Annotated in this window: 90 protein-coding genes, 1 tRNA gene, 2 pseudogenes and 1 riboswitch; of the genes and pseudogenes, 33 read left to right on the forward strand and 60 right to left on the reverse strand. The window is 56.9% G+C overall.

The annotated features are described in order from the left end of the window. Nucleotides 1–349: 349 nt before the first annotated feature. Both CVU60_13450 and CVU60_13455 read right to left on the reverse strand, forming a co-directional pair. On the reverse strand, nt 350–2,137 hold the full coding sequence (locus CVU60_13450) for a hybrid sensor histidine kinase/response regulator (GenBank protein PKN40852.1): 1,788 nt from the start codon (nt 2,135–2,137) through the stop codon (nt 350–352). Further along, on the reverse strand, nt 2,109–5,195 hold the full coding sequence (locus tag CVU60_13455) for a chemotaxis protein CheR (GenBank protein ID PKN40853.1): 3,087 nt from the start codon (nt 5,193–5,195) through the stop codon (nt 2,109–2,111). The genes CVU60_13450 and CVU60_13455 overlap by 29 nt, the downstream gene beginning before the upstream one ends. A gap of 637 nt (nt 5,196–5,832) precedes the next feature. Between CVU60_13455 and CVU60_13460 the strand changes: the two genes are divergently transcribed. The 4 genes from CVU60_13460 to CVU60_13475 are packed head-to-tail and all read left to right on the forward strand — an operon-like array spanning nt 5,833 to nt 9,568. Next, nucleotides 5,833–7,260, forward strand: coding sequence for a transporter (locus tag CVU60_13460; GenBank protein ID PKN40854.1), 1,428 nt, complete (start codon nt 5,833–5,835; stop codon nt 7,258–7,260). Nucleotides 7,261–7,291: 31 nt separating this feature from the next. Beyond that, nucleotides 7,292–8,704, forward strand: coding sequence for a copper oxidase (locus CVU60_13465; GenBank protein PKN40938.1), 1,413 nt, complete (start codon nt 7,292–7,294; stop codon nt 8,702–8,704). A 10-nt stretch (nt 8,705–8,714) separates the two neighbouring features. Then, nucleotides 8,715–9,194, forward strand: coding sequence for a hypothetical protein (locus tag CVU60_13470; GenBank protein ID PKN40855.1), 480 nt, complete (start codon nt 8,715–8,717; stop codon nt 9,192–9,194). Between the two features lie 35 nt (nt 9,195–9,229). Continuing rightward, nucleotides 9,230–9,568: a hypothetical protein gene (locus CVU60_13475; GenBank protein ID PKN40856.1), complete on the forward strand. Its 339-nt coding sequence runs from the start codon at nt 9,230–9,232 to the stop codon at nt 9,566–9,568. A gap of 40 nt (nt 9,569–9,608) precedes the next feature. Here the strand turns inward: CVU60_13475 and CVU60_13480 are convergent, their stop codons facing one another. Then, a complete protein-coding gene (locus tag CVU60_13480; protein PKN40857.1) occupies nt 9,609–10,967 on the reverse strand; it encodes a two-component system response regulator in 1,359 nt (452 codons plus the stop codon). After that, complete coding sequence (locus CVU60_13485; GenBank protein PKN40858.1) at nt 10,964–12,721, reverse strand: histidine kinase; 1,758 nt, start codon at nt 12,719–12,721, stop codon at nt 10,964–10,966. The genes CVU60_13480 and CVU60_13485 overlap by 4 nt, the downstream gene beginning before the upstream one ends. 213 nt (nt 12,722–12,934) lie before the next feature. On the opposite strand from CVU60_13485, the gene CVU60_13490 reads away from it, so the two are divergent. Next, entirely contained in the window at nt 12,935–13,165 is a 231-nt protein-coding gene (locus tag CVU60_13490; GenBank protein ID PKN40859.1) for a hypothetical protein, read from the forward strand. Nucleotides 13,166–13,263: 98 nt separating this feature from the next. Beyond that, entirely contained in the window at nt 13,264–13,791 is a 528-nt protein-coding gene (locus CVU60_13495) for a hypothetical protein (protein PKN40860.1), read from the forward strand. A 695-nt stretch (nt 13,792–14,486) separates the two neighbouring features. On the opposite strand, the gene CVU60_13500 is transcribed toward CVU60_13495, so the two are convergent. Continuing rightward, nucleotides 14,487–15,167: a transmembrane anchor protein gene (locus CVU60_13500; GenBank protein PKN40861.1), complete on the reverse strand. Its 681-nt coding sequence runs from the start codon at nt 15,165–15,167 to the stop codon at nt 14,487–14,489. A gap of 14 nt (nt 15,168–15,181) precedes the next feature. Then, nucleotides 15,182–15,916 (reverse strand): hypothetical protein, encoded by a 735-nt coding sequence (locus CVU60_13505; protein ID PKN40862.1) that lies wholly within the window; start codon nt 15,914–15,916, stop codon nt 15,182–15,184. Nucleotides 15,917–16,050: 134 nt separating this feature from the next. On the opposite strand from CVU60_13505, the gene CVU60_13510 reads away from it, so the two are divergent. The 3 genes from CVU60_13510 (at nt 16,051) to CVU60_13520 (ending at nt 16,966) form a co-directional block, all read left to right on the forward strand. Beyond that, nucleotides 16,051–16,233 carry a hypothetical protein gene (locus tag CVU60_13510; protein ID PKN40863.1) on the forward strand — a complete coding sequence of 61 codons (183 nt, stop codon included), beginning with the start codon at nt 16,051–16,053 and terminating at the stop codon, nt 16,231–16,233. A 412-nt stretch (nt 16,234–16,645) separates the two neighbouring features. After that, a complete protein-coding gene (locus CVU60_13515) occupies nt 16,646–16,855 on the forward strand; it encodes a sulfur reduction protein DsrE (GenBank protein ID PKN40864.1) in 210 nt (69 codons plus the stop codon). 9 nt (nt 16,856–16,864) lie between these two features. Further along, nucleotides 16,865–16,966, forward strand: a complete 102-nt coding sequence (locus CVU60_13520) for a hypothetical protein (GenBank protein ID PKN40865.1) — start codon at nt 16,865–16,867, stop codon at nt 16,964–16,966. On the opposite strand, the gene CVU60_13525 is transcribed toward CVU60_13520, so the two are convergent. Next, a complete protein-coding gene (locus CVU60_13525) occupies nt 16,963–17,235 on the reverse strand; it encodes a sulfurtransferase (protein PKN40866.1) in 273 nt (90 codons plus the stop codon). The two genes, CVU60_13520 and CVU60_13525, sit on opposite strands and share 4 nt — an antisense overlap. A 19-nt stretch (nt 17,236–17,254) precedes the next feature. On the opposite strand from CVU60_13525, the gene CVU60_13530 reads away from it, so the two are divergent. The 4 genes from CVU60_13530 (at nt 17,255) to CVU60_13545 (ending at nt 19,271) form a co-directional block, all read left to right on the forward strand. Further along, a complete protein-coding gene (locus CVU60_13530; protein ID PKN40867.1) occupies nt 17,255–17,683 on the forward strand; it encodes a hypothetical protein in 429 nt (142 codons plus the stop codon). Nucleotides 17,684–17,834: 151 nt separating this feature from the next. Continuing rightward, complete coding sequence (locus tag CVU60_13535) at nt 17,835–18,416, forward strand: resolvase (GenBank protein ID PKN40868.1); 582 nt, start codon at nt 17,835–17,837, stop codon at nt 18,414–18,416. Between the two features lie 383 nt (nt 18,417–18,799). Beyond that, nucleotides 18,800–19,012 carry a hypothetical protein gene (locus tag CVU60_13540; protein PKN40869.1) on the forward strand — a complete coding sequence of 71 codons (213 nt, stop codon included), beginning with the start codon at nt 18,800–18,802 and terminating at the stop codon, nt 19,010–19,012. Further along, a complete protein-coding gene (locus CVU60_13545; GenBank protein ID PKN40870.1) occupies nt 18,999–19,271 on the forward strand; it encodes a hypothetical protein in 273 nt (90 codons plus the stop codon). Before CVU60_13540 ends, CVU60_13545 begins: the two co-directional genes overlap by 14 nt. Before the next feature lie 97 nt (nt 19,272–19,368). Here the strand turns inward: CVU60_13545 and CVU60_13550 are convergent, their stop codons facing one another. Further along, nucleotides 19,369–19,923, reverse strand: a complete 555-nt coding sequence (locus CVU60_13550; GenBank protein PKN40871.1) for a hypothetical protein — start codon at nt 19,921–19,923, stop codon at nt 19,369–19,371. An 894-nt stretch (nt 19,924–20,817) separates the two neighbouring features. Between CVU60_13550 and CVU60_13555 the strand changes: the two genes are divergently transcribed. Further along, nucleotides 20,818–21,099, forward strand: a complete 282-nt coding sequence (locus tag CVU60_13555; protein ID PKN40872.1) for a hypothetical protein — start codon at nt 20,818–20,820, stop codon at nt 21,097–21,099. Between the two features lie 29 nt (nt 21,100–21,128). Here the strand turns inward: CVU60_13555 and CVU60_13560 are convergent, their stop codons facing one another. The 5 genes from CVU60_13560 to pgk form a co-directional block, all read right to left on the reverse strand. Next, nucleotides 21,129–22,976, reverse strand: a complete 1,848-nt coding sequence (locus CVU60_13560) for a hypothetical protein (GenBank protein PKN40873.1) — start codon at nt 22,974–22,976, stop codon at nt 21,129–21,131. Nucleotides 22,977–23,117: 141 nt separating this feature from the next. Then, nucleotides 23,118–23,202: transfer RNA gene (locus CVU60_13565), tRNA-Leu, on the reverse strand. Between the two features lie 85 nt (nt 23,203–23,287). Further along, nucleotides 23,288–23,632 carry a preprotein translocase subunit SecG gene (locus CVU60_13570; protein ID PKN40874.1) on the reverse strand — a complete coding sequence of 115 codons (345 nt, stop codon included), beginning with the start codon at nt 23,630–23,632 and terminating at the stop codon, nt 23,288–23,290. A gap of 16 nt (nt 23,633–23,648) precedes the next feature. Continuing rightward, on the reverse strand, nt 23,649–24,404 hold the full coding sequence (locus CVU60_13575; protein PKN40875.1) for a triose-phosphate isomerase: 756 nt from the start codon (nt 24,402–24,404) through the stop codon (nt 23,649–23,651). After that, the gene (gene pgk / locus CVU60_13580) at nt 24,401–25,582 is read right to left on the reverse strand and encodes a phosphoglycerate kinase (GenBank protein PKN40876.1); all 1,182 of its coding nucleotides are present in this window, start codon (nt 25,580–25,582) and stop codon (nt 24,401–24,403) included. The genes CVU60_13575 and pgk overlap by 4 nt, the downstream gene beginning before the upstream one ends. A 208-nt stretch (nt 25,583–25,790) precedes the next feature. Between pgk and CVU60_13585 the strand changes: the two genes are divergently transcribed. Together CVU60_13585 and CVU60_13590 are read left to right on the forward strand one after the other, a co-directional pair. Beyond that, nucleotides 25,791–26,228, forward strand: coding sequence for a GNAT family N-acetyltransferase (locus CVU60_13585; protein ID PKN40939.1), 438 nt, complete (start codon nt 25,791–25,793; stop codon nt 26,226–26,228). Continuing rightward, entirely contained in the window at nt 26,174–27,379 is a 1,206-nt protein-coding gene (locus CVU60_13590) for an amidohydrolase (GenBank protein ID PKN40877.1), read from the forward strand. Before CVU60_13585 ends, CVU60_13590 begins: the two co-directional genes overlap by 55 nt. Before the next feature lie 32 nt (nt 27,380–27,411). Here CVU60_13590 and CVU60_13595 read toward each other — a convergent pair whose 3' ends face one another. The 10 genes from CVU60_13595 to CVU60_13640 form a co-directional block, all read right to left on the reverse strand. Next, nucleotides 27,412–27,738 carry a hypothetical protein gene (locus CVU60_13595; protein ID PKN40878.1) on the reverse strand — a complete coding sequence of 109 codons (327 nt, stop codon included), beginning with the start codon at nt 27,736–27,738 and terminating at the stop codon, nt 27,412–27,414. Between the two features lie 42 nt (nt 27,739–27,780). After that, on the reverse strand, nt 27,781–28,614 hold the full coding sequence (locus CVU60_13600; protein PKN40879.1) for a hypothetical protein: 834 nt from the start codon (nt 28,612–28,614) through the stop codon (nt 27,781–27,783). After that, nucleotides 28,535–32,128 (reverse strand): phosphoenolpyruvate synthase, encoded by a 3,594-nt coding sequence (locus CVU60_13605; GenBank protein ID PKN40880.1) that lies wholly within the window; start codon nt 32,126–32,128, stop codon nt 28,535–28,537. Before CVU60_13605 ends, CVU60_13600 begins: the two co-directional genes overlap by 80 nt. Before the next feature lie 170 nt (nt 32,129–32,298). Further along, nucleotides 32,299–35,991 carry a pyruvate carboxylase gene (locus CVU60_13610; protein ID PKN40881.1) on the reverse strand — a complete coding sequence of 1,231 codons (3,693 nt, stop codon included), beginning with the start codon at nt 35,989–35,991 and terminating at the stop codon, nt 32,299–32,301. A gap of 17 nt (nt 35,992–36,008) precedes the next feature. Then, nucleotides 36,009–36,857, reverse strand: coding sequence for a biotin--[acetyl-CoA-carboxylase] ligase (locus CVU60_13615; protein ID PKN40882.1), 849 nt, complete (start codon nt 36,855–36,857; stop codon nt 36,009–36,011). A gap of 24 nt (nt 36,858–36,881) precedes the next feature. Then, nucleotides 36,882–38,159, reverse strand: coding sequence for a hypothetical protein (locus CVU60_13620; GenBank protein PKN40883.1), 1,278 nt, complete (start codon nt 38,157–38,159; stop codon nt 36,882–36,884). A gap of 28 nt (nt 38,160–38,187) precedes the next feature. Then, a complete protein-coding gene (locus CVU60_13625; GenBank protein PKN40884.1) occupies nt 38,188–39,261 on the reverse strand; it encodes a chemotaxis response regulator protein-glutamate methylesterase in 1,074 nt (357 codons plus the stop codon). Between the two features lie 23 nt (nt 39,262–39,284). Next, nucleotides 39,285–39,734: a chemotaxis protein CheW gene (locus CVU60_13630; protein ID PKN40885.1), complete on the reverse strand. Its 450-nt coding sequence runs from the start codon at nt 39,732–39,734 to the stop codon at nt 39,285–39,287. Nucleotides 39,735–39,838: 104 nt separating this feature from the next. After that, nucleotides 39,839–43,000: a hybrid sensor histidine kinase/response regulator gene (locus CVU60_13635; GenBank protein PKN40886.1), complete on the reverse strand. Its 3,162-nt coding sequence runs from the start codon at nt 42,998–43,000 to the stop codon at nt 39,839–39,841. Nucleotides 43,001–43,201: 201 nt separating this feature from the next. After that, nucleotides 43,202–43,504, reverse strand: a complete 303-nt coding sequence (locus tag CVU60_13640; protein PKN40887.1) for an anti-sigma factor antagonist — start codon at nt 43,502–43,504, stop codon at nt 43,202–43,204. A 250-nt stretch (nt 43,505–43,754) separates the two neighbouring features. Between CVU60_13640 and CVU60_13645 the strand changes: the two genes are divergently transcribed. Next, a complete protein-coding gene (locus tag CVU60_13645) occupies nt 43,755–45,941 on the forward strand; it encodes a two-component system response regulator (GenBank protein PKN40888.1) in 2,187 nt (728 codons plus the stop codon). A gap of 47 nt (nt 45,942–45,988) precedes the next feature. On the opposite strand, the gene CVU60_13650 is transcribed toward CVU60_13645, so the two are convergent. The 3 genes from CVU60_13650 to CVU60_13660 all read right to left on the reverse strand — a co-directional run bounded on the left by CVU60_13650 (nt 45,989) and on the right by CVU60_13660 (nt 49,877). Continuing rightward, a complete protein-coding gene (locus CVU60_13650) occupies nt 45,989–47,374 on the reverse strand; it encodes an FAD-dependent oxidoreductase (protein PKN40889.1) in 1,386 nt (461 codons plus the stop codon). Between the two features lie 2 nt (nt 47,375–47,376). Further along, nucleotides 47,377–49,209, reverse strand: coding sequence for a translational GTPase TypA (gene typA, locus CVU60_13655; protein ID PKN40940.1), 1,833 nt, complete (start codon nt 49,207–49,209; stop codon nt 47,377–47,379). Between the two features lie 230 nt (nt 49,210–49,439). After that, complete coding sequence (locus tag CVU60_13660; protein ID PKN40890.1) at nt 49,440–49,877, reverse strand: hypothetical protein; 438 nt, start codon at nt 49,875–49,877, stop codon at nt 49,440–49,442. 187 nt (nt 49,878–50,064) lie between these two features. Further along, nucleotides 50,065–50,213: riboswitch (FMN riboswitch) on the forward strand. Between the two features lie 69 nt (nt 50,214–50,282). Between CVU60_13660 and ribB the strand changes: the two genes are divergently transcribed. The 3 genes from ribB to CVU60_13675 all read left to right on the forward strand — a co-directional run bounded on the left by ribB (nt 50,283) and on the right by CVU60_13675 (nt 53,556). Further along, nucleotides 50,283–50,939, forward strand: a complete 657-nt coding sequence (ribB, locus tag CVU60_13665; GenBank protein ID PKN40891.1) for a 3,4-dihydroxy-2-butanone-4-phosphate synthase — start codon at nt 50,283–50,285, stop codon at nt 50,937–50,939. A 242-nt stretch (nt 50,940–51,181) separates the two neighbouring features. Beyond that, the gene (locus CVU60_13670) at nt 51,182–51,646 is read left to right on the forward strand and encodes a Cys-tRNA(Pro) deacylase (protein ID PKN40892.1); all 465 of its coding nucleotides are present in this window, start codon (nt 51,182–51,184) and stop codon (nt 51,644–51,646) included. A gap of 191 nt (nt 51,647–51,837) precedes the next feature. After that, nucleotides 51,838–53,556, forward strand: coding sequence for a hypothetical protein (locus tag CVU60_13675; GenBank protein PKN40893.1), 1,719 nt, complete (start codon nt 51,838–51,840; stop codon nt 53,554–53,556). Nucleotides 53,557–53,687: 131 nt separating this feature from the next. On the opposite strand, the gene phnE (CVU60_13680) is transcribed toward CVU60_13675, so the two are convergent. The 20 genes from phnE (CVU60_13680) to hisD all read right to left on the reverse strand — a co-directional run bounded on the left by phnE (CVU60_13680) (nt 53,688) and on the right by hisD (nt 72,913). After that, nucleotides 53,688–54,479 (reverse strand): phosphonate ABC transporter, permease protein PhnE, encoded by a 792-nt coding sequence (gene phnE, locus CVU60_13680; protein PKN40894.1) that lies wholly within the window; start codon nt 54,477–54,479, stop codon nt 53,688–53,690. Continuing rightward, on the reverse strand, nt 54,472–55,257 hold the full coding sequence (gene phnE, locus CVU60_13685; protein ID PKN40895.1) for a phosphonate ABC transporter, permease protein PhnE: 786 nt from the start codon (nt 55,255–55,257) through the stop codon (nt 54,472–54,474). The genes phnE (CVU60_13680) and phnE (CVU60_13685) overlap by 8 nt, the downstream gene beginning before the upstream one ends. Continuing rightward, entirely contained in the window at nt 55,254–56,048 is a 795-nt protein-coding gene (phnC, locus tag CVU60_13690; protein PKN40896.1) for a phosphonate ABC transporter ATP-binding protein, read from the reverse strand. The genes phnE (CVU60_13685) and phnC (CVU60_13690) overlap by 4 nt, the downstream gene beginning before the upstream one ends. 19 nt (nt 56,049–56,067) lie before the next feature. Next, a complete protein-coding gene (locus CVU60_13695) occupies nt 56,068–57,084 on the reverse strand; it encodes a phosphate/phosphite/phosphonate ABC transporter substrate-binding protein (GenBank protein PKN40897.1) in 1,017 nt (338 codons plus the stop codon). A 450-nt stretch (nt 57,085–57,534) separates the two neighbouring features. After that, the gene (locus CVU60_13700; GenBank protein PKN40898.1) at nt 57,535–58,011 is read right to left on the reverse strand and encodes a rubrerythrin; all 477 of its coding nucleotides are present in this window, start codon (nt 58,009–58,011) and stop codon (nt 57,535–57,537) included. A gap of 8 nt (nt 58,012–58,019) precedes the next feature. Further along, nucleotides 58,020–58,850 carry a hydrogenase gene (locus CVU60_13705; protein ID PKN40899.1) on the reverse strand — a complete coding sequence of 277 codons (831 nt, stop codon included), beginning with the start codon at nt 58,848–58,850 and terminating at the stop codon, nt 58,020–58,022. Beyond that, nucleotides 58,847–59,875, reverse strand: coding sequence for a hydrogenase (locus CVU60_13710; GenBank protein PKN40900.1), 1,029 nt, complete (start codon nt 59,873–59,875; stop codon nt 58,847–58,849). Before CVU60_13710 ends, CVU60_13705 begins: the two co-directional genes overlap by 4 nt. Then, the gene (locus CVU60_13715) at nt 59,875–60,831 is read right to left on the reverse strand and encodes a 4Fe-4S ferredoxin (GenBank protein ID PKN40901.1); all 957 of its coding nucleotides are present in this window, start codon (nt 60,829–60,831) and stop codon (nt 59,875–59,877) included. Before CVU60_13715 ends, CVU60_13710 begins: the two co-directional genes overlap by 1 nt. Nucleotides 60,832–60,853: 22 nt before the next feature. Beyond that, the gene (locus tag CVU60_13720) at nt 60,854–61,345 is read right to left on the reverse strand and encodes a hydrogenase iron-sulfur subunit (GenBank protein ID PKN40902.1); all 492 of its coding nucleotides are present in this window, start codon (nt 61,343–61,345) and stop codon (nt 60,854–60,856) included. Then, on the reverse strand, nt 61,312–63,294 hold the full coding sequence (locus tag CVU60_13725) for a disulfide reductase (protein ID PKN40903.1): 1,983 nt from the start codon (nt 63,292–63,294) through the stop codon (nt 61,312–61,314). Before CVU60_13725 ends, CVU60_13720 begins: the two co-directional genes overlap by 34 nt. Before the next feature lie 10 nt (nt 63,295–63,304). Further along, entirely contained in the window at nt 63,305–64,189 is an 885-nt protein-coding gene (locus CVU60_13730; GenBank protein PKN40904.1) for a heterodisulfide reductase subunit B, read from the reverse strand. Further along, on the reverse strand, nt 64,182–64,790 hold the full coding sequence (locus tag CVU60_13735) for a heterodisulfide reductase subunit C (protein PKN40905.1): 609 nt from the start codon (nt 64,788–64,790) through the stop codon (nt 64,182–64,184). The genes CVU60_13730 and CVU60_13735 overlap by 8 nt, the downstream gene beginning before the upstream one ends. A gap of 351 nt (nt 64,791–65,141) precedes the next feature. Next, entirely contained in the window at nt 65,142–66,425 is a 1,284-nt protein-coding gene (locus tag CVU60_13740; protein ID PKN40906.1) for a C4-dicarboxylate ABC transporter permease, read from the reverse strand. Nucleotides 66,426–66,457: 32 nt separating this feature from the next. After that, complete coding sequence (locus tag CVU60_13745) at nt 66,458–66,991, reverse strand: TRAP transporter permease DctQ (protein ID PKN40907.1); 534 nt, start codon at nt 66,989–66,991, stop codon at nt 66,458–66,460. Between the two features lie 59 nt (nt 66,992–67,050). Beyond that, entirely contained in the window at nt 67,051–68,049 is a 999-nt protein-coding gene (locus CVU60_13750; GenBank protein ID PKN40908.1) for a C4-dicarboxylate ABC transporter substrate-binding protein, read from the reverse strand. Nucleotides 68,050–68,212: 163 nt separating this feature from the next. Next, entirely contained in the window at nt 68,213–68,932 is a 720-nt protein-coding gene (locus CVU60_13755; protein ID PKN40909.1) for an aspartate racemase RacD, read from the reverse strand. A 15-nt stretch (nt 68,933–68,947) separates the two neighbouring features. After that, on the reverse strand, nt 68,948–69,952 hold the full coding sequence (locus CVU60_13760; protein PKN40910.1) for a D-cysteine desulfhydrase: 1,005 nt from the start codon (nt 69,950–69,952) through the stop codon (nt 68,948–68,950). 37 nt (nt 69,953–69,989) lie between these two features. Next, nucleotides 69,990–70,370, reverse strand: coding sequence for a reactive intermediate/imine deaminase (locus CVU60_13765; protein ID PKN40911.1), 381 nt, complete (start codon nt 70,368–70,370; stop codon nt 69,990–69,992). Continuing rightward, on the reverse strand, nt 70,370–71,572 hold the full coding sequence (locus tag CVU60_13770) for an aminotransferase (protein PKN40912.1): 1,203 nt from the start codon (nt 71,570–71,572) through the stop codon (nt 70,370–70,372). Before CVU60_13770 ends, CVU60_13765 begins: the two co-directional genes overlap by 1 nt. 24 nt (nt 71,573–71,596) lie before the next feature. Then, nucleotides 71,597–72,913: a histidinol dehydrogenase gene (hisD, locus tag CVU60_13775; GenBank protein PKN40913.1), complete on the reverse strand. Its 1,317-nt coding sequence runs from the start codon at nt 72,911–72,913 to the stop codon at nt 71,597–71,599. 143 nt (nt 72,914–73,056) lie between these two features. Between hisD and CVU60_13780 the strand changes: the two genes are divergently transcribed. The 5 genes and pseudogenes from CVU60_13780 to CVU60_13800 all read left to right on the forward strand — a co-directional run bounded on the left by CVU60_13780 (nt 73,057) and on the right by CVU60_13800 (nt 76,801). Continuing rightward, a complete protein-coding gene (locus tag CVU60_13780) occupies nt 73,057–73,941 on the forward strand; it encodes a hypothetical protein (protein PKN40914.1) in 885 nt (294 codons plus the stop codon). Between the two features lie 549 nt (nt 73,942–74,490). Next, a pseudogene (locus CVU60_13785) lies at nt 74,491–74,767 on the forward strand (sodium:sulfate symporter). Between the two features lie 102 nt (nt 74,768–74,869). Next, nucleotides 74,870–75,847 carry a lipoate--protein ligase gene (locus tag CVU60_13790; GenBank protein ID PKN40915.1) on the forward strand — a complete coding sequence of 326 codons (978 nt, stop codon included), beginning with the start codon at nt 74,870–74,872 and terminating at the stop codon, nt 75,845–75,847. 144 nt (nt 75,848–75,991) lie between these two features. Then, entirely contained in the window at nt 75,992–76,357 is a 366-nt protein-coding gene (locus tag CVU60_13795; GenBank protein PKN40916.1) for a hypothetical protein, read from the forward strand. A 99-nt stretch (nt 76,358–76,456) separates the two neighbouring features. Further along, nucleotides 76,457–76,801: a hypothetical protein gene (locus CVU60_13800; GenBank protein ID PKN40917.1), complete on the forward strand. Its 345-nt coding sequence runs from the start codon at nt 76,457–76,459 to the stop codon at nt 76,799–76,801. Nucleotides 76,802–76,925: 124 nt separating this feature from the next. Here CVU60_13800 and CVU60_13805 read toward each other — a convergent pair whose 3' ends face one another. The 11 genes from CVU60_13805 to nifH all read right to left on the reverse strand — a co-directional run bounded on the left by CVU60_13805 (nt 76,926) and on the right by nifH (nt 88,362). Beyond that, nucleotides 76,926–78,125, reverse strand: coding sequence for a D-alanyl-D-alanine carboxypeptidase (locus tag CVU60_13805; protein ID PKN40918.1), 1,200 nt, complete (start codon nt 78,123–78,125; stop codon nt 76,926–76,928). Between the two features lie 454 nt (nt 78,126–78,579). Continuing rightward, nucleotides 78,580–79,836, reverse strand: a complete 1,257-nt coding sequence (gene nifB, locus CVU60_13810) for a nitrogenase cofactor biosynthesis protein NifB (GenBank protein PKN40919.1) — start codon at nt 79,834–79,836, stop codon at nt 78,580–78,582. 66 nt (nt 79,837–79,902) lie between these two features. Then, entirely contained in the window at nt 79,903–81,255 is a 1,353-nt protein-coding gene (locus CVU60_13815; GenBank protein ID PKN40920.1) for a nitrogenase, read from the reverse strand. Further along, nucleotides 81,248–82,654: a nitrogenase iron-molybdenum cofactor biosynthesis protein NifE gene (locus CVU60_13820; protein PKN40921.1), complete on the reverse strand. Its 1,407-nt coding sequence runs from the start codon at nt 82,652–82,654 to the stop codon at nt 81,248–81,250. The genes CVU60_13815 and CVU60_13820 overlap by 8 nt, the downstream gene beginning before the upstream one ends. A 169-nt stretch (nt 82,655–82,823) precedes the next feature. Beyond that, nucleotides 82,824–83,126 (reverse strand): ferredoxin, encoded by a 303-nt coding sequence (locus CVU60_13825; GenBank protein ID PKN40922.1) that lies wholly within the window; start codon nt 83,124–83,126, stop codon nt 82,824–82,826. Between the two features lie 16 nt (nt 83,127–83,142). Further along, a complete protein-coding gene (locus CVU60_13830; protein PKN40923.1) occupies nt 83,143–83,505 on the reverse strand; it encodes a hypothetical protein in 363 nt (120 codons plus the stop codon). 50 nt (nt 83,506–83,555) lie between these two features. Then, nucleotides 83,556–84,932, reverse strand: a complete 1,377-nt coding sequence (gene nifK / locus CVU60_13835; GenBank protein ID PKN40924.1) for a nitrogenase molybdenum-iron protein subunit beta — start codon at nt 84,930–84,932, stop codon at nt 83,556–83,558. 12 nt (nt 84,933–84,944) lie between these two features. Further along, nucleotides 84,945–86,585, reverse strand: coding sequence for a nitrogenase molybdenum-iron protein alpha chain (nifD, locus tag CVU60_13840; protein ID PKN40925.1), 1,641 nt, complete (start codon nt 86,583–86,585; stop codon nt 84,945–84,947). 45 nt (nt 86,586–86,630) lie between these two features. Further along, the gene (locus CVU60_13845; protein ID PKN40926.1) at nt 86,631–87,005 is read right to left on the reverse strand and encodes a P-II family nitrogen regulator; all 375 of its coding nucleotides are present in this window, start codon (nt 87,003–87,005) and stop codon (nt 86,631–86,633) included. Nucleotides 87,006–87,007: 2 nt separating this feature from the next. Further along, entirely contained in the window at nt 87,008–87,349 is a 342-nt protein-coding gene (locus CVU60_13850; protein ID PKN40927.1) for a P-II family nitrogen regulator, read from the reverse strand. Between the two features lie 182 nt (nt 87,350–87,531). After that, a complete protein-coding gene (nifH, locus tag CVU60_13855; GenBank protein ID PKN40928.1) occupies nt 87,532–88,362 on the reverse strand; it encodes a nitrogenase iron protein in 831 nt (276 codons plus the stop codon). 312 nt (nt 88,363–88,674) lie between these two features. Between nifH and CVU60_13860 the strand changes: the two genes are divergently transcribed. Both CVU60_13860 and CVU60_13865 read left to right on the forward strand, forming a co-directional pair. Beyond that, on the forward strand, nt 88,675–89,796 hold the full coding sequence (locus CVU60_13860; GenBank protein PKN40929.1) for a pyruvate carboxyltransferase: 1,122 nt from the start codon (nt 88,675–88,677) through the stop codon (nt 89,794–89,796). Nucleotides 89,797–90,190: 394 nt separating this feature from the next. Continuing rightward, the gene (locus CVU60_13865) at nt 90,191–91,108 is read left to right on the forward strand and encodes a glycine/betaine ABC transporter substrate-binding protein (GenBank protein PKN40930.1); all 918 of its coding nucleotides are present in this window, start codon (nt 90,191–90,193) and stop codon (nt 91,106–91,108) included. 146 nt (nt 91,109–91,254) lie between these two features. Here the strand turns inward: CVU60_13865 and CVU60_13870 are convergent, their stop codons facing one another. Then, entirely contained in the window at nt 91,255–92,478 is a 1,224-nt protein-coding gene (locus CVU60_13870; protein ID PKN40931.1) for a hypothetical protein, read from the reverse strand. Nucleotides 92,479–92,998: 520 nt separating this feature from the next. On the opposite strand from CVU60_13870, the gene phnC (CVU60_13875) reads away from it, so the two are divergent. The 6 genes and pseudogenes from phnC (CVU60_13875) (at nt 92,999) to CVU60_13900 (ending at nt 97,562) form a co-directional block, all read left to right on the forward strand. Next, nucleotides 92,999–93,841 carry a phosphonate ABC transporter ATP-binding protein gene (gene phnC / locus CVU60_13875; protein PKN40932.1) on the forward strand — a complete coding sequence of 281 codons (843 nt, stop codon included), beginning with the start codon at nt 92,999–93,001 and terminating at the stop codon, nt 93,839–93,841. Between the two features lie 29 nt (nt 93,842–93,870). Continuing rightward, a complete protein-coding gene (gene phnD / locus CVU60_13880) occupies nt 93,871–94,836 on the forward strand; it encodes a phosphonate ABC transporter substrate-binding protein (GenBank protein PKN40933.1) in 966 nt (321 codons plus the stop codon). Between the two features lie 60 nt (nt 94,837–94,896). Next, nucleotides 94,897–95,700 carry a phosphonate ABC transporter, permease protein PhnE gene (phnE, locus tag CVU60_13885; protein PKN40934.1) on the forward strand — a complete coding sequence of 268 codons (804 nt, stop codon included), beginning with the start codon at nt 94,897–94,899 and terminating at the stop codon, nt 95,698–95,700. 35 nt (nt 95,701–95,735) lie between these two features. Further along, nucleotides 95,736–95,960, forward strand: a pseudogene (locus CVU60_13890) (phosphonate metabolism protein PhnM). Nucleotides 95,961–96,064: 104 nt separating this feature from the next. Continuing rightward, complete coding sequence (locus CVU60_13895) at nt 96,065–96,769, forward strand: hypothetical protein (protein ID PKN40935.1); 705 nt, start codon at nt 96,065–96,067, stop codon at nt 96,767–96,769. A gap of 346 nt (nt 96,770–97,115) precedes the next feature. Continuing rightward, nucleotides 97,116–97,562 (forward strand): hypothetical protein, encoded by a 447-nt coding sequence (locus tag CVU60_13900; protein ID PKN40936.1) that lies wholly within the window; start codon nt 97,116–97,118, stop codon nt 97,560–97,562. A 30-nt stretch (nt 97,563–97,592) separates the two neighbouring features. On the opposite strand, the gene CVU60_13905 is transcribed toward CVU60_13900, so the two are convergent. Next, entirely contained in the window at nt 97,593–98,195 is a 603-nt protein-coding gene (locus CVU60_13905; protein PKN40941.1) for a chloramphenicol acetyltransferase, read from the reverse strand. A 2-nt stretch (nt 98,196–98,197) separates the two neighbouring features. After that, nucleotides 98,198–98,761 carry a phosphonate metabolism protein/1,5-bisphosphokinase (PRPP-forming) PhnN gene (locus tag CVU60_13910; GenBank protein ID PKN40937.1) on the reverse strand — a complete coding sequence of 188 codons (564 nt, stop codon included), beginning with the start codon at nt 98,759–98,761 and terminating at the stop codon, nt 98,198–98,200. Nucleotides 98,762–98,935 lie beyond the last annotated feature (174 nt).

Below are 98,935 nucleotides of genomic sequence, written 5' to 3' on the forward strand. Positions count from 1 at the left end.
CTTCGTCATTCTCTGCTCCCTAATCATTTGCGTTTGAAGGGGTCGGGGCTAGCAGAGTTCCCACCTAAAGGCTTGTGCAAATTTCTGGGGCCACTTCTGTCGAAGGGGGGACTAGCAAAGGCATCGCAGCTAATTCTTCAAAATCAATCAAATTTAGCTATTTAAGTACAAAATCATTTCGTAATTTATGACCTACATTCTTGACCCCGCAGAATCAAGCAAAAAGTAAGCGCTCAATCGAGCCCATTTTCCAATAATTTCAAACCATGATATGAAAGGGCGTGCTGTTCATGCCCGCAAAGTGTTGACGGGACGTGCGGTTAGCAGATCTCCACCCGAAACTGCCAGTCTAATGCTGTCGATACTGCTCAATTAGCTTCAAGGCATCGTTCAATGCCGTCATCGCAACAGGCTTTGCAAGGTGTTCGGTCATACCGGCCACAAGAAATCTTTCCCTGTCACCGACGAGAGCATAACCAGTCATGGCGACAATCGGGATATTCGGGTCAAATTTTCCCGAAGTATCCGTCCGGATGCGCCGAGTAGCCTCAAGTCCATCCATGATCGGCATCTGCACATCCATGAGAACACCGTCGAAAACATTGTTGCGCATGGCTTCAAGCGCCTGTCTTCCGTCATCGGCAGTAATGACGGAGTGCCTCATCTTCTTGAGCAACAGCTTCGTGCCGAGCTGATTTACCTCGTCATCCTCGACAAGGAGAATGCGTAAGGGCTTGACCACGGCGCAACCATGAATTTCGCCTGTTTCGGCCACCTCTGTAGTTTGTTCCGGCAATCCGAGAGCAAGCGTCAGGTACACGCTCGTCCCTTGTCCTTCCATGCTGTCAAAAGTCAGGGTTCCTCCCATGGACGCAACAAGTTTTTTTGTGATGGCCAGCCCCAGACCCGCGCCTTGAAACTGGCGGACTAAGGTATCGCCGACTTGCGTGAATGGCTCACACACGACATTAATCTTGGCATCAGCAATGCCAACGCCTGTATCGCTGACAATAAAAAGCAGGCAGACCTTGTCAGCCAAGATCGGAGGTAAGACCCAAACCTCGACTCGGACTTCCCCTCGCGAGGTGAACTTGACGGCGTTGCCGACAAGATTAAACAGAATCTGACGGATGCGTACCTCATCACCGATTACCCGGACGGGAACATTTTTTCCGACTTCGATGTGTATCGGCAAGTTCTTGCTCAAGCTGATTGGCTCAAAACTTTCCTGCAAGGCCCCGAATGTTTCGGACAGCGAAAACACCTGCTTGTTCAAGGGCATGCGGCCCGCCTCGATTCGCGCAAGATCCAGAATGTCGCTCAGAAGTCGCGCCAATCTGTTGCCTGAACGGACGGCCATATCGATGAACTTGTCCTGCTCCTCATCGAGCGACGTTGTCTGCATCAGATGCAACATCCCTAAAAGGCCGTTTAGGGGCGTACGTATCTCATGGCTCATGTTGGCCAGAAATTCGGACTTGGCTCTGTTGGCGTCCTCGGCGCCGCTCTTCGCGGCTAGCAAGGCCGCCTCGGCCTGCTTCCTCTCGGAGACGTCGGTCACGACAATCCGGCAAACAGGCTCGGCCACATCGCCACGCGAGAGGGTCGCCCTCAGATGCGCCCAGAACACCGTTCCGTCATTTTTCAGCATCCGCTGTTCCCATTCCTGCGGATTCCCGGACGCAAAGAGTTTTCCGAGGTTCAGGTAATAGCGGTTCTGGTCTTCCTCATGGATGAATTTGCTGAATCGGGCATTCAGGAGCGTGACGTTGACGACTCCGAAAAGCGCGGCGGCAGTCTGGTTGGATTGGAGAATGAGCCCTTTTTGACTGACAGTGCAATAACCCACCGGGGCCCGGTCGTAGAGGTCGAAATATCGTTCGTGGGCTGCGGACAGTTGTTCTCTTGCCTGGAGCAATTCCTGATGCTGCATTTCCAGTTCAACCTGGTGCACTTGGAGATTGTGCAAAAGGCCGGACATTTCCGTGGGCGTCATGCCCCCAGGATTTGCCAGCGATTTGGCCGTCCTTCCCTCGACAACCGCCTCGGCTTGCGCCCGGAAGGCATTCGTAAGGTACAAGCACTCATCTGACGAGGGTTTGTACCCATCAGGACTGCCCTTTTTTTCGCTCGTCATGGCGTTTCTCCTCCGGATCACATTCCCCAGCCTCTCGCTCGATGGTCGCTATCGCATACCATTTCCCTTTCGCATCCACTAGGGGCGTCGCCGAGAGGATGGCTACCTCGACCGTTCCGGATTTGGCCAGAAGGCGACTTTTATATGGCTTCGAACAACGTTTATGACACAATTTTCTCATCCAGGCCATCAAATCTTCGCGTTGTTCCGGCGAAAACCGCTCGGACGTGTTCATCCTCAGAGCCTCTTCCTCGCTCCACCCGTAAGTCCTCTCTGCGCCGGGATTCCAGGCCAGGATGCGTCCATCCAGAGCCTGCACGATCATGGCATCCGACGCATCATGGACGAGCGTTGCCAGGCGAAGTTGCGCGTTGGCTTTTTTCAGTTTGTCTTCCATCTGTTTCATTTCCGTCATGTCCACGAAGGTCAGCACCGCCCCCTCGATCACGTTGCCAAGGGTACGGTATGGCCTTATGCGCATCGAGAACCACCTGCCGTCCAGGGACTGGACCCTTTCCTCCTTGACTGTCAGTTTATCAAGCACCGATGTCACATCCTTAACCATGTCATTGTAATCGACCAGGTTGGAGACAATGTGGGCCACGGGCCTGCCGACGTCGCTATCGATCAGGTTGATGATTTCTCGTGCGGTGGGCGTAAAGCGCAGGATGCGCAGTTTGTGATCGACGAAAATCGTGGCGATACCGCTGCCGGCCAGCAGATTGTTCATGTCGTCATTGAGCCGCGTCAAATCCCCCACCTTGGCGTTCAGTTCGGCGTTGACCGTAGCCAGCTCTTCGTTGACCGATTGCAGTTCCTCCTTGGAGGTCTCCATCTCTTCGTTAGTGGATTGCAACTCTTCGTTTACGGACTGCATTTCCTCGTTGGATGACTTGAGCTCCTCGTTGGCGCTCTCGAGTTCCTCGCGCGTAGCCTGGAGATATTCGTCCTTACCTCTTAACTCGTCCATGAGCGCGGCAATGCGCTTTTCCGCATGAATCTCGGCAGAGGTGCCACAAGCCTCCAGGGAGGATGCCTCAGCAACACAGGCCTCGACATCCTGAAATTCTTCGAACACGACCAGATAAAGCGGGGCGGCGGTCTCGCCTTGGTCGTCCTCGACCGGACAGACAGTCAGGTTGACGGAAGTGAAGTGCCCGTTTGTCTTGACGCGCACTCCGGGAGTGCGAACCGTCTCCCGCGTGGCCACAGCCTTGTGCAATGCCATGGTCAGGCTTTGACGCAGGCCTTCCCGAGCCATTCTAATAATATTGCTGATGCCGACCTCGCCCGGCGCCAACTCCAGATACAGACCTGTCCGTCCGTGCTGGTAGAAAATGTCTCCGCGATCGTCGACCAGTACTCCTGAAAGCTCGATCATCTGTAAAATACCGCGTTCCGTCAGATTGCGCAGAGATTTTTTCGCAGTAAGGGCCATCGTGTCCGACGGACAAGGTGCGGAGATATTACAGGCCTTTACCTGCCCTGCGATCTGCCCGACGTTCATGCGGGGCAGGGCAAAAACGTCGTTCTTGCGCTGGTAGAGCTTCATCTTGCGGTCCAGGATGGCAAAGAGGTTGAGAAAATCGCCAATGCCCTCGGATGTGCCCAGAAAAAGCATGCCGCTGGGGTTCAGAGCATAATGGAACAGTGGTATGAGCCTTTTTTGCAGCGAAGTACCGAAGTAGATCATGAGGTTTCGGCAACTGATCAGGTCCAGTTTTGAGAAGGGCGGGTCCTTTATGACGTCCTGTTCGGAAAAGATCAGCATATCGCGCAGGCCCTTGTGAACGCGGTAGGCGACGCCGGCGTGTTCCCGCGTAAAAAAGCGCGTCAGGCGTTCCGGCGACATGTCCGAGACAATGGTGACCGGATAGAGTCCTGTGCGGGCGATAGCGATCGCCTGACTGTCGATGTCCGTGGCGAAGATCTGCACCGGCATGCTCTGCTTGAGCGCGTCCATGCGCTCTTGCAGAAGAATGGCGATGCTGTAGGCTTCCTCGCCGGTCGAGCAACCGCAAACCCAGACGCGAATGGTTCGGCCAGCCTGAGGCTTGCCGGCAAATATCTGGGGGATGGCCTGCTCTTCAAGCGCCCGGAAGGCTTCCGGGTCGCGAAAGAAGTTGGTCACTCCTATGAGCAGGTCACGAAACAGTGCATCGGCCTCGCCGTGCGTTTTCTGCATGTACTGAACGTAGGCGTCGACCGTTTCCATATGAGTCACGGCCATGCGCCGTTCGATTCGCCGCCAGACCGTACTTGGCTTGTAACCTGAAAAATCGTGACCGGTACTGGAACGCAGCAGGACGTAGATTTGTTGCAGCAGGCCCTCCGCGTCCCCGACCGTATCGGCAAGGCGGGCCCCTGGCATCAAGCAAGTGCGCGCGGAATAGGAAAGGATCTGTTCGGCCATTCTGTCAGGCGTCAACACAAAATCAACCAGACCCGTCGCAATGGCGCAGGCAGGCATGCCGTCAAACTCGGTCGATTCGGGTAGTTGCGCTATGACCATGCCACCCTCCGCCTTGATGGTGCGCAGACCGTGCGAGCCATCGCTCCCCGTTCCAGAAAGCACTATTCCGATGGCTCGGGAACGCATGTCGAGGGCCAGGGACTGGAAAAAAAAGTCGATGGGCAGACGGTGGCCGCGCGGTGCCTGGGGCTTGAACAATTGCAGCGCGCCGTTCATAACTCCCATGTCATAACCCGGAGGAATAATGTAAACGCAACCAGGTTGAACGACCATGCCGTCTTCGACTTCATAAACCTGCATGCGCGTGTAGCGGCTGACAAGATCAGTCAGGATGCTCTTGTTGTCCGGAGACAGATGCTGAACGAGCACAAAGGCCATGTCGGGGTTGGCGCCGGGTGGCATGCCGGAAAAAAAAGCCTCAAACGCTGCCAGACCCCCAGCCGAGGCGCCGATGCCTACCACGGGAAATGATTTCGGCGAAGATTCCGGGAAATCCCCCGCCACGTCGGGAGATGTGACGGTCCCCTGATCCGTGGCGTTCTTTTTGGTCGCCTTTGAAGTGGACTTTTTCTTGCTTGTGTTCATGCGGCTGGCATCCTCGCAATGGATGAAGGTCGAACAGGAAGTCACTAAAGTTTCACGGCGCGATGGTCACAACGAAAATACCCATGTGAGACAGGTGAATCGTTCGGAAAAAAACTGTACCCACTTAGTGGGATCAACGCCATCGGATGGCGCCAAAAAACTTGACCGCCAAATAAAAACACTCATTTTAATCGTCACCCATCCGCAGGGTCACGGTCAAGGGAAAGTGCCCTATTGTGCAAGAAATTTTAAATATAACGTTCCTTGACGTTGGGATTTTTCCTTTTAGAAGGTAATTATTGGGAAGAGCAACCTTGGAGGAACTCATGACCCGATTCACGAAAACACTTGTGTTTTTGTTCATTGCGGCCTTGCCGGTGCACGCTGGTCAGGTGACAAAGACGCATGCAGATGACTGGGGCCGGAATTCTTCCCTAAACTTCGAATCTGTTTTCGAGAGTTATCAGCCTTACCGCCACCAATCAGTAGCTCCCTGGAGGCAGTCCAACAAACGAGTAGGGAAAGTGGGCGGGTGGAGCTCCTATGCGCGGGAAGCGGCGGAACCGGAAGATGCCGAAGCTCCCCCTCGATCCAGCCCTGTAGCGTCGCAGCCGGCGCATGATCACGGGAGCGCGCCATGAACATGATGACAGCCCTATGCAAGGGATGTGCGCTTCTTGTCCTACTGGGCGGCCTGGCCGGTTGCGCCACATTTGACTTCGATCAGTCCGTGGCCAGGACCAACACCCAGGCCGCAGGCTTCACCCACGGCCAGCTCGCACTGGCCCGCGACACCGCGCAACGTGACGCCATGGCCCTGCGGGCGTCCGAACAGCTGTCCAAACCGTTGAGCGAACCGGCCGCAGTGCAGCTGGCCCTGGTGAACAGCCCCTCGTTTCAAGCCCTGCTGGCCCGGAATTGGGCAAACGCGGCCGATGCGGCCCAGTCGGGACGCTTGGAAAACCCTATCTTCTCCATCGAGCGTCTCCATGTTCTGTCTGAGGTCGAATTCGGCCGGCTTCTGAGCGTCGGACTGCTTGATCTGCTGACCTTTCCAGTGCGTCAGGCCGTGGCGAAATCGCGCGTTGCGGCCGAAGAACACAGGCTGACCCGCGATGTGGTGCGGCAGGTCACCGAGGTGCGCGGGGCCTGGGTGCGGGCCGTGGCCGCAAACGAGCGTCTCGGCTATGCGCGGCAGGTCTTTGCTGCCGCCGAGGCCTCTGCCGAACTGGCTCGCCGCATGCAGCAGGTTGGCAATTTTAACACCATCGAACGGGTCAGGCAGCAGGGCTTCTACGCCGACGCGGCCACGCAGCTCGCCCTGGCCCGGCACGCCCTGACTGCCCGCCAGGAGGAACTTATCCGCCAGCTAGGCCTCTCCGAATCCCAGGTCCCCCTGCTCATGCTGCCTGCTCGCCTGCCTGATCTGCCGGACTCCGCGCGCCAACCGGAGGACGTGAGCTCGGCGGCGCGGGCGGGCAACCTTGATGTGCGCCTGGCACAGGCCGAATTCGAGGCTGCGGCCAAGGCCCAAGGGCTCGGCCGCGTGACCAGCCTGGTCGATGTGGAGGCGGGACTGCGTCACAACACGGTGTTTGACAACGACTCCGGGGACCGGGCCACCGGACGCGGTTACGAGCTGGACGTGACCCTGCCTCTGTTCGACTGGGGCGGCATGAAACGCGAGGCCATGAACGCGCGCACCCTGGCCGCCGGCCATGAGCTCGAAGCCGCCCTGCGCGGGTCTGGGTCCCGGCTGCGGGAAGGCTACTCGGCGTACCGCACCGCCCACGACATCGCCCGTCACTACCGGGAGGAGATCATCCCCCTACAGCAGGTCTTGGCCGAGGAAAACGTGTACCGTTACAACGCCATGCTCATCGGGGTTTTCGAATTGCTGGCCGACGCCAGGGAGCGGATCCGCGTGGTGCAGACCGGGATTGACACCCTGGAGGGGTTTTGGCTGGCCGACGCGGCCCTTGAGGCCGTGATCATGGGCACCGAGGGCGGCGGCGAACTTGCGGGACCCGCGCCGCAAGGGGAGGCCCGCGATGCCGGACACTGATTTTTTTTGCGGACGAGACAGCGAGGTCAACATGAATTCCAGAAGACGATTTTTGCAGACGGCGGGACTGGCGGGCGGAGCCCTGGCCGCGTCGGCCGTGACCCGCGTCGCCCTGGCCGGGCTGCCGGAGGCTGTTGTTCAGAATTCTCCGGAGACCATGCCGCCTTTGCACCCTCCGACGGGTCCCCCCTACAATCCAGTGGTGACCTTGAACGGCTGGACTCTGCCTTGGCGCATGAACAAGGGCGTCAAGGAGTTCCACCTCGTGGCCGAGCCCGTAGTGCGCGAACTGGCTCCTGGCCTCAAGGCCCATCTCTGGGGGTACAACGGACAGAGTCCGGGGCCGACCATCGAGGTAGTGGAAGGCGACCGCTTGCGCATCTTCGTGACCAACAGGCTGCCCGAGCACACCAGCATCCACTGGCACGGCCAGCGCCTGCCCAATGGCATGGACGGCGTCTCTGGCCTGACCCAGCCTGCGATCCAGCCGGGCAAGACCTTCGTGTACGAGTTCGTGGCCCGTCGACCCGGCACCTTCATGTACCATCCGCACGCCGACGAGATGACGCAGATGGCCATGGGTATGATGGGATCTTGGGTCACGCATCCCAAGGCGAAGCACCCCCTGATCGACGAGGTGGACCGCGATTTCGTCTTTCTCCTGAACGCCTATGACATCGATCCGGGGAGCTATACGCCCAGGATCATGACCATGCTCGACTTCAACCTGTGGAGCTGGAACAGCCGGATTTTTCCGGGCATCGACTCCCTGAACGTGCGCCTGAATGACAAGGTCCGCGTCCGCATCGGCAACCTGACCATGACCAATCATCCGATGCATCTGCACGGGCATGAGTTTCTGGTCACTGGTACGGACGGCGGCCCCACCCCCAGGGGCACGCGCTGGTACGAGGTCACCACTGACGTGGCCGTGGGTCAGATGCGGCAAATCGAATTCGTGGCCGACGAGGAGGGCGATTGGGCCTTCCATTGCCACAAGAGCCACCACACCATGAACGCCATGGGGCACGACGTACCGACCATGATCGGCGTGGACCACACCGGCCTTGCGCGCAAGATTACGTCCCTGATCCCGGACTACATGGTCATGGGCGAGCGCGGCATGGCCGACATGACCGAGATGGAGATGCCGCTGCCGGACAATTCCATCCCCATGATGACCGGCCGCGGGCCTTTCGGGAGCGTCGAGATGGGCGGCATGTTCAGCGTGGTCAAGGTGCGCCGGAACCAGAAGCGAGGCGATTATTCAAACCCCGAGTGGTTCAGGCACCCGCCCGGAACGCAGGCCTATGAATTCGGCGGTACCTTGGCCGAGCCGGCAAGGGACTTTTCTCCCGGCGGCCTGTCCATGCCCAGGGAGCAGGAACCCGGCGACGGGATCGAGCTTAAAGTACGCAAACCCGGACATACCGGCCACGAATAAGGAGGCGACCATGATTATGCTGCGAGCGGCCCTGATCCTGTTGTTCTGCGCGGACATAGCCTGGAGTCACGGCACGGAGCACGAACCGGCCACGCCCGTCCTGCGAGAACAGCAGGAATGGGGAATCGCGGGCGACGCGTCCGCCGTGACCCGGACCGTGGCGGTGCGCATGCTCGACACCATGCGCTTCGTGCCGGATGAAATCGAGGTGCGACTGGGCGAGACCGTGCGTTTTGTCGTCAGGAACGAAGGCCTCATGATGCACGAGTTCGTCATCGGCACGCAGTCCGGAAACAAGGCGCACGCGGCGCTCATGCTCAAATATCCGAACATGGAGCATGAGGCGGCGCACATGGCGCATGTCGCGCCGGGCGGGGAAGGCGAGGTCGTCTGGCATTTCAACCGGCCAGGAGAGTTCGAGTTTGCCTGCCTCATTACCGGGCATTATCAGGCGGGCATGATCGGAATCATCCGTGTTGCCGGGAAATGACCCGTTTTCAAATTCTCTGATCCAGGAGGAATGCCATGCGTAGATATGTGTGCTTCATGCTCATGATTTTGTGCGTTTTTTCGTTCTTTGTGCCCGTGAGATTCGCGTCTTCCCAAGTGCTGGAAGAGCCCGCCCTCGTGGTGGCGCAAAGCGATATGACGCGGGGCGACGTCAGAAGGATCGACAAGGAAAACAAGAAGATAACCATCCGACACGAGGAAATCAGGGACTTGAATATGCCGCCCATGACCATGGTCTTCCAGGTCAGAGACGCGGCGCTGCTGGACAAAGTCCGCATCGGAGACAAGGTCCGGTTCCGAGCCGTCGAAGAGGGCGGGGCACTCATGATTACCGACATGGAAAAAGATTTCTGATCCTGGCTGGGCGCCTGTACGGGAAAACCATGGAGAATTATCACTCTCCGTACTTGGTCAGCTTCGCGTGCAGGGTCTTGCGCGTGATGCCCAGCCGCCTAGCTGCCTCGCTCTTGTTCCCGTCGGCTGCGCCCATGGCGCCGAGTATGGCCAGCCGCTCCAGCTCCTCAAGCGTCATGTTGGAAAAACCGCCGTCCGGACGCCCGCATTCGCCGCCGGCTCCGGACAGTTGTGGGGGCAGGTCCCTTTCGCTGATGTATTCCCCCAGCGCCAAAACCACTGCCCGCTCTACGGCGTTCTCCAGTTCGCGGACATTGCCGGGCCAGGAGTGCTTGAGCATCCTGTCCATGGCCTCAGGAGTGAAACCTTTGGCTTGCTTGCCGTTTTTCTCGGCGAACTTTCTCAGAAAATGCGCGGCCAAGAGCGGAATGTCCTCCTCGCGCTCGCGCAGAGGCGGCAGGGCCAGGGCGACCACGTTCAGACGGTAATAGAGATCCTGACGGAAGCGCCCCGCCTCCACCTCGGCCACGAGGTCGCGGTTGGTGGCGGCCACGATGCGCACATCGACTTTAATGGTCTGGTCCCCGCCCACGCGCTGAATTTCGCGTTCCTGAATGACGCGCAGGAGCTTGACCTGCATGGACAAGGGCATCTCCCCGATCTCGTCCAGAAAGATAGTCCCCTTGTCCGCCGCCAAAAAGCGCCCCTCCCGCCGCCGGTCGGCCCCGGTGAAGGCGCCCTTCTCATGACCGAAAAGCTCGGATTCGAGCAGGGTTTCGGTCAGGGCCGCACAGTTCACGGCGACGTAGGGCCCTTTGCGGCGTGGACTGTTGGTGTGGACGGCCCTGGCAATGAGTTCCTTGCCCGTGCCCGACTCACCAGTGACCATGATCGTGGCCTCGGATGGGGCGATGGTGGCCAGCATCTCCATGAGCCGCTGCATGGCTGGACTCTGGCCGATGATCCCGCCAGAATCGAAAGATGCGGACAGGGTCTGGCGCAGAGCCTTGTTTTCGTCGCGCAGAGCCGCATGGTCCAAGGCCCGATCCAGGGTCAGGCGCAGGTCGTCGAAATCCAGAGGTTTGGTCAGGTAGTCGTAGGCCCCGGCCTTGATGGCCTCCACGGCTGTTTCCACATTGGAATAGGCGGTCATGATCAGGATGGGGATGGCCGGATTGTAGACCTTGATTTCCTTCAATGCCTCGATGCCGGAGATTCCGGCCATGCGCACATCCATGAGAATGAGGTCGAAGGCCCGCTCCCGGCAGAGGGACACGGCCGATTCCCCGCTCTCGATCTCATGCGGGACGTAGCCCCAATCGGCCAGCAGGGTGCGAAGCATGCCCCGATGGCCGGAATCGTCATCAACTATGAGGATGGTGATCTTGGATGGTTTCATGGCCGCCCCCCGGTCGTGGGTAGTAGTAGGGTGAAAATCGTGCCCTGACCCACCACGCTTTCCACCTTGATCTCGCCGCCGTGGGCTTCGATGATGCGGTGCACGATGGCCAAACCCAGCCCCGTGCCAGAACTTTTGGTCGTGAAATAGGGGTTGAAAATGTCCGGCACAAGTTCCGCGACCATGCCGTGGCCCGTGTCCGTGATGCGCAGAACCACGACCCCGGCTTCCGGCGCCGAGACCACCGAGATCTCCAGCGTCCCGCCCTGGTCCATGGCCTGCACGGCATTGAGGAACAGATTGAGCAGCGCCTGGGTAAAACGTTCGGGGTCTAGCGGGACGCGCGGTAAAGCCTCTTCCTGCTCGAAACGCACCGCAATGCCCTTGGCCGTCACGTCGGCGCGGACCAGACGCAAGGCACGCTCCACGACCTGGGCCAGATCTTCGTCGCGCAGTTTCATCTCGCCGGGCCGGGCGAACTCCAGCAGCTCCGAAACCACGCGGTTCAGGCGGTCCGTTTCCTGGATCATGGCCCGCGCCGCGTCCTTGTCCTGCCCCTGAACCTTGCCAGCGAGATAGGTGGCAAAACCCTTGATGGAGCTGAGTGGATTTCTGATCTCGTGGGCCACCCCGGCGGCCAGGTTACCTAGGGCCGTCAGGCGCTCGTTGCGCCGGACCTGCCCCTGCAGGCGGCGAATTTCGGCCAAATCACGCAGCAAAAAGAGATAGCCCAAGAAGTCACCGTCGTTCGTGACGATTCGGGACGCGCCCAGATTGACAGGGACCCGTTTGCCCGGTCCCGCGACGAGAGTCACTTCACGTTCCGGCACCGTGCCCTTGTCTGCCAACTCGGCCATGATCCCGGCCCAGTCCACGCCACCAAAACCTCCCAGAAGCATGCCCGGTAAGGTTTCTTTGTCCAACCCAAAGAGAGCCGACGCGCCTCCGTTGGACAGGACCACCCGACCATCGGGGTCGGTGCTGAGCAGCCCCAGGGGCAGACACCTCACCACTTCCGAGGCAAAGGCCTGGGTATCCCGCAACTGACGCCGGGAGAGACGGTAATGCTGGGCCCAGAAAAGCGAGGCAAAGCCGCCCAATCCAATGAGCAGCACGAGTGCCGTGACCAACACGCTGGTGTGCAGTTCGTCAGCCACCGCCTCCTCCAGGGGACGCACATCCAGGCCGACAAAAATGACAGACGGATCATGGTCGCCCCCGCCTTGCGCCTGAGATTGCATGCCCATCACGCCCATACCCCCGATGCGGGGCGGGCACCACATGGAGTGATGCACCCCCGGCAGAGGCACAAATTTTTTATACACCTCGTAAACCCTCCCGCCTTCCATCTCCTGAAAATGCCCCTGCTTCTCTTCACTCAAGGTCCGGGCGGACATGACCTCCGGGGGATGAAAAGCCGACCCGACCCGGGCCGCGTCGCTGTGGGCCAGGACAAGCCCTTTGGCATCGGTCACGGTCAGATAGATGATGCCGTGCTGTTTGGCCGTCTCCTCCACCAAAGACTGAAAATAGCCCGCGCTGCCTTGCATGCCCATGCCTATGCGGGTTCCGGCCTCCAGCGCCCAGAACAGGGCCTCGGCGTGCTCCAGATAATTCTGGACCATGTGCTCCTTCTCGCGCTGGACGTTGCGCACCGCAAAGACCGACACCGCCAGTCCAAGAATAACTGTCATCCCCGCCACTAACCACGGATTTGCCCGTGCACTCTTCGGGCTGTCTGCTTGCATGTTCATGAATGACCTCTCGACCAACCTGTAACCGTTTTACCCACATTGTCCAGAGCGCTGTCACATCTTTACCCGCATCCGCGGGTGCTCACTCATCGCGACCCCATTGGGACCAAATTAAATCAATAAATTTCAGATAGATAAAAAGTGCGCGGCTCCTGGCATGTTCCTTGCCAATGTGTAACTGAATATCGACGAAATAAATGTGGAGGAGACGTCATGTGGAACTGCGGAACGTACCCCTGGCTTGGAGGGTGGATGATGGGGCACTCCCTGTGGGGCATCCTGCTCCTGGCGGGACTAGGCACTCTGATCTGGACGATGCTCAGGAGTCGGCGCGATGGAAACTCCGCCGCCGATAGGTTCGATTCACTGGAAATTTTGAAATTGAGGCTTGCCAAGGGCGAAATTACCGTCGAAGAATATAACACCCTTAAATCGATACTCTAACTGGCAGTTATTCGGATGTCCGATCAAATCGCTGACTATACTTTGTTGTTTTGAATGCGGATATAGAATAATCCATAAACATCTAAAAGGAGAATCTAATGAAAACTTACCGTAACGCCTTTGCCACACTTCTTACTCTGGCTTTTGTCACCGCCTTCGTCGGCCTTGCATCCGCTCAAGGGATGATGGACGGCATGGGAAACATGACTCCGGAAAAGCACGCCACAATGCAGAAGATGCGCTCGGATTTCGCGACGGCCACGGCTGACTTGAACAAGCAGGTTTTCGCCAAGGAATCCGAACTCAACGCCATACTGTACGGTGAAAAAGTCGACGACAAGAAGGTCGAGGCACTGACTACCGAGATTAACGCCTTGAACGCCAAGATCTATGCCGAACAAGTCAAGATGCATAAGCAAATGGCCAAGGAAGGTATTGTACCCATGAGCGGCAAGGGCATGATGGATGGCAAGGGATGCCCCATGATGGGCGGCAAAGGAATGGGCGGTGGAATGGGCATGATGGGAGGCAAGGGCATGATGGGAGGAATGCAGCACGGCGCGAATAATGACACAGCCGGGCAAGGTCCGGTAGACCATAACGCCCACACTCCGGCCAACCAGTAATCCCCTCCACGCTGACGCTTAAAAAGGCGTAAGAATCTCGACAATTTCCCTCCAAGATTTCAGGATCTTGGAGGATTCTTTTGTCTCGCTTGTGTAATGCTCACCCAAATCCCGACTGGCGATCTTGTCCATCTTTGACGGGGACAGAGAACCAACAATTGCAGGATACATGCGGCTCCAATGAAGGTCCGCATACTCAAACGGATCTCGCTGCGACCAATTCGCCCAGAGTATGGTTCAACAAACACATAACTGAAGTAATAGACATTGACTTGAGGTAAAGATGTGAACCTGGCCGACCACGCTTACGTGCGCCAGAAGGTCGTCGAGGCGTGAGATTAGGAAGGGATTTGAGTTGACCTAGGTCGTTTTTGAGGGCGTTGTTGGGTGCTCCATGCAGTGCTTCCACATGGGTGTAGAGCAACTCTCTTTTTCCTTGCGCATTTCGCCCGCGCCGACGGTGATCTGGACAAAAACATCCTCAATGCTTGGCTTGATCAGACTACTGGCAAACCCCCGTCCTAATCGGGGGTTTGCTTTTGAAGATATCTGACTGTGTGATATTCCGATAAGGATAATTTCCGTGAAGTTGCTATTTGGAGACTGACTAGCGTTTGGAATGCTGGGCGCACCACAACAAAATGCCATCAAAGCCTCCGACTTCGGTGGCACACAAATCATCTTAATTTAAAAAACTACAAAACTCTTTTAAACTCTGAATACTCACCCTCGGTATTCAAATTGACCTTAACTTGCTTTTCAGATCGATTGCGCCAAAACCATCCATGTTTTCCATCGAAAGCAGCAGTGATTGTACCTTCTGATTTTGCGATGTTTTTTCCTTTACCGTATCCATGGTAAAAGTCCTTCGGGGCGTTTACTGGATCTCCATGCACATCGACATTGACGGGACCATCTGACTGCCACTTGTACGAAACAGAAGCACCTTTATTCATCGTCAATTTTATCTCCGCTCCTTGCCCCGGATCAAAGATTATACTGATTTCATCCTTCGCGATGCTGGCGTCTGCGGCAACAGGAGACGATTCTGACTGCTCATGAACGATGACATCCTTCTCACTCGCATAAAGTTCTTGAACCGCTTCGACTTCAGAATCAGACATTACAGGCGCATTTTCCATGGCTGCCACGATTTCTTTTTCCGCCCTCATTTCCTCAGCCAAAGCCATTTTGACCCGCCCCATGTCAGTCAATCCCAGCACTTCACCTGCACCTGTGGGGTCAATGCCGTATTCAGCAGGCAATACTGTGGTTATAAGCAGCAGTGTCGCAACAATAATTGCAACAACTGTAGAGCGAATCAACTGTCCTGATGTCGGCAAATCATTGCTGCCTGGCATATTCGCATTATACATACATTAACTCCTTATTATGCTACGAAGAAGAATCCTGTCATTTGGTATCCCACAAGCATGAAACCAGCGGTCATCAATGCGACATTGGCGAAATAGGCATGTCTTGTGAAACTTGATGTTCCGCGCCAGTATCCCATGACAATGAGTATCCCGCTCAAAGCCAACAGTTGCCCAATCTCAACGCCGACATTGAACGCGACGAGATTGGCCAGCAGGCCGTCTGGAGACACCTCGAACTCCTGGATCTTCGTCGCCAAGCCAAACCCGTGGAACAAACCGAACACGACTGTCGCAACCTTGGTATCCGGCTGAAACCCGAACCAGCGACGAAAAGCGCCGAGATTATCGAGCGCCTTGTAGACCACCGACAAACCGATGATGGCATCGATGAGATACGCGCTCACGTTCACACCCATAAATACGCCCGCCAGCAACGTTGAAGAATGCCCAATCGCAAACAGGCTGACATATATTCCTATATCCTTGAGACGATAGAGGAAGAAAATAACTCCAATCAGAAACAAAAGGTGGTCATAACCCGTCACCATGTGCTTGGCGCCGAGATATATAAAAGGAAAGAGCTGCACCCCGCTGATCGCCTGGATGTATCCCTTGTCCCCCGTCGCAACGCCATGGGCAAAAACATCAGCGCTAACAAGTGACAAACACAATAGAGCCAGAAATGGTAACCGCACATTCTTAAAATAGCGCAGCAACACATCTCTGCCAGAAGCAAAGATATGATACATAGAAAATCCTACATTAAAGTTTAACTTCTAAAATTTTGAAGAAACTCGAACTAAAGACAGAGTTCTGGAGGGCGATCTATCGAAGAAGTCAGTGTTGATTTATAAAGAGAAAAATAATTGTCGATTATAGAAAGATGAAACATCTCAAAAATGGAATCAACATTCAGAAAATCAGAAAATTTGCCAAAATGATCAAAATGAACATGACTGGAATCGCCAAAATGCGAATGGGTAGTTACAAAATGAAAGCCATTATCATGCTGATGACCCACTGCGGTGAGCAGCATCATAAATACGACAATCACAATCAGACATGACACGTTAAGCTGGAAGCGAAAAAACATTTGAACCAGATATATTACAAGGCATATTGTTAAATAAAAGACTTTCAAATAGGGCCAACAATCAATGTTTTTGCTACCTAGCTGTGCTCCTTTGGAAAATCAAGACCGCCTGCCCAAGGCTTTGCCAACCAAAGTCCCCAACAGGTCCATTTAATGGAGGTCTCAATAGCGATACTTGACGACTTGTCATACGGTCGATGTGCTTCAGGAAGCCTTTCATCGCTTTGCCCATCCTGAAATCGTTAACAAAGATCAAGGCAGTCACTTTCCAGCGATCGAATTTGTATCGGCTGTCACAAACAAACTGAGCCACTTCTCTCACGCCAGCTTTACGTCTCGCGAATATTCGAATAAGCATTTTTAAAACAGCAACTTGGAGGTAAACATGCAAATACTCATCATACTTTCTAGCAGTGACCCGGAGGTCAAGTGGAATGCTGTCCGATTCGGCAACTTTCTCCTGACAGAGGGTGAGGACGTAACCATCTTTTTGAATGGTCCGGCCGTGAACCTCTACTCTGGAAATTCGTCGACTTTTCCAATTAACGAACAGGCCAAACTTTTCTCCTTGAGCGAAGGCATCTTGGCAGCTTGAGGGAAGTGCATGGGCGTCCACGGTGTGGATGCAATTGAACATGGTACGCTTTCGAACATGAAATTTCTGTACGAGCAAGTGAAGTTGGCTGACAGAATCATCAACTTTTAGTTGCGATAAACGAAACGACCTCTCTCACCCCGAAACCCGTTAAAAATTCGGGAAGTTACTTTTTTAATAGGAAGCCTCAACATGACCACGGGCTTGTCCTTTAACAGTTCGGAAGACCACTCATCGACATGTTCGGGGTCCTTCCAGACAGCCCCATGAATGCCGGAAGAACCGGACTCCCGATCGCCTTTACGGCGAACATCGAGCAAGGTGACGCCAGAAGCGCCCATAAGCATTTTCAATTCCTGAGCAGTCAGCGTATCGGCCATGTGAGATTCCTCTAATTTATTGATTTCGCGCCGGAAACGGCTTCCGGCGCGAGTTATTTTCAACCATGCCCGCGAATACTACAACAACGATTTCTTCGTGACCAGCCTTGGACTTGGACGCGTGCATTCCGACAAGAGCCTGCGGCAACGGCTTCAACGGATCGCTCTGGAAACGGATCTCGGCGCGCAGTTGCCTCGGTGCTCGGTCAGACTGTGTAAGAAGAACGAAATGCAGCCTAGGATCATCGCGATGACCAGGAATGACAACAATAAGGTGCGCTTGGTGTGCCTTGATATCGACGTCAGCAATTTCGACAACACCGACATGGCGAAGGAAGGTGCCAGCGCCACATACGACAAAAAGTTCGGCTTCGATCTGATCTTCGCCCATCTTGGAGGCGGCTGGATGGTCAAACGGCAAGCCGAACAAACTCCACAAACGGCATAGTTGATAGCAGCACGGATAAACAGCCAAAAACTGTGTTGATAACCTGAGGAATTTTGAATTATCAGTACGTTTGCCTTGACCTCTATGATATGATGACAGTATATATGGCCCAACAAAGACAAACTCAACCCATCACCCAGAGGTCATCACCATGTCTCACATCGCCTACGTTCGAGTCAGCACAACAGATCAGAATACCGATCGTCAGCTTGCCGACTCCGGCATTCAGTTTGACAAGATATTTACCGACAAGACCAGCGGCAAAAGCACTGACCGCCCGCAACTCCAGGCTTGCCTTGAATATCTGAGGGAAGGTGACACGCTCCACGTTCACTCAATCGACCGCTTTGCCCGCAGTCTCAAGGATCTTCAGACGCTCGTTGACCAGCTTATGGTCAAGGGTGTGAAGGTGCAGTTCCACAAGGAAAATCTAGTATTCGATGAAGGATCAAACAACCCTATGAACAAGCTCATGTTTCAGATAATGGGCGCTTTTGCGGAGTTTGAGCGGTCGGTAATTCTTGAACGACAGCGGGAAGGAATTGAACGTGCCAAGGAGAAGGGCGTGTACAGTCACGGGAAGGGTGGCAGAAAGAAAACCGTAGACCGTGACTTGGTCCGCAAACTGCGTGTTGAGGATTTGAGCCTGCGCAAGATAGCTGAGCAGGTTGGGTGCAGCCTCTATACCGTGCAGCGGATCTTATCCGGCGATCAGCCCAGGGAATCCCGCTAACACTAGCACATAATCCAAGGCCAGAGCTTCACGTCCTGGCGATTTCGGAGCGAGTCAACCTGGATCAACTCCCGGCAAAGCCTCACATGTGCCACCCATATTTTCAGGCCACCCAATTAAAATAAAAAACCTATTAAAACTATATTAATTGGCATCAATTAAGACCCAGAAAACGCAGTTCTGTGTTACAAAAAAAATATTTTAAAAAAAAATTATTACATTATTTTAGCAAGTTAAAAACAAAAGTTCGGCCATCTCGGACGCGCATTTTTTATTTTTACGAAAAAAAATCGTATATATATTATATGAGTTTTCGAAATTCCAGCCCGGCAATGTCCGGGCTTTTTTTGTTCATTAACTTTAAACCATAGGAAAAATTTATCATGAAGACAATCAAATCTTTCACACTCAGCCATGAAAGCATCCGGTATTTAGCGGAACGCTCCGCCATGACAGGCCAGTCACGATCAACGATCCTCGACGGAATCATCAATGAGTATGCCCAGCAGGCATACAAAGCTTTCGTGGCGGACGTTCGCCGCCAGATTGATGAAATCTGCCCTGACCGGGAGGTTGCGACCAATGGCCAGGAGTAAGCGCCGCATCGGCTCCGCACTCCGGTTGCAGCAGGAACTAGAAGCGTTGTTCTTCCAGGCCGTGGAGGCCGGAGATTTGAAAGCATCCGGCTATTTGGCTCAAATTTGGGTTTCTTGCGAAAATCACGCGAAAGAAGAAAGGGCGCAGAAAAAGAGTCAGAAGACATCAATTGACCAATTATGCAAAATTCTTTCAGAAGGCAGAAAAGAACTTTTAAAAAAAATGAGTAACAATGAGGGTGAAGACAATGAAATATAAAAATGATGATACAGTGACAATATCAAAGCAAATTATTGATGCAATAACTAGAGATAAATTAGCAAGCGAAATCACAAGTCATGAAAGATGCAAAAATTTAAACAATCTTGAATATGCGATTAATTACTTTATCAACGATTATCATTACACCTGGAATGAAGAAAAGAAGCAGTTTTGCACCCACCTCCGGGAGGGCGAAATTGCTATCCCAGATGGCCGCACGGTCCATGAGCACCTTGACGGACTTCTGTCCGATCCAAAGACGGCGTGCCTCTTGGCCACCAGAGCCGAGGTCGAGCGGTACGAGAGACCCAAGTGCAATCCCTGGATCAAGGGCGCGGACTTTTCTCTGAAGAAGCAAGCTGCCGTCTTGAAGCACGAACCTGAGCTGGCCAAACGGTGGCGGCATGAGGGCACGACCATCAATGCCGAGGTGCCCAAGTAACATTTCCGCCGAAAAATGACGGTGAAAAGTGAGCTGGCGGCGACGAAAATTCAGTGCAGCCCACCTGCCAGCGAAGAACAGGCGTAGCTTCCGGGATTTCTGACGGAAGCTGCGCTTTAGTAGAATAATTATATATATGCTAACCAAGAGAAAACTGAAAGAATGAAAAAAACTCTTAAAAATCGAATCAAACAAATGACCGAACATGCTGCCGAATTGATACCATCACCGTTAGCTTTTCTTTTTTATACAGAAAATGACTCAGACATTAGCCAAGATGAAATGCACGCTTGTCTCGAAGAATTACAGAGAAAAATTCATTCAGACGGAAATCATTTCGGATTCATCGCTATAACGGATGAAACAGAGCATGGTTTTCATTATCATGTGATATGCTTTGTATCATCCAGATCGTATGGTAATTCTTTCAGGTTTGGAAGTATGCTCAATAAAGTTTGGAATGAATCCTTACCCGGAAAATTATATCCTTTCTGGCCTGATAATCCAATGTATCGGTTAAGCACTCAAATGGAAGCATTCCTTGAGCGTTGTAACTATTTCAGCAACCCACATAAGAGCCAAATTCCAAAATCACTTGAGCACTCCAAGAAACGCTACTGGTCAAGCCATCTATCCAGCCTTTCAACAAAAAGGAAGGCGGCATGAGAAGAGCAGGAGCCCCGACCGAAGGGAGGGCTCCCCTCAGACCGTAGGGAAGAGTTGCATTCACTCAGCCACAAAAAGGTTTACAAGTTGACTGCATCGAAGCCTGTATGAAATCCGATCAAATCGCCATTTTCTACACCGACCATCTTCTTTTCTGGCTCCTGGCCTACATCAAGCCATAGAGTGCATTTTTCGTAATCAGAAATGCAAGTTATAATCAACCGTAAGCGCTCCATATATTCAGGCAATACATTTGATCCATATTTACAGCAGAAAGGCTCATAGTGGTCATTCTGTGCAAAATAAAGGCATCCTGGCCAGGACATGATACAGGCTCCTGAGCGGGACACCCCCTCCAATCAACAAAAAGTCAGTAATGAGGGCTAGTCGATGACTGGCTTGTTCGATATGTTACTAGTAACAGGAGACTGAACCATGGCCATGACATGCGCAGAACGACAGCGAGAGCGCCGAAAGAGATTGAAGAAAGAAGGCGATAAGGAGATCCTTGTCCGACTGGATAAGGACCAGCTAGAAGCATTGAAGGCATTTTGCGCCAAGCACGGTGTGACCGTCAGTCATGCAGTTGGTATCGCTATCGAAAAAAGCTTCTTCAAACCTCGTAAAGCTAGGAAAGTTGAGGAGCTCACTGTCTACGCCGACGAGATAGTCTACATAGTTGATGAAGATAGAGTTTGCAGACGAATTGGTGACTAGTAACGGGATTTCGATTTCTAAACTTTCCGTTACTTTTTACCTTTGGCCCATGGGCTCATCGCCAGGTCTCTCAGGGCCGGGACACTCAAATGAAAATCCAGTAGCCCGATTCCATTATCCAGTTTGAAATCCAGGCCAAAACTATCCGAATAGCTGCCGTGAATTTGGGAAACCCCGGCTCCATCAGCGGCATCGTGCCCTGTAATTTCACACCGGACTTCAACGCCAACACCCAAATCCCGCAGTCGGTCAACCACAGTGTTCCTGAAACAGTGAAAATCCAGTTTATCACCGTCCGTTTCGCCTTCAACACGGCCTACACCAACTGACCGCCGCAATTTCATGAATCTATCAGTCAGCTTGTATTGCGATCGCCACTGAAATTTGTATTCTGAGCTGTTCACCTTCTTGTTCGCTGAAAGGCTTTCCTTGAACAAAAAATCATCTGGCTCGAATCTTTTTACAAAATCAAGAAACCCCAACTGCACCAAGAAAGGATGAAGCGGAATTGGTCGATAGGAGTCCTTTGATTTCAAGTTTTTGACGCTAGTGTCGGTCAAATCAATGTATAAAACACCAGCACGGCCTTTCATCGGGCTAGATGATTTCCTGAGCGTGTACACGTCCAGACGCTCAGGTGTGGCTTTTATGTCCTTTGCCCTCAGGGTCAATATCTCACCCATACGCATTCCACTAAACAAGGCGATCAATGGCCCCCAGAAATCGCCGGGCCTTTTTGCAGACCACCTCATATATATGTCCGGCTCAAACAATGCCCTGAGTTCATCCAAACTGTAAGCTCGTGTTGGTGTTCCACCCGCCATGCTCACGGTATACTCAAGATCCGAAGCTTTGCCCGACAGTTTTTTGCGAATGGCGGATGCTGTATCCGCTGAAAGATATCCGTGCTCATGGCACCACCCCACGAACCGCCGTACATCCTCGCACCGCTTACGCTGCGTTCCCGGACTCAGAGGCTTATCAACCTTCACCGCTGGCCCGTAGTCGGTCAGTGGGCGGGTCAAATTACACAAATCAAGCCCCGTAGGAATATACTGAAGCCGAACAATGTACGCCGTGATATCCTCAAGCCTCAAGACATCCATGGGTTTGTCCTGCCCCACGATCAAGGCCATTTCGCGCAACCCATGGCGTTTATCACGACTTCCGTTTTTCCCGGTCTTTCCGGCGCTGACAATGCCGTCGTCCAATTCTTTCAAGTGGGCTTCAACGGCGTTTGACAGCGAGATTTTTGGCGGTACCGCTTGCGTGTCCAGTTCCGGAACTGGTGACGTCATTGGAACAGACTTCATTACTTCAGGCCGGTAAAGAAAATCGCCGCGATCGATCTTGTCCAACCTCACCTTCACGGCTTCACGCGACGCCCGAAGCAGCTTGTACGACAGGCGATGATATTCAGGGCTCGCTCTATCCAGATCAACGCCGAGTTCCGTGATAATTTCTTCCATGGTTTCAGCCACCAGGAAAATATCATTGACGGCCAGAGATTCTTCAATTTCACCAAGCCGATCCGCCACGCCGTCAGACATGTAGTCAGAATAGCGCCGAAGTTGGGCGGGCTTCAGCGTCAGAAGCTCCGCCTCGGCTTCGATCATCCACTGACCTAATTTTATTCGCAAAATTTCATCGAATCGAGATTCGAGATTACCACTGTCTCCATCCATCGATTTCCAAACTCCCGCTAACTTCGCATTAAGATAGCCAACCTTCACCCGTGCCTCACGAGCATATGGCGTTCGAAGGCTCCGGCGGATTTCCTTCCGCCCTACCACCGCCTGCAACCGCTCCGGGACGACTGCCCGCCAGTACAACATACCTCCGACACGGACCATGCACGAACCGTATGAAAAACCCATACCTTCTCCAAACTGTATCAGCAAATTGTATCAGCCGGAGAAAATGTCCTAAAATCACGATTTTCAACCCTTCCATTATGCCGCGAAGGCCAATAAAAGAAAAAGGGTTTCGCCCAGTTAGGCGAAACCCTCAATTCTTCTTGGTGTCGAAGGGGGGACTCGAACCCCCACGGGAAATCCCACTACCCCCTCAAGATAGCGTGTCTACCAATTCCACCACTTCGACATCTAAGCATTCAAATTTGCGTACTAATCTCGCAAACCGGAGAAACAGTCTTTAGCGATGCTCCACTGGTTTGTCCAGCATTTTTTTACTGATTTTTTTCCTGACCTGCAGATTCTTCTGCAGGGGCCGTGGGGACTCCGGCGGGGGCTGTGGGAGTCTGGGTCACGGGCATGTCGATCACAATGGATTCCTTGGGGGAAGTGTGCTTCTGCGTGCTGACGTACGTGAAAATGATGGAGGTGAGGAAAAACACGGTCGCCGCTCCGGCAGTCAACTTGCTGAGCAAATTGCCGGCGCCGGTGGAACCGAAAACGGAACCTCCGCCACCACCGAAGATTATCCCCATGCCCTCTTTGCCGGATTGCAGCAGTACGAGGACGACAAGGGTGACACAGGCAATTACATGTATGGTAATCATCAGGGAGTTCAAAAAAATACCTCCTAAATTATGCGAGCACGATCTGGCTGAAACTGTCCGCTTTGAGACTTGCGCCGCCTACCAGCACTCCGTCCACATTGTCAAGGCGGATGATGGCTGCGGCGTTGTCAGGCTTGACGGAACCGCCATAGAGAATGCGGATTTTGGCGCCCTCACCGGGCAGCAACGATTCGAGTTTGGAACGCACCAAGGCATGCGCAGCCAGGATTTCGTCCGGTCCGGCGACATCGCCCGTGCCGATGGCCCAGACAGGCTCATAAGCGACGGCCAGATTTTCGGCCGTGGCGGTGGACAGCACGTCGGCCAGCCCGCTCTCGAGCTGACGGACCAGGACTTCCTCGATTTGCCCCAGCCGCCGCTGAACGCTGGTCTCACCGATACAGAGGATCATCTTCAGCCCGGCTTCCAGTCCAAAGGCCACCTTCCGCCCGATCAGCTCATCCATCTCTCCCAGAACGTGTCTGCGCTCGGAGTGTCCGGCCAGGGCGTAAGTGCAGCCCAGATCCAGAAGCTGTTCCGGCGCGACTTCACCGGTGTAGGCGCCCTGGGCGGCGGGATAGAAATTCTGGGCTCCGGAAAGGCAGCCTTCTTTCCCGGCCAGGATGGGACACACCGAATGCATCATGGTAAACGGCGGGCAGACCAGCACTTCCCTGTCCTTGGGCAGCTTGTCGAGCAGGGAGACCAGCTCTCTGGCCGTGGCCACGCCCTCTTCCACCGTCTTGTACATCTTCCAGTTGGCGGCCATGAGCAGTTTCTTCATGACTTGTTCTCCAGTGCGGTGAAGGCAGGCAGTTCCTTGCCTTCCAAAAATTCCAGGAACGAGCCGCCGCCGGTGGAGATGAAGGAGAACTTGTCCGTCATGCCCATCTGCTCCACGATGACGTTGGTGTCGCCGCCGCCGAGAATGGTCATGCCGGAGATGGCTCCCACCACTCTGCACAGGTTGATGGAACCCTGGGCAAAGGCCGGATTCTCGAAAGCGCCCATGGGACCGTTCCAGATCACGGTACCGGCGTTCTTGATGACCTCCGCAAAAAGCGTGTGCGAGGCGGGGCCCGTATCCAGGATCATCTCGTCGGCGGGGATGTCCTGATAGGTGCGCACGCCGGATGCGATGCCGCCCTTGGGGTCGGTGCCGAGAATGAAATCCACGGGCAAATAGAATTTGACGCCCTTTTCCCGCGCCTCGACCATGATGGCCATGGCCTCTTCCAGCAGGTCGTCCTCCACGAGCGAGGTCCCGACCTCAAAACCCTGGGCCTTGCGGAAGGTGTTGGCCATGGCGCCGCCGACGATCATGGAGTCGACCTCTTCCAGGAGCGCCTTGAGGATGCCGAGTTTCGAGGAAACCTTGGCACCGCCGATGATGGCGACAAAGGGACGGGCCGGATTCTCCAGGGCCTCGCCCAGGTACTGCCATTCCTTCTTGAGCAGGAGGCCGCCGCAGCAATCCTTGATGAATTCCGTAACTCCGACCACGGAGGCATGCGCACGATGGGAAGCGCCGAACGCGTCATTGACGTAGACATCTCCCAGCTTTGCCAGCTCCCGGCTGAAATCGGGGTCGTTCTTTGTCTCGCCGGGGTGGAAGCGCAGGTTTTCGAGCAGCAGGACCTCGCCGGCCTTGAGCTCTTCGGCCATGGCCTGAACCTCGGGGCCGATGCAGTCCGGAGCCATGCGCACCTCGCGCCCGAGCAACTCCGCCAGGCGCACGGCCACGGGCTTGAGGGAAAATTCCGGTGCCGGGACGCCCTTGGGCCTGCCGAGATGGGAACAGATGACCAGCGATGCGCCATTGTCCAGAGCCAGCTTCAGGGTCGGCAGACTCTGCTTGATGCGGTTGTCGTCGACAATGGTCTCGCCTTTGAGGGGCACGTTGTAATCGACACGCATGAGGACACGTTTGCCGCTCACGTTCAGTTCATCCAGAAATCGCATATGATCTTCCTCCCATGGAGCTTTGGCTTTGATGATCGCGAACATGTGCCCGCTCTGTCTTTCGTAAGTGAATCAGCAAAAAATGACAATGCCCGGCCCAAACCAGACCGGGCTTGAATACTAATATCCGCTTGATCCCGGCTCTCAAAGTACGCACAATGAATGCATTATTTTCTACCCGCGACCAAGCAGCTGAAAGGACGCCACTATGCAAAAAATCCGTATATCCCCCATGTCCGTAAACGATCACGCGGCGGCGATGGCGCTGTGGCGAGACACCGCCGGCATCGGTCTTTCCGAAGCCGACGAGGAAGCGGCCATACAGTCCTATCTGCAGCGCAACCCGGGTCTGAGCCAGTGCGCCTGGGCCGACGGGCTTCTGGTCGGCACGGTCCTGGCCGGTCATGACGGACGCAGGGGCTACCTGCATCACCTCTGCGTGCGCGACGACTTCAGGCACCAGGGCATCGGACGTCAACTGATCACAAATGCTCTTGAAGGACTTGGCGCGCTGGGCCTGGAAAAGGCTCACGCCTTTCTTTTCACGGACAACGAAACGGGTCGCAGGTTCTGGGAAGGGATCGGTTGGACATGGCGCACCGACATCGGAGTCGTATCCGTAAACGTAGGGGAGGTGCTGAAATGAGCAGGGATCTCCTGGCCCGCAGCCGCGAACAACTGGAGCATGTGCGCGCCATCCGCCGCGAACTGCACCGCTTCCCCGAGGTGGGGACGCAGCTTCCACGGACGAGGGCGCTGGTGCTGCGTGAACTTGGCAAGCTGGATCTGAGCGTGCGCGAAGACGTGGGCGGCGGGATCGTCGCCGATCTCGACGGCCCTGCGGGAAGCCCGCGCATCGCCCTGCGGGCGGACATGGATGCCCTGCCGATCCAGGAAGAATCCGGGCTTGAATTCTCATCCCAGATCGCAGGTCAGGGACACATGTGCGGTCATGACGCCCACACGGCCATGCTTCTGGGCGCAGCTCGACTGTTGTCAAGCCGGAGAGGATCACTACGGGCCGGAGCACGCTTTCTCTTCCAGCCCAACGAGGAATTTCAGCCCGGCGGAGCCAGGGCCATGACAGAGGCCGGATGCCTGGATGGCGTAAACGAAGTCTACGGCCTGCACGTCTGGCCCGGACAACCAACCGGCTGGTTCGGCACACGCAAGGGGCCGCTCATGGCCCGGCCGGACGTCTTTTCCATCACGATCACGGGCAAGGGCGGTCACGCCTCGGCCCCGCATCAGTGCGAAGATCCGATTCTTGCAGCAAGCCATCTGGTCACCGCCCTGCAGGGCATCATCTCCCGCCGGGTCGCGCCGCATGAACGGGCGGTCCTGAGCGTGACCCGCTTCGAGGCAGGAAACAGCTACAATACCATCCCGGACAAGGCGTTTTTGCAAGGGACAGTGCGCGCCATTACGGCACAGACCGGCAATTTCGTGCAGGCGCAAATGCAGAAACTTGTAGGCAATCTGGCGCAAGGCATGGGCGTGAAGGCTGAGCTTGATTACGTGCGCGGGTTCCCGGTGGTGGTGAACGACGCCGCGAGCACGGCCAGAGCCGTGGATTTGCTGCGCAGCATCTCGGACAACGTGGAGGATGAGATAGAGCCGGTCATGGCGGGAGAGGACTTCTCGTACTACCTGGAGCACGTTCCGGGCTGCTTCGTCTTCATGGGTTGCGGAGCCTGCGCCGCGGACGGACGGGGTGGGCTGCACAACGCCTGTTTCCGCCTGGACGAGGATTGCCTCCCCTGGGGAGTCGCGGCCCTGGCCTCGTTGGTCCCGTAGGGGCGACCCTGCGTGGTCGCCCTTCTTCAGCCCTACGGTTGCTCGTAGAAGACGTACGTCGAAAATTCCGAAACCTCGAAATAGACCTTCTTTTCATTCGCACCGGGCAGGCCATCCAGATTCGCATCGGCGATGCCGTATCCGAAACGGTATCCCCGGGCCTGGCTGTCGGAGGTGCCGTAGGCCGTGGAGAGCTTGTCTATCTTGACAAAACGGCGCACCAGCTTGTCTCCGGAATATACCTCAAGCACCCCGTTGGTGCCGGTCCAGTTCTGGATGGTCCGGCCGAGCTGGTTCTGGGCTTCCTGCGTACAACCGAAAAGACCGACCAGCAGTAACGCGAACAGTAGCTTCTTCATCTATTCCTCCTTTCTCTTTGTGTGTCGGGCAGCGGGCATCCATCAGTCCGTTTCCCTCCGACGCCACTTGGTCCAGGCCGGAAGGTTTTCCCAGGCGGCCCGCATCTGCCCCTCATGAACGTCGGTGAAAGGATCGAGGGTGCGCAGGGCGGCCTTGAACGCCGGACCGTGATTGCGGTGCTCCACGTGGCAGAGCTCATGCAGGACGACATTGCGCACCAGGGGGGAAGACAGGAAAAGCAGCTTGGCGTTCAGACTGATCGTGAGCCGCGCCGAGCAACTGCCCCAGCGCCCGCCCTGATTGCGGATCTGGACGCCGCCGATGGACACGCCGTGACGTGCGGCCAGCTCACGGCAAAAAGGGACCAGATGCGTCTTGCCCAGGCCCACCAGCCACATCTGCAGCAAGGTGGCGCCAGCTCCAATATTACCGGAGGGCAAAAAAACGCTCAGGCCTTCCTCCCCGACATGCAGTTCGGCGCGAGAGCCTTCCTCGTAGCGTATCGGAAATCGGCGGTCCAGAAAATCCAACCGGACGTCATCCGGAAGCGGGTTCTGCCCAGGAGCCTCCCCCCTGTCGGCGAGCTCGCCTAATCGCTCAAGAAGCCAGTCTCGATGACGATCCAGGATGGAAGGCACTTCGGAAGCCGAGACGCGGTATGGCAGCACAACCTCGATCCCCCGGCAGGAACGCATTTTGAGCCAGACCTTGCGGGCGCGGGAACTGCGGACAACTGTGACGGGTATGGATTGCCAGTGCATGAATGAAAAAGGGCGGCTTGAAGCCGCCCCCGTTTTACCAGATGTTTTCGCGTTGAGTCGCCAGGGCTTTGATCTGTTCGTCAAAGTTCGAGAATCCGGCCTGATGCAGGGCATCAAGGACAGTGGTTTCCCAATCCCAGTTGGAATAGATGACCGGCTTGTGGAAGATGCTGCGGAAGGAAGCCAGCTCCTGACGGTAAAAGTCCTCCTTCACGCTGCCCAGATTGGACTGCAACTGCTCGAGCAGACGGGCCAGTTCCCCTTCATACCAGTCCATGAGATCGGGACCGGAGGTGTTCTTCTTGAGGATGTGCTCGTAGCGGTTTTCGGCCAGGAGCATGTGCAGGCGTTCCAAGTGCTGCTCCTGAAGCCATGCGCCAAGTCCCGCGAGCGGGATGTTCTCGGCCTCGACTTCGGCCACGTCGAACTTGGTCTGCTGATAGGTGTCCGGCACGACGGAAGCCGAGACAATGCCGGCGATGCACACGAGGCCGCGGATGATCTTGGAGTTTGACACGCCCTGTCCGCAGAACCCGACCTTCTTGCCGAACTTCTGCCCGGTGAAGATGGTGGTCAGAATAGCCCATACCACGGCCGGGTCTTCCTCGTCATAGATGTGGCGCAGACGAGCATTGTCGCGGTCCGTGCCGAGCACGAGCTGGGTCATGTCGTTGGAGCCGATGGAGAACCCGTCGAATTCCTTGATGAATTCCTTGGCCAGCACGGCATTGCTCGGAATCTCGGACATGAGGATGATCTTGAGGCCCGAGTCGCCGGAGTGGATGTTGTGCACCTGGCCCAGATAACGCTTCATGGAGCGCGCCTCTTCCAGGGTGCGCACGAAAGGCAGCATCAGATGCAGATTGGAGCCGCCGAATGCGCCGCGCGCCAGCTTGAAGGCCTCCAGCTCCCAGTCATGGATATTGCGGGACACGCCGCGATACCCGAGCATGGGGTTGTCTTCATGGCCCTCGAAGAGCAGACCGCCGAGCAGATTTCGATATTCGTTGGTCTTGTAGTCGGTGGTTCGGTAGACGATGGTCTTGCCGTGAAAGGCCATGGAGAAGAGCGCCAGGCCCTGGGCCAGGCTCTGGATGTAGAGTTCCTTGCCGCTGCGATAGCCGCGGGACTTGAGGAGTTCCTGTATCTTCTCGGGCAGGGTGCGGACGTTGTCCATCTCCTGTTGCAGACCGACCTTCTTGGCCACATCTTCACGCATGGCCGAGATCTTCTCCATGGTGCTGACGATGGCCGGATCGCGTTCGATGCGGGCCACGTCCTTGGTGATGGAGTCCTGAATTTCCAGACGGCGGCGCTGAGACTGCGGGTCGGGCCCAAGAAGCTCCAGCTCATCGGTATAACCCATGATGACCGCGACATGGTCCCTTAAATTGTGCGAGGTCTTGAGCACTTCAAAACGCTGGGTGGCAAACTCCAGATGCTCGTCGAGCTTCTTGTCCAGCTCGCGCAGCTGACGATGGATGGCCAGAACCTCATCGGTGCCCTTGGCGCCTTCCCTCTCGGTCAGCTCTTCCATCTTGCGGGCCAGGCCAGTGACGATGCCGACATGGCTGCGCAACTTGATGTCCAGCGAGATGATGCCTGCGGCCATCTGCTCGAAAACGATCTTGGTCAGGTCGTTCTCGAGAAATTCGACCTTGGTGCCGACCACGGACTCCAGGGTCCCCAGATCGTAGGCTTCAAGGGCCAAGGGATGCACGCCGATGTTGCCGAGCATGAACTCCGCACGCAGCAGGCCCACTTCGAAATCGGGCACATCGCGAAGCCGGGACAAAAACAGGGACTGCCCCACGTCGGCCAGAATGAGACCGACCTTGGTCTTGGTAGCCGGCAGCTTGCTCACATCGATCTCGCCGCCCACGTCGACGAGCGGCAGCAGGCCTCGGTAAACCTTGCCCCGGGAGCCGTCCACGGTCACCTCGTGGTTGTCCAGGGTGCGCAGTTTCTCCAGGCGCTTGATGCCGATGACCGCCGGAATGCCAAGCTCGCGCGAGGTAATGGCTGCATGGCTGGTGTCGCCACCGGCGTCGGCCATGATGGCCGCTGCGATGCGCATGCCGGGCACCATGTCAGGGTCGGTGCGCTCGGCGGCCAGGATGTTGCCCTTGTTGATCTTGTTCAGTTCCAGGGCGGAGCGCAGGTAGCGAACCAGACCCTGGCCGGCGCCACGGGACGCACCGTTGCCTTCGAGCAGCACTTCGGCTTGCTTGGCGGCGTCGGGATCGACTTCCTTGCGGCGCATGAAAATGGTGTGCGGGTGGTGCTCAAGGTCTTCGTTCCAGCGGGTCTCGGGACGGGCCTGCACGAACCAGAGACGATCCCACTGGTCGATGCAGAACTCCGAGTCCATGATCATGCCGCCGTAACCCTTGCTGATGCAGCGCACGCCCTTGGCCACGGATTCAGCCTGGGCCAGAGACAGGGACCAGCGATAGGCCATGTCCTCGGCCACGGCCTCGACCTTGGTGCCACGTCCGGATTCCTTGTAGACGATGCGCTTGTCCTTGCAGCCCATGTAGCGGATGACGATCTCCTGACCGTCCTCGCGCTGGAACACGTAGAACTTGTCGGGCGTGACCAGGCCGCTGACCACCGCTTCGCCCAGACCGTAGCTGGCGTCGATGGAAACGAGATCCTGGCGCGCGGTGCCCCGGCATCCGGTGGAGGTATCGGCGGAGAAGGCCGTACCGGAAATGACCGGGTTGATCATGCGCATGATGCACACGGACAGGGAGGTGTTCTCGATGGCCCACTCCTGCTTGGCCTTGACGCCGATGGAGTCGTCGCCGGTCTGCTCGGCCTTGGCCACGGCATCGAGGATGGCCTCGCGCCGGTATGTCATGGAGCGCAGGTTGTAGGCGGAGGCGCAGTCCCAGTGATAGGCCTGCACGACATAGTTTTCGCCGACAATGTTCAGATAGGTATCCTGCAATCCGGCAAAGGCCTTCTTGCGGCTGTCCTCGCCGGCCGCCGAAGAACGCACGGCCACCGGCTCGTTCTCAAGGCCCGCCTCCTTGCAGATCTCGAGGTAGGCTCCGCGCACGGCGTCAGCCACGTCCTTGGGAAGCTCCACGGACAGGATGGCGGCCTGCACGAGCACGGATCTCTTGCGCAGCTGATCGATGCCCTCGGGCGAAACGGCGAACCCTTCAACCACGTTGTTGATGAAGGTGCGCAGACGGATCAGGGTGCCCTCCTGCTTCTTGGCGGCCTCCTTCACGTCCAGGGCAATCTTGCGAACGAACTTCTGCAGAAATTCCGAATCCTTGTTGATCTCGGCGTCGGTCCAGTCCATGGAATCGTACGCCTTGTCCACCGAAGTGCGGACCAGGGCGGCGTTGACCTTTGTCTCATCGAGAAGCTTATGGAAGGCGATGGAGGAGATGGCCCTGAATTGCGGAGCCCGGATGCCTTCAATGGTGCTGATGATGGCAGTGTTGTAATTCTTGCCGCCGACCAGCAGTTCGGCATCTTCGCCAATCGTCACGATGTCCTTGCCGGTCAGGACGAGCTGCTTTTGAATCTGCTCTACCACGGCAGGAGGTGTAGCGACCTCCGTGGACGTATCGGCTTTCTTCTTGGAACTCTTCTTGTCGCTCTCAGCCATCTTCTCCTCCTCTTTCGTGCGCAAATCGAAAATCAAATGTGATCGCCCTGAAAAAAACTGGGCTTGGGGTACATGCCGACGCGTCAGTGCGTCAACAAACCTGAACCTTCATGACACGAAAAAAATATATGCAAAAGTTCTTGACAGAAAAGAACAGGCCTTGCGGCCTGTCATACCTTCTGACCGCAAGACGGGCAGAACTTGAAATCATCTCTGGTCACCGGAGCCGAACAGGTCGGACATTTCCGGGGCGCAGGCACGAGTTCGACCAGAAGCTCCCCTTCCTTGACCGGAACCATCTTCTTGTCTTCCTGATAATCGGCAAACTTGAGCACGCGCCCGACCATGCCGTCCACCGGCGCAAGAATGGATTTTTCCTGCTTCATGATGGAAATATTGAAAAGTTCCTCTCCCTTCTTGACCATGTCGCCGGGCTTGACGTGCACGACCCACAGGTCGCCGCTGGACGGCGAACCGACATGATACGGATTGCGGGCATCGGCCATTTCCAGACCGGAGTCGTCTTTGCCCGAAGCCTCCGCCACCTTGACCTGCATGGAAAAGGATTCGGAATCAAGCGTATAGGAGACAAGGCTCATGCCGTGGTCGTCCGGGCGCGAGATATGCTGCAGGGTCAGGACATGATGCTTGCCCTGGCTGTCCTTGAACATGACTTCGTCGCCGGCCTTGAGGCCCTCGAACCAGACATGCAGGGGCAAGCGGTTGCAGTCGCCGTATTTGCCCACGAACTTGATGGTGTTCAGGGCGTCGCCCGGATGGCTCAGGTACATGATCAGTTCCTCGTCCGTGGGAATCCGCCCGATGTGCTCGGCCAGGCTCTGCTGCTCCTTGGACACGTCGATGTCCAGCAGCATCGTCAGAGGGGAGGATTCAACGCGACGGGAAATGGCGTCCCGGTATTCGGGGCCGAAGGCGGACTCGTAGACCCAATCCGGCGGAAAACCCAGGGGCAGACGTCCGAACTTGCCCAGAAGCAGATCACGGAATGCGTCATTGGCATCCTCATAGATCTTCAGGCGCTCGGCCCGGGTTTCTTCGGTGAGCATCTCCTCGGGCAGGGTCACTACCTGTTCGAGCACCGTCAGGAGCCTGCGCACGCCACGGCGTCCGCCGCGCTTGTATGCGCCTGTCACAGCCAGAAATGCGGTATTCCAGGTGATCTGGGAACCCGGAGTGACGTCGTGGTAACGCACGATTTTGCGGATTCCGGCCAGGAATTTGAGCATGAACGGCAGCAGATGGATGTAGCCCTGCTTCATGGCCCCTTCCTGGGACGAAGATGTCGCGCCGCCGGGCATGCCGTGCTCGATGACATCGTAGTCGATACCCTGGAAGTGCGGAGCGGTGTAGCGGTCGTAATAGGGCATGATCTGCTTGAGCACGAAGCCGGTGGTCCGGATCATGTCTTTATTGAGATTGGTTTTGAGACCAAGTTCCTCGATGTAGGCTGCCGTGGAGAGCACCTCGCCCTGGCCGTACCAGCGCACCGAGGCGCCGATGGCCGTGTCCACGATGTGCGCCCCGGCCTTGGCTGCTGCGGCCACGGCGGGAACAAAGAGACCGTCGGTGTAGTGGCGATGCGCATGGACGATCAGTTCGGGATAGCTCTTGCGGATGGATGTCACCAACTCGGTCATGAACACCGGGGGACAGACCCCGGCCATGTCCTTGAGACCCAGAATGATGAGTCGCTCGGCCTTCTTCTTGGAACAGCCCGCCACCTGGGCGGTCATGTCGAGGATCTCCTGCACCACGCCCAGATAATGGGGCACGTCAAAGCCCTTGGCATAGGACAGGGAGATGGCCGGTTCCCAGATATTCTTTTTCGAATTCAGGGCCACTTCGGCGAAGGGGCGCATATTTTCAATATGATTGAGAAAATCAAAACAGCGGATGACATCGTAATGCTCGCAGACCATCTCGCCGGTGCGGCGCATGATGTTGCGCGGCTGCGGCTTGTAGCCGAGCACGTTGGTGGAGCGGATGAGAATCTGCTTCAGGGTCTTGGGCGCGAACTCGTTCCATTCCCGGCCTTCCGAGAAGGGGTAGGTCATGTTGGCAAGCATGGCGACATGAAAATGCGCCCCACCGCCGTTCTCCAGCGAGAAGAACCCGCAATTGTCGAGATAGGGGCCGATGATGCGGTCTTCGGCCAGCCGGAAGCGATTGCCCGAGTTGGACTGGGTGATGTCGCGGGTGGTTGTGTCCGAAAAATGGACATGATCGGAATCACGGATGTAGGCGAGGGTCGCATCCCTGTCTCCACGCGGATAGGGATATTCGTAATATTCAGGCTCGATGCCCGGCAGCGAGGGCTTGAAGGCATCCATGCGTTTGCCCTCTCTGGTCCGGTACTCGCCGAGCTTGACGTGCGGATTGTACCCATGAGCGGAAATTTCAGCCACCAGCCGCGAAAGGCGCACGGCCTCGGACTCCTTGTCCATGTAGATCATGAGCTCCGGAGCGCTGGCCACGAACTTCGTATCGTACTCTCCGGCGCGGAAGCGGGGATGCGCTATGATCTGACGATGGAAGTGGATAGTGGTCTTGATCCCGCCGATGATATACTCATCCAGGGCCCGCTCCATGATTCCCAGCACCTTGCCCCACTGCGGACCGTAGGCGATCAGGAGAGACGCGGCCGAATCGTACTGGGAAGGAAACTCGTAGCCGCCGCAAACGCATGAATCCACGCGCACCCCGGGACCGCCCGGAGACATGTAACGGGTGATGCGCCCTGCGTTGGGCGAGAAATTGTTCTGCGGATCTTCGCAGTTGACGCGGACCTGGATGGCATGGCTCTTGGGCTTGCAGTTCTCCTCGGTCAGGCGCAGCTTGGCACCGAAAGCCACTGCAATCTGCTCTTCCACAAGGTCGATGCCATAGCGGCATTCGGTGATGCCGTGCTCGACCTGCAGACGGGTATTGACTTCGATGAGATAGGCGCGCCCCTCGGCATCGACCAAAAACTCCACGGTGCACAGGGAATGGTATCCCACTGCGTTCACCAGCTGGCGCGAGTAGTCCTTGAGCTTCGCACGCAGCTCCTCGGTCATGCCCGGCCAGGGGGAGGGAGTGATTTCGACCAGCTTCTGGTGATTGCGCTGCACGGTGCAGTCGCGTTCGTCGAAAGCGAAGACATTGCCGTACTTGTCGGCTATGACCTGAATCTCGATATGCCTGATGGAGGTCAGCAGACGCTCCACGTACAGACGCGGATTGCCGAAAGATGCCTGGGCCAGGGTCGAGGCCTTGATGAAGGCGTCGGCCAATTGATCCTGGCTGAACACTTCGTAGATGCCTCGTCCGCCACCGCCGCCCTCGGCTTTGAGCATGACCGGCAAGCCTATTTCGGTGGCCACGACCTTGGCCTCCTCCACGGAAACGGCCCCCTCCGAGCCCGGAACCACTGGGATTCCCAGCTTCTGGGCCAGGGTGCGAACCTGAACCTTGTTGCCCAGCAGGCGCATGGCCTCAGACGTGGGCCCGATGAAAATGATTCCGGCAGCGGCGCATTTCGAAGGAAAGGAATCGTCCTCGGAGGCGAAGCCCCACCCGGGATGGATGGCCGCAACGCCCCGGGCCTTGGCCATGGAGATTATCTTGTCAATATCCAGATATGCACGCGGATTCTCTCCGAGATGAAGAAGCGCATGGGCGCCGGAAGTAAAGGGTGCTGTCTTGTCCACGTCCGTGGCCGTGATCATGGGCACGCCCTGAAAAACTTCCTTGATGGAACGAACGATTCTTCTGGCGGGAATGCCGCGATTGGCGACAAGAATCTTTTTGCCCCGGATGTCCAGGGTCACTTCTTCAAAACTGCGAGGAGTCTGCGAAGACATATATTTCTCCGTATTCGTTATGTTTGACCTTCCACCCACCCCTCGGGTCGCAGCGAACCGGAATGCAAAATCCGCCTTTCGCCGTCTGCGAGAAGGATGATGCCGCCATCCGGGCTTAGCCCCGCATACGTCCCAGAAACCGATGATCGATTGTCCGAAACGCGCACCAGTGACCCAAGATAGGCTAGAACAGGCTCAATTAACTGGGAAAACTCCAGAGGGGTCGAATCAGAAAGTTCAGCAGTATAACGGAGCCGACCAAAATTCACAAGCCGTAACCACAGGCCAAAAATGGACATCCCCTGCAAGAGCCCGCCCAGACTCGCCGCGACGCAGGCATGATCACGGCGCAGATCAGCGTCCTCGGGGCACGAGGCAATGTTGAGCCCTATCCCGGCCAGGAGCACCTCCCCCCTCTCCTCGATCAGGATTCCGCCGATCTTGCGGTCGTGCAGCAGAATATCATTCGGCCATTTGAGCCGCACCGGCAGCCCGAGATCGCGCAGCCCCAGGCACAGGATCCCGCCGACCAACACGGAGAGCATGTTCTGCCACGGGCCCGGAGGCATGGGCAGTCGCCAGGCCGCGAACAGGTTGCCAGGCTGGGAAATCCACGTCCGCCTCATCTGCCCCCTGCCGGCCCACTGCCTGGTGGCCAGCACCGAATCCCACGGGGCAAGACAGCCCTGCTCGGCCAGGTGCCGCGCCACGTCGAGCGCCGAAGTGCAGGGCCCGCAAAGATAAACGCGCGCACCCGGCAGATCCGGACAGGGCTCGCCTGGGCCAAGGATCAGGGGTGCGTCATCGTGTGCGGCGGAAAATGCGTCCGTGACGCCGACAATATCAGGAGTCCAGAGGATGGGCATGGGCTTTTACCGGTACGGCGCGAATCAGGAACTACCCTTCTGTTTTTTCAGCATGAGCAGCCGCTTGAGGTCGGATTTGTTTCCCGCCCGATAAACCTGCGCAGGCTGGGGCCGGACCGGAGCTGGACGGGGCGCCATGGGCCGCGGGGCCTCTTCGCGGGGCGGATCCTGTTCGACAGCTGCGGCGATGGGCGCGGGTTCCGGTTCAAACGTACGCTCCGGAGGAGCAGGTGTGGGCGGAGCGGACGCCACCGGAACGGTACGAGGCGGCGTCGTGGAAGGCGCAGCAGGAGCGGCCACGGCACGCGGGGCCGGACGTGGCGGAGAAGCCGGAGCGGCCACGGGCACGGGACGTGGAACCGGGAGAGGCGGCCGGGCAATGGATGCTGCCGCGCCGGACCCCGCAACGCCCGGGACAGGAGTCTGCGCGTAGCTGAAACCCGTGGGAGTCAGCGGAGAGGAACCGGGCACAGGCTGGTAGAAAATGGAGCGCATGTAGCGTTTGGGTTCGAACATGCCCGTCACCCCGGTCAGGGACTCGGTGGATCCGATTACCAGGGAGCCGTCGGGTTCCAGCACGGACGCAATTTTCTCGAAAACCATTTTTTTGTCAGCAGGAGTAAAATATATCGCCACGTTACGACAAAAAACAATGTCAAATTTGCCCAGCCCCGCAAACGGCTTCATCAGATTGAACTTCTTGAACACGGCCATGGCCCGGATCTCGTCCTTGATCTTCCAGCCATCGCCCATGAGGGAAAAATATTTGTTCAACGTCTGCTGCGGCAGGCCTCGTTCTATCTCGAACTTGTTGTATTTTCCGTAGCTTGCCTTGGTCACGGCGTCATCGGAGATATCGGTGCCAAGGATGGATATCTGAAAATTGCTCAAGTTGCCCAAGGCTTCGCGCAGGGCGATGGCGATGCTGTAGACTTCCTGTCCGGTGGAGCAGGCCGCGCTCCAGATGCGGATGGGTATGTTGCGTCCCGAAGCCGATTTCGAACGGGCGTCGATGAGGTCCGGCAGGATCTTGTGCTTGAAAACCTCAAAGGGCGACGCGTCGCGAAAAAATAGGGTCTCGTTGGTGGTGATGGCGTTGACGATCTCTTTTTCCATGTTGCCGCTGCGATCGGCCTTGGCCTTGGCGTGCAGATCCAGATACGAGGTGCAGCCATACTGCTGCATCATGGATTTGAGCCGGGTCTCGACCAGATAGGTCTTGGTCGAGTCCAGGGCCACTCCGCAAATGGAGTAGATGTACTTGGAAAGTACGTTGAATTCGTCTGCGGTGATTGTCGTCATAATGCCGCCACTGTTGGAATTGGCATGGCTAACGCACCGTACGGATGATCTCGGAAGCGATCATCTGCAAAGGTGAGATAACATCCACGACACCGGCTTCGACGGCGATCTTGGGCATGCCGTAGACCACGCAGGACTCCTCGTCCTGACCGATGGTCACGGCCCCGAAACTCTTGAGCACCTTAAGCCCCAAGGTCCCGTCGCCGCCCATGCCGGTCATGATCACGCCGGTGGACAAGGCGCCATACTCGCGCGCCACGGAGCGAAACATGTAATCCGCGGCCGGCTTGCAGTTGTTCTCGGGCGGATCGTCTGTGATCTGGATGATCTTCGTCCCGACGGTGCTCGAAGCCACGCGCATGTGCTTGCCGCCAGGTGCGATGTAGATCACGTCGGGGCGCACGACCTCGTTGTTCTCGGCTTCCCGGACCTCATACTGGCATTTGGAGTCCAGGCTCTCGGCCAATGACTTGGTGAAGACAGGCGGCATATGCTGGACCACGAAAATGGGCACCCCGAGTTTCGGGAGCTGCGGCAGCATCTTGGTCAGGGCATTGGGTCCGCCGGTGGAAATGCCGATGGCAACGGCCTTGGACTTTCCTGCGCGCCGGGACGAAGCCAGCACGGACGGAGCGGCCGGAACCGGGGCGGCACCACCCGTCGGCCTGTGCTTCTGCTTGAGCAGGGCCCGAAGCTCGACCCGCTTCGCAAAAGCCTTCACCCTCGGCTGAATGGCGCTCCGAAGCATCTGCACATTTTCCTGCATGACCTCGGCGTCCGGCTTGGCGATAAAATCGAAAGCTCCGAGCTCCAGCGCGCGCATGGTGATGTCGCTGCCCCGCTTGGTCAGGGTGGAGAGCATGATCACGCCCACATCGGGAAAGCTCTTCTGAATCTCCTGCAAGGTTTCGAGGCCGTTCATAACCGGCATTTCCACGTCCAGCGTGATCAGGTCCGGCTTCAGGGACGCAATTCGGGTCAAGGCAATCTTGCCGTTATTGGCGGTGCCGACCACTTCTATCCCGGGGATCTCGGCAAGAATGTCGCCCACCACCTTGCGATACATGATGGTATCGTCCACAACCAGAACACGCAGATTCATCCAGACTCCTAGATATAAAGGACTTAATCGTCGGACAGCACTTCGCCGACGTCGAGCACGGCGATGAGATCCCGGGAAGACTTGAGCACGCCACGAAAATACTTTCCCTTGACCCCCTTTATGTTGGAGGGGGTCGGCTCCACATCTTCCCATTTGGACGTGACCACGTCGGTGATGCGGTCCACCAGCAGGCCGATGTTCTCATCGCGGGAATTGACGATGATGATGCGGCTGGTCTCCGTGGTTTTCGACGGGGCCAAGCCCAGCTTGCGACCCAGGTCGATGATGGTCACGATCCTGCCGCGCAGGTTCATGATGCCAAGTACGTAGGACGGCGCCTGTGGCACTTTGGTCATCTCCATCTGCCGGTTCATTTCCTGAATGAGATTGATGTCGATCCCGCACAGGGCCGAACCTACGTAAAAGCAGGACAGCTGCAAGGCACCCGTCTTTTCTTTGGCCTGCTGTTTCATGCAATTCTCCTTGAAAGAGCTCTAGGCGTCACTCATGCACCGCACACGCATTTTTAAGATTGAGGCCGTCTCGCGGATTTTGGGGCCGCCCGCATCCGTGACCGTCAGGAGGCATAACGCTTCAGCCACTCGTAGATGGACTGCAGGAGGCGCTCCTTGTCCAGCTTTACTTGGTAATCGTCAATACCCACGGCCTTGCCGCGCGCCACATCCTCGTCCCCGGCCAGGGAGGTCAGGGCCACGATGGGCATCATGGAGAAACGCTTGTCCTGGCGGATGCGCCGGGAAAGTTCGAATCCATCCATGTTCGGCATCTCGATATCGGTGACCACGAGGTCGAACTTGTCGGGCTCGGCGTCGAGCATGCTCCAGGCCACCGCTCCGTCCTCGGCCACATCGACCATGTATCCGTCTTCCTCGATGAACTTTTTGACCTGGTTACGGAAGAAATCCGAATCCTCCACCAGAAGCAGGTGCGGAACGCCCACATCGCCCGCGTCATCTGCGATCTCGATGCTCCCGCGCACCGCGAACCAGTCAGGCTGAACAGTCTGGATGAGTTCATAGATGTCGACAATGAGCGTAGTGTTCTCGCCGATGACTGCCGAACCGCTGATGCCGGGCTGTTTGAGGGTGAAGCTGTCAATGGAGACCTGCGCCTCGATGGCGTCCACCGGAGGCTTGGCCAGCAGACCGATCTCGTGACCGGCCATGAGGAAGACTATGACGATGATCTCCCCGGAAATGTCCAGCATATTGACGTTGGTCGCCTGATCCAGTGAGAAGACGGGCAGGGTCCCGCCACGGTATTTGATGACCCGCCGTCCGCCGACCTCTTCAATCTCTGCGGCATCGATGAGCTCCACCCGGGCCACGAGGTCAAGGGGCACGGCGCAGTACTCATGCGGCGTGTTGCGGAAGACAAAGAGGGAGAGTTTTTCCTGCCCTGTGGCCGCCTCGGCCTCCTTGGGCGCCTGCAAGGCTTCCCGGGCCACGCTCAGGCTCAGGTCGCCCAGGCGACCAAGGCCCGCAACGTCGAGAATGAGCGCGACATGCCCGTCGCCCATGATGGTTGCGCCCGCATAACCCTGGCATTCCTTGAAGTGCCGGCCCAGGGGCTTGACCACGATCTCGACCGAGTCGTGAAGCTGATCGACCACCAGGCCGTAACGGAACTGTCCGGCCGAAACCACGACGAGGTTGACGTCGGCCGAGGCGCACCCGGATTCCTTTATTTCTCCCAGGCTCCGGTCGCCGCGCAGGATCTCGCCGACCAGCTTGGAGGCCTCGCAGGAATCGACGTCAAGGCCGAGCACATTGGAAAGATACAAAAGCGGAATGAGCTCCCCGCGCAGCAGGAGCACTTCGGCATCGCCCACCAGTTCCACCCGCTCCGTGATCTGATCCACGGGTATGCGCAGCAGTTCGTCAACGTTGACCTGAGGAATGGCGTAGCGTTCCTGACCCACGGATACGAGCAGGCTGGGGATGATGGCCAAAGTCAGCGGCAGCTTGATGCGAATGGTCGTGCCCTTGCCCCGCTCGGTTTCGATATCGACCTGACCGCCAAGCTGGTCCAGATTGGATTTGACCACGTCCATGCCCACGCCGCGTCCGGAGACATCCGTCACCTGCTCGGCCGTGGACAGGCCGGGAAGGAATATCAGGTTGGCCTTCTCCTTGTCGGACATGGACTTGGCCTGATCCGGAGAGATGAGGCCACGGCTCAGGGCCTTGGCCACGATCTTTTCGGTGTCGAGCCCGCCACCGTCGTCCACGATCTCGATGATGACCTGGCCGGCTTCATGGTAGGCCTTGAGCACGATGGTGCCCATGGCCGGCTTGCCCGCCTTGACGCGCACATCGGGCATTTCGATTCCGTGGTCCGCGGAATTGCGCACCAGATGGGTCAGCGGATCGCCAAGGCCCTCTATGATGGTCTTGTCCAGCTCGACGTCGTTGCCTTCGAGCTGCAGATCCATCTCCTTGCCCAGAGTTCGGGCCAGATCCCGGACCACGCGCGGAAACTTGTTGAAAATGTTGCCCACGGTCTGCATGCGGGTCAGCATGATCGTTTCCTGCAGTTCGGACGTGACCAGGTCGATGCGCTGTCCGGCCACCTCGATCTGGTGGATGGCGCCGGAAGAAATGGCCTGCATGAGCTGATTGCGGCTCAAAACCAGTTCTCCGGCCAGGTTCATCAGGTCCTCGAGCAGGCTGACATGAACTCGCAGGGAGTCGGGCTGGGCGATGGCGGATTTGGGAGCTTTTGGATCAGGCTTGCGTCCCGCATCTTCATCGGTCGCCGCTGGAGGCTCGGGACGAGGGGCCGGAGCCGCAGGTTTGGGCGCAGGCGCAGGCTCGGTCAAAGCCGAAGCCAGCGTCTCTCCGCTGAAGAGCTCCGAGATCAGGGAATCAGTCCGGTCCTCGGTGGGCGTTTGCGGGGTCTGGTCCAGAAGCTCCTGGGCAAAATCGGCCGCCGGGGCCGGTGAATCGGAGGGCAAGTCGACGCTCAGGGTGGTTATGAACTCGCCTCCCAAATCCAGAAGAGCGGGCATGATGTCGTCCTCGATGATGGAGCCAAAAAGGACGAAGAAGGGAATGCGATTGGAAAAGTCATCATCCTCCAGGGTTCCTACGGCTTCGAAATCGACCTTCAGGTCGAGAATCACACCCGTGGCGTCCATGCCTTTCAAAATATCGAAGAACGTCTTGTTCTTGCGTTGCACGTCATGGATCAGATCGAACTCGAGGAGATACAGATTCTTCCCCCCCTTCCTGTTCTGAAGCAGATCAAACTCCGCAACCTCGAAGACGAGGCGTCCCCGGCGATCCCTGACCTCGACCAGCCGGTCCACGGAAGCCTTCTCCTCGCCTTCCAGATTGGCCGAAGCCGCCGCCGTCAGGGCCGCGACGTGATCGTCGATGTACGCGTCGTTGCTCTCGGCCACGTTGGAGATCAGATCGCGCAGCTTGTCGAAGGCCAAGAGGACGATGTTGACCACTTCGGGTTCAGGGACAAGCTCGCGATTGCGGACCATGTCCAGGATGTTCTCGATCTTGTGTCCCAGGTCCTTGATTTTGATCAGACCGAGAAACCCCGCGCCCCCCTTGATGGAATGCGCCGCGCGAAAGACCTTGTTGACCAGCTCCACATCGATATCGGCGCCCGCCTGTTCGATAGCCAGCAAATCGTTCTCGATATCCCCGAGGTGCTCGGCTGCTTCTTCCACGTACATTTGGAGAGTTTCGTCATCCATCATCATTGTGCGAACTCCATATGGATTTCAATTTGTGAGGCCTTCTTCCGCGCCCGCAAGCGGCGGTCCCAAAGCGCCAGGGCTTTCGCCAGCGCTCCTGATCTGAAAAAAACGGTCGTGAATCCTCTTTCGGCCCTGCGCGCCCGCCTCGGTAAACACGGTCAAAAGCTCATGAGCCATAATGGCGAGCGTTTGCCGCCGGCCGCATCAGGAATCCAGGTTCAGATGCTGATCAAGGCGCATAGACTTGAAAAGTTTGATTATATTCTCGGAAGCATTGACAATGATCAGCTTCCCGCCTTTTTTCTTCATGGAATTGTGCGTTGCTATGATGACTCCGATGCCGATGGAGTCCATCATTCCCGCGCCGGCCAGATCGAGGCGCAGTTCCGCCGGAGACTCGGCCAGCAACGAGGCCAGCTCCTGCTTGAACTCCGGGACAATGGAGGACACGAGGTCCTGTCCCGGGGTGATGGTGGCAATACTTCCTTCGCGGACGATAGCAGACATAGACGGCTCCTTAAGACAAAAATCATGGCTTGGAAGACCTTCTTACACAGGGGTCCGTACGATATCAATGTACATCACTGGCAATAATTTGCAACAAATACTGATCGTTGCTCCAGATTTTTCGCATATGAGGCCTATTCGTCCTACATAATGTCCTACTCTGCCAGCATAAATGACGTTTTCCAGGCGCGCGGGGAATATCCGCTTTGCCCTTGTCAACATTATGGTTTTCTGGAAAATATAACATTCTTTGTCGCTCACCATCGAAAAAGCGTGGATGCGCACAACCCGTTACCCAAGTGAAAATTCGCCGATGACCTCCACCCAGCACGCGCCGACCACCCAATCATCCGCCACGCCCCGCATCCTGCTGGTCGAAGACAACGCCATTGTCGCCTTCGACATGCAGCAGCGCCTGCAAAAGCTCGGCTACCAGGTCCAGGGCATCATCAAATCCGGCGAAGAGGCCATTGCCTCCGTATCACGGCAGGCTCCGTCACTGATCCTCATGGACATCTTTCTCGATGGACGCATCGACGGCATCGAGGCGGCCAAGGCCATTCTCGAGACCACGCAGATCCCCATCATCTTCCTGACCGGTCATGATGACGAAGAGACCCTTAACCGCGCCAAGATCACCGAAACCTTCGGGTACATCATAAAGCCCGCCGAATCCCGGGATCTGCACGTCGCCATCGAGATCGCGCTCTACAAGCATGCCGCAGCCCTGGCGCTGCAAAAAAGCGAACAGCAGTACCGGCTTCTATTCGACTCCATGCTGAACGGCTTCGCCCTGCACGAGGTAGTGACCGACAATGCCGATAAACCCAGGGACCTGCTTTTCCTCGACGTCAACCCGGCCTTTGCCAGCTTCTTCGGCCTGCCCGCAAAAGACATCGTCGGGCGCAGTTTGCGCGAAATCTCGGAAAAGGTTGAGCCGTACTGGATCGACATCCTCGCCAAAACCGCCATGACCCGGGAGTCGATCCGTTTCGATAGCTTCGCGGGATTCGTGGACAAGCATTTCTCCGTCGTCGCCTTCAGCCCCCAGCCCCGGCAGGTCGCCGCCATATTCGAGGACACCACCAGACGCAAGGATGCCGAAAAGCATCTGCAGCACAGGACCTTCCATGACGCTCTGACCAACCTGCCAAACCGCGCCCTGTGCCTTGACCGCATCCAGCAGGGCATGGAGCGCAGCCAGGTGCGCGACGACTACCTTTTTGCCGTCGTGCAGATCGACATCGACCGCTTCAAGGACGTCAACGACAGCCTCGGGCATCTTGTCGGCGACCAGCTGCTTCAGGCCATCGGCCGTATCCTGCTCGATACCGTGTCCGCCGTGGACACGGTGGCGCGCCTGGGCGATGACGAGTTCGTGGTCCTGCTGGAGGAATTGCCCTCCAGGAAGGCGGGCACGGCCACCATAAAAAAAATCAAGTCCGCCCTGAACCGCACCCTGGACATCGAGAACCACCCCATCCACATCAGCGCATGTTTCGGAGCCATCTTCGGACCCAACGAATACACCTTGCCCGAGTACTTTCTGCAGGGAGCCAACATCGCCCTGCGCCACGCCCAGGAACAGGGTCTGGACCAGCTACGGTTTTACGCGCCGGAGATGCAGGACAAGGCGCTCAAAAAACTGGATACGGAAACCCGGCTGCGCAACGCTATCAGCGAAAACGAGTTCTTTCTGGCCCTGCAGCCGATCTTCTCGATCAATCAGAGCCCGACCTTGAGCGGCTTCGAAGCCCTGCTGCGCTGGAAACCCAGGGACAAGGACTGGGTTCCCCCCAGCGAGTTCATCCCCATTGCCGAACAGACCGGACTCATCCTGCCCATCGGACAGTGGGTACTGGAACAGTCCTGCATGGTGCTGCGCTCCTGGGCCGAAAAATATCCGGAGCACCCGCTTAGCGTGTCCGTCAACCTGTCCGCGCGGCAGTTCTCAGATCCCGACTTGGTGCAGAACCTGTTCAACTGCATCCGCCACAACCGCATCAACCCCTCGCAGCTCAAGCTTGAAATCACGGAAAGCGACGTCATGACCAACCCCGAGGCAACGATCCAGAAGCTTCGCATCATGAAGGAGCTCGGCATGGCCATCCTGGTCGATGATTTTGGCACGGGCTACTCATCCATGAGCTATCTGCAACGATTTCCCATCGACACGCTCAAGATCGACCGCAGCTTCGTGACCCATCTGGACAAGCACGCCAACCGCGTCATCGTGCGCACCATCATCAATCTGGCCCACAGCCTTGGGCTGTCCGTGGTCGCCGAAGGCATCGAGACCGAAGGGCAATATCTGGCGCTCAAGGAGATGGGCTGCGAATACGCCCAGGGCTATCATTTCTCCAGACCCATCCTGCTCGACCAGGTCGACGAGTTCATCTGTGGGCATTTCAATAAAACAGGGGCGCTCCCGTCATGAAACGGCAACGCCCCTGCTGATCGCACACTATCCCGGAATTATTGTTTCTATCCCTTGGCCAGAATGCTCTTGGCCGGGATGAGCCCCGTGGCTGCGGCGGATACGATGTTTCCGGCCACTCCCGGTCCGTCTCCGGCAACGTAAAGCCCCTCGATGGCCGTCTGCAGGTTCTCGTCGCATTCAACCTGCGTGGCGAAAAACTTGATCTCCGGCGCATACAGGAGCGTTTCGTCGTTGGCCACCCCAGGCACGACCTGGTTGAGCTTTTCGAGACCCTCCACCAGATTGGCCAGGATGCGCTCGGGCAGGGCCATGGCGATATCCCCGCAAACGACCTTCTTGAGCGTGGGCTCAATGTAGCTGTTGCGGATGCGGTTCCAGGTGGAACGACGGCCGCGCTTCAGGTCGCCGAAACGTTGCAGGATGGGCTTTCCGCCCCCGATGAGGGTTGCTAGACGGCCGATGGATTCGCCATAGGCCTGGTTGTCGGTGACGGGCTCGTTCAGGACCACCTTTGACAGAAAGGCAAAGTTGGTATTCTCGCTCTTCTTGTCCATGTAGGCGTGCCCGTTGACGCAGACGAAATCCTGGTAGTTTTCCTGGGCGATGAAACCGCCGTAGTTGGTGCAGAAGGTGCGGGTCAGGTCGTCGTACTTGGAGGTGCGGACGAAGAAAGTCGGGTCGTAGATGATGGAGCACAGATCCTGCATGATCTCGTTGTGCACTTCGACGCGCACGCCGACCTCGATGCCGCGCTGGGTCACGGCCAGGCCGTGGCGCTGCACGAGCTGACCGACCCACTCCGCGCCCACCCTGCCCGGAGCGAGAATGACGTTTTCCGCCAGATACTCGCCCTTGGCCGTGGTCACGCCGCGCACCCGGCCGCCCTCGACCAGGATGTCGACCACCTCTTCCTTGGTGCGCACGGTCACGCCCCTGGACTTGATGTAATCGACCATGCCGGTGATGTGGCCGGGCAGATTGTCGCTGCCGAGGTGCTTCTGCTTGATGACCAGAAGATCGATGCCGAACTTGCGGGCTTCCTTGCGGATGGAACGGGCCTCGTCGATATTGGTCGGATAGACCTTGCCGTCCATGTTGAAGCGGTTGAAGATGGCCTCGGTTTCATCGATGAGCGCAGTGGCCTTGCCCAGACTCATGAACTGGGTCAGATCGGTCTTGCCCAGCTTGGGTATGAAATTGAGCTTGCCGTCGGAAAAGAGCCCGGCTCCGCCCATGCCCGCCAGGATATTGCATGGCTTGCAGTGGATGCAGTCCTGCTCCTCGGTCATGGGACAGTTGCGGATCAGGGATTCCCGGCCCTTCTCGATCAAAAGCACATCGAGGCTCGCATGCTCGGCCAGATGGTAGGCCGCAAACAGACCGGCCGGACCGCCGCCGACAATGATCACGTCATGGACTTTCTTCTGCATCTCTATTTTCCTTCGATCTTCTTCTTGCGAGCGCCCATGCTGTGCCGCTTCTGGGCCGAGAGCTCGATCTTGCGCAAACGGATGTTCAGGGGAGTGATCTCGACCATCTCGTCGTCGCGGATGAAATTGAGCGCCATCTCGAGCGTCATGGGCAATACGGGAGTCAGGATGATGGCTTCATCCTTGCCCGAGGCGCGCATGTTGGTCAGCTTCTTTTCCTTGCAGGGGTTGATGTCGATGTCGTTGTCGCGATTGTGCTCGCCAACGATCATGCCTTCGTAGACCGCATCGCCGGGGCGCACGAACATCCTGCCGCGCGGCTCCAGGTTGAAAAGAGCGTACGGCACGGCCTGACCCTGACGGTCGCAGACCAGCGAACCGGAAAAACGGGTCGGAAAATCGCCCCGGTACTCGCCGTATCCGTCGAACAGGGAGTTCATGATGCCCGTGCCCTTGGTGTCGGTCAAAAATTCGTCCCGATAGCCGATGAGCGCACGTGACGGAACGGAAAATTCCATGCGCACGCGGCCACTGCCGTTGTTGACCAGATTGAGGAGCTTGCTGCGGCGGATGGACAGCTTCTCCGTGACCACGCCCATGAAGGCCTCATCGCAGTCGACGTAGACATGCTCCATGGGTTCCAGGACCTTGCCGCCGTCCTTCTTGTAGATGACTTCCGGCCGTCCGACACCCAGCTCGAACCCTTCACGGCGCATGGTCTCGATGATGATGGCCAGCTGGAATTCGCCACGGCCCTTGACGATCATGGAGTCCTTGTCCTCGCTCTCCTCGACCTGGATGGCCACGTTGGTCAGGGCCTCTTTTTCGAGACGATCCTTGATCTTGCGCGACTGCACGATCTTGCCCTCGCGTCCGGCAAAGGGCGAGGTGTTGATGGTGAAGCGCATGGAAACGGTGGGTTCGTCCACGTCGATGCGCTTCAGACGCACCGGGCTCTCCTTCAGGCAGATGGTGTCGCCGATGCTGACCTTGTTCAAACCAGCCATGACCACGATGTCACCCATCTCGACGGCAGTCTGATCCTTGAGCTGCATTCCTTCGTAGGCCTGGACCTTGGTCGGCCGGAAGGCGAGCTGATCTTTTTCGCCCATGCACAGAAGGTCGGCCTTTTCCTGCAGCAGGCCGGCCTTGATCTTGCCGATGACAAGACGGCCCAGATAATCCGAATACCCAAGATCCGAGACAAGCATCTGGAAAGGCGCCGCCGGATCGAAACGGGGGCCGGGAATATGCTCCACAATGAGGTCGAAGAGACAGCCGAGGTCCTTGCCGGGCTCATCGAGCACGGGCGAGGCCACGCCGTCGCGACCGATGGCGTAGAGCACCGGAAATTCAAGCTGGTCCTCATCGGCGCCAAGGTCGATGAACAGGTCGTAAACTTCGTCCAGAACTTCCTGCGGCCGGGCATCGGCGCGGTCGATCTTGTTGACCACGACCAGGATGGGCAGGCTCGCGTCCAGGGCTTTCTTGAGCACGAACCGGGTCTGGGGCAGCGGGCCTTCCGAGGAGTCCACCAGAAGCACCGCGCCGTCGACCATGGACAGGGCGCGTTCCACTTCCCCGCCAAAATCGGCATGGCCGGGAGTGTCGACGATATTGATCTTCACGCCTTTCCAGCGCACGGAGCAATTCTTGGCAGCGATGGTGATGCCGCGTTCACGCTCCAAGTCCATGGAATCCATGACGCGGTCGTCCACGGCCTGATTGTCCCGGAAAACTCCGGACTGTCGGAACATGACATCCACCAGAGTGGTCTTGCCATGGTCAACGTGTGCTATGATTGCGATATTTCTGATATTGTCATTCTTCTGCATGGTGGGCATATTTTCCTCGTAGAGCATAAAAAACGGCTTCCTTAACTGAAGCCGATGTGGAGCTGGTCGCACGGCGCACAACACACGGCGCACGACACTATTTTTCCATTACGCGCACCTTTCGGGCGACGTCAAGAAGGAAAGAAACGAAAAAAGCGGATCTTTTTTAAGGGCGCAAATCCGGACAGGCGGCCGTATGAAGGCAGGCGGCAAGAGAAGAGCCTGGAAGCCTACTTGAACATCCCGCAGCGCATGTTGCGGATGGCATCCTTGAACTGAATTTCGGCAGTGCAGGGCTTCATCAATTTCTGGACATAGCCAAGGCCAAAAGTGGGATGATCAATGACATCGCCGATCTGAAACGTGCGCTCCATGCTGTAGGAAAGAGGCTTTGCGCAGGGGGTGACCAGCTTTTCCCACTGTTCGAACAGGGCCTGGGCCTGCTTGGTGGAGGCCAGGGCCGCCTTCTTGGGACGCGGTGTGGCGGGCTTTTTGACCTTGGGCTCGGCAGTGGGAGACACGTAGGCGTGACGTGCGTTACAAACCTTGCACTCGACCTTGGCGATCTTCTCGCCGGACATGACGACCACATGATGGTCGGTCACGGTCTTGCATTTCTTGCATTGAGACTCGACGGAACTGCCTGCTTGTATTTGATTTTCTGTCATGATCGATCCTTTAAAGTAACGTTGCGGGAAAAAAAAGCCACAAGGGAAAGTCCTTGTGGCATGTTCTCTATTTAAGCACTCTACCCGCTTCCCGTGCGCGAGGCAATGGCCGAATTCGCCATTTTGTCATACACAGTCTTTTCCCGCCTTCGCACCGTTGACAGCGCCCGTCTCGCCGCGCATTGTGCCCACTTCTCAGGGCGGGGTGCAATTCCCCACCGGCGGTATCCCGTTTTTTGGCGGGGAGCCCGCGAGCGCTTCCGGGGGTCCGGAAGGTCAGCAGATCCGGTGAGAAGCCGGAGCCGACGGTGACAGTCCGGATGAAAGAGAAGACGGCCGCCGTTCACGGGCGTGAACGGATTTTTGCCGCGCCCTGATTCACGCTCAATTCCAAGGAGAACCAACGTGAATCAGTTTTCAGAGAATTTTGAAAACACCCCTCCCAGCGTCCGGGTCGAACGCGCCCTTGCGGCCTTGCAACAAGGCCGGGGGGTGCTGGTCACCGACAACGAGAACCGCGAAAACGAAGGCGACCTGATCTTCGCCGCCCAGTCCCTGACCGCAGCCCAGATGGCCATGCTCATCCGCGAATGCAGCGGCATTGTCTGCCTCTGCCTGCCCGAGGACAAGGTCCGCGCCCTGGAACTGGCGCCCATGGTCAGCAACAACTCCAGCCGCTATCAAACCGCGTTTACCGTCTCCATCGAAGCCGCCCAGGGAGTGACCACCGGCGTGTCCGCCGCCGACCGCGTGCGCACGGTACAGGCCGCCATCGCCGACGATGCCCGGCCCGCCGATCTGCATCGCCCGGGGCACATCTTCCCGCTGCGCGCCTGCCCGGGCGGAGTGCTGGAGCGCGAAGGCCACACCGAGGCCACCGTGGACCTCATGCGCCTGGCCGGACTCAAACCCTGCGGCGTGCTGTGCGAAGTCACCAACGAAGACGGCACCATGGCCCGCATGCCCGAAATCCAGGAGTTCGGCAGACGCCACGACCTTCCCGTGGTGACCATCGACGACATCAAGGAATACATCCTGGCGTCTGCGCAGGCCGCGAGCTAGAACCACGGCAAAAAGTCGTCATTCCCCCGAAGAAGTGCGCCCACGCTTTGATGCATTGAAATACGGTGTTATCGCCTGCCCAGGCCAGGCGCACGTCCGCGGAAATGTCTCCTGAAGGAGCTTCACGACTTTGTGCAGATTCCTGACCAGAATACCAGACGCGGCGCGTCCGACCGACGCGCCGCGCCTGCTTCGCACATCCGGGCTGGACTTTTGCCGCCCGCCTTTGTAGCCGCACGCTCATGACCCCTGCCATAAACGCCGCAAAAAAAGCCGGAATCACATTCGTCGTTCGTGAATATGACCATGACCCTTCGTGCACTTCCTATGGATTGGAAGCGGCCGAAAAACTCGGCGTCGACCCCGGACAGGTCTTCAAGACCCTGGTCGCGGATATGGGCGGAGAGCTGGTTGTGGCCGTAATTCCGGTGGAGAGCATGCTCGGGCTCAAGCATCTGGCCAAGGCCGCCGGGGCCAAGAAGGCGGCCATGGCCGACCGGACCCTCGTGGAGCGTACCACCGGCTACGTTCTCGGCGGGGTCAGCCCTCTTGGACAGAAAAAGCGGCTGCGCACCTTCATCGACGACTCGGCCCAGTCTCACCAGGCCATCATGGTCAGCGGAGGACGGCGCGGCCTGGACATCGAACTCGCTCCGGAAGACCTGGCCCGTATGACCGGCGCCCGCTTTGCTCCTCTGGCGCAATAGAGCCCGCCCCTGCACATGGTTCCGGACAAACACGATTTTGGAATCGGTCGCGAGGTTCGCTTTTTTGAGCGAGGCGCATTTCCTCTGACGGCAACTGTCATACAGTACTGCAAGCCTTGACTTATTTCCAGATCCAAGGCTTATAGTACGCGAGTCAGGGACTACGTAACGAGAGAACACGTCGAGGCGTCATGGCTCATATTCACGACAAAGCGACTCAAGGCAGCATCAGCCAGGCATCTGCCCAGCGCAAGGACATCCTGCTGCGCATCATTGTGCCCCTGGTTTTGGTCCTGATACTTGGAGCTGCGGGCCTGTTCGCGTTCAGACATGGCCTGCCATGGGTCACAGCCCTCTTTGCAGTGTTCTTCATAGCGGCCATCCTGCGGTTTGAAGAAATCGGCCTTACCCTTGCGCACTATCCCGCGCATTCGCAGACAAACGCCCGGGCCGAACAGATCGTGGGCAAGACGTTGCGGGAACTCCCCGATGAATACCACATTTTCCACAATCTGCATTTCGACGGCAACCGCCTGGATCATGCCGTCATCGGCCCCAACGGGCTGTTCCTGATCAGGACCCGAAGCCATGTCGGGAATGTCATGGCCGCGGGCGAAGCCCTGCGCCTCAACGGCTGGCCATTCCTGCTGGACATGCTGACCCAGTGCTGGAACCTGACCCAAAAACTGACCAGACACCTGGATCTGCAGTACGCCGGAGGAGTGCACCCCTGCCCGGTGCTTTGCTTCAGCCGGGCCAGCGTCGGCATTGCGGGACCGGTTCGAGGGACGCTGGTGGTCGAGGCAGGAAATCTGGTGCAGGCCATCCTGACCCACGAAGATGCCTTGCCCGCCGAAAAAATGCATGTATTGATCGACAAGCTGTCCGGGCTGGTGAGTTCCGACACCGGATCTCAACTCCACGGCGAGGATGTACCCCAGGCCAGCCATGCGCCGAAGGGCCCGGCCGAATCAAGTCGCCCCGTGTGCACCAAATGCCGCCACCAGCCAAGCCGTGAAGAATTGGAGCTCTTCCCCGGCGAGTGTCCCAAATGCGGTCTCCTCTATTCCTTCAAACCCGATGAATCCCTGTCAGCGCCGCAGGACCCGCCTGCAAAGGGTGCCTGGAAGCCGAGCCTCCTGCATCTGGGAATGGCCGTTGTGCTCATCGCCGGAAGCGCGGGTTACTTCGCGCACAGACAGGGTCTATTGGGTCTGGAAAAGCCGTTCACCGAGTCGAACCGGATGGCCGACGCCAAGCCCGAGGCATCCGCTACACCCGGTGTCCCGGTGCAAAACGGCACCTCAGCCTCCGCAATGGCTGAACAACCCGCTCCCGATGGCAACCACACCACCCCACCGCAGGCCAAAATCGTTTCACCGGCCCCGGCTCCCGGAAACGGCACGGCAGAAGGCGGGACCGCGTTGCCGGTCTTCTCCCGATCCAATGACGGAGCCACCCCGCCCACGACCGAGTCGGACCTCGGAACGAACTCGTCCGTCGCCGTTGCGGCGCTTTCGCTTCCAAAAGCCACCGCAGCGAATGCGGAGGCGCACCCGAATGCCACTTTGTCAAACACGAACGCAAATTCCGGCGACACGGTCCGGAACTCTACCGCGCCAGGCAAGAAGGATTCGAAGCCAAAATCCGATACGGCCAAAGAGGCACCCAAAGCCCCTGAGGGATCGTTCGACAAAGGCAGGCTTGTCGTCACCTCTTCCCGTCCTCTTGTCCTGTGGTTCAGGAACCAGCAGACCTACAAGGAGTTCGGTCCCTTCGAGATCAAGGCCAGAAGCGTGAAGGACATCGTCCTGCCCAAGGGCTTCTACAGCGTGGTCTATCTGGAAAACGGGAAGCGCAGACAGACGACCATGAGTTTCCTGAGCGACCAGGGACAGCTCGAGTTCTAGCCCGGACGCTCCAACGCCCTTCGGGCACAGCCTGGGGCGCGATTACGCGCTGCATGAACAAGAAAAACCCTGCGTCACGGAAAGAAAGAGTTTACCGTGACGCAGGGTTTTCTGCTTTTCTGCGATGAATGCTAGATGATTTTCTGCCGGATCTTCGTGACCACTATCTCGGCCACGATAACCACGGCAAAGATGCACAGCAGGATGAGTGCGACCTGATTCCAGCGAAAAAGGGCTATGGCCGTGTCCAGCGCCATGCCAATCCCGCCTGCGCCGACCAGACCGATAACCGCGGATTCACGCACGTTGATGTCCCACCGGAACAGGGTGATCCCCCAGAAGGCCGGTGATACCTGAGGCCAGTAAGCCTTCAGGAAAATGCTCGGCCAGGGGGCCCCCGCCGCCTTGAGCGCTTCCACCGGCCCCTTGTTGCATTCCTCCAAGGCCTCGCCCAGAAGCTTGCCGCAAAAACCGATGGACCTGAATCCGATGGCGATGGTTCCGGCCAGGGCGCCGGGACCGAAGACGGCCACGAACAGGATCGCCCAGACCAGGGTATTGACCGAACGCGAGGAAACGAGGATCAGCCGCGCCAGCCAGTTCAAGGCCGGCACGGGGGTAATGTTGCTCGCGGCCAGAAGCGCCACGGGCAAAGACATGACCAGAGCCAGAATGGTGCCCATGCCAGCTATGTGCATGCTCTCGACCAGAGCCTGATGCACGCCTTCCCGGTAGTGTCCAATGTCCGGCGGCCACATTCGGGCGAACATGTCCGCCATCTGGGTCGGGGCATCGTACAAAAACTCCGGGACGATCTGCACAGTGCGCATCGAAACGACCAGGGCGGTGACCGCAGCCAGATAGATCGCGAACCGGGCCAGACGTTGTGCCGGAGTGAAGCGTTCCCATGTGCGACTAGTCATTGAACACCGCCTTGACTATGGATGCGAGGTATTCGCCGAGCATGACGAGGATGATGATGGAGATGAGGATCGCTGCCAGAAAGTCGTAGTCGAAGCGCTGAAAAGCCGCGAACAGTGTCCCGCCGATGCCTCCCGCGCCGACAATCCCGACCATGGTCGAATTGCGGATGTTCGCGTCGAACTGGTACGTGGCGAACCCGATGAAGCGATTCAGGACCTGCGGCAGCACTGCATAAAGGATGACGCTCATGAACGGGGCTCCGGCGGCCCGGCAGGCTTCCACCGGTTTGAGGGAAATCTCCTCGATTGCTTCGGCGAAGAGCTTGCCGATGAAGCCTATGGACGCGAAAACCAGGGTCAGGATGCCTGCCAGCGGTCCAAATCCCACCGCCTTGACGAACAGGATGGCAAAGATGACCGGATGAAAGGAACGGCAGATCGCAATGAGAATGCGCGCCGGCCAGGTCGCCCAGGTCGGCATCAGGTTGCGAGAGGCGGCCAGGCCGATGGGCAGGGAAAACGCCACACCGAAAGCCGAGGCGATCACCGCGATTTCAAGCGTCTCCAGCAGGTTGCCCAGCAGCAGCGTCCAGCGCCCGAAATTGGGCGGAATCATGCTGCCCAGGAATTTTGCGCCATTCTCGAGGCCGATCACGAAACGGTCCAAAGTGATGTCCAGAGACCAGAATGCGAGCACGCAATAGCCTATAACAGCGAGCCACCCAAGACGCGCGAGCCAGTTGGGCTTGAAAGCTCTTCTGGTGTTGGCCGCGCTCATGACAACCAGTCCTCGCCGCCGTAGATCTGCTTGAGATGATCATCCGTCAGCTCAGCGGGCGGACCGTCAAACACGATGCTCCCCAGCGACATTCCTATGACCCGGTCGGCAAAGCGCTTGGCCAGGTTGACGTCGTGAATGTTGATCAGCACCGGGATGTCGTGCGCCTTGGAGAAATCGTTCAGAAGTCCCATGATTTCGACGGAAGTCTTGGGATCAAGTGACGAGGTGGGCTCATCGGCCATGATCACATCCGGATTCTGCATCACGGCCCGGGCGATGCCCACGCGCTGACGCTGCCCGCCGGACAGTGCGTCGGCACGCTCCGTGGCGAACTCGGTCAGGCCGACCATGTCGATCAGCTCGAAGGCCCGATCAATGTCGTGCTGCTCGAACTTGCGCAGCCAGGCCCTCCAGACGGGCACGAAACCGAGTCTGCCGCAAAGTACGTTCTCGATGACCGAGAGACGTTCCACCAGGTTGAACTCCTGAAAGACCATGCCCACGTGGTGCCGGGCCAGGCGCAATTCCTTGCCCGAAAGCCGCGTGATTTCGTGTCCGGCCACGGTGATGGTGCCGCTGGTGGGGTCGATGAGCCGGTTGATGCAGCGCAGCAGCGTGCTCTTGCCCGTCCCGGAGGGGCCGATGATGGCCACCGTGGAACGGCCCCTGACCTCGAAGGAGATGTTTTTGAGAACCGGCTTGCCCGGAACGTAAGCCTTGACCAGATCCTTTACGATCAGGGAACGGGAGGCATTCCCCCCGTTCCCGTTGTTGCTTGATGACGTCACGATAATGCCTTGTATGTGATTACTGCTTCTTTTCTTTCTTTTCCGCGTCCGCCTTTTCCTTGGCGATCATGGCCCTCAGGCCTTCCTCATTGTAGCTTGCGCCCGTGGCATCGGCGATATCGCGAATGACTGCCCAATCCTTCTGGTAGGTGATGGGGAAGAAACGATCCGCGCCGTCAAAGGCCTTCTTCATTTCTTCGGTGTAGCGATAGGAAAAGAACGCTTCCTTGATCTTTTCCACCAGTTCCGGGCAAAGCTGGCTGGAGTATCCGAAGGATGACGTGGGGAAGCGGGGGCTGGTGTAGATGATCCGCACCGCGCCTTCATCGACGCGACCGGCGCGCAGCATGCGCTCGTAAACGTCGGAGGCCACGGGAGCGGCGTCGTAGTCGCCATGGACGACACCCAGCACGGACTGGTCGTGCTTGCCGGAGTAGACCACGGTGTAGTCTTCGTCAGGCACGATGCCCTGGGCGGGGAACAGCGCGCGCGGAGCCAGGTTGCCGGAGTTGGAGGAAGGAGAAGTGTGCGCGACTTTCTTGCCCTTGAGATCGGCCATGGTCTGGATGGGACTGTCCTTCTTGACGACCACGATCAGGTTGTAGCCCTGAAATTCCTTTTCATCACCCTTGACGGCGATGGGCACGTAACCGGCCAGGTTCACTGCAAAGCCGGTGGGCCCGGTGGAGAAGCCGGCAATGTGCAGGCGCCCGGAGCGCATGGCCTCGACCTGAGCCGAATTGGAGTGCACGGTGTAGTAGATGACGTCCTTGCCCGTTATCTTCTTCATGTGCGCCTGAAAATCGGAAAAAAGATCCTGATACACGGCGGGATCTTCAACCGGCGTGTAGGTGAAAACCAGGGTTGAAGGATCCTTGCAGTTGCCGGCGGGAGCGTTGTCGGCGACCAGGTCCTTGTCGTTGTCGCAATACATTTTATCCAGAATGCCGCGGTAGGTACATTCATCCGCGAATCCGGGAACGGCGACGGCCAGGATCATCACCGCGGCCAAAAAGCCCAAGAAACCCTTCTTCATGATCATCTCCTTGTTACAGTGTTCTTTCTGACGAAGCGACTGGTGCACCATCAAATCAAGGCAAAGCCGCTTTAAAAATCCGAGTTGAAAAACAGGCAGCCACACGCCGCCCCCCTGTTTTCAATTTTCACAACAGAAACAGGATGTTCGTTTTCGACAGAAAAACTTTTCAAAAACGCCCCCTGCAGAATCATCTGCACTGCGTATGAACTTGTGGGGCCGTCTCGCGTAAGACCCAAATCGTTCTTGCGTCAGGCCGCTCGCGGACACGCATCACGCCTGAGCCCCCTCTTGAAGCCCCCCCCTGTTCCGTCGCCGAAAACGGTAACCTAATCGTAACATTAGCGCAATGTGAACTCACAGTCGTGTGGCAGGTTTCCGGCAAGAATCGAAAAAAAAGGGCCCCCGGACTTTCGTCCGAGGGCCGACACTGGAGGAGGAAGTGCGTAACTATTTTCTGAGCATTCCGGCCAGGAGGCGCAAATGCGTGCGCTCCTCGTCGATGCAGGCCTGAATGTATTTTCTTTCCCCTTCGGGCACGAACTCGCGCATTTCGAGGAAAAACATGATCGTGTCCTTCTCGAATCCCATGGCCGTCTCGATGGCCTCCTCAGGCGTACCCATGAAGGTCTTGAGATGGTTCACGTCACCCAGGCGAAAAAGGGTGTGCGAATCGAGCAGATACTTGAGGTAATCCACATATTCGTCTTCCTCGGCCCAGGCCGGGAGTTCGACCTGCCCCACCCGCTCGTAGAGCTTGGCGAAGATCTCACGGTGCTTGGTCTCCTCCTTTGCAAGAAAGGAGAACAGATCCTTGAGCTTCGGCTCGGTGGTGGTCTCAACCAGACGATTGTAGAAGGCTTCGCCACGAGTCTCGACTTCCTGGGCGGCCAGGAGAATGTCCGTCGCCTTGAATATTCCAGCCATAAAACCTCCTATAATTCCGAGGGCAGCTCTTTGAGCTGGGCGTAGGTGAAGACCGGGCCGTCCATGCACACGTACTTCGTGCCGATGTTGCAGCGCCCGCAGATGCCCACACCGCACTTCATGCGCTTTTCCAGGGTGGTAAGGATGTTCTCGTCCTCAAAACCCAGTTTCTTGAGGGCCTGCAGGGTGAACTTGATCATGATCGGCGGCCCGCAGGTGATGGCCACCGTGTTCTTGGGCGAGGGATTGATTTCGAGCAGCACGTTCGGGATGAGGCCGACCTTGTGCTCCCAGCCCTCGGACGGGTTGTCGATGGTCAGCACGGTGTTCACATCCTTGCGTTCCGTCCACTCCGGCAGTTCTGCCTTGTAGGTCAGGTCGGCGGGGCTGCGCGCACCGTACAAAAGCGTTATATCACCGTAATCCTTACGGTTATCGAGCATGTAGGTAAACAGGGTCCGCAAGGGCGCCATGCCGATGCCGCCGCCAACGAAGACGATGTTCTTGCCTTTCAAGTCCTCCACCGGGAAGGAATTGCCAAGAGGAGCGCGCACGCCGATCTGGTCGCCTGGCTGCAGCTGGTGCAGGCGGGTCGTGACCTCGCCCACGCGCATGACGCTGAACTGCAGGTAGTCCTTGCGGGTCGGCGAGGAGTTGATGACAAAGGTCGACTCGCCCACGCCAAAGACCGAGAGCTGCCCTACCTGTCCGGGCCGGAAGGTGAAGGCCTTCATGCGCTCTTCGTTGTTGATGACGATGCGGAAGGTCTTGATGTTGTGCGTCTCCTGGATCACTTCGACAATGGTGGCCATGTCCGGGAGATAGGGATTGGCATTCATTCGGAGTACTCCTGTGCTGCTTTCACGATCTGCCGGATATCGACTCCGGCGGGGCACTGCTTGATGCACCGCCCGCATCCGCAACAGGCGATGACGCCCTTGTGCAGATCCGGGTAGTAGCTGAACTTGTGCCCGACACGGTTTTTCAGACGATGCGCCTTGGTCGGACGCGGGTTGTGACCGCTGCCTTCCAGGGTGAAGGTATGGGACATGCAATTGTCCCAACTGCGGATGCGCCGGCTTTCAAGGCCAATATCGTCGTCGGTGATGTTGAAGCAGTAGCAGGTCGGACACATGTAGGTGCAGGCTCCGCAGGAGATGCACTTGGCCGATTGGGCCTGCCAGAAGTCCATGTCGTCGAAGCGGGCCAGGAGACTGGCCGGGGCCGAGGCATGATCATGGGCCTCGCCCATCATCTCCCTGGCCTTGGCATTCTTGGCATCCGCCTCCTTGCCTTTGTCGCCCGCGTCCCCGAAAAGGGAGGACTTCATGACTTCCTCGCCGACAGGCGTGACGGAACGCGCCACATACCCTTCCCCGACCAGAGTCAGAAGCACGTCGGAACCATCTGAATCCGCAGGGCCGCTGCCGACGCTGTGACAGAAGCAGGTCGTCTCGGGGCGGTCGCAGGCCAGCGAAATGAAGACCGTGTTGTCCCGACGCCGGATGTAATAGGGGTCCTTGGTCTTGTCCGTCTCGTAAACCGGGTTGAAGATAAGCTTGCCTCGCGCACCGCAGGGGCGGCAACCGATGACAACGCTCTTACCCTCGGGCAGGGTCTCGGTGATTTCCGGCTTCTTCTCCGGGATTTCGCGCTTGACCGTCAGCAGGGTTTCGGTCTGCGGAAACGTCGCGGCCTTGGGTGACACCGTCGCCATGCGGGAATGCAGATCCATGGTCATGCCCGGCTGAAAACGACGGAAGGTCACGGTGCCGCAGGTGGCCACCGGCGCAAGTACGCGGCAGGAGGCGGCCAGTTCCTCGGCCAGTCGGGTGAGGTTCTCTTTTGTTATGAATCGTTCCATTACCAGCCTCGCTCGTTGATGCGCTCTTCCTCGACCTTGAAGGTCAAGAGAGGCGGGGTCTGTTGCAGAGCCGTGCCAGCCTGCAGTTCAAACACGTCCTTGACCTGCTTGTTCATCCAGCGCCTAAGCAGCATGAGCGGAATGTCCACGGGACAGGCCCGTTCGCATTCACCGCATTCCGTGCAGCGCCCGGCCAGATGCGAGACATGGACCATCTGGAACATCATGTTCTCGGCCGGGGAATTGTCCTGGCTGATCCACAGCGGGTCGCGGCTGGTCGCGATGCAATGGTCGCGGCAGACACACATGGGACAGGCATTGCGGCAGGCGTAGCAGCGGATGCAGCGGCTCATGGTCTCCTGCCAGAAAGCGAGCTTTTCGGCGTCGCTCTTGGCCTCGAACTCATCCTGGCAGGCCGTGCTCGCGGCCGGGGCCGGAGTATGGGCGGTGCCTATCAGCACGTCGGAGATGATGGCGTCGGGAGTGGCGCAGGTCAGACATTTGTCGGCCTGCACGTCGGAGAGTTTGAGGGTCGCGGACTGACCGGCCACGGAGACCTTGAGGTCACCCGCGCCAATCTCCACCGACTCCACGAATCCCGGATCGGCGGGCAGGGCCGCGCGGATCTTGCGCTGGCTGACCACGCCGTCGCAACAGAGGCCGAAAATCACGACATCCTCGCGGTTTATCAGCTTTTCGTTCAGGAGCTGGATCACGCTCTTGCTGTCGCAGCCCTTGACCACCACTCCGATCTTCTTGCCCTTGTACCCGGTCAGGTAGGTGGCCAGGTTGTGCACGGCCAAGGGGCCTATCATAAGCCGGTCAAGATCCGCCTCGGTGCGGATGAAGAGCGGCGTGGCATGGAGCGGATCATAGCCCTGCTCCCAGCCGATGACGCACTCAAGCTCGCCCAGGTGGCTCTTGATGGCATTTTTGAGATCATCCAATTGGGACATATGTCCTCCTGTTATTGCAAATCTATCCGTGACACGGGCAAGTCTGCCCCTGGCCAGCCTGCACGGCCAGCGTGTTCCAGTCCGCCTCGGACGCCGGGTTGAAGGTCGGCGCGGGCCCGAGCTCATGGATACGGCGCGTGAACTCCGTGACCACATGCTGCCAGCGCTGTCCTTCCGACGCCGAAACCCAGGTATATTCGAAACGGCGCGCATCGATGCCTGTTATGGGCAGGAAGCGTTTGAGCATTTCGAGCCTGCGCCGGGCGTAGAAGTTGCCTTCGGCATAGTGGCAATCCCGGGGGTGACAGCCGGAAACGAGCACTCCGTCCGCGCCGTTCATGAGGGAACGGACGATGAAGAGCGGATCGATACGGCCGGAACAGGGTACGCGGATGACGCGCAGATCCGTAGGCTGATTGAAACGGGATACACCCGCCGTGTCCGCGCCGCCGTAGGAGCACCAGTTACATAAGAAGCCGACTATTCGTAATTCGCGAACATCTTGGGCGGGCATAAGGCGTTCACCTCCGCGAGGATCTGGTTATCAGTGAAATGTTCAAGCTGGACGGCGCCCTGGGGGCAGGTAACCGTGCAGATGCCGCAGCCCTGGCAGACCGTGTCGATGACCTCGGCCTTGGGGTTGCCGAAGCGGTCCTGGACTTCCTTGATGGCTCCGAACGGACAGGTCTGAATGCACTTGCCGCAGCCAACGCAGCGGGCCGGATTGACCCTGGAAACTGCCGGATCGGATTCCAGTTCCTTCTTGGAGAGAAGACCCAGAACCTTGGAAGCGGCGGCGCTGCCCTGACTGACCGAAGCCGGAATGTCTTTCGGACCCTGACAGGCGCCGGCCAGGAATACGCCGGCAGTATTGGTCTCGACGGGCTTGAGTTTGGGATGACTCTCGACGAAGAAGCCGTACTGATCCGGAGCCACACGCAGCTTCTCGCCCAATTGCACCGCGCCCTTGGCCGATTCGGCGCCCACGGCCAGCACGACCAGGTCGGCGGGGACCTCCACCTGCGTACCGGCCAGAGTGTCGGCGCCGCGCACGATGAGCTTGTCGCCCTTGGGATAGATCATGGCCACGCGGCCACGCACATACTGCGCCCCGTACTCCTCCATGGCCCTGCGGACGAACTCGTCGTAGAGCTTACCCGGCGAACGGATGTCCATGTAGAAGACATATGACTGGGAATCGGGGATATGGTCCTTGGTCAGGATGGTCTGCTTGGCGGTGTACATGCAGCAGAAGCCTGAACAGTACGGACGGTCCACGGACTTGTCGCGCGAACCCACGCACTGGATGAAGACCACGTTTTTGGGCTCCTTGCCGTCGGAGGGCCGCTTGATGTGTCCGCCCGAAGGACCGGAAGCCGAAAGCATGCGCTCGTACTGCATGGAGGTGACCACATCCGGGTAGCGGCCTTCACCGTACTGCGGATACTTGTGCCAATCGAAGAGGTCGTAACCCGTGGCCACGACAATGGCGCCCACATCCACATTGATGAGCTCATCCTTCTGTTCGAAGTCGATGCACTTGACCGGACAGACCTTGGCGCACAGTCCGCACTTGCCCTTGGTCAACATGATGCACGATTCCGCATTGATGGCCGCTTTCTTGGGGATGGCCTGCGGGAACGGGATGTTGATGGAGGGAGCGTTGCAGAGATTTTCGTTGAATTTGTCGGGAAACTTGCGGCTGGGGCATTTTTCCACACACAGGCCGCAGCCCGTGCAGTCCTTCCAGTTCACGAAGGTCGCCTTCTTGCGGATGGTGATCTGGAAGTTGCCAACGTACCCGCCGACAGCTTCGATCTCGGAGCAGGCGTAAAGTGTGATGTTGGGATGCTGGGCGATGTCGACCATCTTCGGGCCCAGAACGCAGGATGAGCAGTCCACCGTGGGGAAGGTCTTGTCCAGCTTGGCCATCTTGCCGCCGATGGTCTGCTCGCGCTCGACCATGATGACTTCCTGCCCGCCGTCCGCGCAATCGAGCGCCGCCTGGATGCCGGCCACGCCGCCGCCGATGACCAGCACGCGCTTGACCGTCTCGAAGCGTTTGGGGATCAGCGGCTTGTCGCGGCGCAGCTTTTCCACGGCCATGCGCACCAGCTCGGCGGCCTTGCCCGTGTTCAGATCCTTTGATTTGCCGATCCAGGAGACATGCTCGCGGATGTTGGCCATTTCAAACATGTAGCGGTTGAGTCCCGCGCGCTCCACTGTCCGGCGGAAAGTGGGTTCGTGCATGCGCGGGGTACAGGAGGCCACGACCACGCCGTCGAGATTCTTGTCCTTGATGGCCTGGATGATGGCGTCCTGCCCGGGCTCGGAACAAGCATACATCGTATCCGTGGAAAAAACCACGTCCGGGTAGGTCAGGGCCGTGGCCGCAACGGACGGACAGTCCACGGTTCCGGCAATATTGCTGCCGCAATGGCAGATAAAAACACCAATTCGCATTGCGTCCTCCCTACCTGGCCTGCGCCGGTTGTTTGATCTTGCCCAGGGCGAGTCTCGGATCGACACAGAGCTTTTCAAAGCCAAGCTGCGCGCGGTCCAGTCCCAGAGCATAGCCAAGGAGTTGGGTATAATAGAAAACCGGGATCTTGAATTTCTCGTGCAGGGCGTGATTGATCTGTCCCTGCCGCAGGTCCAGATTCATCTGGCACAGCGGACAGGCGGTCACGAAGGCGTCGGCGCCCACATCACGCCCGGCGTCCAGCAGCTTGCCCGAAAGCCGGGTCACGATGTCGTTGCGCGGTATGCCGTAAGACGCACCGCAGCACTCGACCTTGAGTGCAAAAGGCACGACTTCGGCGCCAAGCGCGGCCATAAGGTTGTCCATGGCCATGGGATTTTCGTGGTGGTCGAAACGCATCAGCTCCGGGGGCCGGTTCATGATGCATCCATAATAACAGGCGATCTTGATTCCGGTCAGAGGCTTGACCACCTTGGACTTGATCAGCTCAATGTCCACATTCTCGGTCAGCACCTGCAACACGGACTGCGCGTCCACGTTACCGTTGCAGGGCACGTCGAGGAGCGCATTGGCCTTGGTCCGAAACGCGGGATCTTCCATCTTGTGGGCGGCGGTGCGCAGATTGGTCAGACAGCTGGGACAGGGCGTTGTCACCCGATCCATGCCCATGACCTCGACCTGGGCCAGGTTGCGGGCGGACAGGGCCGCGGACAGGACATGATTCACGGTATGCGCGGGAGTGGATCCGCAGCAGCTCCAGTCCGGGATATCCACCAGCTCCACGTCCAGGGCCTTGCAGACCGCTCGGGTGGAGTTGTCGTATTCCAGGGATGTGCCCTGACCGGAACAGCCCGGATAATACGCGATTTTAAACATTGTCGCCTCCTTTGCGGAACCGCTCGAAAATGCGGGCCACCTGTTCGCGCCCCTGGATCTGGTGCGGTTTGAACGGCAGCTTGCCGCGCATGAGAGCCTGCGGAGCCAGATCGACATCGGTGAATACGCGGCCGGAGCGAGTCATGTAAGCGGCCATGAGACCCAGCTCATAGGCGCGGCCATGGCGCTCGACCGAGGCCAGAAACGAATCGGCGAAAATCTTCACGGAGCGTTCCGTGGCGTACCCGGCTTCCCGGGCCATGTGCCGACAGACATCCATGACCAGCGCGACATCGATCTTGTTCGGACAACGCGTGGTACAGGATTGACAGGAGCCGCACAGCCATAATGAACGGCTTTTCAGCACTGCTTCCTTTTGCCCGGCCTGGATCAGACGCATGATCTGACTGACCGAATAATCGTAGGCAAACGTGTACGGACACCCGGCCGTACAGTTGCCGCACTGGTAGCAGTTCCTGATTTTCTGATGGCTGCGGGCTTCGACCTCGGCGACAAACTCAAGGTCGGCAGTGGCAAGATCAAAGATTTGCATGGACATACCCAACTTGCGGTAAAGAACGGCGAACCGTCCGGTTGACATGAATCCAGTCCCCAAAAAAACCAACACGCTCAATGAACCTTTTTGACACACCGCCCGAACGGGCGGGTGACCCAAATTGATACAACGCATCTGCTGAAAGTGTGTGTTTCCGGGACATGGAGTTTCTTTTAAGCAGATTTAGTGCCATAGTACTTGGTCCCAAGAATTGTCCAGTCCCCGAACCGGGACGGGACGATCCCGAAACCGCGTCCAGGCAGCGCCAGCCTGACGGACAAAGACCAATCGGCCAGTCGTCGTAATTAACGTTCTGATAAAAACAACCGCAGAGAATGCGCCATTTTTTGCGCATTCTCTGCGGATAGTCCGCATCAGGAGGATTACAGCCTGGAATCAATATCCGAAGAATGAAGGAAGCCAGAGAATCGTTTGCGGGAAAATGACCATAAGCATGATGGCTACGAGGCTGACCGCAATGAACGGGAGCGATTTTACCGATATCTCCTCCAGCGACACTTGGGCGATGCCGGATGAAATGAATATATTCTCCCCGAGTGGCGGCGTCGAAAAGCCCAGGGACAGGCAACAGATGAGAATGATGCCAAAATGAATGGGATCGACCCCAAGGGCCACCATGACGGGAAGCAGTACGGGAGTGACGATCATGATGATTGCCAAGGTCTCCATGAACATTCCTATGAACACCAGGAACATCACGACGAGAATCCAGATTATGGTCAAATTTGTCGTGAAGTTCAACAAACCTTCGGCAATCATATCCGGAATCCTGTACTGAACAAGGATTCTTCCAAATGCATACGCTGTAAACATGATGATAAGAACTCGCCCGGTCAGCCATGACGTCGTCTCAAGCGACTTGGCGATTCCTTTTAAAGTAATTTCTTTGTAAACAAATATTCCAACAAAAAGTGTATAAAAAATTGCTACAATAGCTGCTTCTGTTGGAGTGAATACACCAGAATATATACCACCAAGTATTACAACTGGAGCCAAAATCGCTAGAAATCCTTCTTTTACCGTATTAATCAACTTTTTGTAATTAAATTCTTCATCACTCAATCCGATATGCTTTGCCTTGCAAATCAGATAATGCATGAGAACCATCACGGAAGCAATGATCAGACCTGGAAAAACGCCGGCGATAAACATCTTTGTTATCGATTGCTGGGCGGTTACGCCATAGATTACCATCGGAATACTCGGAGGAATGATGATTCCCAGACCTCCTGATGTACCGGTAGCTGCGGCAGCATAACCCCGATCGTATCCTTTTTTGATCATGGCCGGGATCATGAGCATGCCGACGGCAGCGGTCGTGGCCGGACCAGAACCCGAAATCGCACCGAAAAAAACGCAGGCCAAGGTTGTCGTGATCGCGAGCCCTCCGGTGACCCTTCCAATCATTGCCTCCGCGATACGCACCAGACGTCTGGAAATTCCGGCACATTCCATCAAGGCACCGGCCAAAACGAATGCGGGAAGAGCCATAATCGGAAAGGAGTTGACTGAACTGAATGCGATCTGGACCAAACTCGAAAGATCCTGACCGTCCAGGAGAAAAGTGATCATCGCCGCGGCACCCAAAGCAAGGGCTATCGGTCCCCCCATTAAAAGCAGAATTCCAAAACTTAAAAATAATATTGTAGCTTCAGACATTGATTTTCTCCGTTACGGCCGGTTTTGATCAACTACTCAGTCAACTGTTTAAATTCGTCTGGATCGACCTGATCAACATCTTTTATATCTTCTTTAAGTATATACTTGATATAATTTACCTGTACTATTCTCAAAGACATAAGGGTAAAGCTTATAGTGAATATGTAATAAACATATGCCATTGACCACCCAAGTGCTGGAGAATAATATGAAAACTCCTTCATGCTTTCAATAACTTTAAAACTTTCTACAACCATTACAATATTAAATCCAATCCATATCAAATCAGACAATATTTGTGCAAATTTTCCAAATGATTCAGGCAACAAACGAAACTGAACAGTGACTCTGTTGTGAGCAGAAAGTCTTGCAGCATAAGATGCACCAAAAAAAACAAACCACACAAATGAAAATCGTGAAACTTCTTCACTCCAAGGCAAGACAATATTGAACAATGCCCGCAAAATAATTTGCGCAAATAAAATTACAACAAAGAATGCTAACATCAACTGGCATACATATTTTTCTATATTATCTAGAAAACATAGTATTTTTTTTGCGACCATTTTTTGCCCCTTTTTAAAAAAAAGGGGAAGAGCTTCCTCTTCCCCTTTCTTCTGCGCAATTACTTCTTCCCAAGATGCAGCATCATGGTGTCAATCACTTCCTTTCCGCCAACAAAGTCATAATATTCAGGCCATACTTTGGCTTTGACGATCTCTTTCCACTGATCTTCGTCTTTCAGGATCGAGACTTCAACACCGGCGTCCTGCATGCCTTTCTTGGCTTTCTCAGCTTCAAGAACCTGGAAGAGAAGGCAATACTGCTGCGCCTCGATACCAGCACGGATAACCATGTCCTTGGTCGCGTCGTCGAAGCTCTTCATGGTCTTGACGCCCATGACCATCGGCTGGAACGAATACTGATAATGCGTTTCGGTGAGGTACTTCTGAACTTCCTGGAACTTCATCGTGTAATTGACGATGTAGGGATTCTCCTGGCCGTCGATAACTTTCTGCTGCATGGCCGTGAACGTCTCTGACCATGCCATGGGGATGGGATTGGCACCCAGTGCGGTGAGCGTGGCAAGGATGACCTTGTTCTGGGGGACGCGGATCTTCAGACCGGCGAGGTCTGCGAGGGCATTGACGGGCCTTGCGGAGTTGGTCACGAATCGAAAATTCGAGTACGTCCAGCCGAGCACCGTGAATCCGCCCTTCTCCTCTCCGATCTTGTTCCAGTATGCGCCCATGTAACCTGTCGTCGCCTTGACGGCGTCATAGTGATTCTCGATCAGGTACGGATAGCTCAATGCTCCGAATTGAGGAACGAAGGGGACGACGTTGCCGACGCCAACAATTGCCACATCCAGAGTACCCATGCGGGCATTCTGCAACATTTCGGTTTCAGTGCCCAGAGAACCGCCCGGAAAAAGCTGAACCTCGATCTCACCGTTGGAAAGTCCTTCAAGATTCTCTTTGAATCTTTTTGCAAATGCGCCCTGGTCCGACTCCATCGGATCACCCATACCTACCTTGACGATCCTTTTCGCAAAGACGTCACCGGCACCAAAAGCAAGCAAAAGAGTCAGACATACTACCAGTAATTTAATTTTCCGAGGCATTTTTTTCTCCTTGTGATCATTGTTTGCGTTTTTTGATTCACACAGTGCGAAAGCAAAAGTCTCCTGAAACGTGCAATAGTGCCCAGTCACCTCCTGCAGAAAAAACTAAAAAATTGAAATTTCACCCGCATTAAAGACAGCAGAAAACTTTATCATCAATGAATCAATACTCTTTGTTGTTTTTCACGATATCCACGATCTCTTTGGCCAGGATGTCCGCGGCATCGAACACGGGCATAGGGAAGTCGCCCTCGCCAACAACGCTGAGCTCCGTGCAGGCGATAATGCCTACCTCGGCCCCCATCGAACTCAGCCCCGACACGATTTCACCGAAATCACGCCGGACCTTCTCACCACGCGCCCCGGCCTTGATCTCTCTGATCAGCTGGAACAAGCGGCCTTCATCCTCCAGGGTCGGATAGACGACCTCCACTCCCCTTGGCAGGAAAATATTCTCGTAGAGACCCGTGATCCGGACAGCTGGTGAAGCGAGGAGGCCGACCGTGCCGACGCCGGGAAGTGCGCCGAGAACGGATTCGACAGTCAGTTCGATAAGGTTGAGCACAGGGACGTGCACGCTTTTCTGCACGTCCCCGTGGTAATGATGCGCCGTATTACAGGGAATGACGATAAAATCGGCACCGCTCGCTTCCAGACGTTGGGCCATGCCTGCCATGCATGCCGCCGGGCTCTCCCCTGTTCCTTCGATGATGGCCTTGATGCGCGAAGGAACCTTGGGATTGTTGTCGACGATGCAATGAATGTGGTCGATGTCGTCCTTGGCCGGGGTCAGCCTCATGATCCGCATCATGAGGTCTATGGTGGCCTCAGGCCCCATCCCGCCGAGAATGCCGACGATCTTTTCCGTCATCTGCTCTGTCATTTCGACGCTCCGGGCCTAATTGCCGTAAAAGGTGTCGAGATACGCATACAATGCCGGAGAACCGCCGGTATGCAGGAAAAGAACGTTGGTGCCTTTTCCGAATGCGCCCTTGCGAACCAAGTCAATCAGTCCGGCCGCAGCCTTGCCTGAGTAAACCGGATCGAGCAGGACACCCTCGGTCCTGGCGAACAGGTTCACCGCCTCGACCATGCTCTCGGTGGGCAGGGAGTAGCCGGGACCAACGTATTCGTCATAGCAGACCACCTGTTCGCGGGGGACGTCGGAGCTCAACCCGAGCTTGCGGGCGACCTCGGAAGCCAGGTTGAAGACAATCTCTTCCTGAACCGGCTTCTTGCGGGACACGTTCACGCCGCTCACGGGAATGTTTGCATTCATTCCATACATGCCAACGACCATGCCCGCATGGGTGCCGGCGCTTCCGGAAGGAACAACGACATGGTCGACAGGCAGGCGCATGTCATTCAACTGGCCCAGTATCTCTTCAGCACACGAGACATAGCCAAGGGCTCCGATGGCGTTCGAAGCTCCGCCGGGGACGATATAGGGCTTGCGACCTTCGGCGGCGAGCCCGTCAGCGACCTTCTGCATCTCGGCCATCATGTCCGAACCGGCAGGCACGACGCGCAGGCTCTTCACGCCCAGAAGCTGAAACAGGAAGTTGTTGCCGCTGCCCTCGGGCTTGTAGGATCCCTTGACGCGTTCTTCGAGAACCAGATGGCAATCAAGGCCCTCCTTGACGGACCAGGACAGGGTCAGGCGGCAGTGGTTCGACTGCACGGCACCGCAGGTAATGATGGTGTCGGCGCCTTTTTCCAAAGCGTCACCGATGCAGAATTCGAGCTTGCGCGTCTTGTTGCCGCCGGCCGCGCCAGGCAGCAGGTCATCGCGCTTGATGAAGAGATTTACATCCCCGCCCAGAGCCTTGGTCAGGTTCGGCATGGATTCGATCGGGGTGGGGCCGTTCAGGTACGGACGTCTGGGAAACTTGGTGAAATTCATCTTCTACCTCGTTGGCATATGACCAATTCGTTAAGGGTTAGATCTGAAAGACGGCTTCGATCTCGATGTCCGCCCCCAAGGGCAGCGCAGCAACCTGAACGGTGCTTCGGGCAGGGAAGGGCTCGTCAAAATATTCCGCATAGACCGCATTGACGGCCTTGAAATCATTCATGTCAGTCAGAAAGATCGTCGTTTTGACGGCACCACCGAGGCTGCCGCCGGCTGCTTCGACGATGCTGCGCATGTTCTGCAGGCAAAGGTGGGTCCTGTGCGTTATGGAATCACCGGGAATCTGACCCGTCGCGGGATCGATGGGCAGTTGCCCGGACACGAAGACAAGCTCTCCCGAGGCAATGGCCTGGGAATAGGGGCCGATCGCCGCCGGCGCCTTGTCGGAATGAATTTTTGTTTTCTTCATCAGAATATCTCCTTTGCTGTTTCAGCAATAATGTCGGCGATGCGCGAACAATCCTCCAGCTCGAAGGTGAGCGGGATGCGCATGTCGCAAAGTTTGGCGAGGACACGATTGCTCCCGGGAAGATCCGGAAGAGCCCCGAAATACTTCCAGCTCTGATACGCGCTGGTAAAGCCGACCGGCTCGACATGGCCGAACCACTTGATGTGGACTCCGCGCTCCTCGTTGGCCTGAAGAAACTGTCTGATCCTTGATTCCTCAATACCGGGGAGGCTGAACTGAATGGAGCTGCCGACATAGCCTTCCCGTGATTCGCGAGTCGGGCACATGATACCGGCAATTCCGCGCAGTCGCTCTTCAAGAAGGCGGTAACGCTCGTTCCACCGTTCGCAGCGCTGATCGAGCACCGCGAGTTGCGGGCGAAGAAGCGCCGCACGCAGGTTGTCCATGCGGCAACTGTAATTTGGAGTGAGGAGCTTGAACCGATCGAAGACCTCGAGCGGCGGTCGGGACACGTGCTTCTCATAGAGCATGTACGAACCCGAATAGATGATGGCTTTGGCAATGACTTCCTCGTCGTCCGTGACAAGGAGGCCGCCTTCGCCGGAGTTGATATGCTTGTAGGTCTGCGTGCTGAAACAACCGATCTTGCCGAAGGACCCGCTCTTGCGGCCATCCCAGGTCGCCCCCATGGTGTGTGCGCAATCCTCGATGAGCTGAAGCCCATTTCTTTCACAGATCTCAAGGACATGCCCCATGTTCGCGATGTGTCCGCGCATATGGGATATGAGAAAGAACTTCGCTTGCGATTCGCGCGCCTTTTTCTCAAGATCTTCAAGATCTATTGTGTAGTCTTCCGTAATCTCGACAAGCTCGACAACAGCTCCTGAGTTCTCTATTGCGCCAGGAACTGGAGCCAGTGTGAATGCGTTGCACAATACCTTGTCGCCAGGCTTAACGCCAATACACTTCAAGGCAAGGTACATCGCACTTCCACATGACGCACATGCAAGGCAATATTTTGCTCCCATGTACTCGGCGAACTCTTTCTCAAGCAAGGCCGCCTCGCCGATTTCGCCCTGACCGACGTTGTATCGATGCAGCTTTCCGCTCTGCATGATTTCGATCGCACACTTCATCCCTTCCTCGGGAATAGCTTCCTGCCGGGTAAAATCCTTACGGAAGGTTTTTCTCTCCGAGCTCATGCCGCCTCCTTTGAACCAAGCTGATTAATACTTGTAATCCGGATGATTATAGACATGAAAATCCCAAGATTCTTCCGAGAAGTACTTCTTCAGACGCCAATCGCAGGCCCGGGCATGCCCCTCCATTCCTTCCACGCGGGACAAACGCGAGGCCACGGCACTGATGGTCTTGTTAGCTTCCGTGCTGATCTGCTGATATGTGTATATTTTCAGAAACTTGTGGACGTTGAGACCGCCGGAGTAATAGCCGGCTTTCTTTGTCGGCAGGATGTGGTTTGTGCCGGAGCACTTGTCGCCGTGAGGAACGGTGCTGCCCTCACCAAGGAACAGAGACCCGTAGGACTTCAGGTTGCATCGCCACCAATCGAGATCCTCGGCGATTACCTGGACATGCTCGGCGGCGTAGAGGTCGTTCACGCGGCACAGTTCCTCGCGATCAGCACACAGGATGATTTCGCCGTAATCCCTCCAGGCTGAACGCGGCACTTCAGGATTTGGCATATCGTCGATAAGCTGATCCATCAGTGTCAACACGTTCTGGGCGAGCTCGCGACTGTCGGTGAAAAGCCAAACCGGGGAATCATACCCGTGCTCCGCCTGGGAGACGAGATCGATGGCTACCGTCATGGGGTCCGCGGTCGAATCCGCGATGACGGCGGACTCGGTGGGGCCCGCGAAAACGTCGATGCAGCAACGTCCCGTTCCGGCCAGACAGGCCTTGGCTTCGGCGACATAAGCATTACCCGGTCCTACCAGAATATTGGCAGGCCGACCTGTGAACAAGCCCAAAGCCATGGTGGCGATGGCCTGGATTCCTCCGAGTTCAAGAATGACATCCGCCCCGGAGTAATCCATCGCGTAGGCGACAGCAGGATCAATGGCGTCACCGCGTGGCGGGGAGGCCGCGACAACAAAAGGAACACCGGCTGTCTTCGCGGTTGCGACGCTCATCAAGGCTGAGCAGGCGTGAGCAAAACGACCACCGGGGACGTAACACCCAGCGACATCCATGGGAATGATTCTCTGACCGAGAGAAACTCCCGGAAAATTCTCTGTTTCAAACTCCTGGATGCTGTCCCGCTGCGCCTTGGCGAATGCATGAACCTGGCCATGGGCGAAACGGATGTCGTCCTTTACGGATTCAGGGACGCTTTTGATGAGCCGCGACTTCTTATCCTCACTGAGAATGAAATCCCCTTCCCAGTTGTCGAATTTTTTCGCGAGTTCCTGAACTGCAGCCTCTCCGCCTTCCTCGATATCAGTCAAAATTTTCTTGACCGAATCGCGAACACCTTCGCTTTTTGATTCGGCTGTCGCGATAGCCTTCTTGATATACTCCACAACACGTCTCCTTGATTTATTCATTTGGAACCACTGTTGGCCGAGCTCCCCAACCAGTTGCTGTCGACCTCCCCTTCGCCCCTTTTGGGCGTTCTTGTCAACATTTTATAAAATATTTTATAAAATATTTCCGAAAATAACTATTGTCGGATCAAGCTCCCAGAGATAATAGGCCGATTTACGGAAACGAGCGCGCCTGCCTCGCGCCCAACGGGCCGACCATTCGCACCGGAAATGATTTTTGGGGAGCACTCCGCCATTTCTGGTGCGTAACTCAGATCATCCGACAATCAGCAGGCTGCCGAAAAAACCAAACGCACAACCCCGTCCTGAAGCGACGGGCGTCAAGGAGAACAGTTTTGAGTTCCGACGCGTCGAACATCAAATCTCTGAAAGCCTACGAAAAAATCAGAAACCTGATCCTGAGCGGGGCCAAACTCCCAGGTACGCGACTGGTCCTGGCGGAACTGGAACAGGAATTGAACATTGGACGCGGCCCGATACGCGAAGCCCTCATGCGCCTCGACAGGTCCGGACTGGTGAAAAATGTCCCGTACAAGGGAGCTGTCGTCACCACGCCACCCAATTTGAAGGAGATGAAGTATCTTTATGAATTGCGGGTCGATATCGAAAGCAAGCTTGCGCTTGAGGCGATGAACAACTTAACCAAAGAAGACTTTGCGGATCTTGAATATCTTTGCGAAAAAATGCGTGATCGTGAAGGAACATGCGAGCATTTTTTTACTCTTGATCAGATGTTTCACAGAAGAATGTATGAAGCATCAAAACTTTTACATCTTTGCTTTATAGTAAACAAACTTCTTGAATCAGTTGAAATATTCTTGAACATTTACAGATATGAAACAGATGATTGTGAGCAATTCATACAGGATCATGAGATAATAATAAAAGCACTTCGTGAAAAAGATAGTGAAACATTATTAAAAACTTTAAAGAGAAATATCCTTGGAGGACTTGAACTCATAGACAAGGAATACAGCAAGATATCAAGAAGTCCTCAGCAGTAAAAAAACACTCGCGATTCAAGCAAAGATCACTCCGCTCCAGATTCCTGTCGGGCAGGCTTGTCCGGTTTCCCCGGGACGCCCGGCAGACATCTCTACATTTCGAAAATCATGTTGGCAGCCGCCATGCCCGGCGAAGCTCATGACAAGGTGCAGCGCGTAGATCTGCTCGTTGAAAAATCAAACGCAGCAGTTCCCTGCGCGTCTCGTGTTCACGGCGAAGAACAAGCGCAAACCACGTTCCAGGTGCACATCCGCACAATCATGACAATATCGAGCAACAATCCGAAATAATGGATGTTCCACAGGACAACCAATAGACCGTCGAAACACAAGCGCCCCGGCCGAAAACTCGGTCGGGGCGCTTGTGCATTGATGATTGATCCGCCATGAAAAACAGGGCTACATTCCGCAATTAATTGAAATTTAATCGACGATAATGTATTTTAAATACTTCTGGGTTTAGCCAAAGCCATCCCATGGCAGTTTTTTGAGGGCAATTTTTGTCCGCTTCATGCTGCATCCGGTTGCCCAGCCAAACCCGTCCGATTGATGGTCGGGCTTCTCATCCTCAAGCACTTTCTGCTGCCCCCTGGCCGCGACAACCACCCTCACCTCCCCCCCCCTCGTCGAACTGGGCGTGCAGATGGATATGAATCCCAGGGTCCTGTACTACGTAGTCCCGTATGAATACGCCGTGCTCCTCTACTTCTTCAGCTCCGGATTCATGCTCTTCAAAGACATGGTCAAAGTCCTGGCCGTGCGCATGGTCTTGACGGCCTTTTTCATCGCCTTTATCGCTATCCCGTACTGGAAATTCGTTCTTTAGCCTCCGACTGTTCCTCCGCTGTCCCAGCCATGAAATCATGGCTGGGGCAGCTTTCATACATCAATTCTTCACGGCGCCTCCCACCATTAGCCAAGGAGCACCATGCGCTTCATCCACAACACCAGCACCGACCCGGCCTTCAACCTCGCCGCCGAGGAATGGCTGCTGCGCCACACGGACACGGACATCTTCATGCTCTGGCGCAACGCGCCCGCCGTCATCGTCGGACGCAACCAGAACACCGCCTCGGAGATCGACGAGGAATTCGTGCGTGAGCGCGGCATCACGGTCATTCGACGCCTGACGGGTGGCGGGGCCGTGTTTCACGATCTGGGCAACGTCAACTTCACCTTCATCCAACTCGGCAAGCAAACCAAACAGCTGGACTTCCATCGCTTCACCGCCCCGATCATGGAAGCCCTGCAGGCCATGGGCGTAAACTGCCGGTTTGAAGGCCGCAACGACCTGGTCATCGACGGGCAAAAGTTTTCCGGCAACGCACAACTCCTGGAAAAGGACCGCGTCCTGCATCACGGCACCCTGCTCTTCTCCTCACAGATGGCCGACCTGTCCGGAGCCTTAAGGATCAATCCGGTCAAGTACGTGGACAAGGCGGTCAAGAGCGTCGCCAAGCGGGTCACCAACATTTCAAGCCACCTGCCCGAGCCCATTGATGTGGAGACCTTCGTCCGCCGCGTCATGGCCTATGTTTCCGGCAACGAGGCAGAAACCCTGCCCGGCCTTCGCGCGAGCGAGGAAGCGGCCATAAACGGGCTTGTCGAATCGAAGTACGGCACGTGGGACTGGAATTTCGGCTCCTCGCCCAACTATGGCTTCACACGGGGCACGCGCACCGAGGGCGGCGTTGTGGAAGTTCACCTCGATGTCCGGCACGGCCGCATCGAACAGGCCAGGATTTTCGGGGACTTCTTCGGAGCGCGAACCGTGGCTGAGCTTGAAGCCCTGCTCGCGGGCTGCCGTCACGAACGGAGCGAACTGTCCAGACACCTGGCGAATGTCCGGATCGACGAATTCATTCGCAACGTGGATAACGCGACATTCATGGACTGTCTTTTCTGATATGTTCTTCCTTGCACGTCCGACACAGCGTGATCGGAATGGTTACACATACAAAGTAAAATTGAGAACCGTTTGCAATAAATTCGGATGAGGCCATTTGCTGCCGACAATGCTTGACGGAACACTCCCGAACCTTCATGTTGCATGAAGTCAAACCAACGCGAAGAGGAACAAATGGACCGAAACAAGCGCCGCTGGGACCGCGAACCGATAACCGTGCCGTGCAAGATCAGCTACGAAGGCGACACCCGCAACTCGGCCCTGGGCAGCATCATCAACCTGAGCCCGGGCGGGGTCATGCTCGCGACGGAACAGGGTTTCATCGCTAACGAGCGCGTCGCCATCACCCTTGAGGATGAATACGACGCCCTGCTCTTCGAGTTCGCCGAGATATTGGTCGGCACGGTGCGCTGGAGCCAGTCCACGACTGCCCTGGGGCAAAACATCTACCACATTGGGGTCGCGCTGGAACGTGAACTGCCACGCAGAATGCTGCTGACAGAGCAATAATCGCGTCCATTCTCCTTGTGTTGTCTCAACGCATCATCTATATAGCCAGAAATTTTACCTTTCCCAAAAGAAAACTTGCCCCAGCGAGAGGATTTTTCCATGGCTCACGAGATGCAGAAGAACAGAAAATGGAAGCGCTTCGGCTGCCTGCTTCCCTGCAGGATCATCCCCCAGAGCGAGACCGACATGGTCGTCTCGGCACGGATCATAAACATCGGCCGCGGCGGTCTGCTCATTGAATCCGACTACAGCTTCAACATGGGTGACAGGGTCATCGTGGCTGCTGCGAGTACGGAGGTCGAACGTTTCGAGGCTATCGAGGAAATGCACGGGACCGTGCGCTGGGGACAAATCGATGACAATTCCCTGATGGGACTTTATTACATCGGGGTCGAATTCGACGAACTGCTCCCCCTCAAACAGGCGGTGGCCGAACAGACCTGAATGCGTCTTCTCCACGCGGCTCCGGGGACAGTTGTCCTTGCGCCCGGCTCTGGACTTGAGCACATAAAAAAGGGATTCTTGAGGAATCCCTTTTTTATGTGCATCGGCAAAGTCCGCGCCTTGATCAGACTTCAGGCTTCTTGGCCGGGACGGATGCCTTTTGGGCGATTTTCTCGGCCTTGGCTGCGCGCCGGAATCCGTAATCAAGCAGCTTGGCCGTCTCCCGCTGACGCACTGCGGAATTCTGTGCGCCGAGCACCACGGCCACAAGCCGCGTCTTGCCGCGCTTGGCTGTGGCCGTGATGTTGTAGCCAGCATCACAGACAAAGCCGGTCTTGAGTCCATCCACGCCCTTGTATGTGCGCAAAAGCGTGTTGGCGTTGCGATGCGTCGCACCGTGAAAGGTATGAGTTGTCATGGAGTGCACCTTCAGCGATTCGGGAAACGTGCGCAAATAGGCCACGGACAGCTTGGCGATATCCCGGGCGGTGGAGAGCTGGCCCGATGCGGGCAGGCCGTTGGGATTCTTGAAGCGGCTGTTGACCATGCCGATCTTCTTGGCTTTTGCGTTCATCTGCGCCACGAACTTGGAAGGATCGCCCTTGCCGAAATATTCGGCCACGGCCACGCAGGCGTTGTTGGCCGAGACCACGCTGATCCCCTTGATGAGCTCACCCAGCGGGACCTTTTCATTACGTTTGAGGCGCATGCGCGACCCGCCTGTTTTGACGGCCTCTGCACTGACGGGAATGGGAGTCGACGTCGAAAGCTTTCCCTGGGCCAGGGCTTCGCGAATGATGTACAATGTCAGGAGCTTGGTAATGGAAGCCGGGGCAATGGCCTTGTCCGGGTTGTGCTCGTAATAGATCTCTCCGGTGGACATGTTGATCAGCAATGCTGCCTGCGCATTCAGGAGCAGGTCCTTGGAGGTACCGGGCCTTGCGGCCTGTTTGGCTGGTCCGGCCTTGTCCGCGGCGGGCTTCCCGGTTTTGGCATCCGCAGCCTTGGACTGGGCGGCCGGCTTGGAAGGGGCCTTTGAGGCCTGCCCTGCCGTTTCGGACTTGGGCTCGGCCGTCCTGGTTTTTGCTGTAGCTGCCTTTTTCTTGGATGGCGGTTGCGAAGCGGACGGAGAGGCCTTGGTGGGTTCCGGCTGATCCGGAGTCTGGCCGACGGGGCTGACGGCCTCGGGCCTGGGCACCACGGTGGCCCGGAAGACGTGCGACCCGGAAGACGCAAAAGCGGAAAAACCGATTCCAGCCAATCCGCTGATCAGGGCATATATGACCACGAGGATCAAAAATCGTGAAGTGCATTTTTTCGTCATGGGCCTTGCCTTTACGGTTCAAGTACGTAGCGGTCAAGCGCCGGGCTGGCGAAGAAACCAAATAAACACAATGTAATCGATTGGTTATCAACCAAAAAAATTGTCCTATCCGCGAAACTGCATACGCAAATCAAATGTGAACGTATCCGTATCTTACATGCAACACCCCCATACTTCAACAGGAAACGGATAGAAAATCAAAGGATGACGTATCGGTACTTTGCTTAAGTCACACCTGTAGCTCGCATACCTGTCAATTATGCATCATCAGGCCCCTTTCAAGTCCTTCCAGAAAAAGCCGTGAACAAACCCACGGATTGCATGAATCGGCTTTGATCATTCTATTTCGCCTGCAGAATTGCAAACCAGGAGGGCATCAGCAGTTCCCTTTGAGCACAAAAAAGGCGGCAGGACTTCCTGCCGCCGATAGCACACACGCATCGTGAGACCTCATTCATCCGCAGCCGCCACCCATGCCTGCACATCCTGCCTTATGATTTCGCGTCTTGTAGCGCATGATGTCTCCCCCCTGATAATGTTCCGTCACGATGTCTGAGATCAAGCCCGTACATTCGAGCACCGTGATCCCGTGCTCGCCCAAAACCTGCCGGGGCTGCTTGCCCGCCGCTTCGACCAGGACCAGGGAACAGTCATGCAGGATGTCGGCAAGCCTGTGCCAGCGATCCGGGCCACAGCCAACATCCGGAGCCTGCCGCTCCTCCATCATGCGCGCACCCTTGCCGTGAGGCGTCCAGATCTGAAAGCCCGGAGCCTCGCCAAGGTGCATGTTGACAAGCATCCCCTCCCGCGTGGCCACGGCCACATAAGGCTTGACGTCCTTAGAGGAGCCGCATGCCAGTTTATTCAGGGCCGGAATCAGCTCGCTGGAGCGGTCCGAACACAGGAGCCCCACGGCATCGGCCCGGCAGCGCTTGCAATGGGTCATCTGCGGCACCAGCTCCCCGCCCTTGGCCCGCAGTTCATGAATGAGCTGTTTGGTCGGCTCTTCCACAGCGGCAAAAGGGGTATCCGCCGTCGGGTGCAACGGGATGAGATTCTGGATGTCCGCGCCAAGTTCCGCCGCCACCCTGGCCACCTCGACCAGGTGATGATCGTTCACGCCGGGAATGATGATGCTGTTCACCTTCACGGTGATGCCCTTTGCCTTCAAAAGACGGATGGATTCGAGTTGGCGCTCCAGAAGGATTTTTGCCCCCTCAACGCCCCTGTAAACCACCTTTCCGACCCGCACCCAGGAATAGATCTTTGCGCCGATTTCAGGATCCACGGCGTTCATGGTCACGGTCATGTGGGTAACACCCAGCTCGGCCAGACGGTCCACATGTTCGGGCAGGGCCAGCCCGTTGGAGGACAGGCAGTAGAGCATGTCCGGATATTTCTTGTTGATGCGTTCGATGGTTTCTATTGTGCGTTTGGCCTCGGCCATGGGATCGCCGGGTCCGGCGATGCCGACCACAGTGATGCGCGGCTCTTTTTTGAGGACCTCATCCAGGTACTCCACGGCCTTGTCCGGAGGCAGGATCGCGCTGGTGACGCCCGGCCGGGACTCGTTCACGCAGTCGTATTTGCGGTTGCAGTAGTTGCACTGGATATTGCAGCCGGGGGCCACGGGCAGATGCACCCGGCCACAGGATCCGGAAGTCTCTTTATTGAAACAGGGATGCTTTGATCTGTCTTTTGCTTCGGACATGGGGTTCTCCCTTGTATGTTGATGCGTCTGCGACGCAGATGAAACCCGAAGATGGATTGATTGCCGCTACAAATACCCATACCCAACCGGGCATTCGTCCTGGCTCTTCTCCAAAACCGCATTTACCAGCATGTCGTAGAGGGACAGCGCGCCTTCGTAACCGACATGCAGGATCCGCTGTCCGCCAAAGCGGTCATGGATGGGGAAACCGACCCGGATGAGCGGAATGTTTGACGCCCGGGCCATCTTGTAGCCCTTGCTGTGGCCGACCAGCAGATCGGGAGCCAGGTCGGCGGCCTCTTCCTCGATATCCTTGAAATCGGCACCGCTCCTGATCACGGGCATGGTCACGCAGACATCGCCGAGCGCATCGATCACCGCTTCGCCGAAGCGCTCGCCCTGGGTGCCGGTGGCGGCCAGGACCGGCTGGATGCCGATCTCGCCCAGAAAGGAGCACATGGCGATGACGAAATCCTCTTCGCCGTAAACCACGGCGCGCTTGCCGAAAATGTACTTGTGACCGTCGACCATGGCATCCAGCAGCCTGCCTCGGTCGAAGGCGTCCTTCTCAGGCATGTCGCAACCCGCAAACTCGCTCAGGGTGTCCATGAAGGCGTCCGTGGCTCTCAGGCCGATGGGGATCATGGTCTTGCGGGCCGGAACGCCGAATTTGCGCTCCAGCACTGCGGAAGCCGACTCCGTCAGGCCTCCGGACATGCCGAACTCGATGGTCCCGGCCGCACCGCCCATGGCCCGGATATCGGCCACGGGCGTGCCGCCGTCGGGCAGGGAGTGATAATCGTCCCAGATCACGCCATCCATGGTCCTCGACAGGTCGGGGAGCATGGTAAAACGCACGCCGGACCGTTCGCCAAGTTCGCGCAAGAAGCGGTAATCCGCCGGAGACAGGAAGCCGGGCAGCAGGTTCACGCCGTCGTGGGGCGTCCCCCGCTCCTTGACGACCTGATCGGCCAGGGAGCGCACCGCCGCGTGCCAGCCTTCCATGTGCGTGCCCGAGTAGCTGGGGGTGGCGACATGAACCAGCTCAGGCAGCGGCAGGTCAGCAAATTCTTCACGAAATTCGAACAGATAGCGACCAACATCATCGCCGATGGTCTCGGTCAGGCAGGTCGTGGCCACGCCGACCAGATCCACATCGTACTTGCGCATGACGTTCAAAATGCCCTTCTTGAGGTTCGGTCCGCCGCCGTAGACCGCGCTCTTCTCGCCCAGGGCCGAGGAGGCGATGTCCACTGGTTCGCGGTAATGACTGATGATATAGCGGCGCATGTAGGTCGCGCAGCCCTGGGAGCCGTGCAGAAAGGGGACGGCGTTCTCGATGCCCTTGAAAACCAGGGCCGCGCCCATGGGCGTGCACATCTTGCAGGCATTGGTGGTGGAAACGTAAGTGTTAGCCATTGACGGCCTCCTTGGTGGTACAGGTCACGCGATTGGTTCCGGCCGGGCGCGTCGCGCTCCGCCGGGGCATGAAGCGCCAGATCGGGCTCATGACCGAGGCGTGGATCTCCCTTGCGAAATTGTACATGCCGATGAAGCCTTCCAGCGCAATCTTGCGCTCGTGATTGTGATCGCAGAAGCCGACGCCCAGCTTGTAGGCAATGGGCCGTTCCTTGACTCCGCCGACAAACACGTCCACATCCTTCTCTTTTATGAACTGGGCCAGTTCGAGGGGGTTGGTGTCATCGACGATGATGGTCCCGGGATCGGAGATGGCGGCCAGCTCCTTGTAGTCTTCCTCGGTCCCGGTCTGGGAGCCGACTACGACCACCGACATGCCCAGATGCCTGAAGGCCTTGACCAGCGAGAAGGCCTTGAAGGATCCGCCCACATACATGGCCACCTTCTTGCCTTCGAGATCGCGGCGCAGCTCGGCCAGCTTCGGCATCAGCACGGAGAGCTCCTCGCGCACCAGAGCCACGGTCTTGGCCTTTATTTCCGGGTCCTGGTCCGCAAAAAAATCGGCCACCTTGTAGAGTGAATCGGCCATGTCCTCCACGCCAAGGTAGGATACCCGCTGGTAGGGAATGCCGTATTTCTCCTCCATCATCTTGGCGAGTTCCATGGTCGCACCGGAGCACTGCACCAGATTGAGCGCGGCGCCATGACAGCGCCGTATGTCGTCCACCCGCCCATCGCCGGTGATGTTGGCCACGGTCTCGACCCCCATTTTCTTGAAATATTCGCGCACTATCCATGTTTCACCCGCCAGGTTGAAGTCTCCGAGGATGTTCACGCTCTTGGGCGAGATGCCCTTGGTGTCGCCCGTGCCCACAAGCCGGAACATGGCCTTGCAGGCGGCGGCGTATCCTTCGCGCTTGTTGCCCTTGAAGCCTTCGCTCATGACCGGCAGGACCGTGATGCCCGTGTCCTCGGAGACACGGCGGCACACGGCCTCCAGATCGTCACCGATGAGGCCGACGATGCAGGTCGAATAGACGAAGGCGGCCCTGGGATTGTGCAGGCTGATGAGCTCGCGCAGGGAGGCTTCGAGCTTCTTCTCGCCGCCGAAGATGACGTCCATTTCCTGCAGGTCCGTGGAAAAGCTCAGGCGATGCAGCTGCGGGCCTGAAGAGATGGCCCCCCGGATGTCCCAGGTATAGGTGGCGCAACCGATGGGCCCGTGCACGAGATGCAGGGCGTCGGCGATGGGGTAGAGCACCACCCGTGAACCGCAAAACACGCAGGCCCGCTGGCTGACCGCGCCGGCCAGGCTGGGGCGGTTGCACGCCATGGCGAAAGGTTCTTCGCCGATGCGGTGCATCTGGCTTTTCCGTTCTTCGAGTATGGTCTTGTTCATGGTGTGCTCCTTGGGGCGGTGTCGCTGTGTTACCGCCCGAAAATTCATCTTTCGCAAGCCGCTTGGCCCATCGATCCAAAAAAATGTCTTCATGGAACCCGAATCCGCCGCAAGGCTGATGGAGGAAACCCTCCGGCGGATTCGGGACAAAAAATCAATCCGTCAAAACCTAGCCCAGATGGTATTCGGCGCAGGGTTCGCCCGCTTCGATCCCGTCCAGGATGGCGTCGATGGCCTCTTCGCTGTTCACGCCGCCGAACCACCAGTTGTCGGGCTGGACGACCATGATCGGGCCCTTTTCGCACAGCTTCATGCAGCCCGTGGCCGTGATCAGGATGTCGAGGCCGCGAGCCAGGATCTCTTCTTCCATGTACTGCAAAAAACCGTCGGTCTGCTTGAAGCAGACGCCCTTGGGGTCTCCCCCGACGCGAAAGCTCTGGCAAACGAGAATCTGTTTTTCGGGAATGGCCATATCTGTCTCCAAATTTTTAAGAATTATTTTCCGCCGGAGAATCTGCCGAACCATAGAGCTGGCGCACCAGGCTGAGCACGAAGCCTTCGGCCTCGATGACCGTGAGGCCCCGGGCGGCCAGAATTTCAAGAGGCTTTGGCCCTATGCTTGCGACCAGCAGGTAGGCGCAGTCGCTCAAGACCTCGGCCACCCCTTCCCAGCGGACGTTGCCGCCGCCGGGAGCCGGCGCCGGACGGGTTCCGATGAGTCCGACCATGCCCTGGTCACGGCCATAGATCCTGAATTCCCGGACATGGCCCAGGTGCAAGTCCACGGTCTTGCCGGTACTGCTGGCCACGGCCACCAGCGGGCGATTTGGAGGGGGAGGCGCGAAAGTCATGATCCTGCTCCTTCAAAAGGCGGCGGGTCCTCCCGCCGCCGGGCATCTAGCTAATAGACAAGTTCAAACTTCTCTTCCGTTTCATCACGATCCGAGCGGGTCAGCAGGAGATCGAGAATCCTGGTCAGCATGTGCAACCCGCCCTTGTACCCGACTGTCGGAAAATACTGATGTCCGACGCGATCGTAGATGGGGAACCCGAAGCGCAGGAACGGGATGTCCTCGTCGCGGGCGATGTACTTGCAGTAGGAGTTGCCGATGATCAGATCCACGGGCTCGTTCTTGATCCACTGGTGCAGGAGGAACATGTCCCCCCCGGCCTTGACGTTGGCCTTGTAACCGGCCTCGGCCGTGATCTCCTCGATGCGCTTCTCGAACTTGTTGCCGGGGGTTCCGGTAACGATGTGCACGGGCTTCATGTCGATGGAAGCCAGGAACTCGGTCAGGGCGATGACCTGATCCGGATCGCCGACCAGGGCCACTTTCTTGCCGTGGAAGTACTGGTGCATGTCGGAGATCAGATCGACCAGCTGACCGCGCTCAAACGCGATGGTATCGGGCACGCTGACGCCCGCGACCTTGCGCAGGGTGTCGATGAAGCGGTCCGTGGCCTTGAGGCCAAACGGCATGTCGAGCACGGTGCAGGGCACCTTGCACTGGGTGTCGAGCCAGCGTGCAGCGTCGGCCGAGCACCATTCGCCAAGGGCCAAAGTGCCGATGGCGTCGCCTGAAGCAACAAGGTCGGCGACCGGAGTGCCGCCGTCGGGGAACATCTTGTATTCGCCGGTCAGAGCGCCGTTCAGCACGCCGGAAGTGTCCGGGAAGAGGATGATGTCAAGGCCCATGAGGGTGGCCATGCGTCTGACTTCATCCATGTCCGAAGGTTCGACCCAGCCGGGGATGATGTTCACGCGGCCGTTCTTCTTGCCGGTGTTCACGGCAAAGCCCTTGGCCATGCCCTTGACCATGTTGGAGAAGCCGGTGACGTGCGAGCCGACGTAGCTGGGCGTGTTGGCGTAGATCACGTGCTTGCCCTCAGGCACCTTGCCACTCTTTTTGGCCTTGTCTGTCATCTGCGGCAGGTCGTCGCCGATGGTCTCGGACAGGCAGGTGGTGTGCACGGCGATGACATCGGGTTCGTAGACGGTGAAGATGTTCTCGATGGCCGAGACCAGGTTCGCACCGCCGCCAAAGACCGAAGCACCTTCGGTGAAGGAACTGGTGGCGGCCGAAACAGGCTCCTTGTAGTGCCGGGTCAGGGAGCTGCGGTGGTAGGCGCAGCAGCCCTGGGAACCGTGGGAATGCGGCAGGCATCCGTGAATGCCCAGCGCCGCGTACATGGCACCGATGGGCTGGCAGGTCTTGGCCGGGTTGATGGCCAGGGCGCTGCGTTCCTTTATTTCTTTGGGGGTATGTCTAAGTAGCATGATTATTTCCTCTTATTCCCAGACGTACGTGGCAGACAGTTCCGGGTTTTCCTGCCAGGGGGCCTTCATGTAACTCCAGACCTTGCTGTTCACGAGGCGGTCGATCTCATGATAGAAGTTGACCGCGCCCTGAAAACCGGCATAGGGGCCGCCGGAATCGTAGCTGTGCAGCTGCTTCATGGGTATGCCCAGCTTCTGGATGGAGAACTTTTCCTTGATGCCCGCGCAGAAAACATCGGGTTTGATGATTTCGACCAGCTTTTCGGCCTCGTACTGGTTGAGATCGTCGATAACGAGGGTCTGATGATCCATGTCCGGGATCAGGCCGTCGTATTCCTTGAACTTCAGTCCGGCGGCTTCGAGCTTCGCCATCTCCTCGGAAGTCTTGCGCGGGGCGTAACGATTCTCGTCCGCCTTGACCTCGATTTCCTCGATGTTGCGGCTGTCGGCGTCGACCTTCAGACCCGGGATGACCTGGCGGCCTTCGTAGTCGTCGCGGTGGGCGAATTCGTAGCCTGCGGCCAGGGTCTTCATGCCCATCTCGGCAAAAAGATCCTGATAATGATGGGCGCGGGAGCCACCGACGAAGAGCATGGCCGTCTTGCCCTTGGTACGGGGCAGCACGTCGTCTATGACAGCGTCAACGGCGGGCATTTCCTCGGCGATGACTTCTTCCACGCGAGCGGTCAGGCCCGGATCACCGAAGTATTCCGCGATCTTGCGCAGGGACTTGGCCGTGGACTTGGCGCCGATGAAGTTGACCTTGATCCACGGGATGCCGAACTTGGTTTCGAGCATGTCGGCCACGTAGTTGATGGAACGGTGGCACATGACCGCGGACAGATCGGCTTTGTGCGCCGAAGCGAACTGGTCGTAGGTCGAGTTGCCGGAAAAGGTGGAGATGTTGGTGATGCCGCATTTCTTGAGTATGCGGTCGATCTCGAACCCGTCTCCGCCGATGTTGTATTCGCCCAGAAGGTTGATCTTGAACTCGCCGGGTTTCTCGGCATCGTTCTCTCCCACCACTTCGCTGAAGATCTTGTTGTTGGCGATGTGGTGACCGGCGGACTGGCTGACGCCCTTGTATCCCTCGCAGCTGAAGGCAAAGACGTTGCAGTCGCCGAACTGGGCCTTCATCTTGCGGGCCACGGCGTGGATGTCGTCGCCGATGAGCCCAACGGGACAGGTGGCGAAGATGGCGATGGCCTTGGGGTGGAAGAGGTCGTAGGCTTCCTGGATGGCAGCCTGCAGCTTCTTCTCGCCGCCGAAGATGATGTCCTGGTCCTGCATGTCCGTGGAAAAGCAGTACGGCATGAAGTTCTCGTCGCCCTCGCCCGACGCGTCGGTCTGGTTACGGCGGGTCAGCCAGGAGTAGAAACCGCAGCCGATGGGGCCGTGGGTGATGTTGACGATGTCGCGGGTGGGCCCCAGGATGACGCCCTTGCAGCCTGCGTAGGTGCAGCCGCGCATGGTGATTATGCCTGGAATGGTGCGCACGTTGGCGGATATTTCAGGGGTCTCGTTGCCCAGGGCCTCGTTGACGAGGATCTGGGAGGCGCGCTTTCTGGCCACCTTGGGCGGATACTTGGCGAGCATGTCCGCTTTTACGTCGGTGGGCGTCCAGTTGACGAGCTTCTTGGCAGATGATGGCATGATGTTCTCCTTCGTGTGTCCTGGTTTCAATGGATGAAACCGGCTCTATTCAATGGACTTGGCGCCCTTTTCTCCGGTCCTGACCCGCACCGCGTCGATCATGGGCAAAACGAAAATCTTGCCGTCGCCGGGCTGGCCGGTCCTGTTGGTATCGGTGATGACCTTGACCACTTCGGACACCAGATCGTCGGTGACCACGACGGTCAGCATGCGTTTGGGGTAAAGCTTGCCCTTCTCACCCAGCACGGCCACCGCTTCCTCGATTCCCTTCCTGGCCCCTTCAAGAGGCTTCACGTCCACCAGGCCCTTGCCGCGACCAAATGCTTCGTGGGCGAAGAAAGCGACCACGCCCGCGTCCTGCAAAGCTTTCTTGGTCTTGTTCATCATGTTCATGCGGATGACCGCGATCACTTCTTTCATGACTATGCTCCTGCGGGGGCGCTGTCACAGATACCGGAGCTGATGGTGTACACGTCGCCCACCTCGCTCACGAAAATCTTGCCGTCGCCGAATGCGCCCTTGGCCCCGCTGCGCGCAGCCTTCATGATCACGCTGATGACAAAGTCCTTGTCCTCGGCCTTGACCACGCTCATGAGCATGGTCTTGGGGATCTCGTCGTAGGTCACTTCGCCGATCTTGATGCCGCGCTGCTTGCCGCGACCGGCCACGGAATATTTGGTCACCGCCGGAAAACCTGCATCCATGAGGGCTGCGAGGACATCATCGGACTTTTCGGGGCGTACGATTGCTCTGACCATGATCATATGTTTTCTCTCCTTTGTTTTTTTCTATAACTGTCTTTATTCTTTAACTTTCGCACCAAGGTCGTTCAAAAATTCGTTGTGGCAAGGCGCGAGTCGAATTTGAGGGGTGAAGTGTAGCCGACTACATGAGCCCCTCAAATTCGGGGAGCAACGCAGTCCAGAACGGATTTTTGGACGACCGCCTACACGGCTTCGAGAAGGCCGAAGTCCATCAGCAACTGCTCCAGCTCCTCGATTTCAAGCGGCTTCGGCACGACGAACATCTTGTTCTGGTCGATGGCCTTGGCCAGGTTGCGGTAGTGATCGGCCTGGGGCGCATCGGGTTTCCATTCGATCACGGTCATGCGGTTGATCTCTGCACGCTGCACGTCGTTGTCGCGGGGTACGAAGTAGATCATCTGGGTGCCGATCTTCCTGGCCAGTTCCTCGATCATCTCGCGCTCGTTATCGACGTTTCTGGAGTTGCAGATCAGCCCGCCAAGACGCACTCCGCCGGATTCGGCGTACTTCATGATGCCCTTGCAGATGTTGTTGGCCGCATACATGGCCATCATCTCGCCGGAACAGACAATGTAGATTTCTTCGGCCTTTCCGTCGCGGATGGGCATGGCGAACCCGCCGCACACAACGTCGCCCAGAACGTCGTAGAAGGCGTAGTCCAGCTGTTCGGATTCGTGATAGGCGCCGAGCGACTCGAGCATGTTGATGGAGGTGATGATGCCGCGTCCTGCGCAACCTACGCCCGGCTCGGGCCCACCGGATTCGACACACCAGGTGCCGCTGAAACCGGCCTTGCGGATGTCGGCCAATTCCACGTCCTCGCCTTCGTCGCGCAGGGTATCCAGCACCGACTTCTGAGCAAGGCCGCCGAGGAGAAGACGGGTGGAGTCGGCCTTGGGATCACAGCCGACAACCATGATCTTCTTGCCCATTTCAGCCAGACCCGCGACCGTGTTCTGCGTTGTGGTGGACTTGCCGATGCCGCCTTTGCCGTAAATTGCGATCTTCCTCATGATGATGCTCCTTTATGTGAGAGTTTTTGGTGTAGTTGTGTGCCCTACCTGAACCTCCCTAGGGCAACGCGCGTGCCAAAAAGCGCAATAACTCATAAATATCTGAAAATATGAGTGAAAACAAAAGAGACGCCCAGCAGGACACCCGGATTCCTACACAAACAACAAACACAAAAATGTAGGTTGGGACATTCCTGTCAGCATAGCCATGGCCCTCCCTGAAAAGGACAAAACCTTAAAATTCAGCACAATGAGAAAATCTCAACGCATGGCACCGACCGTGCAAAGAGAAGGGCAAACACGGGAGGACGCATGCTCATCGACACGACACTCAGGGAAGGGGCGCAAATGTTCGGGACCTGTATCCCCAATAAGATCGGAATCGAAATCGCCGGCCGCATCGCGGACATGGGCGTGGAAGAGATAGAGATCGGCTGGATGGGACAGCAGGGCCTTGACGATATGGTGCGGACCCTGCGGCACAAGGGAGCGACCTGCGACCTGAGCGTGTGGTCTCCGTGCCGTACGGTGGATGTTTACCGGGCAGCGGGACTGGGTATCGACACGATCAATATCGGGCTGCCCGTTTCGGACCTGCACATCGCAGAGCGTCTGCGCACGGACCGGGACGGTCTGACCACCATGCTGCGCGAAACCGTGGGGCTTGCCCACTCCTGCGGCATCCGCCGCATCAGCATCGGCCTCGAGGACGTGACCCGGGCCGACCAGGAATTTGCCCTCTCCATGGCCCGCATGGCCAGAGAGCTCGGCGCCGTGCGCATCCGCCTGGCCGACACGCTGGGCGTCATGACCCCGACCCGCATAGCGGAGCTGGTGCGTTTCTTTGCCGCCGGTGTGGACATGGAGATCGCCATCCACTGTCACAACGATTTCGGCATGGCCACGGCCAACGCCATCACGGCGCTGGAAGCGGGCGCGCATTGGGCCGATGTTTCGGTACTGGGGATAGGTGAGCGTTCGGGCATCTCCGCCCTGGAGGAAGTGGCCGGGCACCTGCGTCTGGTGCAGGGATACGAGATCTACGACATGAATCTGGTACGCGGCCTGTGCGATATGGTGGCCGAACTCGCCCACATTCCGGTGGCCCGCAACCGGCCGGTTTCAGGCGATGACATTTTCGCGGCCGAGTCGGGCCTGCACGTGGACGGCATTCTCAAAAACCCGGCTCTATTCGAGCCCTACGACCCCGCCCTGACCGGAGCCAAACGCATGCTGGCCCTAGGTGCCAAGGCCGGCCAGGGAGCGGTCAGGAACATGCTTCGCCAGGTTGGGCTGGAAGGACCGCTCAACTCCATCGGCAGTTTGGTGGACACGATTCGTCAGCGAGCCAACAGCGCAGGCCGCCCCTTGAGTCCGGTTGAAGTGCAGGATCTGGCCAAGGCAAAGGGTTGTCTGGAAGGCGGGATTTGCTAAGACAAGGACGCAAGCGTTTTCAAGGATCACCGTTAAAAATTCCGGGACATAAGCGTATGGCCCGGATGAAAGGCTGGAAACAGCTGTCCTCGCCCATGCCTCATTCCTTCCCGCCGACGCTGAGAATCTGCGGCGGCGGGATTTCTTTTCCTCTCCCTACCCCGCATCTGCACACTCTGCCTGAGTCTTTCACTCCCATGAATTTTGCAAAGTCAATCAAACATTGATTTTGGATATTTTTTCGTGTAGCAGCTAAAAATAGACCACTCAGAATTTTCATCCAGAAAAGCAATCTCCGTCACAGTGAACCGCATAGCATGTATTTTTAATTAGGATTGACGCATTTGCCTTTGCGCGTGACGAGCATTGCGAAACCATTGTATCAGGGGGTATTATGCGTTTTCTCAAAGCACTTGTTATCGTCGCAGCGGTTTGCCTCATTCCCGCAAATCTGCTGGCAAACCCCATTCGGTTCGGGGTCCCGCCATGGCCCGGGGTGACCGTCAAAACCGAAGTCGTCTGCCAGATCCTGAATGCCATGGGCCATGAAACCAATCAGCTCGAAATAGGTCCCCCGGTCATCTACAAAGGCCTGACAGCCGGGGATGTCGACGCCTACGTGGCAGCATGGATTCCTCAGCAGAACGGAATGTTCATCCCACTCAAGGAAAATAAGGCCATTGACATCATAAGGGTCAATGTGGACCAGGCCGACACGGGCCTGGCAGTACCGACCTATGTCTGGGATGCGGGAGTACGCTCCGTGGCTGACCTGGACAAGCACGCCGACAAATTCGACCGCACCATTTTCGGCATCGAGGTCGGCAGCGGCATGCATACAAGCACCGAGGAAATGATCAGCAACGATGTGGCTGGACTTGGGGACTGGGAGTTGGTCGGCAGCACGACCCCGGTCATGCTCACCGCCGTCGACGACCGCGTGCGACAGAACAAATGGGCGGTTTTCCATGCCTGGCGGCCCCACTGGATGACCCTCAAGATCGACATGAAATTCCTGGAAGGTGTGCCCGGCTCCGAAAAATTGATCAGCTCAAGTGTTGTCTACACAGTGGCCAGCAACGACTTTGCCGAAAAATACCCGCAGGCGCGAGCGTTTCTGAGCAATTTTTATGTTCCGGCCGAAATCCAGAGCGCCTGGATTTACGCGTTCGGCTTCGAAAAGAAGGACCCTGTCGATGTGGCGCGGACCTGGATCGCAGAAAACCCTGAAACCGTCGCCAAGTGGCTTGAAGGGGTCCTGACCGTGGACGGAAAGCCCGCCTTTGATGCGGTGAGGGATAAAATCAAATAGACGCATTGCCAAAATCCTAGCCTGATCTCAAAAGCAAAACAGCGGATTCATGTCTGAACGCAATTTCAACTTTGCGTTCAGGCATGAATCCGCTGTCACATTCCAATCTTTTGAAGCGAATGGGTAAAAAAGAATGTTTCTTTGTATCAGTCCTGCTTGGAGCCAATCTTTCCAAGAATTGTCTTGGCCCGATCGAATCCCGGATCGCACTTCAATGCAGTTTTCATGAATCGCTCCACTTCCTGAAGTCGATTCATCTGAAAATAGACCATCCCGATATTGAAAGGAATAAGCGGAGACTCCTGAAGCAGGTCAGGAGAGGCGGAAATCGCTTTCTCGAACTCACAGACAGCCTTGTAGTGCTCTTTTCCCTGAGCATAGGCCATTCCCATGTTGTAGTGCAACCCACCCTCATTCGGGATCACATCCAGCGCCTGCCGATAGGTCTGCACCGCGCCCTTCCAATCCCCTTTCTTGCGAAGCGAGACCCCCATTTCATTGACCATCCACAGGTCTTCACGGGTCATGTCACTGCCTTTTGTTTCAAGCGCCTGATTCATGAAAAGGATGCTTTGCTCAGGATTGATTTCACGCAATTTAATACCGATATCCATGAGCGTCGAGGCAAGCATGTCATTTGCCTGGGAACGAACTATGCTGACCGCATCCTGATAGAATTTCTTGGCTTTGTCTTCTTGACCATCCTTGCTGTACTGCTCTCCAATGTCGATCTTTCTCTTATGATTCAGTGGGGATATTTTATCCATCAGAAGCATGTACTTGATGTACTCTTTTGAATTATTGGTCTCTGCGTAGAGATCGGCAAGCTTTTGCAGCGGCTTCAAATTGAGTCGGGATTCCTTGACCGCTTCCTTATAAAATAATTCAGCATCTTCAAACTTTCCATTTTTTCTGGAAATGTCCCCCTTGAGAATCATACAGATAGAACTACTTGGCTTTTCCTCAAGCAGCATATCTATCCTTGAAGCAGCTTCTTCGAAGTCCCCTTTTTCTATCAATTCTCTTATACTCTCAACTTCTACGTGAAACATGTTTGTTGGTTTTATTGTAAAAGCAATTTTTTGTATTATGTTATTGATCGAAATTGGCTTTACAATGATGGAATCAACATCATTTTCTGCAATAAATGAAACATATTCTTCAGAAACTTCTGGAGTAATACATATTATTTTCAACCTGTTTCGAAAAACATCCTTCAACGATTTGAAGTCAAAAACATTGGATCTTCCATTAATTTTAGATTCAATAAACATGACCACTTGCGAACGGGTATCCAAAAGTTCTCGGCACTTCTTTCCAATATCCGACGAAGCATGCGCCACAGACAAAGAATCGTAATTCAGTCCCATGGTACGCAATGCGCCGCGCATTGTCCTTACGAATATCTCATCATTGGTAACAACAAAAAAAGAACCATTTTGATTTTGCAGAAAATTTATGACTATTCTGTCATAAACAGGAGCAATTTCTTTTTTTATAAGCTTGTGCGACACAATAATACCTCAAAATATAAGCAGTAAGAATATATATAAGTCTTCTAAAATAAAATATAAAACAAATAAAAATTACAAAATGTTCTCCATACGCAAATCAGAAAAGTACATTAAGCCATAATACTGGACCGGGCAAGCTTTACCACTCCATGAAATATTTTAAAAACTTGCGCGCGTAGTTTTTTTTATAACCACACGCCGGGATACGAACCCTTGCCCTTCAGCCCTTGCCAGAAACTTCCTTAAAATTTCTAACATATAAAAAACATTAGATGAAATAATAATTTGTCTACACCAGTTGCGGCAAACTTGTCATGCCGCAGACATGATTCCGTCACAGACGTCTCCTAAAAAAAGCAAAACAAGAGGGAACGCCATGATTCAGATCAAGCAACTGACCAAGACTTTCAGAAGCACAAAGGGACTCGACAATATCAACGCCACCGTGGAGAGCGGGGAGATGGTCGCCCTCATCGGTTCTTCCGGTTCCGGCAAGTCGACCCTCATGCGCCACATCAGCGGTCTGATGTGCGGTGATGCGGACAGCGGTGGACAGATTGAAGTCCTGAGCCACATCATGCAGCGCGACGGGAAACTGTCCAAGAATGCCCGCAAGGTGCGCACCGAGGTAGGGGTCATCTTCCAGCAGTTCAATCTGGTCGACCGCCTGTCGGTCATGACCAATGTGCTCATGGGCGCTCTGGGCCGGGTCCCCACCTGGCGGGCAGTGTCCAACCTCTTCCCCCCGACGGAGCGCCGTCTCGGCATGGAGTCCCTGGCACGCGTCGGCATGGCCGACAAGGCCTGGCAGCGGGCCTCGACTCTGTCCGGCGGGCAGCAGCAGCGCGTGGCCATCGCCCGCGCACTGACCCAGCGGGCCAAGGTCCTTCTGGCCGATGAACCCATCGCCTCCCTGGATCCGGAATCGTCGCGGGTTGTCATGGACATTCTGGCGCAGATTCACCGCGAGGACAAAATTACCGTCATCGTCTCCCTGCATCAGGTCGAATACGCCATCCGCTACTGCCCCCGTACCATCGCCCTGCGCCATGGCCGCGTCGTCTACGACGGTCCGAGCACCGCCCTGACACCGTCTTTTCTGAAGGAAATCTACGGATCGGAAACCGAGGAGCTTTTCTCCCCCGCCGTGGACAACGCCATGCGCCATCAGGCGAAAAACAATCAAAACCAACCCGCCCCGGCACCTGCCGCGGCATAACGACCATCCGCACTGCAAAGGAGTAGAGAATGTTTCGCAAACTATGTGGCCTGTTCATCCTTCTGGCGTTTTTTGGCGTCCAGACCGCTACTGCCGAGATGAAAGAGATCAATTTCGGCATCATTTCCACCGAAGCCTCCATGAATCTCAAGACCGTTTGGAATCCCTTCCTGGCCGACATGGAAAAGGCCACCGGGCTCAAGATCAACGCCTTCTTCGCCTCCGACTATGCCGGAATCATCGAAGGCATGCGTTTCAACAAGGTGCAGGTGGCCTGGTACGGCAACAAGAGCGCCATGGAAGCTATCGACCGCGCCGATGGTGAAATATTCGCCCAGACCGTTCCCGCAGACGGTGAGCCCGGATATTATTCGCACCTCATCGTGCACAAGGATTCTCCGCTCAATTCCCTGGAAGACGTACTCAAGAACGCCGCCGGCCTTTCTTTTGGCAACGGCGACCCCAACTCCACCTCCGGCTTCCTCGTGCCCAGCTACTACGTGTTCGCAGTGAACAAGGTCGATCCCAAAAAGATCTTCAAGAACGTGGTCAGCGCCAACCACGAAACCAACGCCCTGAGCGTCGCCAACAAGCAGGTGGATGTGGCCACCAACAATAGTGAAAATCTGGCTCGCCTGAATGTGACCCACCCCGACAAGCGCGGCCTGATCAAGGTCGTGTGGACCTCCCCGCTCATCCCCAGCGATCCGCTGGTCTGGCGCAAGGATCTGCCCGAGGCCACCAAGGCCAAGATCAGAAACTTCCTCATGACCTACGGCACCACCGGCAAGGAAAGCGAAGTCGCCGTGCTGAAGGCACTGGGCTGGGCTCCTTTCAAGGAGTCGAACAACGACCAGCTTCTGCCCATCCGCCAGCTGGAGCTCTTCAAAAAGCGCGTCAAGGTTGAAGGCGACACGACCATCTCCGCCGAAGAAAAATCCAAGATGCTCGCTGAAATCGACGCCAAGCTCGAAGCCATCAAAGCCAAGATCTAGACATCTCCTCCATCACATGCGGTCGGCCACATCAGGCTGGCCGCATTCAAGGATGCATTCATGAATGTTCAGAACACGATTCTCGTCGATACCCGCCCGCCCCGCAGCGTGCAGTCATCCCTGTCCAAACTGACGGGCTGGGCCATCGTCCTGGCCATTCTGGCCTGGTCCTGGGAAGGGGCTGACATGCGTCCCATGGCGCTCATCACGGATGCGGGAAACATGGCCACCCTGGCCGGCGACTTTTTCCCACCAAATTTTGCCGACTGGCGACTCTACCTGGAAGAAATCATCGTCACCTTCCACCTTGCAGTCTGGGGCACGTTTCTGGCCGTTGTCTGCGCCGTACCTTTCGGCATCCTGAGTTCGGAAAACATCGCCCCCTGGTGGATCTACCAGCCTGTCCGCCGCGCCATGGATGCATGCCGGGCCATAAATGAAGTGGTCTTTGCCATGCTCTTCGTGGTCTCCGTGGGACTCGGCCCGTTTGCCGGCGTCCTGGCCCTCTGGGTCCACACCACCGGAGTTTTGGCCAAGCTCTTTTCCGAAGCCGTCGAGGCCATCGACCCGCAACCCGTTGAAGGCATCCGCTCGACGGGTGCGACCGTGATCGAAGAGGTCATTTTCGGCGTCATCCCGCAGGTGCTTCCACTGTGGATATCCTATTCCCTCTACCGCTTCGAATCCAACGTGCGTTCAGCCACGGTGCTCGGCATCGTCGGTGCCGGCGGAATCGGGGTCGTGCTGTGGGAAATGATCCGCGGCTTCTACTTCGCCCAGACCTGCGCCATCATGATCCTGATCATCATCTCCGTGACAGCCATCGACCTCATTTCCCAGCGTCTGCGCAAACTTTTCGTCTGAACCGGACTCATAAATGCCATCCCTGTGCTGTACCAATGCCTGCCAGCCTCCTGCAGGTGCCTTTCGTCATGGCACAGCGTTTGTGCATGCCCCTGCACGCGGCCTTGGCCACCGTCACGTCGAGTCCGGCCCGCGCCCTTGGCCTCACCGACCGGGGCGAACTGCTCCCCGGCAGGCGCGCGGATTTTCTGCGGGTCAGGATGGTGGACGATGTGCCCGTGGTTGTTGCAGTGTGGAGAGAAGGCAGGCAGGTGATGTAGGAATGAAGAGATGCCTCCGGCGGCCAGGGGACGAGTCCCCTGGACCCCTTTCATTGGGGGATATTCATGTTGGCCGAAACTTGCACTGACAGAAGGTTGGATTTGTGTCTGAAGCCCGCTACGCCATATATTTTGCCCCGAAAAAAGGCAGCACGCCGGACAGAGTCGGCTCTGAAATCCTTGGCCGTCACGCAAGCGGGCCAGACGAAGTCACGCAGCCATGCCTGCCGGACATCGCACCCGAACGATTCCGGGAACTGACCGCAAGCCCGAGACGCTACGGGCTGCATGCCACCCTGAAGCCGCCCTTCTTTCTGTCCGACCAGCATGATGAATCTGCATTGCTGGAAAACGTGGGCCACATCGCCGCAAGAATGCGAGCCTTCGACCTGCCTGGCCTTGAACTTGCCGAACTGGGCTCATTCTTCGCCCTGACCCTGACCGCGCCATGCCCGGAACTTGAAGACCTGGCACGCATCTGCGTCACTGTCCCGGACCATTTCCGCCGCCCGCCATCACCCGATGAACTTGCCCGCCGCCGCGCCAAAGGCCTGACGCCGAATCAGGAGCGCCTGCTGACTCTCTGGGGCTACCCCTACGTACTGGAAGAAATGCGCTTCCACCTGACCCTGACCGGCAGCATCCACGATCCCCAAGAACGGGAGCGCATTCGAACCGGACTCACCGCACTCCTCGCCCCCATCCTTCACAAGGCCGTTCCAGTGCGGGACATCTGCGTTTTTCGCCAGGCGTGCCCGGAAGAACCGTTCACCATCCTGGAACGATTCGCGCTTACCCGGATACCTTGACGCAGACTTTCTCGACAATGCCCGCCACACGCTTCGGTCCCCGCCGCGTTTGTTCTTGCGTCCTGCAATAATGCCGGGTTATCAGACCTGAGTATGTTTTCCGCGCCACGGCAGCGCAACCATAAATCGCCCGACGGGACAAAGGCGTGTACGTGAAAGATACACGTAAAAAATAATTTTTACGTAGTGATCTTTTAATTTTTCAAGAGAAAAATACATATGATCAAAAAAATTGCACGAATAAAAAATATTAAAGAAGAATCGCAAATAGATGACTTGATATACTGGCAGAGTAAAACTCAAGAAGAAAGGCTATCCGCAGTTGAATTTTTAAGGAGACAAGCTCATGGAAGTGCAGAAAGACTTCAAAGAGTTGCTTGCGTTGTTCAACGATCATAACGTGGAGTATCTCATAGTTGGAGGATACGCACTGGCATATTATGGAGCACCTAGATATACTGGAGATCTTGACATATTCGTCAAATCAGATTCAAAAAATGCATATTTGATTTTAAAAGCTCTCAATGAATTCGGTTTTGGTTCTGCAGGTCTGAAATTGGAAGATTTTACAAATCCAGAGAATATTATTCAATTGGGATATCCTCCAATCCGGGTTGACATCATGACGTCGATATCTGGAGTTTCCTGGGAAGATGCTTATATGAGCCGTGAAGAAGGCAAGTACGGCGATATCCCAGTGTATTTCATAGGCCTCGATCAATACGTTCAAAACAAGAAAGCTTCCGGAAGAAAGAAGGATCTGGCCGATTTGGAGGCACTTGGAAAAGAATGACCGTCAGAAAGCAGGTCACCATCCCTCTTCTCACCCGTACTTCTCCACAAACGCCTCAACCCTCATCTCACGAAAATCATTCAGCGCCGCCACCAGGCGTTCGTGTTCCCAGTCCCACCAGGCCAGAGCCAGCAATTTTTCCTGGGTTTCGCGGGGGAAGCGGTACTTGATGGGTTTCGCCGGCACTCCGGCGACAATAGCGTAGTCCGGCACATCCTTCGTGACCACGGCACCCGAGGCCACCACCGCACCCGTACCCACGGTCACGCCGGGCATGATCAGCGCCCCGTGGCCGATCCAGACGTCATGACCGAGCGTCACGCCATGTTTTTTCCGCCAGGCGAAAAATTCGTCTTCATCAGGGCCCATGCCGAATTTGGAACTGCGATACGTGAAATGATGCTGGGTAGCCCGCCATGTGGGATGGTTGCTCGGATTCAGTCGGGCGTGGTTGGCGATGGAGCAGAACTTGCCCACCGTGGTGTACATGACGTGGCAGCGGTCGCAGAAGTAGGAGTAGTCCCCGATGGCCGATGAGATGATCTCGGTCTGGGCGCCGATTTCGGTCCAGTCGCCGAGGGTGCTGTCGGTAACGACGGCTGAAGGATCTATGGTCGGTTCGGGTGAGAGCATGGTCATGATGTCCTGCCGTTCAGGGTGGTTTCAAGAAGCAGCCTGGCAAGGGCCTGGCCGCGTTCGGCCAGGGGGCCGGAGTTGTCGAAACGGGTCAGGGCGGGTGTTTCGATCACAGCCATGGTCGCCCGCTCCAGCCGGGCCTCTATTTCCCCGGCATCCTCGCGACCGCGTGCGCCCAGACGTTCGCGCAAAATCTGCTCGGGCACTTCGACCAGCACGGGCAGCAGACCCGGATAGGCTTTGAGCGCCTCGGACAATGCCCCGCGCGAACCGTTCACCACCACGCTCAGCCCCGCCTCCATCCAGATGTCGATCTCCCGACCAACGCCGTAGGCGAAACCGTGGCTTTCCCAGTGCAGGGCGAAAAGTCCGCGTGACAGTCGAAGCTGGAATTCGGCCCGCCTCAAGGCGACATGATTTTCACCGCCCGCATCGGCCGGGCGGGTGATATAACGGTGAGCGAAGACGACAGGCGCTTCGGCGGGAAGCCGCAACCGGACCTCGGCCATGAGAGAGTCCTTTCCGCAGCCCGAAGGCCCCATGATGTAGATCAGTCTTGGCATAAAAATCCTCACCTGAAATTCGTGCAATAAATTTCCCGTCCCCAACATCAACACGTAGGGGCGGCCCCCCGTGGCCGCCCTTCTTCGTCCCCCGTGGCCGCCATTTCTCGCCCTCGGACCATCATTCCTCGGCCCAATGTGGCCGCACGGGCCTTTCACCTAGGGAGGGCAGGC

This window comes from Deltaproteobacteria bacterium HGW-Deltaproteobacteria-18, from assembly GCA_002841885.1.
Lineage (GTDB): Bacteria > Desulfobacterota > Desulfovibrionia > Desulfovibrionales > Desulfomicrobiaceae > Desulfomicrobium.

Coding starts and splice junctions, on each gene's coding strand:
- CVU60_13450 (PKN40852.1), bottom strand. CDS start 2,137: ATGACGAGCGAAAAAAAGGGCAGTCCTGATGGGTACAAACCCTCGTCA.
- CVU60_13455 (PKN40853.1), bottom strand. CDS start 5,195: ATGAACACAAGCAAGAAAAAGTCCACTTCAAAGGCGACCAAAAAGAAC.
- CVU60_13460 (PKN40854.1), top strand. CDS start 5,833: ATGAACATGATGACAGCCCTATGCAAGGGATGTGCGCTTCTTGTCCTA.
- CVU60_13465 (PKN40938.1), top strand. CDS start 7,292: ATGAATTCCAGAAGACGATTTTTGCAGACGGCGGGACTGGCGGGCGGA.
- CVU60_13470 (PKN40855.1), top strand. CDS start 8,715: ATGATTATGCTGCGAGCGGCCCTGATCCTGTTGTTCTGCGCGGACATA.
- CVU60_13475 (PKN40856.1), top strand. CDS start 9,230: ATGCGTAGATATGTGTGCTTCATGCTCATGATTTTGTGCGTTTTTTCG.
- CVU60_13480 (PKN40857.1), bottom strand. CDS start 10,967: ATGAAACCATCCAAGATCACCATCCTCATAGTTGATGACGATTCCGGC.
- CVU60_13485 (PKN40858.1), bottom strand. CDS start 12,721: ATGAACATGCAAGCAGACAGCCCGAAGAGTGCACGGGCAAATCCGTGG.
- CVU60_13490 (PKN40859.1), top strand. CDS start 12,935: ATGTGGAACTGCGGAACGTACCCCTGGCTTGGAGGGTGGATGATGGGG.
- CVU60_13495 (PKN40860.1), top strand. CDS start 13,264: ATGAAAACTTACCGTAACGCCTTTGCCACACTTCTTACTCTGGCTTTT.
- CVU60_13500 (PKN40861.1), bottom strand. CDS start 15,167: ATGTATAATGCGAATATGCCAGGCAGCAATGATTTGCCGACATCAGGA.
- CVU60_13505 (PKN40862.1), bottom strand. CDS start 15,916: ATGTATCATATCTTTGCTTCTGGCAGAGATGTGTTGCTGCGCTATTTT.
- CVU60_13510 (PKN40863.1), top strand. CDS start 16,051: ATGAAACATCTCAAAAATGGAATCAACATTCAGAAAATCAGAAAATTT.
- CVU60_13515 (PKN40864.1), top strand. CDS start 16,646: ATGCAAATACTCATCATACTTTCTAGCAGTGACCCGGAGGTCAAGTGG.
- CVU60_13520 (PKN40865.1), top strand. CDS start 16,865: ATGGGCGTCCACGGTGTGGATGCAATTGAACATGGTACGCTTTCGAAC.
- CVU60_13525 (PKN40866.1), bottom strand. CDS start 17,235: ATGGCCGATACGCTGACTGCTCAGGAATTGAAAATGCTTATGGGCGCT.
- CVU60_13535 (PKN40868.1), top strand. CDS start 17,835: ATGTCTCACATCGCCTACGTTCGAGTCAGCACAACAGATCAGAATACC.
- CVU60_13540 (PKN40869.1), top strand. CDS start 18,800: ATGAAGACAATCAAATCTTTCACACTCAGCCATGAAAGCATCCGGTAT.
- CVU60_13545 (PKN40870.1), top strand. CDS start 18,999: ATGGCCAGGAGTAAGCGCCGCATCGGCTCCGCACTCCGGTTGCAGCAG.
- CVU60_13550 (PKN40871.1), bottom strand. CDS start 19,923: ATGTTCGGTCATTTGTTTGATTCGATTTTTAAGAGTTTTTTTCATTCT.
- CVU60_13555 (PKN40872.1), top strand. CDS start 20,818: ATGGCCATGACATGCGCAGAACGACAGCGAGAGCGCCGAAAGAGATTG.
- CVU60_13560 (PKN40873.1), bottom strand. CDS start 22,976: ATGGGTTTTTCATACGGTTCGTGCATGGTCCGTGTCGGAGGTATGTTG.
- CVU60_13575 (PKN40875.1), bottom strand. CDS start 24,404: ATGAAGAAACTGCTCATGGCCGCCAACTGGAAGATGTACAAGACGGTG.
- pgk (PKN40876.1), bottom strand. CDS start 25,582: ATGCGATTTCTGGATGAACTGAACGTGAGCGGCAAACGTGTCCTCATG.
- CVU60_13585 (PKN40939.1), top strand. CDS start 25,791: ATGCAAAAAATCCGTATATCCCCCATGTCCGTAAACGATCACGCGGCG.
- CVU60_13590 (PKN40877.1), top strand. CDS start 26,174: ATGGCGCACCGACATCGGAGTCGTATCCGTAAACGTAGGGGAGGTGCT.
- CVU60_13595 (PKN40878.1), bottom strand. CDS start 27,738: ATGAAGAAGCTACTGTTCGCGTTACTGCTGGTCGGTCTTTTCGGTTGT.
- CVU60_13600 (PKN40879.1), bottom strand. CDS start 28,614: ATGCCCTGCATCAGGCCGGATTCTCGAACTTTGACGAACAGATCAAAG.
- CVU60_13605 (PKN40880.1), bottom strand. CDS start 32,128: ATGGCTGAGAGCGACAAGAAGAGTTCCAAGAAGAAAGCCGATACGTCC.
- CVU60_13610 (PKN40881.1), bottom strand. CDS start 35,991: ATGTCTTCGCAGACTCCTCGCAGTTTTGAAGAAGTGACCCTGGACATC.
- CVU60_13615 (PKN40882.1), bottom strand. CDS start 36,857: ATGCCCATCCTCTGGACTCCTGATATTGTCGGCGTCACGGACGCATTT.
- CVU60_13620 (PKN40883.1), bottom strand. CDS start 38,159: ATGACGACAATCACCGCAGACGAATTCAACGTACTTTCCAAGTACATC.
- CVU60_13625 (PKN40884.1), bottom strand. CDS start 39,261: ATGAATCTGCGTGTTCTGGTTGTGGACGATACCATCATGTATCGCAAG.
- CVU60_13630 (PKN40885.1), bottom strand. CDS start 39,734: ATGAAACAGCAGGCCAAAGAAAAGACGGGTGCCTTGCAGCTGTCCTGC.
- CVU60_13635 (PKN40886.1), bottom strand. CDS start 43,000: ATGATGATGGATGACGAAACTCTCCAAATGTACGTGGAAGAAGCAGCC.
- CVU60_13640 (PKN40887.1), bottom strand. CDS start 43,504: ATGTCTGCTATCGTCCGCGAAGGAAGTATTGCCACCATCACCCCGGGA.
- CVU60_13650 (PKN40889.1), bottom strand. CDS start 47,374: ATGCAGAAGAAAGTCCATGACGTGATCATTGTCGGCGGCGGTCCGGCC.
- typA (PKN40940.1), bottom strand. CDS start 49,209: ATGCAGAAGAATGACAATATCAGAAATATCGCAATCATAGCACACGTT.
- CVU60_13660 (PKN40890.1), bottom strand. CDS start 49,877: ATGACAGAAAATCAAATACAAGCAGGCAGTTCCGTCGAGTCTCAATGC.
- CVU60_13670 (PKN40892.1), top strand. CDS start 51,182: ATGACCCCTGCCATAAACGCCGCAAAAAAAGCCGGAATCACATTCGTC.
- CVU60_13675 (PKN40893.1), top strand. CDS start 51,838: ATGGCTCATATTCACGACAAAGCGACTCAAGGCAGCATCAGCCAGGCA.
- phnE (PKN40894.1), bottom strand. CDS start 54,479: ATGACTAGTCGCACATGGGAACGCTTCACTCCGGCACAACGTCTGGCC.
- phnE (PKN40895.1), bottom strand. CDS start 55,257: ATGAGCGCGGCCAACACCAGAAGAGCTTTCAAGCCCAACTGGCTCGCG.
- CVU60_13695 (PKN40897.1), bottom strand. CDS start 57,084: ATGAAGAAGGGTTTCTTGGGCTTTTTGGCCGCGGTGATGATCCTGGCC.
- CVU60_13700 (PKN40898.1), bottom strand. CDS start 58,011: ATGGCTGGAATATTCAAGGCGACGGACATTCTCCTGGCCGCCCAGGAA.
- CVU60_13705 (PKN40899.1), bottom strand. CDS start 58,850: ATGAATGCCAATCCCTATCTCCCGGACATGGCCACCATTGTCGAAGTG.
- CVU60_13710 (PKN40900.1), bottom strand. CDS start 59,875: ATGGAACGATTCATAACAAAAGAGAACCTCACCCGACTGGCCGAGGAA.
- CVU60_13715 (PKN40901.1), bottom strand. CDS start 60,831: ATGTCCCAATTGGATGATCTCAAAAATGCCATCAAGAGCCACCTGGGC.
- CVU60_13720 (PKN40902.1), bottom strand. CDS start 61,345: ATGCCCGCCCAAGATGTTCGCGAATTACGAATAGTCGGCTTCTTATGT.
- CVU60_13725 (PKN40903.1), bottom strand. CDS start 63,294: ATGCGAATTGGTGTTTTTATCTGCCATTGCGGCAGCAATATTGCCGGA.
- CVU60_13730 (PKN40904.1), bottom strand. CDS start 64,189: ATGTTTAAAATCGCGTATTATCCGGGCTGTTCCGGTCAGGGCACATCC.
- CVU60_13735 (PKN40905.1), bottom strand. CDS start 64,790: ATGTCAACCGGACGGTTCGCCGTTCTTTACCGCAAGTTGGGTATGTCC.
- CVU60_13740 (PKN40906.1), bottom strand. CDS start 66,425: ATGTCTGAAGCTACAATATTATTTTTAAGTTTTGGAATTCTGCTTTTA.
- CVU60_13745 (PKN40907.1), bottom strand. CDS start 66,991: ATGGTCGCAAAAAAAATACTATGTTTTCTAGATAATATAGAAAAATAT.
- CVU60_13750 (PKN40908.1), bottom strand. CDS start 68,049: ATGCCTCGGAAAATTAAATTACTGGTAGTATGTCTGACTCTTTTGCTT.
- CVU60_13755 (PKN40909.1), bottom strand. CDS start 68,932: ATGACAGAGCAGATGACGGAAAAGATCGTCGGCATTCTCGGCGGGATG.
- CVU60_13760 (PKN40910.1), bottom strand. CDS start 69,952: ATGAATTTCACCAAGTTTCCCAGACGTCCGTACCTGAACGGCCCCACC.
- CVU60_13765 (PKN40911.1), bottom strand. CDS start 70,370: ATGAAGAAAACAAAAATTCATTCCGACAAGGCGCCGGCGGCGATCGGC.
- CVU60_13770 (PKN40912.1), bottom strand. CDS start 71,572: ATGAGCTCGGAGAGAAAAACCTTCCGTAAGGATTTTACCCGGCAGGAA.
- CVU60_13790 (PKN40915.1), top strand. CDS start 74,870: ATGCGCTTCATCCACAACACCAGCACCGACCCGGCCTTCAACCTCGCC.
- CVU60_13795 (PKN40916.1), top strand. CDS start 75,992: ATGAAGTCAAACCAACGCGAAGAGGAACAAATGGACCGAAACAAGCGC.
- CVU60_13800 (PKN40917.1), top strand. CDS start 76,457: ATGGCTCACGAGATGCAGAAGAACAGAAAATGGAAGCGCTTCGGCTGC.
- CVU60_13805 (PKN40918.1), bottom strand. CDS start 78,125: ATGACGAAAAAATGCACTTCACGATTTTTGATCCTCGTGGTCATATAT.
- nifB (PKN40919.1), bottom strand. CDS start 79,836: ATGTCCGAAGCAAAAGACAGATCAAAGCATCCCTGTTTCAATAAAGAG.
- CVU60_13815 (PKN40920.1), bottom strand. CDS start 81,255: ATGGCTAACACTTACGTTTCCACCACCAATGCCTGCAAGATGTGCACG.
- CVU60_13820 (PKN40921.1), bottom strand. CDS start 82,654: ATGAACAAGACCATACTCGAAGAACGGAAAAGCCAGATGCACCGCATC.
- CVU60_13825 (PKN40922.1), bottom strand. CDS start 83,126: ATGGCCATTCCCGAAAAACAGATTCTCGTTTGCCAGAGCTTTCGCGTC.
- CVU60_13830 (PKN40923.1), bottom strand. CDS start 83,505: ATGACTTTCGCGCCTCCCCCTCCAAATCGCCCGCTGGTGGCCGTGGCC.
- nifK (PKN40924.1), bottom strand. CDS start 84,932: ATGCTACTTAGACATACCCCCAAAGAAATAAAGGAACGCAGCGCCCTG.
- nifD (PKN40925.1), bottom strand. CDS start 86,585: ATGCCATCATCTGCCAAGAAGCTCGTCAACTGGACGCCCACCGACGTA.
- CVU60_13845 (PKN40926.1), bottom strand. CDS start 87,005: ATGAAAGAAGTGATCGCGGTCATCCGCATGAACATGATGAACAAGACC.
- CVU60_13850 (PKN40927.1), bottom strand. CDS start 87,349: ATGATCATGGTCAGAGCAATCGTACGCCCCGAAAAGTCCGATGATGTC.
- nifH (PKN40928.1), bottom strand. CDS start 88,362: ATGAGGAAGATCGCAATTTACGGCAAAGGCGGCATCGGCAAGTCCACC.
- CVU60_13860 (PKN40929.1), top strand. CDS start 88,675: ATGCTCATCGACACGACACTCAGGGAAGGGGCGCAAATGTTCGGGACC.
- CVU60_13865 (PKN40930.1), top strand. CDS start 90,191: ATGCGTTTTCTCAAAGCACTTGTTATCGTCGCAGCGGTTTGCCTCATT.
- CVU60_13870 (PKN40931.1), bottom strand. CDS start 92,478: ATGGGACTGAATTACGATTCTTTGTCTGTGGCGCATGCTTCGTCGGAT.
- phnC (PKN40932.1), top strand. CDS start 92,999: ATGATTCAGATCAAGCAACTGACCAAGACTTTCAGAAGCACAAAGGGA.
- phnD (PKN40933.1), top strand. CDS start 93,871: ATGTTTCGCAAACTATGTGGCCTGTTCATCCTTCTGGCGTTTTTTGGC.
- phnE (PKN40934.1), top strand. CDS start 94,897: ATGAATGTTCAGAACACGATTCTCGTCGATACCCGCCCGCCCCGCAGC.
- CVU60_13900 (PKN40936.1), top strand. CDS start 97,116: ATGGAAGTGCAGAAAGACTTCAAAGAGTTGCTTGCGTTGTTCAACGAT.
- CVU60_13905 (PKN40941.1), bottom strand. CDS start 98,195: ATGCTCTCACCCGAACCGACCATAGATCCTTCAGCCGTCGTTACCGAC.
- CVU60_13910 (PKN40937.1), bottom strand. CDS start 98,761: ATGCCAAGACTGATCTACATCATGGGGCCTTCGGGCTGCGGAAAGGAC.